Source organism: Synechococcus sp. KORDI-52 (assembly GCF_000737595.1).
GTDB lineage: Bacteria > Cyanobacteriota > Cyanobacteriia > PCC-6307 > Cyanobiaceae > Parasynechococcus.
Window position 1 is genome coordinate 507,142 of sequence record NZ_CP006271.1, and the last position, 109,753, is coordinate 616,894.

General features: G+C 60.5%; 123 protein-coding genes and 1 tRNA gene (2 of these 124 running past the window's edge). 49 read left to right on the forward strand and 75 right to left on the reverse strand.

Going from position 1 to position 109,753, the window contains the following annotated elements:
• On the reverse strand, positions 1-1,310 hold the 5' portion of the coding sequence (acnB, locus tag KR52_RS02530) for a bifunctional aconitate hydratase 2/2-methylisocitrate dehydratase (protein WP_038552072.1). 1,273 nt of this gene lie to the left of the window's left edge; 1,310 of the gene's 2,583 nt are visible here — the first part of the coding sequence; its start codon is at positions 1,308-1,310; its stop codon lies off the left edge, out of view.
• Positions 1,311-1,406: 96 nt separating this feature from the next.
• On the opposite strand from acnB, the gene KR52_RS02535 reads away from it, so the two are divergent.
• Positions 1,407-2,474 (forward strand): 3-deoxy-7-phosphoheptulonate synthase, encoded by a 1,068-nt coding sequence (locus KR52_RS02535; RefSeq protein WP_038552074.1) that lies wholly within the window; start codon positions 1,407-1,409, stop codon positions 2,472-2,474.
• Between the two features lie 2 nt (positions 2,475-2,476).
• Here KR52_RS02535 and KR52_RS02540 read toward each other — a convergent pair whose 3' ends face one another.
• The 4 genes from KR52_RS02540 to KR52_RS02555 all read right to left on the reverse strand — a co-directional run bounded on the left by KR52_RS02540 (position 2,477) and on the right by KR52_RS02555 (position 7,796).
• Positions 2,477-3,127 carry a diacylglycerol/polyprenol kinase family protein gene (locus KR52_RS02540; protein ID WP_038552076.1) on the reverse strand — a complete coding sequence of 217 codons (651 nt, stop codon included), beginning with the start codon at positions 3,125-3,127 and terminating at the stop codon, positions 2,477-2,479.
• Positions 3,128-3,132: 5 nt separating this feature from the next.
• Positions 3,133-4,119: an RpoD/SigA family RNA polymerase sigma factor gene (locus KR52_RS02545; RefSeq protein ID WP_038552078.1), complete on the reverse strand. Its 987-nt coding sequence runs from the start codon at positions 4,117-4,119 to the stop codon at positions 3,133-3,135.
• A gap of 203 nt (positions 4,120-4,322) precedes the next feature.
• Positions 4,323-6,461 carry a polyphosphate kinase 1 gene (gene ppk1 / locus KR52_RS02550; protein WP_038552080.1) on the reverse strand — a complete coding sequence of 713 codons (2,139 nt, stop codon included), beginning with the start codon at positions 6,459-6,461 and terminating at the stop codon, positions 4,323-4,325.
• Positions 6,462-6,506: 45 nt separating this feature from the next.
• Positions 6,507-7,796 carry an MFS transporter gene (locus tag KR52_RS02555; RefSeq protein ID WP_084221928.1) on the reverse strand — a complete coding sequence of 430 codons (1,290 nt, stop codon included), beginning with the start codon at positions 7,794-7,796 and terminating at the stop codon, positions 6,507-6,509.
• On the opposite strand from KR52_RS02555, the gene KR52_RS02560 reads away from it, so the two are divergent.
• Positions 7,795-8,262 carry a GNAT family N-acetyltransferase gene (locus tag KR52_RS02560; RefSeq protein ID WP_038552082.1) on the forward strand — a complete coding sequence of 156 codons (468 nt, stop codon included), beginning with the start codon at positions 7,795-7,797 and terminating at the stop codon, positions 8,260-8,262. The genes KR52_RS02555 and KR52_RS02560 overlap by 2 nt on opposite strands.
• Here KR52_RS02560 and KR52_RS02565 read toward each other — a convergent pair.
• From KR52_RS02565 to KR52_RS15215, 3 genes are all read right to left on the reverse strand, one after another.
• Positions 8,223-9,293: an anthranilate phosphoribosyltransferase family protein gene (locus KR52_RS02565; protein WP_038552084.1), complete on the reverse strand. Its 1,071-nt coding sequence runs from the start codon at positions 9,291-9,293 to the stop codon at positions 8,223-8,225. The genes KR52_RS02560 and KR52_RS02565 overlap by 40 nt on opposite strands.
• Before the next feature lie 73 nt (positions 9,294-9,366).
• On the reverse strand, positions 9,367-9,516 hold the full coding sequence (locus tag KR52_RS02570) for a cyanate hydratase (protein ID WP_253912434.1): 150 nt from the start codon (positions 9,514-9,516) through the stop codon (positions 9,367-9,369).
• An 85-nt stretch (positions 9,517-9,601) separates the two neighbouring features.
• On the reverse strand, positions 9,602-9,736 hold the full coding sequence (locus tag KR52_RS15215; protein ID WP_256382195.1) for a hypothetical protein: 135 nt from the start codon (positions 9,734-9,736) through the stop codon (positions 9,602-9,604).
• Here KR52_RS15215 and cynS point away from each other — a divergent pair.
• The gene (cynS, locus tag KR52_RS02575) at positions 9,735-10,220 is read left to right on the forward strand and encodes a cyanase (protein WP_173402185.1); all 486 of its coding nucleotides are present in this window, start codon (positions 9,735-9,737) and stop codon (positions 10,218-10,220) included. The genes KR52_RS15215 and cynS overlap by 2 nt on opposite strands.
• A 52-nt stretch (positions 10,221-10,272) precedes the next feature.
• Here cynS and KR52_RS02580 read toward each other — a convergent pair whose 3' ends face one another.
• The 5 genes from KR52_RS02580 to KR52_RS02600 form a co-directional block, all read right to left on the reverse strand.
• Positions 10,273-10,995, reverse strand: a complete 723-nt coding sequence (locus KR52_RS02580; protein ID WP_038556756.1) for a phage capsid protein — start codon at positions 10,993-10,995, stop codon at positions 10,273-10,275.
• A gap of 7 nt (positions 10,996-11,002) precedes the next feature.
• On the reverse strand, positions 11,003-11,890 hold the full coding sequence (locus KR52_RS02585) for a formate/nitrite transporter family protein (RefSeq protein WP_038552086.1): 888 nt from the start codon (positions 11,888-11,890) through the stop codon (positions 11,003-11,005).
• A gap of 35 nt (positions 11,891-11,925) precedes the next feature.
• Positions 11,926-12,060 (reverse strand): hypothetical protein, encoded by a 135-nt coding sequence (locus KR52_RS02590; protein WP_038552088.1) that lies wholly within the window; start codon positions 12,058-12,060, stop codon positions 11,926-11,928.
• 70 nt (positions 12,061-12,130) lie between these two features.
• A complete protein-coding gene (locus KR52_RS02595; protein ID WP_038552091.1) occupies positions 12,131-13,672 on the reverse strand; it encodes a ferredoxin--nitrite reductase in 1,542 nt (513 codons plus the stop codon).
• 257 nt (positions 13,673-13,929) lie between these two features.
• Positions 13,930-14,205: a hypothetical protein gene (locus KR52_RS02600; protein ID WP_038552094.1), complete on the reverse strand. Its 276-nt coding sequence runs from the start codon at positions 14,203-14,205 to the stop codon at positions 13,930-13,932.
• Between the two features lie 42 nt (positions 14,206-14,247).
• Here KR52_RS02600 and KR52_RS02605 point away from each other — a divergent pair, with 42 nt between their 5' ends.
• Positions 14,248-14,895 carry a DNA mismatch repair protein MutS gene (locus KR52_RS02605; RefSeq protein WP_253912435.1) on the forward strand — a complete coding sequence of 216 codons (648 nt, stop codon included), beginning with the start codon at positions 14,248-14,250 and terminating at the stop codon, positions 14,893-14,895.
• Positions 14,892-15,680 (forward strand): uroporphyrinogen-III C-methyltransferase, encoded by a 789-nt coding sequence (gene cobA, locus KR52_RS02610; protein WP_038552100.1) that lies wholly within the window; start codon positions 14,892-14,894, stop codon positions 15,678-15,680. Before KR52_RS02605 ends, cobA begins: the two co-directional genes overlap by 4 nt.
• Before the next feature lie 21 nt (positions 15,681-15,701).
• Here cobA and moaB read toward each other — a convergent pair whose 3' ends face one another.
• Positions 15,702-16,199, reverse strand: a complete 498-nt coding sequence (moaB, locus tag KR52_RS02615) for a molybdenum cofactor biosynthesis protein B (protein ID WP_038552103.1) — start codon at positions 16,197-16,199, stop codon at positions 15,702-15,704.
• A gap of 45 nt (positions 16,200-16,244) precedes the next feature.
• On the opposite strand from moaB, the gene KR52_RS02620 reads away from it, so the two are divergent.
• A complete protein-coding gene (locus KR52_RS02620) occupies positions 16,245-16,481 on the forward strand; it encodes a MoaD/ThiS family protein (protein ID WP_038552105.1) in 237 nt (78 codons plus the stop codon).
• Positions 16,482-16,484: 3 nt separating this feature from the next.
• Entirely contained in the window at positions 16,485-16,913 is a 429-nt protein-coding gene (locus tag KR52_RS02625) for a molybdenum cofactor biosynthesis protein MoaE (protein ID WP_038552108.1), read from the forward strand.
• Here KR52_RS02625 and KR52_RS02630 read toward each other — a convergent pair.
• Entirely contained in the window at positions 16,877-17,230 is a 354-nt protein-coding gene (locus tag KR52_RS02630) for a hypothetical protein (protein WP_051834252.1), read from the reverse strand. The two genes, KR52_RS02625 and KR52_RS02630, sit on opposite strands and share 37 nt — an antisense overlap.
• A 107-nt stretch (positions 17,231-17,337) precedes the next feature.
• On the opposite strand from KR52_RS02630, the gene KR52_RS02635 reads away from it, so the two are divergent.
• On the forward strand, positions 17,338-18,147 hold the full coding sequence (locus tag KR52_RS02635; protein ID WP_038552110.1) for a hypothetical protein: 810 nt from the start codon (positions 17,338-17,340) through the stop codon (positions 18,145-18,147).
• Here the strand turns inward: KR52_RS02635 and glp are convergent.
• From glp to KR52_RS02655, 4 genes are all read right to left on the reverse strand, one after another.
• Positions 18,132-19,382 (reverse strand): gephyrin-like molybdotransferase Glp, encoded by a 1,251-nt coding sequence (glp, locus tag KR52_RS02640; RefSeq protein ID WP_038552113.1) that lies wholly within the window; start codon positions 19,380-19,382, stop codon positions 18,132-18,134. The genes KR52_RS02635 and glp overlap by 16 nt on opposite strands.
• A complete protein-coding gene (moaC, locus tag KR52_RS02645) occupies positions 19,366-19,842 on the reverse strand; it encodes a cyclic pyranopterin monophosphate synthase MoaC (RefSeq protein WP_038552116.1) in 477 nt (158 codons plus the stop codon). Before moaC ends, glp begins: the two co-directional genes overlap by 17 nt.
• Positions 19,839-20,537, reverse strand: coding sequence for a carbonic anhydrase (locus KR52_RS02650; protein WP_038552118.1), 699 nt, complete (start codon positions 20,535-20,537; stop codon positions 19,839-19,841). The genes moaC and KR52_RS02650 overlap by 4 nt, the downstream gene beginning before the upstream one ends.
• A gap of 65 nt (positions 20,538-20,602) precedes the next feature.
• Positions 20,603-20,914: a hypothetical protein gene (locus KR52_RS02655; protein ID WP_038552121.1), complete on the reverse strand. Its 312-nt coding sequence runs from the start codon at positions 20,912-20,914 to the stop codon at positions 20,603-20,605.
• Between the two features lie 278 nt (positions 20,915-21,192).
• On the opposite strand from KR52_RS02655, the gene KR52_RS02660 reads away from it, so the two are divergent.
• Complete coding sequence (locus KR52_RS02660) at positions 21,193-21,660, forward strand: nitrate reductase associated protein (RefSeq protein WP_038552124.1); 468 nt, start codon at positions 21,193-21,195, stop codon at positions 21,658-21,660.
• On the opposite strand, the gene KR52_RS02665 is transcribed toward KR52_RS02660, so the two are convergent.
• The 3 genes from KR52_RS02665 to KR52_RS15050 all read right to left on the reverse strand — a co-directional run bounded on the left by KR52_RS02665 (position 21,641) and on the right by KR52_RS15050 (position 25,850).
• Complete coding sequence (locus KR52_RS02665; protein ID WP_038552126.1) at positions 21,641-23,872, reverse strand: molybdopterin oxidoreductase family protein; 2,232 nt, start codon at positions 23,870-23,872, stop codon at positions 21,641-21,643. The two genes, KR52_RS02660 and KR52_RS02665, sit on opposite strands and share 20 nt — an antisense overlap.
• Positions 23,873-23,954: 82 nt before the next feature.
• Positions 23,955-25,496 carry a NarK family nitrate/nitrite MFS transporter gene (locus KR52_RS02670; RefSeq protein ID WP_038552129.1) on the reverse strand — a complete coding sequence of 514 codons (1,542 nt, stop codon included), beginning with the start codon at positions 25,494-25,496 and terminating at the stop codon, positions 23,955-23,957.
• Between the two features lie 27 nt (positions 25,497-25,523).
• Entirely contained in the window at positions 25,524-25,850 is a 327-nt protein-coding gene (locus tag KR52_RS15050; protein ID WP_253912436.1) for a hypothetical protein, read from the reverse strand.
• On the opposite strand from KR52_RS15050, the gene KR52_RS02675 reads away from it, so the two are divergent.
• The 3 genes from KR52_RS02675 (at position 25,821) to KR52_RS02685 (ending at position 27,965) form a co-directional block, all read left to right on the forward strand.
• A complete protein-coding gene (locus KR52_RS02675) occupies positions 25,821-26,354 on the forward strand; it encodes a molybdenum cofactor guanylyltransferase (RefSeq protein WP_038556759.1) in 534 nt (177 codons plus the stop codon). The two genes, KR52_RS15050 and KR52_RS02675, sit on opposite strands and share 30 nt — an antisense overlap.
• Positions 26,351-27,394: a GTP 3',8-cyclase MoaA gene (locus KR52_RS02680; RefSeq protein WP_038552132.1), complete on the forward strand. Its 1,044-nt coding sequence runs from the start codon at positions 26,351-26,353 to the stop codon at positions 27,392-27,394. Before KR52_RS02675 ends, KR52_RS02680 begins: the two co-directional genes overlap by 4 nt.
• A gap of 79 nt (positions 27,395-27,473) precedes the next feature.
• Positions 27,474-27,965: a hypothetical protein gene (locus KR52_RS02685; RefSeq protein ID WP_038556760.1), complete on the forward strand. Its 492-nt coding sequence runs from the start codon at positions 27,474-27,476 to the stop codon at positions 27,963-27,965.
• Here the strand turns inward: KR52_RS02685 and KR52_RS02690 are convergent.
• Genes KR52_RS02690 through KR52_RS02700 form a run of 3 tightly spaced genes read right to left on the reverse strand, consistent with a single transcriptional unit; the run spans position 27,953 to position 31,289 of the window.
• A complete protein-coding gene (locus KR52_RS02690) occupies positions 27,953-28,852 on the reverse strand; it encodes a transglutaminase family protein (RefSeq protein ID WP_038552135.1) in 900 nt (299 codons plus the stop codon). The two genes, KR52_RS02685 and KR52_RS02690, sit on opposite strands and share 13 nt — an antisense overlap.
• Positions 28,825-29,820, reverse strand: coding sequence for an alpha-E domain-containing protein (locus KR52_RS02695; protein WP_038552138.1), 996 nt, complete (start codon positions 29,818-29,820; stop codon positions 28,825-28,827). Before KR52_RS02695 ends, KR52_RS02690 begins: the two co-directional genes overlap by 28 nt.
• A complete protein-coding gene (locus tag KR52_RS02700; protein ID WP_038552140.1) occupies positions 29,814-31,289 on the reverse strand; it encodes a circularly permuted type 2 ATP-grasp protein in 1,476 nt (491 codons plus the stop codon). Before KR52_RS02700 ends, KR52_RS02695 begins: the two co-directional genes overlap by 7 nt.
• Before the next feature lie 201 nt (positions 31,290-31,490).
• Between KR52_RS02700 and KR52_RS15220 the strand changes: the two genes are divergently transcribed.
• The 7 genes from KR52_RS15220 to KR52_RS02725 all read left to right on the forward strand — a co-directional run bounded on the left by KR52_RS15220 (position 31,491) and on the right by KR52_RS02725 (position 38,549).
• Positions 31,491-31,616, forward strand: coding sequence for a hypothetical protein (locus KR52_RS15220; RefSeq protein ID WP_256382196.1), 126 nt, complete (start codon positions 31,491-31,493; stop codon positions 31,614-31,616).
• On the forward strand, positions 31,606-33,036 hold the full coding sequence (locus KR52_RS02705) for a sodium:solute symporter family protein (RefSeq protein WP_038552143.1): 1,431 nt from the start codon (positions 31,606-31,608) through the stop codon (positions 33,034-33,036). Before KR52_RS15220 ends, KR52_RS02705 begins: the two co-directional genes overlap by 11 nt.
• A complete protein-coding gene (locus KR52_RS14710; RefSeq protein ID WP_173402186.1) occupies positions 33,033-33,182 on the forward strand; it encodes a hypothetical protein in 150 nt (49 codons plus the stop codon). The genes KR52_RS02705 and KR52_RS14710 overlap by 4 nt, the downstream gene beginning before the upstream one ends.
• 162 nt (positions 33,183-33,344) lie before the next feature.
• Positions 33,345-34,460 (forward strand): aspartate carbamoyltransferase, encoded by a 1,116-nt coding sequence (locus tag KR52_RS02710; protein ID WP_038552146.1) that lies wholly within the window; start codon positions 33,345-33,347, stop codon positions 34,458-34,460.
• A 9-nt stretch (positions 34,461-34,469) separates the two neighbouring features.
• Positions 34,470-36,494: an asparagine synthase (glutamine-hydrolyzing) gene (gene asnB / locus KR52_RS02715; RefSeq protein ID WP_038552149.1), complete on the forward strand. Its 2,025-nt coding sequence runs from the start codon at positions 34,470-34,472 to the stop codon at positions 36,492-36,494.
• Positions 36,495-36,588: 94 nt separating this feature from the next.
• On the forward strand, positions 36,589-37,878 hold the full coding sequence (locus KR52_RS02720) for a Zn-dependent hydrolase (RefSeq protein ID WP_038552152.1): 1,290 nt from the start codon (positions 36,589-36,591) through the stop codon (positions 37,876-37,878).
• A complete protein-coding gene (locus tag KR52_RS02725; protein WP_038552154.1) occupies positions 37,875-38,549 on the forward strand; it encodes a DUF1028 domain-containing protein in 675 nt (224 codons plus the stop codon). The genes KR52_RS02720 and KR52_RS02725 overlap by 4 nt, the downstream gene beginning before the upstream one ends.
• 75 nt (positions 38,550-38,624) lie before the next feature.
• On the opposite strand, the gene KR52_RS02730 is transcribed toward KR52_RS02725, so the two are convergent.
• The 7 genes from KR52_RS02730 to KR52_RS02755 form a co-directional block, all read right to left on the reverse strand.
• Positions 38,625-38,843 (reverse strand): hypothetical protein, encoded by a 219-nt coding sequence (locus KR52_RS02730; protein WP_051834253.1) that lies wholly within the window; start codon positions 38,841-38,843, stop codon positions 38,625-38,627.
• Between the two features lie 80 nt (positions 38,844-38,923).
• On the reverse strand, positions 38,924-39,091 hold the full coding sequence (locus tag KR52_RS13500; protein ID WP_071840152.1) for a DUF4278 domain-containing protein: 168 nt from the start codon (positions 39,089-39,091) through the stop codon (positions 38,924-38,926).
• 190 nt (positions 39,092-39,281) lie between these two features.
• A complete protein-coding gene (locus tag KR52_RS02735; protein WP_253912437.1) occupies positions 39,282-40,022 on the reverse strand; it encodes a type 1 glutamine amidotransferase in 741 nt (246 codons plus the stop codon).
• Positions 40,023-40,036: 14 nt separating this feature from the next.
• Entirely contained in the window at positions 40,037-41,746 is a 1,710-nt protein-coding gene (ureC, locus tag KR52_RS02740; protein ID WP_038552160.1) for an urease subunit alpha, read from the reverse strand.
• A 3-nt stretch (positions 41,747-41,749) separates the two neighbouring features.
• The gene (locus tag KR52_RS02745; RefSeq protein ID WP_038552163.1) at positions 41,750-42,070 is read right to left on the reverse strand and encodes an urease subunit beta; all 321 of its coding nucleotides are present in this window, start codon (positions 42,068-42,070) and stop codon (positions 41,750-41,752) included.
• Between the two features lie 10 nt (positions 42,071-42,080).
• A complete protein-coding gene (locus tag KR52_RS02750; RefSeq protein WP_038552166.1) occupies positions 42,081-42,383 on the reverse strand; it encodes an urease subunit gamma in 303 nt (100 codons plus the stop codon).
• 18 nt (positions 42,384-42,401) lie between these two features.
• Positions 42,402-43,334: an urease accessory protein UreD gene (locus KR52_RS02755; protein ID WP_038552168.1), complete on the reverse strand. Its 933-nt coding sequence runs from the start codon at positions 43,332-43,334 to the stop codon at positions 42,402-42,404.
• A gap of 105 nt (positions 43,335-43,439) precedes the next feature.
• On the opposite strand from KR52_RS02755, the gene ureE reads away from it, so the two are divergent.
• The 8 genes from ureE to urtE all read left to right on the forward strand — a co-directional run bounded on the left by ureE (position 43,440) and on the right by urtE (position 50,543).
• Positions 43,440-43,892, forward strand: coding sequence for an urease accessory protein UreE (ureE, locus tag KR52_RS02760; protein ID WP_038556763.1), 453 nt, complete (start codon positions 43,440-43,442; stop codon positions 43,890-43,892).
• On the forward strand, positions 43,889-44,560 hold the full coding sequence (locus KR52_RS02765) for an urease accessory protein UreF (RefSeq protein ID WP_038552172.1): 672 nt from the start codon (positions 43,889-43,891) through the stop codon (positions 44,558-44,560). Before ureE ends, KR52_RS02765 begins: the two co-directional genes overlap by 4 nt.
• Positions 44,560-45,162, forward strand: coding sequence for an urease accessory protein UreG (gene ureG / locus KR52_RS02770; protein WP_038552175.1), 603 nt, complete (start codon positions 44,560-44,562; stop codon positions 45,160-45,162). Before KR52_RS02765 ends, ureG begins: the two co-directional genes overlap by 1 nt.
• 121 nt (positions 45,163-45,283) lie before the next feature.
• Positions 45,284-46,582: an urea ABC transporter substrate-binding protein gene (gene urtA / locus KR52_RS02775; protein WP_038552178.1), complete on the forward strand. Its 1,299-nt coding sequence runs from the start codon at positions 45,284-45,286 to the stop codon at positions 46,580-46,582.
• A 74-nt stretch (positions 46,583-46,656) separates the two neighbouring features.
• Positions 46,657-47,817 (forward strand): urea ABC transporter permease subunit UrtB, encoded by a 1,161-nt coding sequence (gene urtB / locus KR52_RS02780; RefSeq protein ID WP_038552181.1) that lies wholly within the window; start codon positions 46,657-46,659, stop codon positions 47,815-47,817.
• An 18-nt stretch (positions 47,818-47,835) separates the two neighbouring features.
• Complete coding sequence (urtC, locus tag KR52_RS02785) at positions 47,836-48,984, forward strand: urea ABC transporter permease subunit UrtC (protein WP_038552183.1); 1,149 nt, start codon at positions 47,836-47,838, stop codon at positions 48,982-48,984.
• Between the two features lie 32 nt (positions 48,985-49,016).
• A complete protein-coding gene (gene urtD, locus KR52_RS02790; RefSeq protein ID WP_038552186.1) occupies positions 49,017-49,766 on the forward strand; it encodes an urea ABC transporter ATP-binding protein UrtD in 750 nt (249 codons plus the stop codon).
• Positions 49,767-49,817: 51 nt separating this feature from the next.
• The gene (urtE, locus tag KR52_RS02795; protein ID WP_038552189.1) at positions 49,818-50,543 is read left to right on the forward strand and encodes an urea ABC transporter ATP-binding subunit UrtE; all 726 of its coding nucleotides are present in this window, start codon (positions 49,818-49,820) and stop codon (positions 50,541-50,543) included.
• Positions 50,544-50,608: 65 nt separating this feature from the next.
• On the opposite strand, the gene KR52_RS02800 is transcribed toward urtE, so the two are convergent.
• The 4 genes from KR52_RS02800 to KR52_RS02815 all read right to left on the reverse strand — a co-directional run bounded on the left by KR52_RS02800 (position 50,609) and on the right by KR52_RS02815 (position 53,993).
• Positions 50,609-50,884, reverse strand: a complete 276-nt coding sequence (locus KR52_RS02800; RefSeq protein ID WP_038552191.1) for an FmdB family zinc ribbon protein — start codon at positions 50,882-50,884, stop codon at positions 50,609-50,611.
• Between the two features lie 75 nt (positions 50,885-50,959).
• Entirely contained in the window at positions 50,960-52,165 is a 1,206-nt protein-coding gene (fmdA, locus tag KR52_RS02805; protein WP_038552193.1) for a formamidase, read from the reverse strand.
• Positions 52,166-52,347: 182 nt separating this feature from the next.
• Positions 52,348-53,397 carry a formamidase gene (locus tag KR52_RS02810; RefSeq protein WP_038552195.1) on the reverse strand — a complete coding sequence of 350 codons (1,050 nt, stop codon included), beginning with the start codon at positions 53,395-53,397 and terminating at the stop codon, positions 52,348-52,350.
• Between the two features lie 116 nt (positions 53,398-53,513).
• Positions 53,514-53,993, reverse strand: a complete 480-nt coding sequence (locus tag KR52_RS02815; RefSeq protein ID WP_051834254.1) for a hypothetical protein — start codon at positions 53,991-53,993, stop codon at positions 53,514-53,516.
• Between the two features lie 224 nt (positions 53,994-54,217).
• On the opposite strand from KR52_RS02815, the gene KR52_RS14060 reads away from it, so the two are divergent.
• Positions 54,218-54,637 (forward strand): hypothetical protein, encoded by a 420-nt coding sequence (locus KR52_RS14060; protein WP_156957565.1) that lies wholly within the window; start codon positions 54,218-54,220, stop codon positions 54,635-54,637.
• Positions 54,638-54,661: 24 nt separating this feature from the next.
• Here KR52_RS14060 and KR52_RS02825 read toward each other — a convergent pair whose 3' ends face one another.
• Together KR52_RS02825 and KR52_RS02830 are read right to left on the reverse strand one after the other, a co-directional pair.
• A complete protein-coding gene (locus tag KR52_RS02825) occupies positions 54,662-54,907 on the reverse strand; it encodes a DUF1830 domain-containing protein (protein WP_038552199.1) in 246 nt (81 codons plus the stop codon).
• A 431-nt stretch (positions 54,908-55,338) separates the two neighbouring features.
• The gene (locus KR52_RS02830; protein ID WP_038552201.1) at positions 55,339-56,589 is read right to left on the reverse strand and encodes a glycosyl transferase; all 1,251 of its coding nucleotides are present in this window, start codon (positions 56,587-56,589) and stop codon (positions 55,339-55,341) included.
• Positions 56,590-56,658: 69 nt separating this feature from the next.
• Here KR52_RS02830 and KR52_RS02835 point away from each other — a divergent pair, with 69 nt between their 5' ends.
• Positions 56,659-58,386 (forward strand): alpha-amylase family glycosyl hydrolase, encoded by a 1,728-nt coding sequence (locus KR52_RS02835; protein ID WP_038552204.1) that lies wholly within the window; start codon positions 56,659-56,661, stop codon positions 58,384-58,386.
• Positions 58,383-59,174 (forward strand): HAD-IIB family hydrolase, encoded by a 792-nt coding sequence (locus tag KR52_RS02840; RefSeq protein WP_038552206.1) that lies wholly within the window; start codon positions 58,383-58,385, stop codon positions 59,172-59,174. Before KR52_RS02835 ends, KR52_RS02840 begins: the two co-directional genes overlap by 4 nt.
• 19 nt (positions 59,175-59,193) lie before the next feature.
• Here KR52_RS02840 and KR52_RS02845 read toward each other — a convergent pair whose 3' ends face one another.
• The 10 genes from KR52_RS02845 to gcvT form a co-directional block, all read right to left on the reverse strand.
• A complete protein-coding gene (locus KR52_RS02845) occupies positions 59,194-60,006 on the reverse strand; it encodes an aminotransferase class IV (RefSeq protein ID WP_038552208.1) in 813 nt (270 codons plus the stop codon).
• Positions 60,003-61,301: an anthranilate synthase component I family protein gene (locus KR52_RS02850; RefSeq protein ID WP_038552209.1), complete on the reverse strand. Its 1,299-nt coding sequence runs from the start codon at positions 61,299-61,301 to the stop codon at positions 60,003-60,005. The genes KR52_RS02845 and KR52_RS02850 overlap by 4 nt, the downstream gene beginning before the upstream one ends.
• A complete protein-coding gene (gene queC / locus KR52_RS02855) occupies positions 61,298-61,978 on the reverse strand; it encodes a 7-cyano-7-deazaguanine synthase QueC (RefSeq protein ID WP_038552211.1) in 681 nt (226 codons plus the stop codon). Before queC ends, KR52_RS02850 begins: the two co-directional genes overlap by 4 nt.
• The gene (locus tag KR52_RS02860) at positions 61,975-62,829 is read right to left on the reverse strand and encodes an NAD(P)-dependent oxidoreductase (RefSeq protein WP_038552213.1); all 855 of its coding nucleotides are present in this window, start codon (positions 62,827-62,829) and stop codon (positions 61,975-61,977) included. Before KR52_RS02860 ends, queC begins: the two co-directional genes overlap by 4 nt.
• A gap of 82 nt (positions 62,830-62,911) precedes the next feature.
• Positions 62,912-63,529, reverse strand: a complete 618-nt coding sequence (locus KR52_RS02865) for a 7-carboxy-7-deazaguanine synthase QueE (protein WP_038552216.1) — start codon at positions 63,527-63,529, stop codon at positions 62,912-62,914.
• Between the two features lie 9 nt (positions 63,530-63,538).
• Positions 63,539-65,188 (reverse strand): CTP synthase, encoded by a 1,650-nt coding sequence (locus KR52_RS02870; RefSeq protein WP_038552218.1) that lies wholly within the window; start codon positions 65,186-65,188, stop codon positions 63,539-63,541.
• A 69-nt stretch (positions 65,189-65,257) separates the two neighbouring features.
• A complete protein-coding gene (locus tag KR52_RS02875) occupies positions 65,258-65,728 on the reverse strand; it encodes a Dps family protein (RefSeq protein ID WP_038552221.1) in 471 nt (156 codons plus the stop codon).
• A 23-nt stretch (positions 65,729-65,751) separates the two neighbouring features.
• Positions 65,752-66,885: an RpoD/SigA family RNA polymerase sigma factor gene (locus KR52_RS02880; RefSeq protein ID WP_038552224.1), complete on the reverse strand. Its 1,134-nt coding sequence runs from the start codon at positions 66,883-66,885 to the stop codon at positions 65,752-65,754.
• A gap of 103 nt (positions 66,886-66,988) precedes the next feature.
• Positions 66,989-68,818 (reverse strand): aspartate--tRNA ligase, encoded by a 1,830-nt coding sequence (aspS, locus tag KR52_RS02885; protein WP_038552227.1) that lies wholly within the window; start codon positions 68,816-68,818, stop codon positions 66,989-66,991.
• Between the two features lie 49 nt (positions 68,819-68,867).
• Positions 68,868-69,971, reverse strand: a complete 1,104-nt coding sequence (gene gcvT / locus KR52_RS02890; protein ID WP_038556766.1) for a glycine cleavage system aminomethyltransferase GcvT — start codon at positions 69,969-69,971, stop codon at positions 68,868-68,870.
• 130 nt (positions 69,972-70,101) lie between these two features.
• Between gcvT and KR52_RS02895 the strand changes: the two genes are divergently transcribed.
• Together KR52_RS02895 and KR52_RS02900 are read left to right on the forward strand one after the other, a co-directional pair.
• Positions 70,102-70,314 (forward strand): hypothetical protein, encoded by a 213-nt coding sequence (locus KR52_RS02895; protein ID WP_038552228.1) that lies wholly within the window; start codon positions 70,102-70,104, stop codon positions 70,312-70,314.
• A gap of 85 nt (positions 70,315-70,399) precedes the next feature.
• The gene (locus KR52_RS02900; RefSeq protein WP_038552231.1) at positions 70,400-70,795 is read left to right on the forward strand and encodes a cyclic nucleotide-binding domain-containing protein; all 396 of its coding nucleotides are present in this window, start codon (positions 70,400-70,402) and stop codon (positions 70,793-70,795) included.
• Here the strand turns inward: KR52_RS02900 and speB are convergent.
• Positions 70,789-71,667 carry an agmatinase gene (gene speB / locus KR52_RS02905; protein WP_038552234.1) on the reverse strand — a complete coding sequence of 293 codons (879 nt, stop codon included), beginning with the start codon at positions 71,665-71,667 and terminating at the stop codon, positions 70,789-70,791. The two genes, KR52_RS02900 and speB, sit on opposite strands and share 7 nt — an antisense overlap.
• The gene (speE, locus tag KR52_RS02910; protein WP_038552237.1) at positions 71,664-72,506 is read right to left on the reverse strand and encodes a polyamine aminopropyltransferase; all 843 of its coding nucleotides are present in this window, start codon (positions 72,504-72,506) and stop codon (positions 71,664-71,666) included. Before speE ends, speB begins: the two co-directional genes overlap by 4 nt.
• Before the next feature lie 234 nt (positions 72,507-72,740).
• Between speE and arfB the strand changes: the two genes are divergently transcribed.
• Positions 72,741-73,172: an alternative ribosome rescue aminoacyl-tRNA hydrolase ArfB gene (gene arfB, locus KR52_RS02915; RefSeq protein ID WP_038552240.1), complete on the forward strand. Its 432-nt coding sequence runs from the start codon at positions 72,741-72,743 to the stop codon at positions 73,170-73,172.
• A 14-nt stretch (positions 73,173-73,186) separates the two neighbouring features.
• Here the strand turns inward: arfB and mazG are convergent, their stop codons facing one another.
• On the reverse strand, positions 73,187-74,002 hold the full coding sequence (gene mazG, locus KR52_RS02920; RefSeq protein WP_038552243.1) for a nucleoside triphosphate pyrophosphohydrolase: 816 nt from the start codon (positions 74,000-74,002) through the stop codon (positions 73,187-73,189).
• A 33-nt stretch (positions 74,003-74,035) separates the two neighbouring features.
• The gene (locus KR52_RS02925; RefSeq protein ID WP_371257693.1) at positions 74,036-74,545 is read right to left on the reverse strand and encodes a DUF2227 family putative metal-binding protein; all 510 of its coding nucleotides are present in this window, start codon (positions 74,543-74,545) and stop codon (positions 74,036-74,038) included.
• Between the two features lie 31 nt (positions 74,546-74,576).
• Here KR52_RS02925 and KR52_RS02930 point away from each other — a divergent pair.
• Positions 74,577-74,648, forward strand: a tRNA-Val gene (locus tag KR52_RS02930).
• 729 nt (positions 74,649-75,377) lie between these two features.
• Positions 75,378-75,599 carry a hypothetical protein gene (locus KR52_RS02940; protein WP_156957566.1) on the forward strand — a complete coding sequence of 74 codons (222 nt, stop codon included), beginning with the start codon at positions 75,378-75,380 and terminating at the stop codon, positions 75,597-75,599.
• A gap of 187 nt (positions 75,600-75,786) precedes the next feature.
• Here the strand turns inward: KR52_RS02940 and KR52_RS02945 are convergent, their stop codons facing one another.
• Positions 75,787-76,254: a hypothetical protein gene (locus KR52_RS02945; protein WP_038552256.1), complete on the reverse strand. Its 468-nt coding sequence runs from the start codon at positions 76,252-76,254 to the stop codon at positions 75,787-75,789.
• Positions 76,255-77,142: 888 nt separating this feature from the next.
• On the opposite strand from KR52_RS02945, the gene KR52_RS14065 reads away from it, so the two are divergent.
• Positions 77,143-77,295 carry a hypothetical protein gene (locus KR52_RS14065; RefSeq protein WP_156957567.1) on the forward strand — a complete coding sequence of 51 codons (153 nt, stop codon included), beginning with the start codon at positions 77,143-77,145 and terminating at the stop codon, positions 77,293-77,295.
• Between the two features lie 314 nt (positions 77,296-77,609).
• A complete protein-coding gene (locus tag KR52_RS02960) occupies positions 77,610-77,795 on the forward strand; it encodes a hypothetical protein (protein WP_084221931.1) in 186 nt (61 codons plus the stop codon).
• A 158-nt stretch (positions 77,796-77,953) separates the two neighbouring features.
• Here the strand turns inward: KR52_RS02960 and KR52_RS02965 are convergent, their stop codons facing one another.
• From KR52_RS02965 to KR52_RS03000, 8 genes are read right to left on the reverse strand one after another with little or no spacing between them, the layout of a single operon-like run.
• On the reverse strand, positions 77,954-78,259 hold the full coding sequence (locus KR52_RS02965) for a TIGR03894 family protein (RefSeq protein WP_038552269.1): 306 nt from the start codon (positions 78,257-78,259) through the stop codon (positions 77,954-77,956).
• Positions 78,260-78,316: 57 nt separating this feature from the next.
• On the reverse strand, positions 78,317-78,553 hold the full coding sequence (locus KR52_RS02970) for a chlorophyll a/b-binding protein (RefSeq protein WP_038552272.1): 237 nt from the start codon (positions 78,551-78,553) through the stop codon (positions 78,317-78,319).
• 38 nt (positions 78,554-78,591) lie between these two features.
• Positions 78,592-79,329, reverse strand: coding sequence for an MBL fold metallo-hydrolase (locus tag KR52_RS02975; protein ID WP_038552275.1), 738 nt, complete (start codon positions 79,327-79,329; stop codon positions 78,592-78,594).
• On the reverse strand, positions 79,326-79,736 hold the full coding sequence (locus KR52_RS02980; RefSeq protein WP_038552278.1) for a transcriptional repressor: 411 nt from the start codon (positions 79,734-79,736) through the stop codon (positions 79,326-79,328). Before KR52_RS02980 ends, KR52_RS02975 begins: the two co-directional genes overlap by 4 nt.
• 4 nt (positions 79,737-79,740) lie before the next feature.
• Positions 79,741-81,714 carry a 4Fe-4S binding protein gene (locus tag KR52_RS02985; RefSeq protein WP_038552281.1) on the reverse strand — a complete coding sequence of 658 codons (1,974 nt, stop codon included), beginning with the start codon at positions 81,712-81,714 and terminating at the stop codon, positions 79,741-79,743.
• Positions 81,707-82,615, reverse strand: coding sequence for an oxidoreductase (locus KR52_RS02990; RefSeq protein ID WP_038552284.1), 909 nt, complete (start codon positions 82,613-82,615; stop codon positions 81,707-81,709). Before KR52_RS02990 ends, KR52_RS02985 begins: the two co-directional genes overlap by 8 nt.
• A gap of 39 nt (positions 82,616-82,654) precedes the next feature.
• Positions 82,655-83,467 (reverse strand): class I SAM-dependent methyltransferase, encoded by an 813-nt coding sequence (locus KR52_RS02995; protein ID WP_038552287.1) that lies wholly within the window; start codon positions 83,465-83,467, stop codon positions 82,655-82,657.
• 21 nt (positions 83,468-83,488) lie between these two features.
• Entirely contained in the window at positions 83,489-83,746 is a 258-nt protein-coding gene (locus KR52_RS03000; protein ID WP_006852028.1) for a hypothetical protein, read from the reverse strand.
• Positions 83,747-83,799: 53 nt separating this feature from the next.
• Here KR52_RS03000 and KR52_RS03005 point away from each other — a divergent pair, with 53 nt between their 5' ends.
• Both KR52_RS03005 and KR52_RS03010 read left to right on the forward strand, forming a co-directional pair.
• Entirely contained in the window at positions 83,800-84,252 is a 453-nt protein-coding gene (locus KR52_RS03005; protein ID WP_038556768.1) for a hypothetical protein, read from the forward strand.
• The gene (locus KR52_RS03010) at positions 84,249-84,872 is read left to right on the forward strand and encodes a 2OG-Fe(II) oxygenase (protein WP_038552292.1); all 624 of its coding nucleotides are present in this window, start codon (positions 84,249-84,251) and stop codon (positions 84,870-84,872) included. Before KR52_RS03005 ends, KR52_RS03010 begins: the two co-directional genes overlap by 4 nt.
• Here the strand turns inward: KR52_RS03010 and KR52_RS03015 are convergent.
• On the reverse strand, positions 84,852-86,168 hold the full coding sequence (locus KR52_RS03015) for a mechanosensitive ion channel family protein (protein WP_038552295.1): 1,317 nt from the start codon (positions 86,166-86,168) through the stop codon (positions 84,852-84,854). The genes KR52_RS03010 and KR52_RS03015 overlap by 21 nt on opposite strands.
• A complete protein-coding gene (locus KR52_RS03020) occupies positions 86,168-87,415 on the reverse strand; it encodes an extracellular solute-binding protein (RefSeq protein ID WP_038552298.1) in 1,248 nt (415 codons plus the stop codon). Before KR52_RS03020 ends, KR52_RS03015 begins: the two co-directional genes overlap by 1 nt.
• An 88-nt stretch (positions 87,416-87,503) precedes the next feature.
• Between KR52_RS03020 and KR52_RS03025 the strand changes: the two genes are divergently transcribed.
• Genes KR52_RS03025 through KR52_RS03040 form a run of 4 tightly spaced genes read left to right on the forward strand, consistent with a single transcriptional unit; the run spans position 87,504 to position 92,812 of the window.
• Positions 87,504-90,248, forward strand: coding sequence for a valine--tRNA ligase (locus KR52_RS03025; protein ID WP_038556770.1), 2,745 nt, complete (start codon positions 87,504-87,506; stop codon positions 90,246-90,248).
• Between the two features lie 4 nt (positions 90,249-90,252).
• Complete coding sequence (locus KR52_RS03030; protein ID WP_038552301.1) at positions 90,253-91,227, forward strand: ATP-binding cassette domain-containing protein; 975 nt, start codon at positions 90,253-90,255, stop codon at positions 91,225-91,227.
• A complete protein-coding gene (locus tag KR52_RS03035) occupies positions 91,227-92,024 on the forward strand; it encodes an ABC-2 family transporter protein (protein ID WP_038552303.1) in 798 nt (265 codons plus the stop codon). The genes KR52_RS03030 and KR52_RS03035 overlap by 1 nt, the downstream gene beginning before the upstream one ends.
• Complete coding sequence (locus KR52_RS03040) at positions 92,024-92,812, forward strand: ABC transporter permease (RefSeq protein WP_038552306.1); 789 nt, start codon at positions 92,024-92,026, stop codon at positions 92,810-92,812. The genes KR52_RS03035 and KR52_RS03040 overlap by 1 nt, the downstream gene beginning before the upstream one ends.
• Positions 92,813-93,004: 192 nt before the next feature.
• On the opposite strand, the gene KR52_RS03045 is transcribed toward KR52_RS03040, so the two are convergent.
• Positions 93,005-95,386 (reverse strand): bifunctional diguanylate cyclase/phosphodiesterase, encoded by a 2,382-nt coding sequence (locus tag KR52_RS03045; protein WP_084221932.1) that lies wholly within the window; start codon positions 95,384-95,386, stop codon positions 93,005-93,007.
• On the reverse strand, positions 95,383-96,279 hold the full coding sequence (locus KR52_RS03050; RefSeq protein ID WP_216725534.1) for a phosphate/phosphite/phosphonate ABC transporter substrate-binding protein: 897 nt from the start codon (positions 96,277-96,279) through the stop codon (positions 95,383-95,385). Before KR52_RS03050 ends, KR52_RS03045 begins: the two co-directional genes overlap by 4 nt.
• A gap of 140 nt (positions 96,280-96,419) precedes the next feature.
• Between KR52_RS03050 and KR52_RS03055 the strand changes: the two genes are divergently transcribed.
• Complete coding sequence (locus KR52_RS03055; protein WP_038552314.1) at positions 96,420-97,040, forward strand: TVP38/TMEM64 family protein; 621 nt, start codon at positions 96,420-96,422, stop codon at positions 97,038-97,040.
• Here the strand turns inward: KR52_RS03055 and KR52_RS03060 are convergent.
• Genes KR52_RS03060 through KR52_RS03070 form a run of 3 tightly spaced genes read right to left on the reverse strand, consistent with a single transcriptional unit; the run spans position 97,010 to position 99,640 of the window.
• Positions 97,010-97,189 carry a hypothetical protein gene (locus KR52_RS03060; protein ID WP_038552316.1) on the reverse strand — a complete coding sequence of 60 codons (180 nt, stop codon included), beginning with the start codon at positions 97,187-97,189 and terminating at the stop codon, positions 97,010-97,012. The two genes, KR52_RS03055 and KR52_RS03060, sit on opposite strands and share 31 nt — an antisense overlap.
• Positions 97,186-99,228: an NAD-dependent DNA ligase LigA gene (gene ligA / locus KR52_RS03065; protein ID WP_038552319.1), complete on the reverse strand. Its 2,043-nt coding sequence runs from the start codon at positions 99,226-99,228 to the stop codon at positions 97,186-97,188. Before ligA ends, KR52_RS03060 begins: the two co-directional genes overlap by 4 nt.
• Positions 99,221-99,640 (reverse strand): hypothetical protein, encoded by a 420-nt coding sequence (locus KR52_RS03070; RefSeq protein WP_038552322.1) that lies wholly within the window; start codon positions 99,638-99,640, stop codon positions 99,221-99,223. The genes ligA and KR52_RS03070 overlap by 8 nt, the downstream gene beginning before the upstream one ends.
• A 44-nt stretch (positions 99,641-99,684) precedes the next feature.
• Between KR52_RS03070 and KR52_RS03075 the strand changes: the two genes are divergently transcribed.
• Both KR52_RS03075 and KR52_RS03080 read left to right on the forward strand, forming a co-directional pair.
• On the forward strand, positions 99,685-100,260 hold the full coding sequence (locus tag KR52_RS03075) for a SprT family zinc-dependent metalloprotease (protein ID WP_038552324.1): 576 nt from the start codon (positions 99,685-99,687) through the stop codon (positions 100,258-100,260).
• A gap of 105 nt (positions 100,261-100,365) precedes the next feature.
• Positions 100,366-100,899 carry a hypothetical protein gene (locus KR52_RS03080; protein ID WP_038552327.1) on the forward strand — a complete coding sequence of 178 codons (534 nt, stop codon included), beginning with the start codon at positions 100,366-100,368 and terminating at the stop codon, positions 100,897-100,899.
• Here the strand turns inward: KR52_RS03080 and KR52_RS03085 are convergent.
• The 7 genes from KR52_RS03085 to KR52_RS03115 all read right to left on the reverse strand — a co-directional run bounded on the left by KR52_RS03085 (position 100,896) and on the right by KR52_RS03115 (position 107,539).
• Positions 100,896-101,333: a hypothetical protein gene (locus tag KR52_RS03085; RefSeq protein WP_038552330.1), complete on the reverse strand. Its 438-nt coding sequence runs from the start codon at positions 101,331-101,333 to the stop codon at positions 100,896-100,898. The genes KR52_RS03080 and KR52_RS03085 overlap by 4 nt on opposite strands.
• Positions 101,334-101,423: 90 nt before the next feature.
• Positions 101,424-102,023: a chorismate lyase gene (locus KR52_RS03090; RefSeq protein ID WP_173402237.1), complete on the reverse strand. Its 600-nt coding sequence runs from the start codon at positions 102,021-102,023 to the stop codon at positions 101,424-101,426.
• Positions 102,020-102,697 (reverse strand): pilus assembly protein PilZ, encoded by a 678-nt coding sequence (locus KR52_RS03095; protein ID WP_253912438.1) that lies wholly within the window; start codon positions 102,695-102,697, stop codon positions 102,020-102,022. The genes KR52_RS03090 and KR52_RS03095 overlap by 4 nt, the downstream gene beginning before the upstream one ends.
• A 16-nt stretch (positions 102,698-102,713) precedes the next feature.
• A complete protein-coding gene (mnmG, locus tag KR52_RS03100) occupies positions 102,714-104,645 on the reverse strand; it encodes a tRNA uridine-5-carboxymethylaminomethyl(34) synthesis enzyme MnmG (RefSeq protein WP_038552335.1) in 1,932 nt (643 codons plus the stop codon).
• A gap of 21 nt (positions 104,646-104,666) precedes the next feature.
• Entirely contained in the window at positions 104,667-106,073 is a 1,407-nt protein-coding gene (gene dnaB, locus KR52_RS03105; RefSeq protein WP_038552338.1) for a replicative DNA helicase, read from the reverse strand.
• A gap of 71 nt (positions 106,074-106,144) precedes the next feature.
• Positions 106,145-106,603, reverse strand: a complete 459-nt coding sequence (gene rplI / locus KR52_RS03110) for a 50S ribosomal protein L9 (protein ID WP_038552340.1) — start codon at positions 106,601-106,603, stop codon at positions 106,145-106,147.
• A 78-nt stretch (positions 106,604-106,681) separates the two neighbouring features.
• Complete coding sequence (locus tag KR52_RS03115; protein ID WP_371257702.1) at positions 106,682-107,539, reverse strand: acyl-CoA desaturase; 858 nt, start codon at positions 107,537-107,539, stop codon at positions 106,682-106,684.
• A gap of 201 nt (positions 107,540-107,740) precedes the next feature.
• Here KR52_RS03115 and KR52_RS03120 point away from each other — a divergent pair, with 201 nt between their 5' ends.
• The 3 genes from KR52_RS03120 to gcvP all read left to right on the forward strand — a co-directional run.
• Positions 107,741-109,033 carry a methionine gamma-lyase family protein gene (locus KR52_RS03120; protein WP_038552344.1) on the forward strand — a complete coding sequence of 431 codons (1,293 nt, stop codon included), beginning with the start codon at positions 107,741-107,743 and terminating at the stop codon, positions 109,031-109,033.
• 10 nt (positions 109,034-109,043) lie between these two features.
• Complete coding sequence (gene gcvH / locus KR52_RS03125) at positions 109,044-109,433, forward strand: glycine cleavage system protein GcvH (protein WP_038552347.1); 390 nt, start codon at positions 109,044-109,046, stop codon at positions 109,431-109,433.
• Positions 109,434-109,545: 112 nt separating this feature from the next.
• Positions 109,546-109,753 carry the 5' end (the start) of an aminomethyl-transferring glycine dehydrogenase gene (gene gcvP, locus KR52_RS03130; RefSeq protein ID WP_253912439.1) on the forward strand. The gene runs 2,606 nt beyond the window's last position, so 208 of the gene's 2,814 nt are visible here — the first part of the coding sequence; the start codon lies at positions 109,546-109,548; its stop codon lies beyond the right edge, outside the window.

Below are 109,753 nucleotides of genomic sequence, written 5' to 3' on the forward strand. Positions count from 1 at the left end.
TAGGCGGCGGTGTGGCAGAAGCTCTGCATCACCAGGTCGGAGGAGAAGCCCAGGCAGGCCAGTTCCTTCATTTCGTCCCGCGTCATCGGGCCGGTGGTGTCCTGGGAGCCGACGGTGGTCATCAGCGGTTCGCAGCTGGTGCCGGGTCGGACGCCGGCGAGACCGCAGGCCTTGCCCACCATCTTCTGCGCCAGGGTGAAGCCCTTGCCGGTGTCTGCCGGGGCTGAGGGGCGGATGAACAGCTCCGAAGGGCTGAGGCCCAGCTTGGCGCGCACCTTGTCTGTGAGGGCGCGACCGATCATCAGGGGGATGCGACCGCCGGCCCGCACCTCGTCGCTGATCGTGGTGGGCTTCAGCTCGAACCGACTCACCACCTTGCCGTCCCGTTCGATCGTGCCGGCGTTGGGGCGAATGGTGATCACATCACCGGTGTTCAGGTCGGTGACATCGCATTCGATCGGCAGGGCACCGGAGTCTTCAGCGGTGTTGAAAAAGATCGGGGCGATCTTGCCGCCAAGGATGACGCCGCCGGCCCGTTTGTTGGGCACATGGGGAATGTCATTGCCGGTGTGCCAGAGCACCGAATTGATGGCGCTCTTGCGGGAGCTCCCGGTCCCCACCACATCACCGACGTAGGCCACGGGATGGCCTTTTTCTTTGAGGCTCGCGATGGTCTTCAGGCCTTCTGGATCGCGGGTCTCGAGCATCGCCAGGGCATGGACGGGGATGTCCGGCCGGGTGGTGGCGTGGGTGGCCGGCGAAAGATCGTCCGTGTTGGTTTCGCCTTCAACCTTGAACACCGTCACGGTGATGCTGTCGGCCAGTTCGGGCTTGGCGGTGAACCACTCGGCTCCAGCCCAGCTGTCCACAACTTGCTTGGCAAAGCGGTTGTCCGCCGCCAGATCCATCACTTCGTTGAACGCGTCGTAGACGAGCAGCGTTCGGCTGAGTCCCTCAGCAGCACAGCCAGCCAGCGCAGCGTCGGCGTGCTTCAGCAGCTCGATCAGAGCGGCGACGTTGTATCCCCCCACCATCGTTCCCAGCAGGCGGGTGGCCTCCAGTGGTGACACCAGGGGGCTCTTGGCGTCTCCCTGAGCCACCGCACTGAGCCAGGTGGCCTTCACGTAAGCCGCTTCATCCACGCCCGGGGGGATCCGTTCGCTGAGCAGGTGCAGCAGGAACTCCTCCTCGCCGGCGGGAGGGTTCTGCAGCAGCTCGGTCAGTCCCTGGGTCTGCTCGGCGTTGAGCGGAAGAGCGGGAACGCCCTGGGCTTCCCGGGCGGCGGCCAGCTCGCGGTAAGCGCTCAGCATGGAGATCTCTGTTCAGGGACGATCACCATTCTTCCGGACCGTGTCTGTTGACAGTGAGCGGGGTGCGTAGCCTTGGTCGGAGTCTCGCGTCCAGTCATGGCCACCACCTCCGATTTGCATGTGGTGGAGACACGTCCCCTGGTTGCCCCTGCTGTGCTGCATCAGGACCTGCCCATGGATACGGCGGCGCTGGAAACGGTGGCGTCGGCTCGCCAGCGCATCCAGGACATTCTCAGTGGCTGTGATCAGCGCTTGCTGGTGGTGGTGGGCCCCTGCTCCGTCCACGACGTCAAAGCAGCCCGCGAGTATGCCCAGCGCCTGGCACCGACCCGTGAGCGCTTGAAGGATCAGTTGGAGGTGGTGATGCGGGTGTATTTCGAGAAGCCGCGGACCACGGTCGGTTGGAAGGGGCTGATCAACGACCCCCATCTTGACGACTCTTACGACATCAACACCGGTTTGCGTCGGGCCCGGGGATTGCTCCTGGATCTTGCCCGTGAGGGGATGCCCACTGCAACGGAACTTCTTGATCCTGTGGTTCCGCAGTACATCGCCGACTTGATCAGCTGGACCGCAATCGGCGCCAGGACGACGGAAAGTCAGACTCACCGGGAAATGGCATCAGGGCTGTCGATGCCGATTGGCTACAAGAACAGCACCAACGGCAGCGCCACCATTGCGATCAATGCCATGCAGGCGGCCGCGAAGCCGCATCACTTCCTCGGCATCAATCGCGAGGGTCATGCATCGATCGTCAGCACCACGGGCAATCCCTACGGCCACCTCGTGCTGCGTGGTGGCAGCCAAGGCAGCAACTACCACTTGGAAGCTGTGCAGGAGGCCGCAGCCGAGTTGAGCCAGGCCGGTCTGGCGGATCGTCTCATGGTGGATTGCAGCCATGCCAACAGCAACAAGGACTTCCGCCGACAGGCGGAGGTGCTGGCCAGCGTTGCTGACCAGTTGCGGGGGGGCTCCAATCACGTGATGGGCGTGATGATTGAGAGCCATCTGGTGGAAGGCAACCAGAAGCTGAGCGCCGACCTGACGCAGTTGACGTATGGCCAGAGCGTCACGGATGCCTGCATCAGTCTCGAAACCACCGAAACCTTGCTGGATGATCTGGCCGCGGCCGTTGCCAGTCGCAAGCAGACGGTCACCGCTTGAGGTCAGACCACCAGTTGACTCCACAGCACCCCAACGCTCAGGGGAACGCTGAGGTTGTCGAGACCGCCCCAGCTGAGTTGTTCCAGCCCGGTTGCCATGGCCACCATGCCAAGGGCTGCCGGCAGAGATAGGTCAGCCCCAGACCATCCCGCCAGGCCGATCAGCACCAGGCTTGAAACAATGGCCATGGTCATCGTGCCGACGGTTGACTTGGTTTGACCAAAGAGAACCCACTTGGGGGAGTCGACGTTGCGGCCGATCAACCCTGCAAGGCCATCTCCCAGGGCCATCACGAGAACACCGGCGGACACCGCATCGGCTCGGGTTGGCCAGAACAGCAGAAGCAGCGTTGTGATCGTGATGCCATAGGCGATGGTGCCGTAGCTGTTGCGATCAACATCTTCAACGGCGGGGATGAAGCGCCATTGGTGGTTCATCGTCGTCAGAACGGTGATCACCGCTGCAACAGGCAGGGCAACGACAAAAGGAATGTGAAAGAACCAGGCCAAAGGAACAACGGCTCCAGTTCCGATATGAACAATCTTTCGGCTGAGTTCCCGTTGGTTCGGCCGAAGCCGACGACACAACACGGCGGCCGCTATCACCATCACCATCCAGAGGAGGATGGCGACGGTTCCGGTCAAGGAAAGCAAGTGGCTTAAGCGGCTTGTTGGTGGTTGGTCATGGCGCGCAGCTTGAGAATCGCTTTGGCCTCGAGCTGTCGGACGCGTTCACGGGACACATTGATCTGACGACCGATCTCCGCAAGGGTCAGAGGCTCCTCCCCGCCAAGACCGAACCGCAACTTCAGAATCTTCTGCTCGCGCTCATTCAGCTGAGACAGCCAGCCGCCCAGATGTTCCTTCTGGATGCTGCGATCCATCCCTTCCATCGGTTCTTCACCGTTGGGGTCAGGAATCAGTTCGCCCAAGGTGCTGCGATCCTCCTCGCCACGGGCATGGGCATCCAGTGATGCACAGGGCGCGCTCTGGGAAATCAGATCCTCCAGTTCCCGGGGTTCGATACCCATTGCACTTGCCAACTCCAGCCGATTCGGTTGACGGCCGAAGCGGTGCGACAGCTCCCTGGAGATGCGGCGCATCTTGGAGAGCTTTTCGCTGATGTGGATCGGCAGGCGAATGGTGCGGGCGCTGTTGTCGATGGCCCGCGTCATGCCTTGGCGAATCCACCAATAGGCATAGGTGGAAAATTTGTAGCCCATGGCCGGGTCGAACTTGTCGACCGCTCGTTCCAGGCCGATGGCACCTTCCTGAACCAGATCGAGCAGCTCCAAGCCCTGGTTCTGGTATTTCTTCGCCACGCTCACCACGAGGCGGAGGTTGGCGGCCATCATCCGGTCGCGGGCTCGTTTGCCCATGCGGATCTTGTGGCGATGCCGGGAGGTCAGCTCCTCTTCCGGTAGCTCCTGAAGTTGCTTCATCGCTTGCACATGGTGTGCAAGTTCAATCTCTTCAGCTGCCGTCAGCAGGGGAATGCGTCCGATACTGCTCAGATAAAAACCAATGGAGTCGGTGGCAAGCCGCCCTGCTTGTCGAGTCGATGGTCGACGTCCAGTGGACGGCAACGCAGGTTCCTTCCGAGACGACCGTTGTGTCGTGCCGGAAGATTCCAGAGGGATCCCCATCACCCTGGTCTCCTGAATGAATTTGGGCTGAACTTAGCACCAGGCAACTGTGTTGACTGTTTCGAATCGAAAGAATTTCAGGAGCTGAATCTTTGGGTTTTCACAACAACTGATTTGACTGAGATCGTGAAAGCTTCAAGTTTGTTTTTGAAGGAATGTTGTAGTGGATGTCACAGACGCAGGACACTTTGAAATCCAAAGAATTATTTGAATTGGATGCCGTTGCTCCATTCCTTGATCAACTGAATCTGGGAATTGCGTTCTGGGTTTTCCCTGTCTGGTTTGCGCTGCACAAAAGTGCCGTCGCTCTGCATATCCCAGGCGCTGTGGTTGTCATTCAGGTAGAGCTGCAGCAGCCGTTCCAGTTTCTGGCGATGGTCGGGGTCTTCGATCGGTGTGACCGCTTCAATGCGGCGATCGAGGTTGCGGCTCATCCAGTCGGCACTGCCGATGTAAACCTCTGGAGAGCCGCCGTTGGCAAAGGAAAAGATCCTTGAGTGTTCCAGGAACGGACCGATGATGCTGATCACCCGAATGTTTTCACTCAGTTCTTCCCGGCCGGGATAGAGGCTGCACATGCCGCGAATGATCAATTCGATCGTCACTCCGGCTTGGGACGCTTCATAAAGAAGCGCAATGATCGTTGGGTCCACCAGGGAATTCATCTTGGCTCGGATCACGGCCTCGCGGCCCTGCTGGGCATGTTCAATTTCGCGGCGGATCAACAGCTCCATGCCTTTCCGCAGGGTGACGGGGGCCACGAGCAGGCGACGAAAACTTTGCTGCTTTGAAAAACCGGTGAGGTAATTGAACAGTTCCACCAGGTCTTGCCCCAGTTGCTTGTTGGCGGTGAGCAGGCCCAGGTCGGTGTAGAGCTTGGAGGTTTTGGAGTTGTAGTTGCCCGTGCCGATGTGCACATAACTCTGAAGCTTGTCCTTCTCCTTGCGCACCACCAGAACAATCTTGGTGTGGGTTTTCAGTCCCAGCACCCCGTAGACCACATGCACTCCGGACTGCTCCAGGTGCCGGGCCCACTGAATGTTGTTGTCTTCGTCAAATCGCGCTTTCAATTCCACCAGTGCCATCACCTGCTTGCCGTTTTCTGCGGCGCGGATCAGTGCAGCGATGATTGGTGAGTCTTTGGAGGTGCGGTAGAGCGTCATTTTGATGCCCATCACCTGCGGATCGTCCGCTGCCTGATTGATGAACTCTTCGACGGTTGTGGAGAACAGCTCGTAGGGATGGTGCAGGAGGATGTCCTGACGACGAATCACCGAGAAGATTGATTCGAATTCATCCGCTTTGATCGCTCCCTCCTCTACCAGGTGCTGCTGACTGCGGGCAAGTACCGCCGGGGTCTGCCCTCCGTGGCTCCGGCTTTTGAGCTTTGGCAGCGGTAGAGCCGTCAGGCCGAAGAGGTCGTCCAGGCCCAGGGGGCCATCGATCACGTAGAGGTCCTCCTCTTCCACGCTCAGGCCCGTCATCAGCATCTCCACCACTTCTTCCGGCATCTCGTTGGGGACTTCGAGGCGCACCACCTCACCGCCCATGCGTCGTTTGCGCAGCCCCTGTTCCAAGGCCAGCATCAGGTCATCGGCTTCCAGATCCCTCAGCTCCAGATCTGCATCCCGCGTCACGCGGAAGAAGTAGTGCCCTTCGATCGTCATGCCAGGGAACAGCACCTCGAGGTTGAAGGCGATCACCTGCTCGAGCGCGATGGCGGTGTGAAGGGGTTTGTGCTCCGTTCCGTTCAGGTCTGACGGGATGGTGATGAAGCGGGAAAGATTCTTCTGCGGAACTTTGACCCTTGCAAATTGACGTTGCCCCGTTTCTGGATCGACAACCACGGCTGCGACGTTCAGGCTGAGGTTGCTGACGAAGGGGAACGGATGAGCCGGGTCCACCGCTAGGGGTGTCAGCACCGGGAATACCGACGTCTGGAAGGTGTTGTCAACCCAGTGGCGTTGGTCGTCGTTCAGCTGTTTGTAATCGAGCAGAGCAACGTTGTGCTCGAGCAGCTTCGGCCTCAAATGTTGGCGGTAATGAACCTGTTGCTTTCGCAGCAGGGGAATCAGGCGCTCTCGGATCGCCAGCAGCTGCTCCAGGGGCGATTTGCCATCCTCACTCGGTTTGCTGACGCCTGCTTCCACTTGAGACTTCAGCGACGCCACGCGAACCATGAAGAATTCATCGAGGTTGTTGCTGAAGATGGCGCTGAATTTGGCTTGATCGAGCAGGGGTGTGCGCGGATCAAGGGCCTGGGCTAAAACCCTCTCGTTGAAGGCGATCCAGCTCAGCTCCCGGTTGATGTAGTGCTCCGGGGCAAGGGCTGCTGCGCACATGGGCTGAACGGCTCGGCGTTCGTGTCGTTAGCCGAAACGTAGCAATCAGGACTGGCTTGGCTGTGTGTCGGAGAAGCCCGGCAGAGGGCTGCCGGCCACCAGGCCGATTACAAGCACCAGCACGGTTGCCGCTGCCGCGAAGGGACTCACAGGGCCCAGTACGTCGTAGCTCAATCCCGCCAGCGGTGGGCCGAGAAAACTTCCCAAACTCTGCAGGGCCTGAAGGCTGCCCAGGGCACTGCCTTGACCGTCTTGTCCCAGACGTCGGGACACCAGGCTGCGCAGGCTCGGTGTAACCAGGCCGGTGCCCAGGGCCAGGATGCCCACGGCTGTGAAAATCACGCCGGCTCGCTCGGATGTGCCAACGCTGGGGATCAAAAGGCATCCAACGATCACCAGGCCCAGACCCAGCAAGGTCAGACGCCATTCACCAAAGCGTTTCACCAGGGGACCGATCAGCCCTCCCTGGACCACTGTGGCGACCACTCCCACCACCAGGAAGGATGTGGTGGCGAGCTCAGGGCCCCAGCCGAAGCGTTGTTTGAAATAGAGCACCAGGATGGCGGTGAAGCCGTTGAAGGCCATGAAGAAGAGGAAAAAGGCCCCACACAGGCGACCCACGCTTGGGTTCATCAGCACCTGGCTCAGCCGTGCAAACGGATTGAGGTCACGTTTTCTGGGCAGGCGTTTGCGGGAGTGCTGGGGGTGGGTTTCAGGCAGCAGATTGAGCACCACCAAGAGGTTGAGTGCAGCGAACCCTGTGGCGACCCAAACAGGAAGGGACACCGCCACCCGGGCCAGTTGCCCTCCGACGAAGGGGCCCAGGATGAACCCCAAGCCAAAGGCCACGCCGATCAAGCCGAAGGCACGGGCCCGCTTGTCGGGGGGTGTGATGTCCGCCAGCACGGCGCTGGCCGTCGCTGCCGTACCGCCGCTGATGCCGTCAATGATCCGTGCGGCGAACAGCAGCAGCAGGGGCAGCAGGCTTTGGCTCGGCCACGGCAGTGAAACCGTCACTGCAAACAGTCCAAGGCCCACGACGGAGCCCGCAACACAGATGCTGATCACGGGTCGGCGCCCGTAACGATCACTCAGTGCCCCGATCAATGGGGTGACCAGGAACTGAGCAAGGGCATAGCTTCCTGCCAGCAGACCCAGGGTCCGTCCGTCCGGCGCGAACTGGGCCAGCAGAAAGGGCAACAGCGGAAAAACAATGCTCTCGCTGAGTCGGTCGTTGAGCAGCGTGAGAAATGCGCTGAGCAGTGTGGGAATCCGAAGACGCTGCAAGCTTGCTGCCACGCAGGAGAGACTCACATTCCCACAGGCGACGGCCATGGCTTTGCGTCCGATTGCTCCGGAGGATCAAGCGCTGTTGCGGGAGATTTATGCCGATGCGATCGAATCGCAGGCCCATCTTCTTTATACGGATGAACAAGTCAGGGCCTGGGCTGCTCTGGCCTGGTTGCCTGGCGTGCTCGATGCCAGTTTCCGAGATGGCTCGGGATGGCTCACCACTGACGGTTCAGCGTTTGCGATCCGCCATCCGGCAGACCGTCTGTCGCTGCTCTACTGCCGCGGTTGTGCGTCGAGGCGCGGCCACGGCAGTGCTTTGCTCAACCAGATTGAAGCGGATGCCTTGGCGTCCGGCGTCCGGCAGCTGCGGACGGAGGCCAGCCAGTTCAGCCGACCGTTGCTGGAGCGCCGTGGCTGGTGGGTGGAGGCACCGGAAACGATTTTGATCGGAGGGGTTCCGTTCGAGCGTTACCGGATGGTCAAGCTGCTCCGCCACGTACAGAGTTGATCCAGCATGGATTGGGCCTGGCCCTTCTTCAGGATGGATTCCGCCTCTTGAATCCCCTGTTCCAGGGAATCACTGCAGCCGGAGAACCACAGATAAGCGCCGGCGTTCCAGCGCAGGGCGTCGCAGAGAGGCCCTTTGTTCTGCAGGGCGTTGCGTGCCTGATCGGCCCAGGTGTTGTCGTCCGCCCATTCCACGTCGGCGTCGTGGCAGCCATGGTCGCGGGGATGCAGGATCAAGCGCTCTGACTCCCCGTTCCGCACCCGAGCCGTGATGCAGGCCCGGCCGATGGGCAGGTCGGTTCCTCCTTCCAATCCCTTCACGGTGAGGACATCGGTTTCGCCGGCTTGCTTCAGGGCTTCCCAGGCGCGCGCTTCTGTTGGTGGGTGGACAAAGCCACTCACGAGAAGGTGGTCGCCTTGATGGGGGGTCCAGAGCAGTTCCAGGCTGGCGACTGGTGGACGCTTGCCCAGTTCTTCGCGGTAGCTGATCAGGGTTTCCGCGATGGGGAAGTGATCCGGTTGATGGATCAGGGCGAAGCCGTTCTGCTGGAACCCGTCTGCAACGGCGCTGATCGGCAGACCTGTGAGGTCGAGATTGAGAAGGCTGAACAGGTCAACAGCGGTGACGCCGTATTTGATTGGCATCCGGTTACCGCCCTGCAGAACCACCGGCTGGCCACAGGCCAGCAGCACCAGCGTGGTGAGCGGGTAAATCGGTGCCGTGCGGGTGCGCCCGTCGTAAGGCATGCCGAAACACAGCGGTGCTCGACGGCCGGCATTGGATTGAAGCACCGGGCCATGGGCTCGGTAGGTGTCCAACATCCCCGTGAGTTCCTGGGGCTCAGGCCGGCGAATGCGGTGGGCAATCAGAAAGGCGCCGATCTGTGCAGGCGTCGCTTCGCCCTGCAGCATCAGCTCCATGGCATCTGCCGCTTCTTCGCGACTCATGCCCTTGCTGGTGTGTTCACCGCTCCCAACCTTGCGCAGATGCTGTTTGAAGCGGTTGCGGCCGGAGAGAACTGCGCTCGTCAAGGATCCGACCGAAAGCTGAAGTCAGTCTTCAGGAGCGACTGACCCCACAGAGGTAGCAATTGCTACGAAAGGCTTAGGGCTTGCTCAGCCGGGACAGCCCTTCAAAACTGCCATGACGCGGATGCTCAGGGTGGTGGCGGCCTTCGGCGTAGTAGAGCCGCTCCAGCATCAGTTGGGGCGCTGCTACTGGAGGAAGGAGTTGCGCCTGAAGCAGTGTCGCCATGGATTGGAAAAATTGGCTCATTTCAAATTTCTTCTTTAGAGTTAATTTCACCTGCATCATTGGCCTGTTGGCTGTGTTTGTTGCTTCAAAACAGGCGGTTGTTTTGTAGTTGATGCTTCATTGTTAAGTCAGTATTTGCGCAATAGTTTTCAAGCTGCTGAGACGTTCCACTTTGGGATGCTGTTTTTGAGGCGGCCATAACATCTTTTTGTTCAATCATGACTGTTTCAGCTGTTCCTTCGACACCGTCGTTGTCAGCTCCTTCTCAGGAGACCGTCACCGCCAGCTTGATGGCCGCCAAGAAGGCCAAGGGCATGAGCTTTGCCGATCTGGAATCGGCCATGGGCCTCGATGAGGTCTGGATCGCTTCTTTGTTTTATGGACAGGCCACGGCCTCCAAGGAAGAGGCTGAAAAGCTGGCTGAGCTGCTCTCCCTGGATCCGGCTATCACCGCGGCTTTGCAGGAGTTCCCCACCAAGGGCAGCCTCGATCCTGTGATTCCCACTGATCCCCTGATCTATCGCTTTTACGAGATCATGCAGGTCTATGGCATGCCCCTGAAGGACGTCATTCAGGAACATTTTGGTGACGGCATCATGAGCGCGATCGACTTCACGCTTGATGTCGACAAGGTGGAAGATCCCAAAGGTGATCGCGTCAAAATCACCATGTGTGGCAAGTTCCTGCCCTACAAAAAGTGGTGAGAAGCCCACTGTCTTGATTGAAGACATCTAAGCCCCGCTGCGGCGGGGCTTTTTATTGGCGGAATTGTTGGCTCAGTTGGGTGCTGGCCATTTTGCGACGACTGTCGTCATTCAGCTCCTCACTCAGCTCCAGCAGGCAGCGCTGACTGGCAGGTGTGGCGATGCAACCGAGCGCGCGGAAGGCGGCCTCGGCTACAGGCAGGGACCCATTGCGGCACAGGTCTGCCAGCTTTTCGCTGATCAACACGCCATCGCGGCGTTGCAACACCCGTATGGCAGCCATAACCACTGGATCGCGGAAATCATTCAACACCTCTTGGCAGAACTGCAGCAGTTCGCCGTCGTCGAGGCAGTGGGACCGGAAGCTGAGCAGTTGAAGGCCAGCCAGTCGGTGCAGCTGGCCCGGGTGATGCAAGCAATTCACCACAACCGTCTCCGGAACTTCGGCGCCCCAGCAGGCCAGAGCCTGCACCACCATCAGGTTGGCGTCTTCATCGTTTGAGGTTTGCATGAGCTGAGCCAACAGCCAATCGCGGGCCTCGCTCTGGTGGCACAACCCTGCCGCCATCACCAAATCAGGCAGAGCCCCATGGTCGGCGAGGAGCTCTTGGATGACCGGCCAGCCGTGCTCGGCTTGCATTCCCAGTTTTTCGCAGAGGGCTCGCCGCAGATCAACAGAAAGGCTGGGGGAGTAGACCTCCCCCAGCCAAGCGGGCTCCAAAGGAGCACGTCGTGATCGGGCGAGCCGTTCCCAGAGAACGGCTTCGTCGTTCATGGATGGATCAGCGGGCACCCAGTTCAGCAGCGAGCTCACGCTCCAGTTTTTCATCGTGCTCGGTCGGAAGCACGTTCTCCATCTGGGTGCGGTGGGTGCTGTAGAAGAGCATCCCGATGAACACCATGCCTCCCACGATGTTGCCGAGGGTGACTGGCAGGAAGTTCCAGAAGATCACCTTGGTGAAGGGAACGCCTGAACCGAGGATCGGGCCGGCGGTGTGCAGGAACTGGTTCACCACGATGTGCTCCATGCCCATCGATTGGAAGGCGGTGATCGGAAGCCAGCAGGCCAGGATCTTGCCGGGAACGCTCTTGCTCACCAGAGCCATGGTCACGCCTAGGCACACCAGCCAGTTGGCCACCAGTCCGCGCAGGAAGGCGAGGAAGAAGCCCATGCTTCCGAGGGCCTCGTACTTCTTCTCAACGTTGATCTGATTGAGCGCCATGATCTTCTGGGCCACGGCATCCCAGATCGGTGGGCCGACGTTGTCAGCAGCGCCATCCATGGTGCCGCTGGTGAGGCTGATGGCCATGATCACGGCCACAACGGCTGTGCCGATCCAGTTGCCGATCCAGACCCAGACCCAGTTGCGGAAGGTGGCACCCCAGGTGCTTTTGCCAGCCCAGGTGGCCATCGGCAGCAGGGCGAAGTTGCCGGTCACCAGCTCCATGCCGAACAGCACGATGCTGGCGAAGCCGAAGGGGAACAGCAGCGAGCCAACAAAGGGGGCTTTGACAGTGATGCCCACGGTGAGGGCCAGGATCACGGCCAGGCCCAGGATGGCTCCGGAGTAGAAGCCACGGATCAGCAGGTTCTTCACGCTGACCGTTGATTTTTTGCCGCCGGCGGCAATCATGCCGTCGACAAGCTCATTGGGTAGGACGTAGTCCATCAGATGAGATTGAGAATTGGACGAAGGTTCTGATGTCAGCCGCTGATGCGGTTCATCAGGCGGGAGAACAAGTCAGGGCTGCCGCCCTGACGGTTGATGGCGGCTCCATCGCGACCACTGGCGCTGAGCCAGTTGACGAAACGAGAGAACATGTCGTTGCGGTTGGCCATGACAGTGAGGGGGAGTGGTCGATGCGGGGAGCCGTGACTTCAAAAGGAAGCGTCACGGCGACCGCAGCGATCAGCCCTTTGGGGTGGCCCCGAACTTGTTGATCAACACGTCTTTAAGAGCGGCCTTGATCTCATCAGCAGGGATCGCCTTGCGGTGGATTTCCCCGATGCTCGGATTGGCGCCCTGGGACCCACCGAGGGTCATCGTGTAGCCCTCGCCCATCACCCCTTCACTGTTTTTGGCCTTGGTGCCGGTGAGGCCGATGGCACCCATGTAGGCCTGGCCGCAGGTGTTGGGGCAGCCGGTCCAGTGGATTTTCAGCTCTTCAGGAAGATTGAGCTCCTGGTCGAGCTCCTTGGCCGCTTCCAGGGCTTGGTCCTTGGTGTTGGTGAGCGCAAAGCCGCAGTAGGTGTTGCCGGTGCAGGACACCGTTCCGGCGGCGATGTGACCGGGTTCCAGCGGGAAGCGCTGCACCAGGGCGTCAGCCTTCAGGGCCTCGAGCTTGTCGTTGGGAAGGCCAACGAGGATGACGTTCTGATCCTCCGTGAGACGCACCTCGCCACTGCCGTAGTCGATGCTGGCGGTTGCGAGATCCTGCAGATCCTGGGCGGTCAGACGACCAACCGGAACGTGCAGACCGGCGTAGGACAGGCCCTCCTGTTTCTGGGGATGGAAGCCGTAGTGGGAGCGGGGCGTGGTGTCGAACACGGAACCCGGATCGGGAGTCAACGGACCGAAGAGGTCTTCCACCTGGCTGCGGAACACGTCATGGCCCACCTGATCGAGGTAGAGGCGGAAGCGGCCTTTGGGGCGCTTGTCGCGCTCACCGTTGTCGCGCCAGAGTCGGATCACGGCATCGGTCATTTTGCAGATTTCGTCTGGCTTTACCCAGGCGTTCAGGGGAACGGCATAGGCATTCATCTGCGATGACAGAACACCGCCGATCCAGACGCCAAATCCCAACACCCCATCCCGTTCCACGGGGTGGAAAACGATGTCGTTATGGAGCAGGAAGTTGTCCTTCGCGCCGGCAACGGCGGTGTTCCACTTGCGAGGCAGGTTGGAATACTCCGGGTTGCCCTGGCAGTTGTTGGTGAGGAAGTTCTGTAGCTCGGTGGTGTAGGGCCGCGTGTCGACGATCTCGTTGGGATCGATGCCGGCGATAGGGTTGCCGGTGACGTTGCGGGGGTTGTCGAAGCCGGATTGGATGGTGCTGAGGCCAGCTTCCTTCAGCCGCTTGAGAATTTCAGGCAGGTCGCCCAGCAGCACACCGCGCAATTGCAGGTTCTGACGGGTGGTGATGTCGCAGCTGCCGTTTTCGCCATAGCGCTCAACGATGGAGCCAACCACCCGCAGCTGATCGGCCGTCAGCACGCCATTGGGAACCCGCAGGCGCAACATGAATTTGCCTGGCGTTTTCGGACGCCAGAACATGCCGTACCACTTCAAACGCAACTGAAGGTCGGTTTCATCCACCTGCTCCCAGCCGAGTTCGGCGAACTTTTCGATTTCGGTGCCGACCAACAGGCCATCCTTGGCCGCCTTGTTCTGCTCGATCTTGTTGAGCTTCTTGCCATCCAGGTAAGGCCTGGAGGGAGAGCTAATGGTCATAAGTCGATTGACGAGTGGGCGGATTGATTGCTCAAAGACGAGGTGCGAATCAATCGAGATGGCCCGAAGACCGGCAACGCTTCAAAATGAAGGTGAGCGTTGGGTTGTCTGAATAAACACCGCGACGGCAACCCTGGTCCGTAACAAAGAGAACACTTTTGGTGTTGATCAATTCCAGGGCTTTGTTCTGTTCGATTTGTAATGCCGGCTACATCTGGTGGTTCCCGTGAGGCCGTAAAAGGCAATTTGCTTCGGCCTCAGTATTGGCGTCCAATTTCGCCAACCATGCGAACGGCTCCGGCCCGGAGCATCTGCCAAACCCGCTTCATCGCAGCGAAGTCTTGATCCAGCTCGGAGGGCCCGGCGGGGCGGTCGAAACGTCGGGAGTACCGGTCGTCCCTGGTGTCGTATCCCCGGCTGTACCGGTCGTCCCGAACGTCGTATCGGTCGTACCGCTCCATGCGTCCGCCCAGCGGCTCCCGGTAGGAACGGCTGTCCAATGGGGCACGATCAAAACGACGGTTGGGTGCCATGACTCCTTCAACGTTCACAACAACCCGATGACATCAGCAGGGATGGTCATCGATCCGTGGCCATTGCTACGGAATGACGCTTCCGATGGGGGGCGGCAAGGGTTGCATTTGGTGGTGCATGGCCGCAGTGGCGGTGTTGTTCCTGGCTGTCTGGCCTCCCTGCCGGATCTCCTGGCCCAGCGGCGTTCGGCGCCGGTGCAGTTGGAGGTGCTGACGGCTGAACAAGCCGTGTCCGCACTTCCCCAATCCTCTTGGATCGTTCCGTTGCTGTTGCTGCCTGGTGCGCATGCCCGCAAGGACGTGCCAGCGATTCGGAACAGGCTTCGTGGAGCTGGGGCCTGTGTGCGTTTGCTGCCCTTTCTGGGCTCTTGGGTCACCTGGTGGAACGCCGTGCTCTCAGCACTTCCAGTGTCTGATCGCGCTGATGCCGTGATGGTGCACCACCCCCTGCGCCCGGGGGTGGCGGATCGCTTTCTCGCGATGTTGGCGTCTCGCCTGGCGTTGCCGTTGGTTGCCTTTGATGCCTGGCCCGCGTTCCAGCAGCGCCATCCCAGGGCCCGGCCCCTTCCGTTGACTCTCGCCCCGAACCGCATGACGGAGGCGCTGAGCGAAGCTGGTGGATTGCCTCCTCTGCTCGAGCATCCCCCCACCCGCCAGGCCTTGATTGATCTGCTTGTTTCCCTGCCGTGACCACCGCTGAACAACCCGGAACTGTTTATCTGGTGGGAGCCGGGCCCGGCGATCCTGAGTTGCTGACGCTGAAGGCACATCGGCTGTTGAGCCAGTGCGATGCCCTGGTGTACGACTCGCTGGTGCCCAAAGAAGTGCTGGATCTTGTTCCGGCAGCCTGCGAACGCCGTTTTGTCGGCAAGCGCCGCGGACATCATTCGGTGCCACAACCAAGCACCAATGCTGTGCTCGTTGAAATGGCTCAGAAGCACAGCACCGTGGTGCGCTTGAAGGGAGGTGATCCGTTTCTGTTTGGTCGTGGAGGGGAAGAAGCGGCTTACCTGGCGGATCGGAACATCCCTGTTCAGGTGGTGCCTGGTGTCACCGCCGGCATTGCCGCCCCTGCCTACGCCGGAATTCCCGTTACCCACCGGCGGGCGGGATCATCGGTGACCTTCGTCACCGGCCATGAGGAAATCGACAAGCGCCGTCCTTCTGTGGATTGGCGTGCCCTGGCCGCGGCCAGTGACGGATTGGTGATCTACATGGGGTTGCACAACCTGCCCCGGATCGCGGAGGAGCTAATGGCGGGTGGTTTGGCCGCGACAACTCCTGTGGCGGTGATCCAGCAGGGCACCGTGGCGGGGCAACGCTGCCTCAAGGCCACCTTGGTTGACGTTGCTGATCAATGCCGCGCGCAAGCCTTCAAGTCGCCCTCGATCGTTGTGGTGGGTGAGGTGATTGATCAGCAGGTTGAAGCCTGCATGCCCACACCGGCAGCGGTCACGATGCCGATTCCGTTCTGACCGCCTCCGTTCGATTCCGCTTTATTCCTTCAAGCGAGACCGGAGCTGGGCCAGGTTGCACGGTCGGGTGTCGGCATCGAGCTGCGCCCGAATGAGCCGGTCCCAAGCTGTGGTCACCGCATCAAGAGATCCCGGCAGCACAAACACAAAGGTGCCGTTGGCCACGCCAGCAAGGCACCGGCTTTGCAGGGTACTGGTGCCGATGCTCTCGAAGGAGAGCACACGGAACAGTTCGCCGAATCCTTCGATTGTTTTGTCCAGCAGAGGGGCGACAGCTTCAGGGGTGCCATCGCGGCCGGTGAGACCGGTGCCGCCGCTGGTGATCACCACATCAACTACGGGATCGGCGATCCAGCGGCTCAACTCACGGCGGATTTGATAGCGATCATCGGCGCAGAGTTGTCGCTCATGAAGTCGATGGTCGGCCGCTTCAAGGCTGCGTAGCAGCTGTTCTCCGCTGCTGTCGTCCGCCAGGGTGCGTGTGTCGGAGATGGTGAGCAGGGCGATGGACAGGCCCATGGCACAGCGGCGGAACCTTCGGACGCTAGAACCGCTTCAGCTGCGATGAACGTGGTGCTGAAGGTGCTGCTGTTCGCTTCCCTGCGAGAACGCGCCGGTTGGTCCGAGCGTTCCCTTCCGTTCACCTCAGGCGTCGCGACGGCCCGTGAGGTCTGGAACCAGTTGAATCTTGGCCCGCTCGAGGGCATCAGCATTGCGGTCAACAAGGAGTTGGTTGGAGAGAATCAGCCGTTGCAGGCCGGTGATGAGCTGGCCTTTCTTCCACCGTTCACGGGGGGGTGAAGCGTGACCGGTTGCCGTGTGGAGGTGTGTCCGGATTCCTTTGATCCTTGGCAACAGCTCGCGCTTTGGAGCGGGGATGCTGCGGCCGCTGCGATCTTCATCGGTCGGGTGCGTCCCACCACGATGGATGGCCGACCTCTGGAGGCACTTGAGCTGGAACACTTCCCCGGCCTTTGCGAACGTCAGATCACGGCCATGGCACAGCGTCTGCAGCAGGAGCACCAGGCGGGGGCGGTTTTGGTGTTGCATCGGGTGGGCCGGCTCCTCCCTGGTGAGCCGATCGTGCTTGTGGCGGTTCAGGCCGATCGTCGTGGGGCGGCGCAGTGCTGCGTGGCTGCGTTGTTGGAGCAACTCAAACACCAGGCCCCGTTTTGGAAAAGGGAGTGGTGCGCTGGTCAGGGCACCTGGCTGGCGGCCAACACTCCGCTCTGATCAAGGCTCGGCTGCTGCAGTTGGTCGCCCAACTGTTTGAGCCGGGTGTTGCGAATCCGTCGGCCCCCCGAACCTGGTTCGTCCTGCCCTAGCCAGCGCCCCGAGGCGCAGGACGCACATCTGCCGGCAGAGACGATCTGACGCAGTTCCGGCATTTGTGGCAACAGCGACGTCAGGCAGCGGAAGCTGTCGACGAAGGTGTGGCGGTAGCCGATGGCATCCACCTGGCGATCTCCCTTGGGCCCGAGGCAGAACCCGGCGATGCGTCTCTGCCGCAGGATGTTCAGCAATTGCACGGGGCTGAGTTGCTCCAGCACTTCGCTGCTGGTGGTGTTCAGCGTCAGTTTTAGTTGTGGCCGTCTCGGTTGCAGCCGATCCGAAATGGCGACCTTAAGGAGATCGACCGTTCCATGCCGTCACGGACATGACTGATCAATGGACCCTCAACCGCCGCAATTTCGCCGGCCATTGGCAGGGCTGTGGCCATTGGTTTGAGCGGGACGGCAGCGGTCGGCTGGATCTTCAGCGTCCGGCCCGTCGGATCGACCCCACCACTTACGCGATTTCCTTTTCCGATGACGACCACGGGGTATGGGATGGCTCGGGTCTCGCTTTTGCCCCCGGAGGGCAGGCCACCTATCCCATCAGTCGAGCCACCTACAACGCCGGTGGAGGCTGTTGGCAGTTTCCTGGGGCGGGCGGTCAGTCCAGCCTGGGGTTTGATCCCGATCGTCCCCGCTTCGGCCATGAGATCAACTTGTTCTGCGGTCGTTCCCGCTCGATGCTGGTGCTGCTCTGGGAACCGCTCAACGGCCGTTGGCGTTTGCAGTGCGTTGGAGCGGTGGGTTTCCGTTGCTTGAAGAGTTCCGATCCCGAATCCGACCGTCCCACATGCGGGACACCCGAAGCTCTGCTGGCGCCGGTGCAGGGGTGGAGCGGTGAGCGGCAGATGCTCAGGCCGCAAACGGGGGTGAACAGCCAGGCTGAGGACGCCGCTCCGCTGGTGTTCGATCCAAGCCAGCTGTTGCATAACGACTGCTCAGCCGTGATGCCCGACGGTTTGGTGTTCTCGGTGTCCAGTGAGCTTCCCAATGAGCCCTTCAGCCTCGAGATCGGGGGCCGTCTCGGCGCAGCGCTGTTTCAGCAGATCAGCATCCATTTCGATGCATCGGGCCAGCTCATGGCCTGGGAGCGCCGCCGATTTCAGCCTGATCTGGCTCAGAAAATCCGCTGACGGATCACCTGGGCCCAGAGACGGGTGCCGCTTTCGAGCGGGCCGGCTTCCGCTGGCAGTTCCAACAGCAGATCGGCCTGTTGCAGGGACCCGATCCGGGATGAGGCCTGCGAGCCATCCACCCGTGCCAGCAGCGCTCCTTCGGCGTTGGTTTCGAGGCGAGCTCGGGCCAGTTCCGGCCGTCCCGGTCGGCGGGACAACGGGTCGGCGAGTTCCACCATCACCCGGGGGAACAGCTCAGGTTCGCTCTGGCCCTCCAGAACCTGCAGGGCGGGCCAGAGCAGTTGCAGGGCGGTGACCGCTGCTGCCACGGGGTTGCCCGGCAGTCCGAAAAACGGCACGCCCTCACCGATGCTGCCGAAGGCGAAGGGGCGCCCCGGGCGTAGGAACAGTTTCCAGAAGTCCACGGCACCCAGCTCCGCCACCAGCGGTCGGATCCAATCCGTGTCGCCGGCGGAGACGCCGCCGGTGCTCACCACCACGTCGCAGTCATGGGCTAGATCCAGCAGGGCCTGGCGCAGGGCGTCGGGTTGATCGGCTACCACCCGTCGCTGGGTCACCGATTGCCCCAGGGCCCGGAGCATTGTCTCCAGAAGCGTGCCGTTGCTCTCCCAGATGGCACCGGGTTGCCGCGTTGTTCCGGGTGGCACCAGTTCGTCCCCGCTGATCAGCAGCCCGATGCGGGGTTGCTGCGCAACGGTTAGGTCGGCGATGCCGCAGCCGGCGAGGCGTGCGAGATCGGCGGCACCAAGGCGTTCTCCAGCGGCCAGCAGCAGGTCTCCCGGTCGGCATTCCTCATCCTCGGGGCGAATCCAGGGACGATCCGACGCCTCTTTCACCAGCTGGAGGCTGGTGCCGTCTCTGCTGATCAGCTCCTGGGGCAGCACCCAGCCGGCACCGTCCGGCAGTGGAGCGCCGGTGAGGATGCGGATCGCATCGCCGGTGGCCAGGGTTCCGTTGAAGGGCTGGCCGGCGGCGGAGCGTCCCTTCAGCTGCCAGGTGTCCCCAGGTTTGGGCTGCTGGCTCTGCCCCAGGGCGTAGCCGTCCATGATCGAGGCCCGGAATCCCGGAACTGCTGCGTTGGCCAGCACATCCGCAGCGCTCACCCGGCCGAGGGCCTGTTGCAGCGGCACTGTGTTGCTGGCTGTGATCGGCTGGAGTGCCGCCACAACCCGTTGACGTGCTTCTTCCAGGGGTAGACCTTCGCGTCCGTAGGGCTCAGCGTTTCCAGACACCGTTCCGCCCTCCTTCCTTGAACTCCAGCTGGATTGCCTCGATCGTCATGGCTGGATCAACTGCCTTGAGCATGTCGTAGAGGGTCAGCAGTCCCACGGACACGGCCGTCATCGCTTCCATCTCCACCCCGGTCTGGCCTGTGGTGCGGCAACGGCAGTGGACGACCAGGCCAGGCAGGGAGGCGTCGGCGTCGATCGTCACATCCATGCCACTGAGTGGCAGCGGATGGCACAGGGGAATCAGCTCCCAGGTGCGTTTGGCGGCCTGGATCGCTGCCACCCGGGCGACCGCCAGAAGATCTCCTTTTGGTGTCTCGCCCCGCTGGATCAGACCGAGGGTTGAGGCGTCCATGCGAATGGCCCCACGGGCATGGGCCTCGCGGTTGGTGGCCGGACGGTCCCCCACATCCACCATATGGACTTCGCCTTGCTGGTTCAGATGACTCAGGTTTTGCGTCATTCGATCAAGCTGACAACACCGCTGTTGAGTTGGAAACAACCCACCACCAGTTTCAGCGCACCGCTGGCTTTGGCGTCGGCCAGAACGGTGCTGCGTTGAATCAAGGTGGAGGCGCTGGCGAGGGCGTTGCGCTGTACGGCGTCCTCGAGATCGCTGCTGCCGTTGATGTTCTCCCGGATGGGTTTGATCAGCCGGTCCAGGGAAGGGGTCAACGGATTGGCGTCCATCGCCGCCGTCACGGCGCCGCAGCCGCTGTGTCCCATCACCATCAATAGCGGCGTCTTGAGAACGCTGACGCCGTACTCAACGGAGGCAATGGCTTCAGTGAATGCGCTGTTGCCGGCGTTGCGGATCACGAACAGCTCGCCAGGGGTGGTGTCGAACACCCAGTTCGGCGACACCCGTGAATCAGAGCAGGTGAGCACTGTGGCCCAGGGATGCTGGCCGGTGGCCAAAGCGCTGGGGGCGTTGAAGCAGCGCGGGTCAGGATCCGCCCCTCGGAGCGGCGCTCTGTTGTCCCCCTCGGCCCGGCGCCAGGCCTCAGCAAACCGGTTGTTCCCCGCCATCAGGGTCTGGAGCGGATCATTCGGGACGCAGAACCCGTCCTCTGCTGCCTCAACGGCCCGTGGTTGCATCAGGGCGGTCAAGGCCAGACCGCCCGTTTTCTGGAGGAAGTGCCGGCGATGAATCCCCATGCCGGCACCCTATGCGGACCGCCTGGTGGGCTGTGCGATCGGGTCTGTTCTCTTGGGCCGTGCGATCAGCGCTCGCCGAAGGGTGCCCAGAGGGTGGCTTCGGAACCGACCACAGGCTCCACAGCGGGCTGGACGGCAGCAGCGGGTTGGGCCGTTGCGCCTGAGTTGGCACTGGCAATGTCGCGCTCGGCCAAGGGAGCCCAGAGAGCGGCAGGCCCGGCGATCACCGGTTCCACTGCAGCGGCTCCGGCCTGGACGGAGGCCGTCTGGCTGCGCACCAGCTGCACGGCGAGGGAGCCGACGATGAAGGCACCCAGAAAACCGGCGGCCAGGGTGATCGGGCTGCGGCCGGAAGCGGACGAGATGCTGCTGGTCACGGCAGAAACTCTTTGAACAGAGCTTCAGTATGGGAAAAATTGGTGTGAACGACTACCGAACGAACCAAATCTTGTAGCGGAATTAACAGTTTTTATGGAATCAAAGCCCTGAGCGGGCTGCTGCTGGAGAGCTTCAGCCGTGACCCATCCATGAGAAATCCCCAACAGCATTCCGAGGGAAATAGCGAAGCGCACAGCTCAATGTTTGTATCGAGATAAACATCTCTGTTTCCGAGTGCTGCCGTTGTCATCATTGACACCGATCAAGGCTTTGGTTGATGTCCAGCCGTCGTGATTCCGCCAGCCATTGCTTTGCCTTTGAACAGGACTTCATCGGCAACTGGCGTTGTATCCCCCTGTGTGTGCGACGCAAATTGGATCTGTGTGGGGTGAAGTTAAAGCTCAATCACTGGCTTGAGCTTTCCCAGGAACAACGTCAAGCCCTGGTGGATTGGCCTGATGCGGCCGATGCTCTCGAGCAGCTTCGCCAGCACCTGCGCGATTGCACGCGCCCCATGGCCGATGGCATGGCCAAGGATCTGCCACCGGTGAGCGGTGCCCCCTGGCAGCAGCAGGCTGAGCTGCCCGCTGTGGTGCAGGAGGCGGCCACAGTGCGGGGTGTGGTCCTGACCCTGGAGCAGTGGACCCAGCTCAGTGAGCTGGACCGCTTTGCTTTGTGCAAGTTGGTGCGGCCGGGGCACGACCACCACAACCTGCAGGCTGCCTTCAGCGAAGTGCTGGGCTGAGTAGCCGGCGCAGGGCTTCCAGACGTCCCTTCTCCTGCTCCACCGGCTTCACCACGGACACCGCCGGCGCCACGATCACCGCGCAGGCCTTGAGTTCCGGTTGCTTCGACACCGGGCAGGCGTCGTCGTGCATGAGGGTGTTGGCTTCGCAGGCCTTGTCCTGGGTGAATCCCCAGTGCATCGGCAGGAATACAGACCCGCGCCGAATGCGGTCGGTGACCATCACCTTGGCGGTCAGATGACCCCGTCTTGAGCTGATCGCCGCGAGCTCGCCGTTGCGCAGTTTCAGCTCCTGTGCGTCACCGGGGTGGATCTCCAGCAGCGGCTCGGGGTGCTGCTTCATCAGCCGTTCCACCTTGCCGGTGCGGGTCATCGTGTGCCATTGGCCCAGGTAGCGGCCCACCGTCAGAACCAGCGGATAGGTCTCGCAGGGGGGCTCCGCCAGTCCGAGCGGTTGATCGGTGCTGAAGCGGGCGCGCTTGCTTGGGGTGGCGAACTGGTGGTCGGTGTAAAGCCGTTTGGCGGACGTGCCGGGGCTGCTGCCGCTGGGATAGGGCCACTGCTGCGGCCCTTCTGTCTCCAGCAGCTCATGGCTGAGGCCGCTCACATCGCAAAGCCGGCCACGGGTGAGAGCCGTGTATTCGGTGTACACCTCAGCCGCTGACTCGAAGTTGAACTGCTCCGTGTAGCCCAGGCGGCGGCCCACATCGGCGAACACCTCCCAGTCGGGACGGCTCTCGCCGAAGCGACGCCGGTAGGCCGGGCAGTAGGTGACGCGTCGTTCGGAATTGGTCATGGCGCCGGCTTTCTCACTCCACTGGGCTGCGGGCAACAGCAGGTGGGCGTAGTGGGAGGTTTCCGAGTCGACGTAGGCCTCACTCACCACCACGAGGGGGCAGTTGCCCATGGCGGCTTTGACCCGATCCAGTTCAGGCATGCTCACCAGGGGGTTGGTGGCTGCGACCCACCAGAGGTCGAGCTCACCGCGTTCCATCGCTTCCACCTGTTGCCAGGCACCGAGGCCTGGCGTCGCTTTGATCTGGCCTTCAGGGAGTCCCCAGGCCTGTTCCACCTCGGCACGGTGCTCGGCATTGGCGACCAGGCGATAGCCAGGGAGAAGATGGGCCAGGCCTCCGGCCTCGCGCCCACCCATGGCATTGGGTTGGCCGGTGAGGGAAAACGGGCCTGCTCCTTCCTTGCCGATCTGGCTGGTGAGCAGATGCAGATTGATCAACCCCTGCACCACGGCCGTTCCTTCACGGCGTTGGTTCACCCCCATCGACCACAGGCTGAGTACTTTCTCGCGCCGATGGAACAGAGCCGCCACTTCCCGCAGGCGCTTTTCTGGGATGTTGCAGAACCGTGCGACCCGTCTTGGGGTCCAGCGCGCGGCAACGTCAAAAAAGGCGTCGTAATTCTCGGTGTGGTCGTCGATGAAGACCGGATCCTGGCCGTTGTCTCGCAGCACCAGATGGGCAATGCCGTGCAGCAGGGCCAGATCGCTTCCCGGTGCAATCGGAAGGTGGATGTCAGCGGCCTTCGCGGTGTCGGTGCGGCGTGGATCCACTACCACGATCGTGACGCTGCTCGGGTTTTTGCGTTTTCGCTTCAGCAGCCGCTGGAACAGCACCGGATGGCACTCGGCGGTGTTGGTGCCGATCAGGAACGCCACGCTGCAATGGTCGAGGTCCTCGTAGCTGCAGGGGGGACCATCGGAGCCCAGGCTGCGGGTGTATCCCGCCACCGCTGAGCTCATGCACAGCCGTGAATTGGCGTCGAAATTGTTGGTGCCCAGGGCGCCTTTCAGCAGCTTCTGGGCCAGGTAGTAATCCTCGGTGTGGAACTGACCGGAGCCGTATATGGCAATGCCATCGGCGTTGCTGCGCCGGGCGATGCTCGCCTGGATCTGGCCGGTGATTTTGTTGAGGGCGTCGTCCCAGCTGATCGGCGCGAAGTCGTCCTCGAGGGTTTCGCGGAACAGGGGTTGGCGCAGGCGGCCTCGGGCCAGGGTTTCGCCGACGGTGGCGCCCTTGATGCACACCTGGCCAAGGCTGGAGGGGTGTTCGCGGTCGCCGCGGGCGGTCCACATCGGGTTGCCCTCAGCATCCCGTTTCACCGCTTGTCCTTTCACCGCGGGAGGCAGTAATTCCAGACCGCAGCCCACACCGCAGTAGGGGCACTGGCTGCGCACGCTGCGGGGTGAGGTGGCCATGCAGGAACCAAAAAAAGAACAAAACCCGGAGCCGAAGCTCCGGGTCGTAGTGCAGCGACAGGGTGCTGCGGAGGCAGATGGATCAGGCGGTTTCGCCTTCGTGCAGGTCTGCGAAGGATCCCTTGGGCTCCTTGAGGAAGAAGAAGCAGAAGAAGGCCACGATCAGACCGGCCACGCCAAGGATCTGGAAGAAGGCGCTGTTGGAAGCCGCGATCACCTCGGGGGTGGGCTCACCGCCGCCCCCCATCCACATCGGCAGCAGGCTGAAGATGGTCAGGTAGGTCACAGCACCAACGTTGCCGTAGGCACCGACCAGCCCGGCCACCTGACCGGTGACGCGACGCTTGACCAGGGGCACCAGCGCGAAGGTGGCGCCTTCACCGGACTGCACGAAGAACGATGCGAGCATGGTGATCACCACCGCCACGGCAATGCCGCTGGTGCCGGAGAAGGTGCCCGGCTTGATCATGCTCATCACCAGGTAGCCAATGCCGAGGCCGGCGGTGAGGAAGCCCATGGTGTTCTTGCGGCTGCCGACGCTGTCGGAGATCAGACCGCCAGCAGGGCGGGCGATCAGGTTCACGAAGGCGAAGCAGGAGGCCAGGATTCCGGCCGTGGCCTTCGGCAGATCGAAGGTGGTTTCAAAGAAGGTGGGCAGCATCGAAACCACGGCCAGTTCGGAGCCGAAGTTCACGATGTAGGTGAGCTCGAGGATCGCCACCTGGCGGAACTCGTAGCGGTCTTCCTTTGGATAGACCTTGTTGCCAAGGATCAGATCGCGGTTGGTGCGGATGATTCCCCAGGTCTGGAAGGCAAACCAGACGGCAACGGCACCGAGGGCCAGTGGATAGGTGCTTGCGGTGAGGAAGCCCACCTTGGAGAGGCGCCAGCAGAGGACGCAGAGGATGGCTGCGAAGGGCACGTTCATGCCCAGCAGACCCCAGAAGTCGCGCATGGAGGTGACTTCCAGACCGGCGGTTTTCTCCGGACGCTGGTACGTCTTGCCGGGGGGGGTGTCGGTGACGTTGAAGAAGTAGAAGCAGCCGTAGATGGCTGAGACGATGCCGGTCAGAGCGATGGCACCGCGCCAGTTCAGAACAGCGCCGGTGGGCAGTTCGAAACCGCCGGAGAAGGAGAGGAAGCCAGCGAGGGCCACCATCGTGAGGGCGGAGAAGGCGGAGCCGAAGTTGCCCCAGCCGCCATAGATGCCTTCAGCCAGGCCGATTTCCTTGGGCGGGAACCACTCAGCCACCATGCGGATGCCGATCACGAAGCCGGCGCCGACGATGGAGAGCAGCAGACGGGCCACAACCAGCTGGTTGAAGTCCTGAGCGGAGGCGAACAGCAGGCAGGGAATGGCCGAGAACACCAGGATCGAGGAGTAGGTGATCCGGGGGCCGAATTTGTCCAGGAGCATGCCGATCAGCACGCGCGCCGGAATGGTGAGGGCCACGTTGCAGATGGCCACGGTGCGGATCTGACCAACGGTCAGTCCCAGGTCCGCTTTCACGGTGGTGGCCAGTGGGGCCAGATTGAACCAGACCACGAAGGTCAGGAAGAAGGCGATCCAGGTCAGGTGAAGGGTTCGATACCTGCCCTGGAACGACCAGAGGTCGCCAAGCATTGAGGAGAAGAGAGGGAGCCTCGGGCTTCAAAACGAAGGGTGCCCGGGGATGGCAAAACGGTCGGAAAGAGAATCCGTTTGACAAATGCAGTAAATCAATTCGTCAGGCCCGTGTTTGGTTTGATTGGTTACCGATTTGTGTTTTTGTGTTGCCAAGCAAACATCAACGGGGCTGATTGATTGGATCAGTTGTTCTTTTCCGCAATGATTTGGTAGCGGTTGCAACTTTTGTGGGTTGTTGGGCTCCGCTGGTGCAGATTGTTGGTCGGCGATGTGAATCAAGGCTTGCGGGTTTGTTTGCTCAGTGGCGGAAGCAGCCGTCGCATGGGGCGTGACAAGGCGCTGTTGCCGCATCCCTCCGGTGGTGTGTGGCTCACGGTCTTGGTCGACCAGTTGTTGCCCCTAGGTCATCCGGTGGAGGTGTTGAGTCGTCATGACGAGCACGCCGAGCTGCTGGCCCATCGGCCCGGATGTTCCGTGCTGTTGGAGCCCCCCCCTTGGAATGGCCCCCTGCAGGCGTTGGCCAAAGTGCTGTCTCCGATGCCGGGCGAGGCCTTGCTGGTGCTGCCGGTGGACATGCCCTGTTTGCGCACCGCCGTTGTCCAGCAGCTCATCGCAGCCTGGAATAACGCCCCGGAGCAAGCAGCGGTGGCTCATGACGGGCAACGGCTCCAGCCGTTGCTGGCGGTGATTCCTTCAGGCTCCCCTTTTCGCTCCTGCCTGGATGAGCAACTGCAACGCGGAGAGTTGCGCTGGATGGACTGGTTGACCAGGGTCCCCCATCAAAGGGTTCCCTTGCCTGCGGAAGCTCTGTTGAATGCCAATTGCCCTGCAGATCTGGCAGCGTTGGAGGGATGAGCATCCCGCTGCCGCTCGCAGATCGTTTCAACCGGCCCCTTGGGGTGCTGCGGCTGTCGCTTACGGCCCGTTGCAATCTCGCTTGTCCGTACTGCTGTCCGGATGTGGAGGAGCCCCCGGGCCTGCTCACGCTTGATCAGCAGCTGCGCGTGATTCGTGTGGCTGCGCGCCTTGGGGCACAAACACTCCGGCTTACCGGTGGAGAGCCCTTGTTGAGCCGGCGTTTGTTGCCGTTGCTGGAGGCGGTGGCGCAGGCCCGGCGGGATCGCTCAGATCCGATGGCTGGTCTTCAGGCCGTGGCGCTCACCAGCAACGGGGTGCTGTTGTCGGAATCGATGGCGCGGGCATTGCGTACCGCAGGGCTGGATCGCATCACCATCAGCCTGGATGCAGTGGAAGGGGAGGCAGCGGCGCGCATGGCTGGTCTCCAGGGTGGGGCTCTTGCTGGGGATCGCCTGGTCCGCCAGGTGCAGGACGGTATCGCGGCGGCCCGTGCCGCTGGTTTTGATCCCTCACGCGGTGAGCTCAAGCTCAATGCCGTGATCCAACGGGGGAGGAATGACGATCAGCTGTTGCCTTTGGCCGATTTGGCGCGGCAGCAGGGGATGGAGCTGCGTTTGATCGAATACATGGATGTGGGCAGCCGCAACCAGTGGACGCTGGACCAGGTGCTGCCGGCGGCTCAGATGGTGGAGCGCATTCATGCCCGCTGGCCCCTTGAAGCCCTTGGGCGCCCCAGGGGTGGGACGGCCCGGCGTTGGAGCTATGGCGATGGCGCCGGATCCATCGGTGTGATCGCCTCCATCAGTGAGCCGTTCTGCGGGGATTGCAACCGGTTGCGTGTCACCGCCGATGGCCAGGCGTTCACCTGCCTGTTCTCCGCTGATGGCACGGATCTCAAGCCCGCGCTCGCGTCGGAGCTTCAGCTTGAGCAGGCCATGCGCCAGCTCTGGCAGCGACGCCAGGACCGCTACAGCGAGGAGCGTGATCCATCCGCCGCTGCGTCTACCCATGCGGAAATGGCGTATCTAGGGGGCTGAACCGTTGTGATCGTCACCGTTTTTGCGTTGTGGTCTCGGTACAACAGGGCAGCTGAAGGGTCCAGAAGGATCCATCGACATGTTTGAACTGCTGGCCTACGAGCGCTTCCGCGATACCCCGTCGGTTCGTTTTTTCGACGTCACCGTGGATAGCTCGAATGCGCGCGACCTGGTGATTCACAGCGGCCCGGCGGTGTCGCCCCCCAACGACCCTGAGAGCGGCGCGTGGCAGTTCTATTTGCATCCTCATCAGGAAGACAATCTGCTGGCGGCCAGTGGGGGCAGAACCTTCTTTTTGGTGAACCTGGCCTGGGAGCAGCCGTTCCACATCGTTCGTCTCGAGAGCGGTGGTGACATCCTTCGCATCCCTCCTGGCACCTTCCACCGTTCGATCTCCGATCCCGATGGTTCCGTCGTTCTGAACCAGGCGGTTCGTGAGGACGGCGCTTCTCTGGTAAGGGAATTCCGCGTTTACAACAGCGCCGAGATCCCGGCCTTGATGGCAGCCACCCACAGCTCGGCGCCGAAGCCTCAGTTGCACGGGGTGGAACCGTTGCTTCAGGCGGCCTGAAGCAGGTTGCGTGAGGAGGTTCCCATCCCGGAAGCTTCCTCGGTGATCTGAATCTGCCAGTTCAGTTCACTGTTTGTTTCGGGGGGGCCGCTGAAGCTGCCGCTCACGGCTGCGGTGAGTTCCGGTTTGGACGAGGTGGCCAGCACCACATAGCGCTCGTTGACTTCCATGCCGGCACTGGGGTCAAAGCCCCGCCAGCCCGCTCCCGGCAGGTAAACCTCCGCCCAGGCATGCAGGTCGTAGTCCTTCGGGGGAGGCTGCTGCAGTTGATAGCCGCTCACGAAGCGGGCGGGGAGACCCACCACGCGGCAGCAGGCCACCATCAGCATGGCCAGATCACGGCAGGAGCCGATCCGCTCGCGCAGGGTGCGACCCGCCGGCCAGGCGGGTCCCACATGGCGTTGGGTGTATTTCACCCGCTCTTGAATCAGTTCAATCAGTTGCTTCAGAAAAGCCAGGGTCTGCTGGTTGCTGCCCATCAGGGCTTCCTGGGTGAGGTCGATGGCCGCGGGTTCGTGCTGGCCGTTGGGCAACCAGCCCTCCAGGGCCCCCTGCAGGTCGCTGTTGAGTTGGCCGCGTGGGTAGGGCAGGGGCGGTTCCAGTCCGTTGAAGCAGCTCTCCAGCAGGGGTGCTGGCCGGGTCTCCACCAGGCTGCGGGCCTCAAAGACCAATTCATCGGTGCTGCCGAGAAAACGCAGCCGTTGGATTTCGTCGCCGCTGGCGGCCACCAGTTCCCGACGTTGCTCCGGTTCCGGCAGCACGCTGAGCTGATGCTCCAGCAGGGTCTGAAACCCCTGACCTCGAGGCCTCAGACACAGGCGATGTTCCCCAAGGAAAACGGGGGCCTCATACCGATACGTCAGGCGGTGAACGATGAGAGCACGCATGCGGGATCGGTGGGGGTGGAACGGAGGTCGGCGCTGGTGAAGTAGCGGGTCTGGATCAGGGTGTGGAGTTGGTTGAGGTCCTGCTGAAGCTGGTCAATGGCTTCATGCAGACCGGCTTCGATCAGGTTGTCGATCCGCACATAGCTCCAACGGGCTAGGAGCTGTCCCCGCAAGCAGTCGAGGTCATCCGGCGTGTCTGGGCTCGGATGCTGCTGGATCTGTTGCAAGGTGTCGCTGATGCCCTGCAGGCAGTACCGCACCGAGCGAGGAAAGATGGGGTCCAGCAGCAAAAAGCGGGCCACGGAGGCAGGGCTGATCGCGTGCTGCCTGCTCTGGCGGTACATCTGATAAGCCCCAGCTGTGCGCAGCAGGGTGATCCATTGCAGTTCATCCAGCACGCCGCCAACCTCCTCAGGGGAGGGCAGTAGCAGGAAATATTTGACGTCGAGGATGCGGGAGGTTTTGTCGGCGCGTTCGATCAAACGCCCCAGCTGACTGAACAGCCAGCTGAGATCACGGCTCAAGGTGGTGTCGGTGATCCCGTACACAAGCTGGCAGCCGCGGCGGATGATCCGCAGTTGCTCCTGCACCGGTTCCCGCCAAATGTCTTCGTCCTCCTGAAGGCTCCAGTGCAGATCATTGATCTGCTCCCACATCTCCGTGGTGATCACATCCCTGATCTGCCGTGCGTTTTCCCGCGCCATCGCAATGCAACTCACGATGCTGTTGGGATTGCTGCGGTCTAGCAGTAGGAAGCGCACCACCTGTTTGGGCGTGGTATCGGGATAGGTCGTATCGAAGCGGTGGCGATCCCCCGTCACCTCCACCAGCGGCAGCCACGGTTCGGCGCTGCCCGGAGGACAGTCCAGCGCCATCGCTTCACTCACTTCTAGAAAGCGCGAGATGTTTTCGGCGCGTTCCAGGTAGCGGTTGATCCAGTAAAGCGAATCGGCAACGCGACTCAGCACGGCACAGCCTCCTGGGGTTGCGGTGCTGCCATCGGTTGGTCGTCGACGATCCAGGTGTCCTTGCAGCCGCCTCCCTGGGACGAATTCACCACCAGCGAGCCCCGCTTGAGGGCCACGCGCGTCAGTCCGCCTGGGCTGACCCAGTTGCTTGCGCCGCGCAGCACGTAGGGGCGCAGATCCACGTGGCAGGGGTAGAGCTCTCCGTCACTGAGGGACGGCACGGTGGAGAGTTGCAGCGTGGGCTGCGCGATGAAGTTGCGGGGATTCGCACGGATCTTCGTGTCGAAGTCCGCCAGCTCCGATCGGCTGGCCTGGGGCCCGATCAGCATTCCGTAGCCTCCGGCTTCCGCCACTGATTTCACCACCAGTTGTTCGAGGTGTTCGAGCACATAGAGCCGATCGTCTGGCCGGGCACAGAGGTAGGTGGGGACGTTCTCGATGATCGGCTCCTCATCGAGGTAGTAGCGGATCATTGCCGGCACGTGGGCATAGATCAGCTTGTCGTCGGCGATGCCGGTGCCAGGGGCGTTGGCGATGGCGACCCGTCCTTGCCGCAGCACGTCGATGAGGCCCGGCACCCCCAGCATCGAGTCCTTGCGGAACACGGTGGGATCAAGAAAATCATCGTCGATGCGGCGGTAAATCACATCCACGGGCTTGAGGCCGTTGGTGCTGCGCATCCACACCCGGCCGCCTTCGCATACCAGATCGCGCCCCTCCACCAGGTGAATGCCCATTTCTTGGGCCAGATAGCTGTGTTCGAAATAGGCACTGTTGAACACCCCGGGCGTCAGGATCGCCACGCGGGGGGCGTCACTCCAGGGCGCCAGGTCCTGAAGGGTGCGCAGCAGATGGGAGGGATAGTCGTCGATCGGTTGAACGGCACGTCCTTCAAATAGGCCAGAGAACAACCGCTTCATCACCCGACGGTTCTCGAGGAAATAGGCCACCCCCGACGGACAGCGCAGGTTGTCTTCCAACACCCGCCAGGTGCCATTGCCGTCGCGGATCAGGTCGAGCCCGGAGATGTGGCACCAGCGGTTGAGCGGCAGGCTGATGCCCTGCATCTGAGGTCGCCAACCGGAGGAACTTTCAACGTCTTCCCGTGGGATCACTCCGTCGTTGAGGATCTGCTGGGGGCCATAGATGTCAGCGAGGAAGCGGTCGATGGCTTCCAGGCGTTGCAGCAGTCCCTGCTCCAGGGTGATCCAGTCGCTGCGGCCGATCAGCCGAGGCAAGGGATCGAAGGGGAGAATTCGTTCGCTGCCTTTGAGCCCGGAATCGTTGAGGCGGAAGGTGGCGCCAAGGCGACGCAGCAGCTGGCTGGCTGAGGCATGGCTGCGGTTGAGCTCGGGCAATCCCATCTGCCCTAGTGATGCGAGTAGTGGGGCAAGATCGGCGCGCGGCCTGGCCGTTTCGCTGCAGAAATATTCGTCGAAGCCGACCGTGGGTTTGTAGTCGGTGAACATCCTTGTCGCGCAAGCCGGGCGTATCCAAGGCGTCGCCCCACTCCACTTCGGGTGGTGGTTGCTACACATTCCGCAATTTCAGGCGATCGGACGCTGATCGCCTGTTGTTTGAGTATCCGAAGGCACCTGAATGGAGGGCAAAGGGCCAGGGCCTGCTGCCCCCTTTGCTTATCTGTTTCTGGAGTTCAAACACTCTTCGCCTTGGATGAATTGCTCTGGGCGCGTCTGATCTTTGCCCTTGGTGCCGTTGTGACTGCGGCGACGGTGGTGATGATTCTGCGCGGACACATGTATTGGAACCGCAGGGGGTCGACGGATGCCCGCTGACTCGGTTCCCTTCCTTCAGCCCGGGATCGCCTGGGCGTTGGTGGTGCTGTTCTCTGTTCTCTGGGTGGCGCTGGGGATTGCCTGGGGCAGGCGCGGTCAAGGCAATGCCGACGACTACATGCTGGCGGGGCGCAACATCGGGCTGGCTCTGAGTACGGCCACGTTGATGGCCTCCTGGGTCACCGGCAACACCACCCTGCTTGCCCCTGAATTCGGCTACAAAACCGGCCTCTGGGGCATGTTCAGCTATGCCCTGGCTGGGCTTGGCCTGATTCTGTTCGCCCCCCTGGCCTCGCGGATCAAGCAGTTGATGCCCAACGGGCGCACCAGCGGCGACTTCATCCGTTTGCGGTACGGACGACTGGCCTGGTGGGTGTTCATGCTGATCACCGCGATCTACACCCTGGGCTTTCTGATGACCCAGGCGATGGGTGCTGGCTTGCTGCTGCAGGCCCTTTCAGGCTTCGACTACCACGTGGGAATGGTGGTGGTGATTGGTGTTGCCACCGTCTACACCCTCTTCGGCGGAATGCGGGCTGTGATCGGCACCGATTTCATCCAGTCGCTGTTGATCATGGTGCTGCTGGCGGTGGTGGCGGTGCTTGCCTTCCGTCAATTCCCGATGCCCGAGGTGCATGCCTCTTTGCTGGCCCAGCATCCTGATCGGCTTGATCTGTTGCTGCCGGCGGGCTTGTTGATCGCCTGGAATTCCGCCCTCTTTTCGATGGGCGAGGTGTTTCACAACAACATTTGGTGGTCCAGGGTTTTCGCCAGTCGGCGCTCGGTGGTGATGACGTCCTTCGTGTTGGGGGGAATCGCCTGGATGAGCGTGCCGATGGTGACGGGCTCCATTGGCCTGGTGGCCCTGGCCCGTGAGTTGCCTCTCGAGCAGGTGAACATGGTGTTCCCTGTGATGGCAGCCGATCTGCTCGGGGCCGGCGGCGCGGCCTTGGTGTTTGTGGTGGTGTTTGCCTCGCTTACTTCCACCTTGGATTCGTTGCTGGCATCTACTGCCGATCTGTTGGCGGAGGATGTGTACTTCCGCCTGTTGCGGCCCCAGGCCAGCGACCTGCAGCTCAAGCAGGCGGCGCGGCTGATGGTGGTGGGATTGGCCGTCGTCACCCTGGCGCTGTCCTGGCCGCGGCTGGATTCGCTGGCGTCGGTGCTGTTCTTCACCGGTGCCCTGGTGGCCTCCACGGTCTGGCCTGTGGCATGTGGGCTCTACTGGCGTACGGCCAACCGCACCGCTGCCATTGCGGCCATGCTCGCCGGCAGCGTTGTGGGCCTGCTCGCCTATGTGCTGATCGCGCCCTACTGCGCTGCTGTGTTTTCGGCGGCCGTGTCGGCGGTTGTGATGCTGATGGGCAGTCGGTTTTGGCCGGAACGCTTCGACTTCACCTTGCTGCAGGAGGAGGGATGATCCAAACAGTTCCTGTGATGGCTGGCCTCGTTGGTCTGTCGGGCTTTCAGTTTTTGCTGGTGGCCAGTCAGTTCGCCCTGGTGCTGTCGGTGCTCGTGTTGCTGCTGATCTGGTGGGTGGAGTGGCGCAATGGCCGGGTTTGGTGATGTCTTCTGAAACCCGTCACCACAGCACAATCTTTTCCGGAGGTTTGGTTAAGAAGCTGGTTCTTCATGGACGCAGCAGTGTGGTTGTTGTTACCGGTGAAAGATGTAGTTCCTGGCTTTAGCACTCGGTTTGGCAAACAGGGTGTTGATCCCGATCCCGCTATGGCACAGGCCAAATCAGCAGTTGTGGAAGCGTCATCGGTTCAGATTCGGTTTGAGCCGATGGGGCCCGATGTCTACGGGCAGAACCAACCCCAGGAGCTGCTGGCTGCCATTGCCGAAGACGTTGAGCCTTTGAAGGATTTGGTGGATCAGCACGTGGTGTCGATCCAACCGTTTCGCCCCGAGGTTTTGTTGCAGGTGTTTCGGCTGGCGGCGAAATTTGAGAGCAATCCAGATCGCTATTGCCGTCACAACACGCCGCTCACCGGCAAGATTCTGATCAACGCGTTTTACGAACCAAGCACGCGCACGCGCCTGTCGTTTGACAGTGCTTGGCACCGACTCGGCGGTACCTCCATCAACATCACCGACAGGGCCACCACAGGGATCGCCAAGGGCGAGTCTCTCGAAGATGTCGCCCACATGTTCAACAACTACGGCGATTGTGTGGTGCTTCGGGATAGCGATCCCGGTGCCGTTTATGCGATGACGTCCACCCTTCGGATCCCGATCATCAACGCTGGGAATGGGATCGATGAGCATCCCACCCAGGCGATGGCCGATTTGTACACGATCTTCAAGTGGCGCCCCAAGCTTGCTGAAGCTGAAGTGGCACCCGCTGATCGAATTCGCATTGGGATCGTCGGAATTCCCTCTCGGATGCGAACGGTTCGCTCCCTGTTGAGGATCCTTGCCAAATTCCCGCAGACCGTGGACGAGGTGGTGGTGATTCATGCCCCCGGGTTGGAGCCGGATCAGCCGCTGTTCGACCCAGGACAGTTGGAGGAGCTTGAAGCTTGTGGGATGAAGGTGCGCTCCAGCACCGATCTTCAGACTGAAGTGCCCGACTTGGATGTCGTTTACATCAATGCCATTGCCTGGGTGGGCGATTCCTATGAAGTCCATGGCGGAGGATTCCGCCTCACCCGCGATATGCCCTTCAAACCGGAAGCGATCGTGCTCCATCCCTTGGCCCGGGGAGCGGAACTCAGCACCTGTCTGGATGACACGCCCCACAACTGGTATTTCAGCCAGGCCCGGGGAGCCGTGTTCCTGCGGATGGCCCTGCTCACCTGCATGGTGGATCGGGCCGAACGCGTGATGGATGTGATCTGAGGCGGGCTGATGTGCGGAATCGGAGGTGTTTTCAATGCCGACCGTCGTCAGACGGTGGATCGCCAGCTGCTGGTCAACATGGCGGCGATTCAGGCCCATCGCGGGCCCGATGGTTTCGGCGTTGAGGTGCTCGATCAGGCCGGCGTCGGCTTCTGCCATGCCCGCCTCTCGATCATTGACCTGAACGAGTCACGGGCCCGGCAGCCCTTCCTCACCGATGACGGTGAGGTGCTGATGGCCCACAACGGTGAGTTTTACGACTTCCAGCGGATCAGGGCAGACCTCACCGCCCAGGGGGTGCGCTTCAGCAGCAAGAGCGATTCGGAGATCCTGCTGCGGCTGTACCAACGCCAGGGCTTGGAGGCGACCCTGCCGCAGTTGCGCGGTGAGTTTGCCTTCGCCTTGTTTGATCGGGCGGAAGACTGCCTCTACCTGGTGCGGGACCGCTTCGGCATCAAACCGCAGTACTGGGCGATGACGCCCGAGGGTCTGGTGTTCGGTTCCGAGTTGAAGGTGCTGTTCGCCCATCCGGCGGTGGAGCGACGCTTCACCTCGGAGGGTCTGTTTCACCAGTTGATGCAGACCATGGTTCCTGGCACCACGGCCTTTGCTGGGGTGCACCAGGTGAAGCCCGGCCATGTGCTGAAGGTGCAACGGGTGAACGGGCGTCTGGAGGTGTCGGAGTCGACCTATTGGGATGTCGACTTTCCGCGTAAGGATCAGCGGGACTCCAGCCGCACTGAGGCCGACCACATCAATGCCGTTCGTGCGGCGTTGCTGGAGGCCGTTGAACTGCGCATGGTCGCCGATGTGCCTGTGGGTTGCTACCTCTCCGGCGGCATCGACAGCTGTTCCATCCTTGGTTTGGCGTCAGCCGTGAGCCAGGCACCGGTGAAGGCCTTCACCATCGGATTTGATGATGCCCGTTACGACGAGTCGCCGATTGCCCGGGAGATGGCCGAGGCCACCGGAGCAGAGCAGGATCTGATGCGGCTCTCGGGCCAGGAGCTCTATGGCCACATGGAGCGCACCATCTGGCATGCCGAGCGAACGATCTACAACACCCTGGCGGTGGCGAAGTTCTTGATGAGCCGCCACGTCAACGACGTGGATTACAAGGTTGTGATGACTGGTGAAGGCTCAGACGAGCTGTTCGGCGGCTATCCCGCCTTTCGCCGCGACATGTTTCTCCACGGTCTGGATGACCTGCCGCAGGAGGAGCGTGCCAACTGGGAAAACCTGCTGCAGCAGTCCAATTCCCTGGTGAAGGGGGCGATGCTGGCTGAAAACCAGGTGGACGATCCCGATCTCGATGCCGTGGTCGGCTTCACCCCCAGTTGCCTGCAGCCTTGGCTGGCCTGTGCGCCCTTGGTGCCGGAGCTTCTGGCGGAGTCCCACGCCGCAGCCCTGAAGGGTTACTCCCCGGGCAAGGCGATCGCCAAGCAACTGGATGCGGATCAACTGGACGGGCGCCATGCCCTGGACAAGGCCCAGTACGTCTGGATCAAGACCATGCTGGAGGGCCAGATCCTCACCTGGGGTGGTGACCGGGTCGACATGGCCAATTCCATGGAGGCGCGACCCGCTTTCCTTGATCACCATCTCGCCGCGGTGGCTGTGCAGGTGCCCCCCGAACTGCGGATTAAGGGGAAAACCGAGAAATACGTGCTGCGGGAAGCCATGGCAGGCCTGTTGCCCGAGGTGTTGTATCGGCGTGAGAAGTTCGCCTTCATGGCACCGCCGGCCCACACGGAGCCTGAGAAGTGGGAGCAGATGAAGCAGCTTGCCGATGACTACCTTAGTGATGAGGCGATCGATGCCGCTGGTTTGTTGAGCAAGGCCGGCGTGCGCGCCTTGTTTGCGCGTCACGAGGACCCGGCCACCACCGATGCGGAGCGGGTGCAGATGGATGCGGTGATCAATCACCTGCTGGGTGTGCAGATGCTGCATCGCATGTTCGTGGCTGAAGACGTGCCAGCCCTGGCCCGCCGGGAGGCGGACCGTCTGGGTTGGCGGGTGCTGATGCCTGTTTGAATTCTTTGATCAGGGTTAAATCGTTGCGCTAGCTACAGGCCGATCGGTCAGTTCGGGGGATGTTGGTAATCCCTTTGAACTGAAGGTCACGGCATTGCCAACGCTCATCTCGGCTTCTCCGACCACCCCCGCATCGAGGGTCGAGCCAGTCAAGAGTGTGGCGCGACCCAATCGTGATCGTTTGGTTGCAACGATCGAGCAGCTGGCCTGCATTGGCGCCAAGCCCGATGGCAGCGTCTGTCGACGCGGGTTCTCCCCTCAGGATGTGCAGGGCCGCGAGTTGCTGGCCCAGTGGATGAATCAGCTCGGGATGCAGGTGCGTGTCGATGCCGCAGGCAACTTGATCGGACGCCTGGAAGGCCTCGATCCCCACCGTCCTGCTTTGGTGACAGGTTCTCACCTCGACACGGTTCCCACCGGTGGGCGCTTTGACGGGGCCCTGGGGGTGTTGGCCGGTCTGGAAGCCTGCCGCGCTCTTCAAGACCAGGGCTTGCGCCTGCGGCATGGCATCGAGTTGATCGCCTTTGCCGACGAGGAGTCGACCATGGTGGGTTGCAAGGGCTTGGCGGGCACGGCCTCTGATGACCCGGAGAGTTACTCCACCAGCAACGGCCAGCCGATTCAGGACAACCTGTCGCGCATCGGCGGGCATTGGCCCTCCTTGGCTTCAGCCTGCCGCTCCGATGAGGCTTACGCCGCTTTCCTGGAGTTGCATGTTGAACAGGGTGGTGTTCTCGAGCAACGCGGCGATGCCATCGGTGTTGTGGAGGGTGTTGTTGGTCAACGTCGGTTCAGCATCAATGTGCAGGGCCAGGCCAACCATGCCGGCACCACACCCATGGGCCTGCGACAGGACGCCCTCGTGGCGGCCTCGCGTCTTGTTCTCGCTGTCGAGGCCATGGCCTCCCGTCATGCCGGCGATCCGGTGGCGACGGTGGGTCGACTGGAGGTTTGGCCCAATGCCGCCAACGTTGTCCCCGGCGCTGTCGCCCTGACCGTTGACCTGAGGGACGTGGATTCGACGGTTCTCGATCAGTTGGTGGAGCAGTTGATGCAGCAGGTGGAACGCATCGGTGCTGAAACGGGCTGCCCGATCGCGGTGGACCCTCAGTTCAGTGTTGATCCCACCCCTGCCGATACCCTGGTGATGGCCACGATTGCCGAGGCAGCAGCCGATCTTGGCCTCTCCCACAGCCATCTCCCCAGCCGAGCCAGCCACGATGCACAGGAGGTTGGCCGTCGTTGGCCGATGGGCATGATTTTTGTGCCCAGCCGGGGCGGCTTGAGTCATTCAGCTGCCGAGTTCACCAGTGACGAACAGTGTTGGGCGGGCACTGCGGTGCTGCTGGAAACGTTGCAACGGCTCGACCGTCAGCTGCCGTGACCTTTTCGATCCTGGCCCGTGATCCCAGCAACGGTCGTTTTGGCGTGGCCGTTGCCACCTGTCATCTGGCCGTTGGATCCACCGTGCCCCACATCCGCGCCGGGGTTGGTGCGGTCGCCACCCAGGCCCACACCAATCCGTATCTGGGGATTTGTGGTCTTGAGCGCCTGGAGCAGAGTTCGGATGCCGAGAGCGTTCTGGGCAGCCTTCTGGCGGATGATCAGCACCGTGATCGGCGTCAGTTTCATCTGATTGATCTGGACGGTCGCACAGCCTGTTGGACGGGTCAGGATTGTGGCCCTTGGGCAGGGCATCGCCATCATCGTGATCTGTCTGTTGCCGGCAATTGCTTGGCGGACGAAGGCGTGTTGGAGGCGATGGAGCAGGCCTTTTTGACCAGTAACCCCAGTTTGAAACTGGGCCGCCGGTTGATGCTTGCTCTGCAGGCTGGGGAAGCCGCTGGTGGTGATCACCGCTCCAGCCTTTGCACTTCAGCAGCGGTGCAGGTGAGTGGTGAAGCTGCTTTCCCGCTGTTGGATCTGCGCGTTGATTTCGATGAGCGTGCCGTGGGGCAGTTGATGGAAGTGTACGAACGCAGCCAAGCGCTTTGGGCTCAGGAGTGGAGGGATGAACTGTCGGAGTTGCCGATGCTCAACCGTTTGGTGGCTTGAGCCTTCTCTATCTCTTGCAACACTAAAAAGTCCTGCAACACAGCTGTGTGCAGGACTGATTTGAAATCAGAGGATTCAGTTGGGAACGGAAGCTTCCCACTCAACGTTCAAGCCAGCCTGACGTGCATCGGTGATCAGATCGTCAATGCAATCCATGCCAAAGGCGGCTTGCCCAGACAGCAATGAATCCCATTCTTGAGAAGGAAAGTGGGTTTGCAGCCAGAACACGCCGTGCACGCTGGAGGGATTCACCCGCACGAGGCCTTGATCGAGGCGAGAAGCGATGAGGTCCAACGTCGTTGCTGAAGCTGAACCTATTACGCCCTATTCATTGAATTGAATTTGTCCCCCTTGCTACGGATTGAGAAGTTGGCCTAGCGGGTGTAGTTCACGCCGCGGTAGGTGAGCTTCGCCTGACTTGGGCTGTTGCTGATCTGACGCGCTTGGTACACGTTGCGGCGGTAGACCAGTTGGACGCCGGGTTTCCCCTGGCTGGCATTGCTTTGCTGGTACTGGTGCCCGCGATAGAGAAGGGTGGTCATGGGATGGTCCTCGAAGCAAGCTCAGGTCCCCGTTCCATGGCCTGAGGCGAACTGCGCTTCGCGTGATGCGAAGTGAACGATCGGTAGCTGTTGCTACAAAACAATTGAAGCGCCTGCGCCGGTTGGGTGATGTTCGCAGTGATACCTGTTCAGAAAAGTTTTCGGTTCTGTTTACTTTTGTCCGTAGGAATTAGTGGGCCTCGCTGATCTCAACCAGCTGATCGAGCGCAGCCTCGAAGAAGAGTCGGCCTTGCTCCTGGAGCGTCGCGCCCAGCCTGCGCCAGTCCCGGGTCAGGCGATCGGGCCCTCCAGGTCCAATGGCGCTCACCACGTAGTCATGGTCGTTGGCGATCCAGCGTTGCAGAGCATCACCGTCGATCTCGAGGTGGCACTGCAGGCCAATGGCGTGGGCTCCGATCCGAAACACCTGTTCTGCACAGTGCAGCGATGAACCCAGCAGGGTTGCATCAGCCGGCAGTTGGATCCGATCGCCATGCCAATGCAGCACCAGGCTGCTGCTTTGTTGCCCTTTGAGCAGAGCCTCATCAACTGGATCCGCGATCCAGTGGATCGCGCCGAGGCCCAGTTCCTTGAGCTGCTGTGGTGGTGCTCCCACCTGCAGCGGTCGCACGCTGCCCCCTGCAGCAGCAGCCAAGAGCTGCGCCCCCAGGCAGATGCCCAGCACCGGTCGGCGTTGCTGGTGCCAGGCCCTCAGCCAGTCCAGTTCCTGTCGCAGCCAGTCCATGTCCGGTTGGTCGCGATCGTTCACGCTCATCGGACCACCGAGCACGAGGGCGATGCTGTTCGTACACGCCCTGGGATCCGGCAGGGTCTCGCCCCGGTTGGGCCTCAGGGTCTGAAGGGTCATACCCCGTTGTCGGGCCAGTGCTCCCACCAGTGCGGCGTCTTCGTGGTCCACGTGTTGGACCACCAGCAGCGTGGGGCTCAAAGCAGGAGATAGCGCTGGGCGAGGGGCAGCACCTCAGCGGGCTCGCAGGTGAGCAGTTCACCGTCGGCGAACACCTCATAGGTCTGCGGGTCCACGCTCACCTTGGGCAGCGCTGAATTCAGCTTCAGGGCGCTCTTGCCGACGCTGCGGGTCTCCTTCACCGCCATGCAGGTGCGCTCCAGCCCCAGCTGGCGTTGGATATCGGCATCCATGGCTGCTTCACTTACAAAGGTGAGACAACTGGGGGCGAGGGCTTTGCCAAAAGCGCCGAACATCGGCCGGCCGTGCACCGGGCCGGGGGTGGGAATGGAAGCGTTGGCGTCGCCCATCTGGGCCCAGACGATCGAACCGCCCTTCACCACCAGTTCTGGGCGAATGCCGAAGAAGCCCGGCTTCCAAAGCACCAGATCGGCGAGTTTGCCCGTTTCGATCGACCCCACTTCGGAGCTGATGCCGTGGGCCAACGCTGGGTTGATCGTCACCTTGGCGATGTAGCGCTTCAGCCGGTGGTTGTCGTTGCGAGCGGAGTCTTCCGGCAGGGCACCGCGCTGCACCTTCATCTTGTGGGCGGTCTGGAAGGTGCGGGTGATCACCTCGCCCACGCGGCCCATGGCCTGGGAGTCGCTGGCGATGATCGAGAAGGCGCCCAGGTCGTGAAGGATGTCTTCGGCGGCGATCGTTTCGCGCCGGATCCGCGATTCGGCGAAGGCCACGTCTTCAGGGATCTTCGGATCGAGGTGGTGGCACACCATCAGCATGTCGAGGTGTTCCTCGAGCGTGTTGCGGGTGTAGGGCCGGGTGGGGTTGGTGCTGCTCGGCAGCACGTTGGCCTCGCCGCAGATCTTGATGATGTCTGGCGCGTGTCCACCGCCGGCACCCTCGGTGTGGAAGGTGTGGATGGTGCGCCCTTTGATCGCCGCGATCGTGTCTTCGACGAAGCCGGCTTCATTCAAGGTGTCGGTGTGGATACACACCTGCACATCCATACGATCGGCCACCGACAGGCAGGCATCGATGCTGGCGGGCGTGGTGCCCCAGTCTTCGTGCAGCTTCAGGCCGCAGGCGCCGGCGCGCACCTGTTCCTCCAGCGCTTCCGGGGTGCTGGCATTGCCTTTGCCGAAAAAGCCCAGGTTCACCGGCAGGCCTTCTGCGGCCTGGAGCATTCGCCCGATGTGGAAGGCACCGGGGGTGCAGGTGGTGGCATTGGTGCCGGTGGCTGGTCCGGTGCCGCCGCCCATCAGCGTGGTCACGCCGCTGGCCAGAGCCGTTTCGATCTGCTGGGGACAGATGAAGTGGATGTGGGTGTCGATGCTGCCGGCCGTGAGGATGTGTCCTTCCCCGGCGATGGCTTCCGTGCCTGGGCCCACCACGATCGTCACCCCTGCCTGGGTGTCGGGGTTGCCGGCTTTGCCGATGCCGACGATGCGGCCGTCCTTGAGGCCGACATCGGCCTTGACGATGCCCCACCAGTCGAGAATCAGGGCATTGGTGATCACGGTGTCAACGGCACCTTTGGCTCGAGGGGTCTGGGCTTGGCCCATGCCGTCGCGGATCACCTTGCCGCCGCCGAACTTCACCTCATCGCCGTAGACGGTGTAGTCCTTTTCGACTTCCAGGATCAGATCGGTGTCGGCCAGGCGAACCCTGTCGCCGGTGGTGGGTCCGTAGGTCTCGGCGTAGGCCTGGCGGGAGATGCGGTAGGGCATGGGTCAGGCGTCGAGGGGTCCGTTGATCTGGCCGTTGAAGCCGATGATGCGTCGCGCACCGGCGAAGGGAATCAGGTTCACGTCGCGGCTGTCACCGGGTTCGAACCGGATGGCGGTGCCGGCGGGGATGTCGAGCCGTTGACCGCGGGCTGCTGCCCGGTCGAACTGCAGGGCTGCGTTCGCTTCGGCGAAATGGAAATGGGAGCCCACCTGCACCGGCCGGTCGCCGCTGTTGGAGACGTTCAGCGTGGTGACGGGTCGGCCCGCATTTAGCTCCAGTTCACCCGGTTCGGGAAGCAGTTCGCCTGGAATGAGGGGTGCCATGGGTTTTGCCTCAGCGAATCGGGTCGTGCAGGGTGACGAGCTTGGTGCCATCGGGAAAGACCGCTTCGATCTGCACTTCATGGACGAGCTCGGGCACACCTTCCATCACCTGGTCCTGACGCAGCCAGGTGGTGCCGTCCTGCATCAGCTCCGCCACGCTTTTGCCGTCACGGGCACCTTCCAACACCAGAAAACTGAGCCAAGCCACCGCTTCAGGGTGGTTGAGTTTCAGCCCACGGTTCAAGCGCCGCTCGGCCAGCAGTGCTGCGGTCACGATCAGGAGCTTGTCCTTTTCCTGGGGACTGAGATGCATGGCGAAGCCCGGTCGTCTTCAGTGTGTCTCCGCTGCCGCCTCGAAAGCGTTCAGAGTGGACGTTTGTCGGCGCAGAGGCTGTTCCTGTAGGGGCCAGACCCTGGGGATGCGAGGTCGTTTCAGCCCCCGGATCGTTCGCGTGCGCTCCCAGATCCGGCTGAACCAGAAGCGGGCATCACGGCTCGACTCGCCGGAATAGCGGGCGATTAGGCCCTGATTCAGGGTGCCGCAGCGCATCGTGCCCGTTAATCCCTCGCGGTCAGCCCGCGCTCCCTCCAGCAGTGTTGCTGTTTCGGCACCCATGACCATCGGTGCGGCCCAAACCAGTGTTCCGAAAACCGGCGCGCCTCCCAACCCATGCGGGCTGTCCAGGCTGGCGCCGCCGAGGTCCACCCGATCTGCCAGCTCCCAGGTTGAGCTGTTGCCTGCGAGGCGCTGAATGGTGAGGCTCGAGCGCCACCGTCCCTGCTGCAGGGTTTCACCGGCGGCGGTTCGGCCCAAGCGCACGATCTCTGCACTGAGAAAGGAAGCGTCCTGGGGCAGGGTCACCGTCAGCTGCTGCTCGAACAGGGCATCGGCGTACAGCACCAGTTCTTGCGGCAGCCATTCGAAGTCACTGCCGCTGGCCAGCGAGCAGCGCACCTGTTGATGGGCAAAGCAGCCCTCGGGCTGCAGGCGGCTGCGGCCGATCGACCCGTAAACCTTCTGCGCCGCCACACTGGTGATCAGGCCGCGGCTGTTGGCTTCAAGCTTGATGTCTAGGGTGAGTTGATCGCCGCCCACGAGGCCTCCGGCGGTGTGCAGCAGCGGCAGCTCGCAGCGTCCGTCATCGCCGCGTTCACTGCGGAGCAGCTTGAACGGAGCCGTGCAGCCCCCCTGGTGTTGGGTGCTGCCGTTGGCGGCATGAAACTGCAGGTCGCAGCGGCCGTGCCAGGGATCAAGACGTTGCATCGCCTCACGCTCCGCCGCCGCCGCCTTCGACTCTGTAGCAATGCACACCAAAGTGCTGGTGATTGATCGGCACGCTTTCGTTGTGGATCTGGAGAGGAGGTGCTGGTGACGGATGCGGTGGTCGTGCTGGAGCAGCGCCTGCAGAACAGAAGTGCAACGGCAACCCTGCAGTTGCCGTTAACCGCCGAAGAGCGCACGGTGCTGCGGGGCCGTCGCACCACGTCCTGCGGTCGTCAGGTGCTGCTGCAGTTGCCCCGTGTGGGATCGCTGCAGCCTGGCGATCTGCTGGGGGATCAGTCCGGTTCGACTGTTGTGGGGGTGACGGCAGCGCCGGAGGCGTTGCTGCGGGTGCAGGGGTCGCATCCCCTGGAGCTGTTGCAGGCGGCTTACCACCTGGGCAATCGCCATGTGGCCCTGGAGCTGCATGAGCAGGAGCTGTTGTTGCCGGAGGATTCCGTTCTCGCCACGATGCTGGAACGGCGTGGACTGACGGTGAGCCGCTGTTTGCAGCCGTTTGCCCCGGAGGGCGGTGCCTACGGAGGCCATCAGCACGGATGACGTCCCTGGCGTTGTTGCAACTGGTCAGCCCGGCCCTGCCCGTGGGTGCCTTCAGCTATTCAGAAGGCCTGGAGGTGTTGATTCAGGCCGGCTCCATCGCCGATGAGCAGGCCATCCAGGCTTGGTTGGAGGCTGAGCTGCAAAGGGGCACGTTGCGCTTGGAAGCCGCGGCGTTGAGGCCTCTGGCGGAGGCTCTTGTGGCCTGGTCAACCCAGATCGATGCGGCGGCCAAGGCGCGCCTGATCGATCTGGATGGATGGCTGTTGGCCACCCGCGAGGCCGCGGAGCTGCGAGCCCAGCAGCGTCAGATGGGGATGTCGCTGCTGCAATTGATGTCGGACATGGGTCAGGACTTGCCTGAACCTGTGGCCCTGGGCTGGCCGGCGGCCTGGGCCTGGGCTGCTGTGGGCTTGTCGGTTCCAGCGGGAGACATGGTGGAGGGCTACCTCTACGGCTGGGTTGCCAATCAGCTCAGTGCCTCGGTGCGGCTGCTGCCGTTGGGCCCCTCCCGCGCGCAGGTGCTGCAACAGAGGCTGCTGCCGCTGATTGCCTCCCAAGCTCAGCTGCTCCAGGTGGCCGATCCGCAGCAGCTCTGGAGCAGCGGTGTGGGTGCGGGCATGGCCCAGCTTGCCCATGCTGAGCTGTATTCACGCCTGTTTCGAAGCTGATGAGCAGCAAACTGCGCCTGGGGGTGGCGGGTCCTGTGGGATCCGGCAAGACCGCACTGGTGGAGGCGCTCTGTCGCCGCTTGCGCGACGACCTGCAGCTTGCGGTGGTCACCAATGACATCTACACCCAGGAGGATGCCCAGTTCCTCACCCGTGCTGGTGCCCTGGATCCAGAGCGGATTCGTGGCGTGGAGACCGGTGGTTGCCCTCACACGGCGATCCGGGAAGACTGCTCGATCAACAGAGCCGCTGTGGCGGAGCTGGAGACGCAGTTTCCGAATCTCGATCTTGTTCTGGTTGAGAGCGGTGGCGACAACCTGGCGGCGAGCTTCAGTCCGGAACTGGTGGATCTCTGCATCTACGTGATCGATGTGGCGGCCGGCGACAAGATCCCCCGGAAAGGAGGGCCTGGCATCACACGCTCTGATCTGCTGGTGATCAACAAGATTGACCTGGCTCCCCAGGTCGGTGCCGATCTTGCGGTGATGAAAAAGGACACCCGGCGAATGCGTGGTCAGCGGCCTTGGTGTTTCACCAATCTCCACAGCGGTGAGGGCCTGGAGCAGGTGGTGGCCTTCTTGTTGCAACAACTACCGAACTAGTTGTTCAAAATCCTGGAATCAGCAAAAGGTGCGAACCAATACATTTCTTCGGGTTCGGCGCTTAATACCTTCCCTTCGACGCCGATTGGCGGTCTTTGTTTCTTCGCGTGTCTTTCGGGAAATGATTAGTTCACTCTCCAAGCGGGTCCTCGCTGGTTTTGCTGCAACGGCTGTCGGCGTCACCATGACGGCCTGCGGCGGCGGCGGTGATTCTGCCGGTGGCGATTTCGATGGCGAAATCAAGGTGGGCATCCTCCACTCTCTGAGTGGAACCATGGCCATCTCCGAAACCACCCTCAAAGAGGTTGAGGAGATGGCAATCAAGGAGATCAATGACGCTGGCGGCGTCAAGATCGACGACAAGTCTTACAAGATCACCTACGTCTCTGAAGACGGTGCTTCTGATTGGCCCACCTTCGCTGAGAAATCTCAGAAGCTGATCGACGCTGACAAGGTTGCCGTGGTGTTCGGTGGCTGGACCTCAGCAAGCCGCAAGGCCATGCTTCCTGTCTATGAAGCCAAGGATCACTTCCTCTTCTATCCCATTCAGTACGAGGGTCAGGAGTGTTCGAAAAACATCTTCTACACCGGTGCTGTGCCCAACCAGCAGGCTGAGCCCGCCGTTGACTGGCTGTTTGAAACCTTCGCCGATAAGTATGGCAAGAAGGTCTACCTCGTCGGTTCTGACTACGTCTATCCCCGCACGGCAAACACCATCATCAAAGAGCAGGTCAAGAGCCTGGGTGGTGAGACCGTTGGTGAGGATTACATCCCCCTGGGCAACACCGAAGTGGCTCCGATCATCGCCAAGATCAAGAAGGAGTTCCCCGATGGTGGAATCATCATCAACACTCTGAACGGTGACTCCAACGTTGCTCTGTTCAAGCAGTTCAAGGCAGCTGGCATCACCCCGGATAAGTATCCGATCATGTCCTTCTCCATCGCGGAAGAAGAGATTCGCCAGATCGGTCCTGACTATGTTGGTGGAACCTATGCGGCTTGGAATTATTTCATGTCTCTCGGAACGGAGGCTGCCAATAACTTCAATGAAGCTTTCATCGAAATGTATGGCGACGATCGGGTGACCAATGACCCGATGGAATCCGCTTACAACATGGTCTACCTCTGGAAAGCTGCAGTTGAGAAGGCTGGAACCTATGAGGATCTGGATGCTGTCCGTAATGCGCTGATCGGCATCAAGTTGGATGCCCCACAGGGTCCCATCGAAATGTATCCCAACCACCACATCTCTCAGACCGTTCGCATTGGTGAAGCCAAGGATGACGGTCAGTTTGAAATCCTCTGGGACAGCAAAACACCTGTTGCTCCTATCACCTGGAACCAGTACGTTCCTGAGACCAAGGGTTATAAGTGCGACTGGACTCTGGATCGTCCGGACGCCGGTAAGTTCAAGATGTGATTCTTGATTCAGAAATTTAATCCTGGGTGGATCAGACTTTGTTTGATCCACCTTTTTTTTTATCCGATGAAATCATGGAGCTAGTTTTTTCGCAGATTCTTGATGGCTTAAGCATCGGTTCGGTGCTTCTGCTCGCGGCGACTGGCTTGGCAATCGTCTTTGGATTGATGGGTGTGATTAATCTCGCCCATGGTGAATTCATGATGCTTGGCGCCTACGTCACTTTTGTGGTTCAGAACATGTTTCGTCCCCTGGGGGCATCCGTGTTCGAGCTGTATTACCTCGTGGCACTTGTTGCTTCCTTCGTGGTTACGGCCTTGATCGGTGTTTTATTGGAACGCACATTGATTCGGCGGTTGTATGGGAGACCTCTTGAAACTCTTCTGGCCACCTGGGGTGTCAGCCTGATCTTGATTCAGTTCGTTCGCAGTGTCTCCCTGGCCATGATGCTGGGCATTGGCGTGACGGCACTGTTGGGTTGGTTGGCCAAACGCTTCATGCCCTCGTCCTTGAAGGATGCATCATTCGGAAATTATCTCGGTGGTGCTGTCTGGGCTGTGGCTGGTTTGCTTGGGATTTTTTCAATCAATATTTTCGCTTCCTTTGGTCGCTTCTTCTCCAACCCCTGGTTTGGGCCACGCAATATTGATGTCACCGCGCCCAAATGGCTTCAGGGAAGTTGGGGGTCTATCGCTGGGATTGAACTTCCTGGCATTCGAATTTTCATCATTGTTTTGTCGGCATTTCTGCTGGCTGCCGTTGCCTGGTTCCTGACCAAAAGTGTCTGGGGAGTTCGGATTCGTTCGGTCACGCAGAATCGTGAAATGAGCAACTGCCTGGGCATCCCCACCGATAGCGTTGACAGCATCACCTTCGGAATTGGTTCCGGTCTGGCCGGGGTGGCGGGTTGTGCCATCACTTTGCTGGGGTCTGTTGGACCCAATCTCGGGGCGTCTTACATCGTTTCCTGCTTCATGGTGATTGTTCTTGGTGGTGTCGGCAACCTGGTTGGAACTGTGATTGCATCCATGATGCTGGGGATTATTCAGTCCATCATCGGCTCTGGATCGTTGTTGATCGCTTTCCCAGATATGCCCGATGGTTTGAGGGCTGTAACAGAGTTCTTCGCCACGACGAGTATGTCGTTGGTGCTCGTTTTCATCTTCATTATTGCCTTCCTCCAGTTCAAGCCAACCGGGATGTTCCCACAAAAGGGACGCTCAGTTGATGCTTAATGACTTTGCATTACTTCGATGAAACTTTTTAAGCGCCTGATCCCTTGGATCCTTCTGGCTTTTGCCTTTTTTATCCTGCCGGCCATGGCGGATAGCGGTTTGTTCGGCTTTTCTCAGTTCCGATTGAATCTGTTTGGTCGCTACTTCTCCCTGGCTTTTGTTGCCCTTGGTATTGACCTCATCTGGGGTTACACGGGCTTGCTGAGTTTGGGCCAGGGAATTTTCTTCTCCCTCGGGGGGTATGCCATCGCGATGCACCTGTTGCTGGTCACCAAAAATGATTTCACCACAGGTGCCAACGGATTGCCCAAGTTTTTTGAGAACTATGGTGTTGATCAGTTGCCCTTTTTCTGGGAGCCATTCTGGTCCTTTCCTGCTTCCATTTTTGCCATTTTTATTGTCCCTTCCGTTGTGGCCGGATTGGTCGGTTACCTGATTTTTAGGAACCGTATCAAGGGTGTGTATTTCTCGATCATCACCCAGGCGTCATTAATGGTTTTCTACCATTTCTTCAATGGTCAGCAAAAACTTGTCAATGGAACCAATGGTTTGAAGACCAGCACGACTGAAATCTTCGGCCTGGTTGCCGGTTCGGATGAAGCTCAGGTGTTGTTTTATCGCATCACGTTGGTTCTTCTTCCTTTTGCCTTCCTGCTCTGCAAGTACCTTACTTCCGGCCGGTTTGGTGATTCGTTGATTGCGATCCGAGATGACGAACCACGTCTGCGCTTCTCCGGATTCAACCCAACCCCATTCAAGGTGATTGTCTTTGTTGTGGCAGGTGCTTTGGCCGGTGTGTCAGGTGCGCTTTACACCGTTCAGTCGGGCATTGTCTCTCCCCAGTTCATGTCGATCTCCATGTCAATTGAGATGGTGATCTGGGTCGCGGTTGGTGGTCGCGGCACGCTGGTGGGACCGATCATCGGCGCTGTTGTTGTCAACTACCTAAGAAGCCTTGTCAGTGAGGCACTTCCGGAAGCGTGGCTGTTTGTTCAAGGTGCACTATTCATCTTTGTTGTTGTGTTGATGCCTGACGGCATTTATGGCTGGTTCACCAAAGGGGGTTTCCGCACCATGCTTGCCGCCTTTGGTCTTGCTAAGAGGTCTGCGACCTACCCAAAGATCGATTTTGACGAATCCGTCCAAAGTGAGTCTGCATCGGTATAAATCTTTTCACTCTGATCTTTTGAAGGTTCTCCATGTCTCAAACTATTCTCGATCTCGATGATGTGAGTGTCAGTTTTGACGGTTTTTATGCCCTAACTGATCTCTCTTTCTCGCTGCGTCCTGGTGAGCTGCGCTCGATCATCGGCCCCAACGGAGCCGGCAAAACCACATTCCTCGATGTGATCACCGGCAAGGTCCGTCCTACCAAAGGGGATGTGATGTTGCGTGGTTGCAGCATTGTTGGCCTCTCCGAGCAAAAGATCTCTCGCCTGGGTGTTGGGCGTAAGTTCCAAACTCCTCGTGTGTTCGAGAATCTGACGGTGCAGCGCAACCTCGAGCTCACCGCCTCGCCCAATAAAAATCCGTTGTCACTCCTGACGGAATCCTTGAACGACACCGTCAAGGATGAGGTCTTTAAAATCATGGAGTATGTGGGCTTGGCTCCCTATGCCAAGTGGCAGGCGGGCTCGTTGTCCCACGGCCAGAAACAGTGGCTTGCCATCTCCATGTTGGTGGCCCAGTCCCCTGACATCATTCTCTTGGATGAGCCTGTGGCTGGCTTGACGGATGAGGAAACCTCCAAAACCGCCGACCTGATCAAATCCTTGGCGGGGGAGCACACCGTTGTGGTGATTGAGCACGACATGGAGTTCATCAGAGACCTTGGGGCTCCTGTCACCGTCCTCCATCAAGGCCAGAAATTGACGGAGGGATCCCTGGATGAGGTAAAGGCTGATCCTCGCGTGATTGAAGTGTATCTCGGTGAATCTGATGACCACTAAAGATCTATTCAATTAGATGTCGTGCCGACTGCAATCCTCGAATTATCCACCATGCATCCAACTTCATCTGACCTGATCCTCAAGGCTTCAGGCGTTAATGTTTACTACGGTGAAAGTCACATTCTTCGGGATGTCGATCTGCAGATCCCCAAAGGTGAAATGGTCTGCCTGATTGGCCGCAATGGCGTGGGTAAAACCACATTCCTGAAAACATTGATTGGTCTGCTCCAGCAGAAAAGTGGTTCGATTCAATACGAGTCAAATCAGCTGCTGAAGCAGCCCCCGTATCGGCGTGCACGCCATGGCATTGGATATGTTTCTCAAGGTCGTGACATCATTCCCCGACTGACGGTTCGCGAGAACCTGATGCTTGGTATGGAAGCTCTACCTGGCGGAATGGGGAAAAACCGTCATATCGATCCCTTCATTTATGAACTCTTCCCCATTCTTGAGGAGTTTCTGAATCGGCGTGGTGGTGACTTGAGCGGCGGTCAACAACAGCAGTTGGCCATTGCTCGTGCGTTGCTTGGTCAGCCAAAGTTGCTTCTGCTTGATGAGCCGACTGAGGGGATTCAGCCATCGATCATTCTTGACATCGAACGGGCTGTTCAGCGCATCATCAAGGAGACCGGGATCAGCGTTCTGCTTGTTGAACAGCACCTCCACTTTGTACGTCAATCGAACTTTTATTACGCCATGCAGCGTGGTGGAATCGTCTCCAGTGGCCCCACTGCTTCCTTATCAGAAGCGGTCATTCAGGAGTTTCTGACTGTTTGAATCCCACTCAACCCCCCCCCCCGCAACAGCTGTTGCGGGGGGGGGGGGGGACTGATTTCGACAGTTCAGCAACCGCGATTCAGCATCCAAGGACGTGTGGTGCTTTCCTGCAGCCGTGGTCTGGTGGATGGTTCCCGCATTTTTTTGGTGACGAGTTCAGGTTCCTTCCGTTCAGATTTCAAGCGCAATCCACCTGTGAGCATCATTGGTGGATTGAACAGACGCCGTCCCTCACTTCCGCACTCCGGACATTCCGTTCTGGTGTCACGATCTGAGATCGATCTCCAAACGTCATAGGTGGGACATTGGTTGGTGGAACAGGCGAATTCGTAAACAGGCATTGTTTCGAGGGTATCAAAACAAAGGAGTCAACCATGTGATTGACTCCTTTGTTTCAGAGCTTTTCGGTGTTTTCCTCAGCAAGGAAGAATGTCTTTGTCAAAGATGGAGGTTGGCAATGCCAGGGTGCAGCATGCATTGGGAATGTCGACAATGCCGCTGATCCTGCCTTCGACAGGTGCACAACTCAAGAGCAGGTAAGCCTGTTCGCCGGTGTAGCCGAATTTCTTCAGGTACTCAATGGCATTCAAGCAGGCACGACGGTATGCAATGTGCACATCCATGTAGTACTGCTTGCCTTCGAATTCATCAACAGAAATACCCTCGAACACGAGGTAGTCGCTGTAATGAGGCTCAACAGGGCTGGTCTTGAACATGGGATTGACCATCCCGTATTTGGCCATGCCACCCTTAATCAGATCAACATGCAGGTCGAGATAGCCTGACATCTCGATGGCACCACAGAAGGAGATCTCTCCATCACCCTGGGAGAAGTGGATGTCTCCCATGGAAAGTTTTGCCCCTTCCACATACACAGGGAAGTAGATCCGTGTGCCTTTGGTGAGGTTCTTGATGTCGCAGTTACCGCCATGTTCCCGGGGAGGAACGGTGCGTGCTGCTTCATTAGCGATGCGATCGAAATCACCCGCCGCCACATTGCCAAGAATGGCACTGTTGGGGTTGGGCAGGGCGGCGAGCACGGGCTCACTGCCGGAAAGACCCGCACCGTAGGTCCTGCGATCCGGTGCGGTGTTGACCAGTTCTGTTTCCCTGCGGTTCCACTCGTTGAGCAGTTCCATGGACGGGGCACAGCCGATCAATCCAGGGTGCGTGATTCCCGCGAAGCGCACACCGGGGATGTGGCGCGATGTGGTGTAGACACCTTCCAGATCCCAGATGGCTTTGGCTGCTTTGGGGAAATGATCGGTCAGGAACCCGCCGCCATTCTCTTTGGCGAAAATTCCCGTGAACCCCCATTCATCACCTTGGAGGGCACCTACCTCAAGGATGTCCACCACCAGGATGTCTCCGGGCTGAGCACCGTTCACCCAGATCGGGCCACTCAGGACGTGAACCATCTCCAGGTTGACGTCAGCGATATCTTGCGGGTCGTCGTTGTCCTTGATCTGTCCATCGGTCCAGTCCTTGCATTCGATGCGGAACACATCACCTGGATTGACGGAGGCAACAGCAGGAATGTCGGGGTGCCACCTGTTATGACCAGGCATCTCCTGCTGGTCCATCGGCTTGGTGAGATCCACCTTAAAAAGGGTCTCGGGCATGAAAAAGCACTATCAACCAACAACATTCAAATCAGCACCAAAAAGGGGAGATGTTGTGGCTGATACTTATTTTGTCGAATAATTTTTTGCTTAAATGTATTCGTATTGAATCGCACTAAAACTTGGCTGCTTTTTTGATAATGCCCGGAGCTGGTGCCAGGCAGCCCCGGGCGCAAGCGCGCCTACAACGCGACCGACTCAGTTGGTTTGGCAGCTGTCGTTCCGTTCTTTGGCATCGGACCCAGCTTCACACCTTCGGGGTAGTACTTCCATCCATCACGGATCCGAACGCTGCTGTCCCAGGGGAGTTTGTATTCGCCTTTGGCCAGGTCTTCAACCCAGGTGAGGTAGTTTTCTTTTTCGCCACCAGGCTTGCCCACATAGGCACGGCATCCAAGGTTGAAGATGTTGTTTTCGAGCGCCCAATTTTCCCTTGCCTTGTCAACAAGACGCGGGAATAGCTCTGCTGTAACGATCTCCCAGGGGTTCCGATGCCCTTGTTGGATGACGTTACCGTCGTAGTTGCAAACTGTTCCTTCGCCAAAGTAGTAAAACACACCATCGTATCCAGCAAGGTTCACCGAAATCGTGTACATCAGATTTTGCCAAGCATTGGTTCGGTTGGTCCAGATCCACTGATCATTCACTTGGGTTGAGTAACCAGAAATGCGGATGTAGACGTTCGCCCCCTTGTACGCAGCTTCTCGAGCAAGTTCTGGGAACATGCCATCATGGCAGATGCAGACTGCAAGCTTCGAGCCTTTGGGTCCATCGCAGACAGGCATGCCGTAGTTGCCGGGCGACCATGGTTCGATGGGGACCCATGGTTGCAGTTTCCGATAGTGAAGTGCTATTTCGCCATCCGAATTGATGATGATGGCTGAATTGAACGGAGGTTTGCTTGGGTCGTCGTTGACCTCCATTAATGAAAACACGCCCCATACATCGTTCTCTTTGCAGGCTTGTTTGAAGCGGCCGATCTCTGGTGAATCGATGGTCAGGAGCATCTCATCGTATGTCCAGATCGATGTGTTCAGCCCCTGAGTCGAGTACTCCGGCATCACGATCAGATCAGCTTCCGGATAGCCGGCCTTGGTTGTCGCCACTGCCTTGCAAATTTGATCAACCTGGGTCTGAATATCTTCTGGTCCTTTGATTACAGGAACCGGATACTGAATCATTGCAACGAGGAGTGATTCGTCCCAGGAACTTACGCTGCCTGTGCTGGCCATAAAAAAGAATGGGAATCATTCTTATTTTCTCTCCTGCATTGGTGGCCGGCTGTATCTTCTGCTGCAGCTTTCAGTTTTTGCCTTGAAAAAGAGTCGCTTTTGATACCTTCGAGGGCTTAGTTGTCTTGGAAATCTCCCTTCCGGCAGGCGTTTTGGGCAAGCCGTTGCGCCCAGGCTGGTGCCTTTTCTCTGCCCTTGTTTTTCGTGGTGCCGTCGAAGTAGATCAACAGTTGCCAGTCGGTGTTTCCGCCTTCCGCTCCGGGGGTCTCGCCTGATTCCAGCCAGCGGCCGTAGATGTTGTCGTAGTTGGGCCAATTTGGCAGGTTCGGCATGCTGCACACGGCGTTGACCTCCGCAGCCTTTGCTTCTGCGGCAGGACTGCTGACTGCAACCCCGCCATCGAACAGTCCGTTGGGTGTTCCGGGCCGAAATGCCTTGGTCAGTGTGATGGTCGTTTCGCCTTCGGTCACGAGCGCATCGCCGGGCTTGGCATCCTGCAGCCGTGTCTCTGTTGGCGTGCCGCTACAGGCTTGGCAGAGCAAGGCCGCAGCGGCAGCCAGCAGGATTCGAGGTGTTGTGGCAGCTTGTTTTGGCATGACCTTGTGATGCCCCTCCCTGGGCCGAGACGCCCCTCTGTCTACATCCCGCTCCAACCGTTAAAAAAGTTTTTTTTTGACCGATGTGTAGTCATCCGAACGCCCTTAAGCGAGTTTGAGCGGAGAAGCTTTGTCTGTAGCAACGGCTACATTGCGTTCACCCTGAACCAGGGCGCATCTACAACGAGCCAGGGAACGGGGGCTCGTCTTCTGCCGTCGTCGCCATGTCAGTTCTCACTTTTCGCGGAGTCCGTTACGAACGGGGTTCTCAGCTCTCCAACTCTGAAGTTCCTGTCCAGCGGTTGGTGTATCGCTCTCCTGCCCAAGAGAAGCGCGTCATCCGCTCGGCTCCCACGGCGGCTCTGCTCCAGCTGGAGGACCCAAAGGAGGAGACCCCTCTTGTGTATCGCAGTGTTCCGGTTCGGCCCCTTCAGGCCAAGAGGCTTGACCGTGCCCCGATTCAACGAGGAGGAATCATTCGCTCTCGCATGACAGCTGAGCTGCTCGGTATTAACCCTGTAAAAGCTGCCGGCGCCCCTGTACATCCCCATGGTGTTGTTCGATCTCGTGCCACTGCTCATCTCCTCGGGCTGGACAGCGCGAGATCCAAGCCAACCCGTGTGTATCGAGGTATTGCCTATTGACGTGATCCGCCATGACCAGCCCAGCTAGCTGGCCCAGAGGGATTCCGTTGCAGGCTCTTCATTCATGGCGTAGTCGCTTACATCGGCACGCACATGCAACATCTGCCCGCTCATTGACATTTTCCAGATTTCTAGGCGTGCATCCTGAGGCGCTTCAAACCAGAAGACTTCCGTAGGCATCACCACCTTCTCGCGATAGAAGTGGTCCTTACCAATGCATTTCACGATCACCATCCGGTCGGTGTCGTTTCGGTAAACGCACTCAATCATTCTAGGCATTTTGGATGATGCCAATTTCGTGCGCTTAAGGCAAGCCGGGTGTTTGATTGGTCACCGAATCAGCACGTCTTTAGATTTGGTACAGGAACGTTGATACGAGGTGAAGACTTTTTGTAGTCTTCGCCACTTGTCTGGGCAGCTTTGAACGAAGGCTGGCGTTCAAGCGTTCGCGCAGTCCAAACAGCAGCATTCCGGTTTCACGTCAAGCCATTCTTTTTTGTGGCCAACTGTGTGATTGATGGATCGATATGGGGGAAAGGAAGCCTGGAGGAATGAAGCGGGTTGAGGGTTGTTCCGTATTTGATTCAGAGGTGAAGCCCGCCAATCAGGCAATCGCTTCAGGCCTGGCTGCCAACGCTCCCGAGCACCCTGGACGGTGATGAAGCTGGAGAGATTGTGCTGGAGCCATTTCTTGTTTTGTTTTACGCAGCAAGCTCAGAGGCCAATCGTTGTGGGTTGTGATTTGGCCGCTTCAGGGAGATTCGGTCGGCCTGCCCTGCTTCGGCCAGATCAGCTTGCAGGGCTGAGTTGCAACTGCGCAGTCGCGACCAGCTGGGCAGCTGATGCGCAATTGGTGCCTGCATCAGTTTGGCCAGGCCAGGGCGCAACAATCCTGCGAAGTTCTGCACAGCCAGTTCTTCACCGTGGCGGTCATAGGGCAACCGATTGATCGCTGAATCAAGTCCGAATTGGCGCACGCGATCCTCTCCGACCCGCCGATACAGCACCTCAAGTGTCGGCAGTTGATCCATCGACATCACGCAGCCCTCGTGTTCCATCAGTCCCCGCAGGACTGTTCCAAAGATTTCGCCGGCCATGCGCTGCAACCCTTCAGTCGGTTGCTGGCCCAGTTCCTTGTGTTTGTGGTCAAACAGCCCAAGGTCAACTTGAGCAATGCGGCTGGGTGCTACGTGTCGATACACCTCAGAGAGCAGGCCAACCTCCAGCCCCCAGTCGGAGGGGATACGCAGATTCACCGCCAGATCGGTGGTGAAGGCGAACTCACCCGCCAGGGGATAGCGGAAGGATTGCAAATAGGCCAGGTAGGGAAGGGGGCCGAACACCTGTTCCAGACTGGCCAGTAGCGGACCAACGAACAGGCGGGTGGCGCGGCCTTGCAGGGCCTGGGTTTCCAGGGACAGGCGGCTGTAAAAAGCTTTGACGTAGGCAATGCCGTGGGATCGATCCAGCAGAGGGCGAAGCATGCGCTCTGGATACGCCGACCCGAAGGTTCTGATGTCGGCATCAAACAGGCCAACCACCTCAGCGTTCTGGCATGCCACCCCGAGCCCTTGCCAGACGGCCCAACCTTTGCCCGGTGGCCCTGTGACGTCGAGCCCCAGTTCGCCGACGGATTCGAGTAACTCCCGAACAGCGGGTCCATTGGTCCAGTGCACCCGAACGGGGAAGGGCATCCCTTCAAAAAATTGTTCTGCCGTCTTGACGTCTTCGGCGCTTTTGGCTGCCAATGCAACCACCAACTCGTTGAGTCCCTTCAGTCCTGAGAGCGTGTCTCGGATCAGGCCCAGGGCCGGTCGGCTGAATTCCTCCATCAGGCAGGGGATCAGCAGGGTGGTGGGTCGTTCACTCAGTTCCTTGTTGAAGGCAAATGCATCGAGGTTGCCCAAGCTGTAGTCATGAACGGTGCTGATCAAGCCCTGCTGAAAATCCATGTGGTGTTCGATGCAACAACAGAGGTCAGAGTCCTGCCTCATACCTGAGCGGTGTTGAGGAGGAAGGTGATGCAGCTCCCGCGCGAAGAAACGCTGCGGATACTGCTTGGTGATCTTTACCCCGACGATTCTTCCGGGGACGGCCAGGAGTTGTCGTCGCAATTGCTGCAGATCTTGAGCCAATCGTCAGGAGATGGCGATATGGATGAACACATGCACCGTTGGGATGGCCGCGATGTGGTCTTGATCACCTACGCCGACACCATTGCCGATGAGGGTGTGCCAGGTCTTCAAGCGCTGAAGGCGTTTGTGAATCGCCATCTTCATCCCTTTGCAGCTGTGATTCATGTGTTGCCGTTTCTGCAATCCACCAGTGATGGGGGGTTTGCGGTGGCCAGCCACACAAAGCTCGAGACGCGTTTCGGCGATTGGAGCGACCTTGCCGCCCTCGCCCATGGCCGGCGGCTCATGGCTGATCTCGTTCTCAATCACGTGTCGGCGTCTCACCCCTGGGTGCAGCAGTTCATGCGGGATGAAGAGCCCGGCCGCTCCTGCGTGCTGGAGGCAGCACCTCATCCCTGCTGGGCGGATGTTGTTCGTCCACGCAGTTCCAATCTGTTCACGCAATTGAGGGGCCCGAAAGGTGCGCGCCAGGTGTGGACCACCTTTGGTCCTGACCAGGTTGATCTCAACTGGCGCAGTGCGGAGGTGCTGCGAGGCTTTGCCCGTTTGATGCAGCGCATGACTGAACACGGGGTGCGTTGGATCCGTCTTGATGCTGTGGGTTTCGTCTGGAAGGAACCCCACACCTCCTGCATCCACCTGCCGCAGGCCCATCAACTGGTGCAGGTGTTGCGCCTGCTGCTCGATCAGGTGGGGCCCGATGGCGTTGTGGTGACGGAGACCAACGTGCCGGAGCAGGAAAACCTGTCGTATCTGAGGAGTGGTGATGAAGCGCACCTGGCCTATAACTTTCCGCTGCCGCCCTTGTTGCTGGAGGCCAGCGTCAGTGGCCGCGCCGATCTCCTGAATGCCTGGCTGAGTCGTTGGCCCCACTTGCCGCAGCAGACAGGGCTGCTCAATTTCACCGCCTGTCATGACGGCATCGGCTTAAGGCCGCTGGAGGGCCTGATGCCCAAGAAGCGCTTGTTGCAGCTGTTGATCGGTTGTGAACAACGGGGTGGACTGGTCAGCCACAGGATGCTGAGTTCAGGCGACGAAGTTCCCTACGAGATCAATATCAGCTGGTGGAGTGCCATGGCTGATGGGGGAATTGATCCCACCTATCTCCAACGGGAGAGGTTTTTGCTGACCCAGCTGATGATGTTGGCCTTGCCCGGCGTTCCGGCCTTCTACCTGCCCGCGTTGCTGGCGGCTCCCAATGATCTGACCCGCTTTCGCCGCACGGGCCATCGACGGGATCTGAATCGGCCCAAGTTCACAACTCAAGCCTTGGAGCGACGTCTCGCGGATCCTGATGCCGATCCATCGATGCTGCTTCCGGTGCTCAGGCGGGCTCTGGCGGAACGTGCTGTACATCGGGCATTGCATCCGGATGCCTCCATGACGGTGCTGAGCGCGGATCGGAGTGATTGCGTTCTCCTGCAGCGTGCCCGCGGGGGGGAAACGTTGGTGGCGGTTCACAACATGACGGCATCGCGACTGAGCTTGCGCCTCAGTCGCTTGGGTGGCGATGTGAACGAGCCCTGGGCCGATTGCCTGAGCGGTCAGTTGTTCGCACCACAGCAGTTGCATTCGCTAGAGCCTTATGCGGTTCATTGGTTGGTTCAGCCATGACCGCGGGTGTCGAGTCGAGCTGGTGGGTGGTGACCGATCTCGATGGCACGTTGCTGGATCACAACTACGACTGGTCGCCCGCCAAAGATCTCCTCTGCCAGCTGCAACAGCGCCGGGTGCCGGTGATCCCGTGCACCAGCAAAACGGCGGAGGAAGTGCGTGGCTTCAGAGCAGAGGCGGGGCTGCATGACCCATACATTGTTGAAAACGGCGGCGCTTTGCACGGTGAAACTTCCGCCGGGGATCCTTGGGAGCTCGCTCTGGGGGTGGATTGGACGGAGCTGAAACCCCAGTTGCAGCGTCTTCAGGATGAGCTGGGTGAGCCCCTGCGTCCGTTGGATGAACTCAGCGAGGCAGAGGGTCAGCAGTTGTTAGGGCTCAGTGGTGAGTCTCTGCGCCAGGCGCAGCGGCGCTGCTTCAGTGTTCCTTTCGTTCCGCCGTCGGCGGAGGGTCGGCACCGGCTCGACGTGTTGGTGCAGCGGATGGGGCTGACCGTGGTGCAGGGCAACCGCATGGGGCATCTGCTGGGCCCAAACGTCAGCAAAGGCAAGGCCTTGGCGACCTTGAAGCGTCATCTGGGCGCCGAGCAGGTGAAGGTTTTGGCCTTGGGGGATTCCCCCAACGATCTGCCACTGCTCGATGTAGCCGATGTGGCCGTTGTTGTTCCTGGACCGAGCGGCCCCCATGCTGAGTTGCGTTCCGGCATCGCCGCCGGGAGATTCCAGCTGGCTGCTGCCCCCCATGCCAGCGGTTGGGATGAGGCTGTGCGCCGGATACTTCGGATCTAGGCCGTCGCTGGCCCTCGGCTCAATGGAGCAGGGCGTGCCATAGCTCCACTGCAGTCGTCGTTGCCGCCATGGGCTGACCGTTGTGGGATGCGATCGGACGGCAGCTGAGGCTGTTGATCAGAACGGCCTGATCGTCGGCATCGAACTCGGCCGTCAGCTCGGTTTCTACCGCAATGCCCTGGGCCAGTGCACGGCCCCGCATCACCCCTGGAAGACAGCCGCTGCTGAGGGGCGGTGTCAGCCACTGTCCGTGACGCCTAACCAGCAGATTGGCGGCCGTTCCACAACTCATGACCCCAGCCGTGTTCAAGAGCAGAGCGTCGTCGGCTCCTTGGTCCTGCGCTTCCCTACGGGCCTGGATGGCTTGTCCGTAGGCGAAGGTTTTGCAGCGGCTCAGCCGGCTGGAGGCGTTGCGGCACTCATGGCGGCTGGTGATGGTGGTGATGGATGTAAACGTCGGCGTGCAGGGATGGAGGGTGAGCCAAAACCGGTGATGTCCTGAGGCTGGAAGACCGATTCCGCGTTGTTCCGTACTGCCACGGCTCCAGTTGAGGCGCAGGGCCCCATGGCCTTCGCTCAGCCGGTTGCGTTGAATCGCTTCCTGAAGGAGAGGTTCCACTGCGTTGCGCTGGGGTGGTGGGTCCATGCCCAGCAGCGCAGCACTGTTGGTCCATCGCTGCAGGTGCTCCTCCAGGAGTTGCGGCTCACCGTTGCGGACCAGCACGGTTTCAAAGAGGCCATCTGCGAGGAGCAGAGCCCGGTCGTCGAGCGGAAGCTTCAGGCTTGCTGTTGTTCCCCACTGGCCGTCGAGCCAGGCAATGGATGACGTCATGTCAGCGCCTCCAGCAGCGGCTGCAGTTTCCACATCAATTCCTCTGCTTCGCCGAGGGGATCCGAGTCGGCCACAATCCCGCAGCCGGCATGGGCCCTGAGGGTGTCGCCCTGTCGAAGCAGAGACCGAATCAAGATGTTGCTGTCGAAACTGCCATCCCAGTCGACCCGCAGCAGCGATCCGCAGTAAGGCCCCCGGCTGGTGGGCTCGAGTTCATGCAGCCGTTGGCAGGCCCGCAGTTTGGGTGCCCCGCTGATTGACCCTCCAGGCCAACAGGCTTCCAAAAGATCGACCCAACTCAACCCGGCATTCAGCTGTCCCTCCACGACCGAGGTGAGGTGATGAACGGAGGCATAACTTTCGAGTCCCACCAGTTGGGGAACCTGAATCGAACCCGGCCTGCAGGCACGACCAAGGTCGTTGCGCAGCAAGTCGACGATCATCACGTTTTCCGCGCGGTCTTTGTCGCTGCACACGAGTTCTGCGGCAAGGTTTGCGTCGTGTTCAGGCTTGGCATGGCGCGGTCTCGTGCCTTTGATCGGTCGGGTTTGCACGGCTCCCTGGGCACTTACCTGCAGAAATCGTTCCGGTGAAGATGACATCAACGCTTCGTTCTGGTCGCTGATGATCAGTCCTGCAAAAGGAGCTGGACAGGTGTTTCTCAGGGTGAGAAACAGTTCCAAAACACTGCTTCCCTCGGGCCAGGCTGTGCTGCAACACGCCGTGAGATTGGCTTGGAAGAGATCGCCTGCTGCGATCAGTTCACGGATGTGCCGCACGCCTGCGGCGTACTGATCTGTTGTGGTGTGGTGACGCCATGCCTCGAGAGGGATGGCGGCGGGCTTGCCCGTGGGTGGCTGAGTGCGAGGAACCAAGTGTTGGGTCAGGTTCTCCAGAGCCTTGGTGCTGGAGCCTTCGATCCATACCCTGCGTCGCTGGAGATCGAAGCGCAGCACCGGATCGTGGCGGGCGATCCAAAGCGTGGCCATGCCATCGCTAGCCCAGGGATTTCCCGGTTCCACCCATGCGGCGGCTTCATAGCTCAGCCAGCCGCACCAATGCCCTGGGGGCAGCCCACGCAGGGCCTCGAAGGGATTGGTCGCTCCTGGTTCCCAGGGGAGGCCGCGACAGCAGATGATCTCCTGAGGGGCGGCAGCCAGGGTGGCCCATCGCCCCAGCTGGCTTCCGTCGCCATCCAGCCAGACCAGGCCCTGTTCCCCATAGGCATGGGCCAGTTGGCGGGCCAGGGCTATGGGCTCCTGCCAGGGCAGGTCAAGCCGCTTCGGGCTGATCATTCCATCGCCTGGCTGCAGAGGTCAGGCCGTCCTGCTTCGCGCAGTGCCGCATCGCGAATGCGGCAACTGTCACAGACACCGCAGGGAACGGTTCCGCCGCTGTAGCAGCTCCAGGTTGTAGCGATAGGAACATCCAGGCGAAGAGCTTCCTCAACGATGCGAACCTTGCTCCACTGCACAAGGGGCGCCCAGAGTTGGGCGCCATGACCTTCACGACCTGCCTTGCTTGCCAGGTCGGCAAGAGCTTGGAAGGCCTGGAGATAGTCAGGTCGACAGTCTGGATACCCCGAGTAGTCGATCGCATTGACACCAATGACCAAGCGTTCGGCACCACGTGCCTCAGCCAGGCTGAGGCCAATGGAGATGAACACGGTGTTGCGCCCGGGCACATAGGTGGACGGGATGCTGCCCCCCTCAACGCCGTCGGTTGGAATTGAGATGCTGGCGTCGGTGAGGGCTGAACCCCCCCAGCTGCCCAGATTCACGGCGATGCAGTGATGCTCTGCCAAGCCAAGCCGCTGAGCGACGGCAGCGGCGGCATCCAATTCGCGGCGATGGCGCTGGCCGTAGTCGAAGGAGAGGCCGATCACGCGGTCGCCTTGCTCGACAGCAAGTGCTGCGGCTGTGGCGGAATCCAGCCCGCCGGACAGCAGAGCGATGGCAGTGCGTTGACTCATTTCAGGATGGTGAGTTCGTGCAGAGCGCAATAGTCCTGGTCGTCCAGCTCAGTGCCCTGCGCTTGTTCGAGCAGTGCAAGCAAACCGGAGAGTCCATGGTTTTGGAGTCCAGCGGTTGTGGCTTCCTCCAGAAAAAGGCGTAGGTCTTTACGCAGTAAGGCGGTGCTGAAGTTGGGATCGCCGTAGTGGTGATCCAGCATGCGCTGGAGTTTTTTGTCGAAGGTTGGTGCGTAGAGCGCTGAGGGCCGCAGGATCTTCAGGAAGGTTTCCACCGAAACCCCGTTCTGCTGAATCAAATGGAGGGAGAGCGAAAAGCTGTGGGTCAGGCTGGCGATCATTTGATTCAGGGCAAGCTTGGTGGCTGAGCCACTGCCCACCGGCCCGACGTGCAGCGGCTGCTCCGCGACATGCTTCAGAAGTTCCTGCTGTTGAGTGAAGGCATCGCTCTCACCACCCGCCATCACCAGCAGGGTGCCGCTCAGAGCCTGCGGCCGGCTCCCGAGAACCGGTGCCTCCAGGTAACGCCCACCTTGGTCAGCGACTTGCAGGGCGAGCTTGCGGCTTTCCTCTACGCCCATGGTCCCCATCGGGATCACCGTTGAGTCCTGCAAGGCTCCAACAGCACTGATCACGGATGCTGTCGTGGCCCCATCACGCAAGACCGTGATCAGGGTTCGGTTGTTCTGTGCAGCTTGGCTTAGATCGTTGATCGCCGTCGCTCCCTTCTTCACGAGAGGGACGAGGCGAGAGGGGTCGCGATTCCAGATGTGGACATCGAGCCCCTGCTCCAGCAATCGCGTGGCGATGGCCGATCCGAGGAGCCCTGTGCCCAGAACGCCCACTGGGGTCATGGCTCAGGCGATCAAGTGCTTCAGTTCCACCTCAACGTAATGGGACCATCACGAGGATCGATGGGTTGGGGCGTCCCTCTCATCAGCGGATTCCAAGCCATTTGTGGCTCTGCAGGCTGAGGCGCCATTGGGTGTGTTCACGCACATGCGCTACAGCCAGTTGTTCTCCTGTGGTGCTCTCCCATCCCGGCTGGAGCAGTCGCAGGGTGTCCGTCTGACATTGCAACTCCATTGCAGCAGCAAAGCTGATGTCTTCCGGGCCATGCACGACGACCTTCAGCTCATGGCAGGCCTGCAGGAGGTCCTTCCGCGGTGGGTTGTGGCGTTTGGGGGAGAGCGTGATCCAGTCGAAGCGTCCGCTCAGCGGATCCACCCCACTCGTTTCCAGGTGAATGGGTAGGTCAACGTGATGATCAAGGGCCTGGGTCAGGGGATCAAGGTTCTGATGGAGAGGTTCTCCACCCGTGACCACAACGAAAGCAGCTCCATTGTTTTGAGCGTTCAGAGCCAGTTGAGCCAGCGTTTCAACGTCAACGGCAGGATGCTGGTCTCGGGGCCAGGAGTGCTTCGTGTCACACCACGGACAACCAACCGTGCAGCCGGCCAAACGGATGAAGAAAGCGCTGCGTCCCGAATGATGGCCTTCCCCTTGAAGGGAATGGAACGTCTCCACCACAGGGAAGAGCGAGGCATCAGCCATGGATGGCGCTCATGGGATGGCAATGTCTCCTTTGTGACGCAAGGCCTGGGCAGGGGAATCGGGAAGACGTTGTTGGGCTGCTTCGATCAACCCCCGGAACAATGGATGTGGTTGTCCAGGGCGGGATAGGAATTCGGGGTGGTACTGGCAGGCCGTGAAGAACGGATGCCCTTTCAGTTCGATCAATTCAACCAAGCGCCCATCTGGGGAAGTACCGCTGACGACATATCCAGATTCCAGGAAGAGAGTGCGGTAGGAATTGTTGAATTCGTAACGGTGGCGGTGACGTTCGTAGACCACCTCTGCCCCGTAAAGCTTCTGAGCCAGGGTTCCAGCCGCAATCCTGCAGGGGTAGACCCCAAGCCGCATCGTTCCGCCGAGGTCAACCACGTCCTGCTGTTCCGGCAGCAGGTGAATCACGGGATGGGGAGTTTCCGCATCCAATTCGGCACTGGTCGCTTCCGCCAGGCCGGCCTGGTTGCGGGCCCACTCGATCACTGCGGTCTGCATCCCGAGGCATAGCCCCAGGAAGGGAACGCGTTGTTCCCGGGCCCAGCGGATGGCTGCAATTTTTCCGTCAACGCCTCGGTTGCCGAATCCACCGGGCACCACCACGGCATCCATCCCGCGCAGAAGTGCATCAGCACCTTCGGTTTCAATCTGTTCCGCGCAGACCCAGTGCAGGTCGAGGGAGGCATCCTGGGCAATGCAGGCATGCTGCAACGCTTCCACAACCGAGAGATAGGCGTCGTTCAGTTGGACGTACTTGCCCACCAGGGCCACCTTCACCGACGGGCCGGGGTTCCGCAGGTTGTGCACCAGTTGTTCCCATGCCGCCATGTCGCTGTCATGGTCTGCGAGGTTCAGCACGTCCAGCACTTCACGGCACAGCCCCTCCTGTTCGAGGGTCAGAGGAACGGCGTAGATGCTGTCGGCATCCAGGGAGGGGATGACGGCGCGGGTTGGTACACCGCAGAATCCGCCGATCTTGCCCTTGAGATCGTCGCTGATCTCGCGATCACTGCGGCAGACCAGTACGTCCGGTTGGATGCCGATGGAGCGCAGTTCCTTGACTGAGTGCTGGGTCGGTTTGGTCTTGAGTTCTCCGGATGTACCAATGAAGGGCAGCAGGGTGACGTGGATGTAGGCCAGATCGTTGCGACCCACATCCCCTCGGAACTCACGAATGGCTTCGAGAAAGGGGAGTGATTCGATGTCACCCACGGTGCCGCCGATCTCGGTGATCACCACATCGGCACTGCTGTTGGAGGCAACCCGGTGGATGCACTCGCGAATTTCACCGGTGATGTGGGGAATGACCTGAACGGTGCCGCCGTTGTAGTCGCCGCGCCGTTCCTTGTTGATCACCGATTGGTAGATCGAGCCTGTGGTCACGCTGTTCAGTCGCGACATGGCCGTGTCGGTGAAGCGCTCGTAGTGACCGAGGTCGAGATCGGTTTCTGCCCCGTCTTCGGTGACGAAGACCTCCCCATGCTGGAACGGGCTCATCGTCCCCGGATCCACATTGAGGTATGGATCCAACTTCAGGATTGATACGTTGTAGCCCCGTGACTTCAGCAGTCGGCCGAGGCTCGCCGCCACAATTCCCTTGCCAATGCTGGACACCACACCACCGGTGATGAAGACGAATTTGGCCATGACCTGCCGGGCGACTCTTCAAACTACCTGGCGTTGGTCGTGGGCTCCAGAGCCCAGTCGGTCGATCCGTCAGCTGTCGAGCAGGCTGCGCAGCATCCAGGCGGTTTTTTCATGCACCTGGAGGCGTTGGGTCAAGAGGTCTGCACTGGGTTGATCGTCTGCCGCGTCAGCCAGGGCGAAGACACCGCGGGCTGTTCGTGCAACCGCTTCATGGCCCGCCACCAGCTCCCGCACCATGTCCAAGGCCGGAGGATGTTGGTCAGCTTCCGGGATGGAGGACAAGCCCGCCAGGGTGCTGCCGCCATGGGGAGCCATCAGGCCAAGGGCTCGGATCCGCTCGGCAATTTCATCCAGTGCGGTCCAAAGCTCGGTGTACTGCTCCATGAACATCAGGTGCAGTGTGTTGAACATTGGCCCGGTCACATTCCAGTGGAAACCGTGGGTTTTTCCGTACAACACATAGGTATCCGCCAAAAGCCTGCTGAGACCATCGGCGATGGTGTCGCGCTGTTCTTGGGAAAGACCAATGTCGATGTCCATCACTTGTGACTCGTTTCGTTGGTTCAGGAATCAAGGCCCTGGATGTAATCCCGGACCTTGATGCGCCGTTGCGGTTGTCTCAGTTTGAGCAGGGCGCGGGTTTCGATCTGACGAACGCGCTCCCTGGACAGTTTGAGTTCTTCTCCGATCTGGGCCAAGGTCTGGGGGATGTCATCTTCCAGGCCGAAACGTCTCCGCAGGACAGCGGCCTCCCGACTGGTGAGTTCATCCAAGAGATCCTCCAGGTCGTTGTGGAGTTCGTCGTGGGTCAGGGTTTGTTCAGGGGTGGCATGGCCGTCTTCAATGAGATCCCCGAGCTGGGTGTCCTGTTCGCGGCCGACGCGGGTGTCCAGAGACACCGAGCGGGGCACACGGGCCAGGGTCTGGCGCACGGTGTCCTCACTGATGCCCAGTTCTCGAGCCAGATCTGCGATGGAGGCGATGCGACCTTCGTTGCTCGCAATCTCCTGCTGAACCCGTTTGATCCGGTTGAGTTTTTCGGTGACGTGGACGGGCAAGCGGATGGTGCGGCTCTGGGTGGCGATGGCCCTGGTGATGCCCTGTCGGATCCACCAGTAGGCGTAGGTGCTGAACCGGAAGCCGCGGGTGGGATCGAATTTTTCCACCGCCCGTTCCAGCCCGAGTGTCCCTTCCTGCACCAGGTCCAGGAGTTCCATGCCCCGCTGCTGGTACTTCTTGGCCACCGCCACCACCAGCCGCAGATTGGCCTGAATCATGTGGTCCTTGGCCCGCCGACCGTTGCGGAGTGCCAGTCGCAGGTCTTTGGCCTCCAGTTGAGCCTGCTCAGCCCAGATCTGATACCCCCGGTCGATCCGCTGTTGTAGCTCCTGCATGGGCAGTCCGGCCGCCCTGGCCCATTCCTGCTTTGTAGGCCAGTGGCTGTGTTGATTCGCTTCCCGGCGTTGCAGTTCTTCGAGACGATGCAGTTCCCCGATGGCTGCGTGGCTGTTGGCCAGATCCCGTTGCTGCATCAGCAGTGCTTCGCGGCGCTGCACCAGACGGGCCAGGGTGACCTCCTCTTCGTTGGTGAGCAGGTCGACCCTGCCGATGTCCTGCAGATAAAGCCGCAACAAATCCGTCGTACCGCTGCTGCGGCGCTCACGGGTCCCCCCTGTCCGTCGGGGCTTGCTGGGCAAAAGCTGGCCTCGGTGAAGTCCAACTTCAGGGTTCCTCGCCGTCGACCTCAGTGCGACAAATGCGCTGATTCCCTTCGGGATCTGCTTCGGGCTGCTGCAGAGGTCAGTCCTCCTGTTCCGGCTCGACCCATGTGCTGGCCACATGCAGTTCCTCCAGCTGTTTGTCGGCCACGCCTCCCGGGGCATTGGTCATTAGGCAGCGGGCTTGTTGGGTCTTGGGGAAGGCGATGGTGTCGCGGATCGATTCCTCCCCAGCCAGCAGCATCACCATGCGGTCCACACCGAAGGCCAGGCCGCCGTGGGGAGGTGCGCCCATATCGAGAGCGTCCATGAGGAAGCCGAACTGCTCTTGGGCCTCCTCAAGGGGCAAACCAACCGTCTGCAACACCTGCCGCTGCAGGGCGGAGTCATGGATGCGCAGGGAGCCGCCGCCGAGCTCAAGGCCATTGAGAACGAGGTCGTAGGCCTGGGCTCGAGCGCCGGGGAGGGTGTCAGACCACTTCGACGCATCGCTGCCGAGATCCTCGGCATTGGGAGCGCAGAAGGGGTGGTGCAGGGCCTCGTATCGGTTCTCGTCGCTGTTGAACTCGAACATCGGGAAGTCCACCACCCAGAGGAAGTTCCACTGGTCGTTGTCGCAGTCGGCCTTGACCATGCCCAGCTCCTTGGCCAGGTACTGGCGCACCCGGTCGAGAGCCTTGTTCACCGTGGCGGTGTCGCCGGCGCCGAACAGCAGCAGGGTGCCGGGTTCCGCGCCGGTGCGGCTGAGCAGCTCCTGCTTCTGCTCATCGCTGAGGTTGTCCTTGATGGCGCCGATCGTGTCGATCTCACCGCCGTCGCGCACCCGGATGAAGGCCAGGCCACCGGCACCGGCTTTCTGGGCCTCGCTGAACACATCACCGCCGGGTTTGATCCGAACGTTGCTCACCGCATCGTTGCCGCCGGGCACCGCGATGCACTTCACCGCGCCGCCGGACTTCACGGCACCACTGAACACCTTGAAGCCCATGTCCTTGACGATGTCGCTCACGTTGGTGAGTTCCATGCCGTAGCGGGTGTCGGGCCGGTCGGTGCCGTAGCGCTCCATGGCGTCATGCCAGGTCATGCGGGGGAAGGGCCGCGGCAGCTCGATGCCCTTCACGGTCTTCCAGATGGCGCAGATCAGCGCTTCGTTCAGCTCGAGGATCTGCTCCTGATCCATGAAGCTCATCTCGATGTCCAGCTGGGTGAATTCCGGCTGGCGGTCGGCCCGCAGGTCTTCGTCGCGGAAACAGCGAGCCACCTGGTAGTACCGCTCGATGCCACCCACCATCAGCAGCTGCTTGAACAACTGGGGGGACTGGGGCAGGGCAAACCATTCGCCGCCGCAGACCCGGCTGGGCAGCACGTAGTCGCGGGCGCCTTCCGGCGTGGAGCGGGTCAGCACCGGGGTCTCCACCTCGATGAAGCCTGCGTCTTCCAGGAAGCGACGGGCGGCCTGGATGGTCTGGGCCCGCAGCCGCAGGTTGTCGTTCATGCGCTTGCGGCGCAGATCCAGATAGCGGTGGCGCAACCGCAGCTCCTCGCGGGTGTTTTCCTCGTCGTGCACCGACACGGGGAAGGGCAGGTTGCCTTTCACGCTGTTCAGCACAGTGATGCCGCTGGCCAGCACCTCCACGGCCCCCGTAGCCAGCTTGTCGTTCAGGGATTCGCCAGGCCGGGCCCGAACTTTTCCTTCGACCTGCAACACGGTTTCGCTGCGCAGATGCTCGGCGACGGCGAAGACGTCGGCGCCCAGATCCGGGTCCACCGTGATCTGCACCGTGCCGCTGCGGTCCCGCAGGTCGATGAAAATCACCCCACCATGATCACGACGTCGGTCCACCCAGCCGCACAGTTGCACCTGCTGATCGATGTTCTGTTCGCGCAGGTCGCCGCAACCGTTGCTGCGCATGGGATGTCTTCACTGGAGAAAAGCGAGTTTCCCACAGCAACGGTGTGGTTCAGGCCCGTTTGTAGAAGGGCTTGCGAACGACCGTTGCTGGTTGGGCCTTGCCGCGGATCTCAACGCTCAGTTCGGTGCCGAGCTTGGCGAGGGATGGGGGCACGTAGGCCAGGGCGATCGCTTCTTCCAGGGTGGGGGACCAGGTGCCGCTGGTGACGATGCCGACCGTTTCCCCGTTGTGCACAACGGGGTAGTCGTGGCGGGCAATGGCACGACCCCGCAGCTTGAGGCCCACCAGGCGTTTGGCGGGGCCGGATTCTGCCGCCTGCTCCAGCGCCTGTCGGCCGACAAAATCCATGGGCATTTCCAGGTGCACGAGCCAACCCAACCCCGCTTCGAAGGGGTTGGTTTTGTCGTTCATGTCCTGGCCGTAAAGGTGCATGGCGGCCTCCAGACGCAAGGTGTCGCGCGCCCCCAGGCCGCAGGGGGTGACTCCGCGATCGAGCAAAAGCTGCCAGAGCTTTTGCCCGTCGTTGGCGTTGAGCAGCAGCTCGGCACCGTCTTCGCCGGTGTAGCCCGTGCGAGCGCTGAACACCGCTTGGCTCAGGCCCTTGAGCTTGAGCATCCGGTGGCCGAAGCGGGGCAAGCCGCTGAGGTCTTCACCGCTCAGCTCCTGCAGCACTTCCATGGCCTCAGGGCCCTGGAGTGCGAGCAGCACCCCGCCGTTTTTGATGTCGGTCACCGTCAGGCCGGCGGGTTCCATTTGTTCACGGATCCAGGCGGTGTCACTGTCGGCGCAGGCGGCATTGATCACCAGCACAAGCGCACCCCGTTCGGTATCGATGGCACCGCAGTCGTAAACGATGAGGTCGTCGCGAATACCGCCGCGTTCGTTCAGCAGAACGGAGTAGCAGGCTTCGCCGGGACCGATGCGGTGCAGATCGCTGGGGAGCAGCCGTTGCAGCGCATTCTTGGGATTGGTGCCCTCCAGACGCAGCACTCCCATGTGGGAGATGTCGAACATGCCGACCCGTTCGCGGACGGCCTTGTGTTCCTGAATCAGGCCGCTGAACTGAACCGGCATCTCCCAGCCGGCAAACGGCACCATGCGCCCTCCGGCGCTCCGGCAGGACTCAAACAGGGGAGTGCGCTGCAGGGACATGGGGGCGGCGGGTAAGAAGCGCATTCTTATGGAGGGCTTCACGATCCGGAAGGGAACCCGGAAATTTGCCCTGGCTCATGGTCCGTTTCGACGACCGTCACTAGCTTGAGCGCGTTTCCGGGGCGAGTGTTTGGCCACCAGCTCCTGCTGTCGCAGCTGTCAGTACTGCACCCTGCCGGCAGGTGCAAGGGGGTGGTGCCGTCTGCGCCGGTTGGAGGTGCATGCCGAGCTTGCGGATCTGATGGTCTGTCATCACTGGACCCCCCGGTCCCCCAAGCTTCCGGCTCTGCAGAGCAGCGGTGTTGGTGAGCGTCAGCTGGAACTGGATCGCGGTTTGACCTAAGTCCGGGTGAACGACCTCGCTTTGCCATTGCTGATGGCCTCCACAGGATTAACGCGGGATACTGCAGCCAACCCCCGTTGTTGCTTTGTCCGCCTCAGCACCGCTGACGCCTCTGGAACTGATCCAGGAACAGCCTGAGGTGGATCGCCTGACCCTCCCTACCGGTACAACTGTTTTCAGTTCCGGTGAGCCTGTGCAGTTCATCCATGTGATTGAACGGGGATGGATGGAACTGAGCAGCGGTCCGATGAACCGCATTCGCTTTGGTCGCGGTGAATTGTTTTTCTATGAGGATCTGGTGGATGGCACCGAGTGCCACAGCCGTGATGCCACGGCGGTAACGCCCGTTTCGCTGTTCCGCTTAAGCCGCTCCAATTTTCTGGCGCTCATCCATCGGCACCCAACGCTGGTGCTGCAATTGCTCAGCAAACAGCACAGCCGGTTGCGGCAGCAGCGGGCTGATGCACGCCACTTTTACTGATCGGTTCCCAGGAGCAGCAGCAGGCTGCGGGTCACCTTGGCGGCCAGCACGGAGCTGATCCCGCTGGTGTCGAGTTGTGGGGCCAGTTCCACCACATCGGCCGCCACCAGGCGATGGTCCCGGAGCACCCCGATCAGGCTGGCGAAATCAGACCAGTTGTACCCACCAGGTTCAGGGGTGCCTGTACCCGGCAGAGCTGAGGGGTCAAACCAGTCCAGGTCGACAGTGAGATAGATGGGTTTTCCCTTCAAGGGATCGAGGGCCTGTTGAAGGGCATCGATGCTGGGCATCAGCCGGCCGCTCTCGTGCAGTTCGGTGAATTCCTCTCTGGTCCCACTGCGGATCGCGAGTTGAAACAGCGTCTGGCTGGGAAGGACCTCCAAACAGCGGCGCATGGCGCAGGCATGGCTGTGGCGGGCCCCCAGCCAGCTGTCCCTGAGGTCGGCATGGGCATCCAGTTGCACCAGCACCAGGTCGGGGTGGCGTTGTGCCACGGCCTCCACGGCACCGGAGCTGATCGAATGCTCCCCGCCCAGCATCAGAGGCCTGAGGCCCAGGGCGAGAACGGCTTCAGTCGCCTGCTTCACCTTGGTGAGAACCGGTTCAGGGGCACCAAAGGGAATGTCGGCGGCACCAAGATCCGCAAAGTCGAGATCATCGAGATCCAGGTCGAGTTGCGGGCAATAGCTCTCCAGGCCAGTGCTCACCTCTCGGATGGCTGCGGGTCCGAAGCGGGTGCCAGGCCGAAAGGAGGTGGTGCCGTCGTACGGGACACCAAAGAGGCCGACGCGGCAGCCGGCAGGATCCCGCCGGGAGCCCATGAAAATGGTTCCGTCGCTGTCAAACAGTCCGCTCGGCGGCAATGAAGTCATGACAGCAACTCCCGTTCGATAAAGGCGGGGATGGCGTCCATGGCCCCCCGCTGCCAGCGCGGTGACCAGATCTCGCAGCCATGGGCGATGGCCTGGCTGCGCTCGGGATCTGGAGTGCGGTAGCGGGGTGTTTCCATGGCGGCGAAGGTCCAGCTCCACCAGCCGCTGGGGTACATCGGCACCCAGCCATAGAGCGGGTCGGCGTGGTCAAACACCTCGCGCAACAGGCGCACCATGGCGATGTGGACATCGCCGAAGGCTTCCGGAGATTCGCTCTGCGTGCCGAACACGCCTCCTGGCCTGAGCAGACGTCGGCAGTCCTCGAAGAAGGCGCGGTTGAAAAGACCTTCGGCGGGTCCAGCGGGGTCAGAGCCATCTACCAAAACAACGTCGTAGCTCTGGTCGTCAGCCTCCGCGGCCCAGGCGATTCCATCCCCCACCGTGAGCTGGAACCGCGGATCGGCCCAGGCGGATCCACCGATGTCGGGGAGGTGCTCGCGGCTCAGCTCCACCACCCGCCCGTCAATCTCCACCATGTCCAGCCGCTGGACGTCTGGATGACGCAGGCATTCCCGCGCGGTGCCGCCGTCTCCACCACCGATCACCAGGATTCGGTCGATCGAGCGGGCACTGCACAGGGCTGGGTGCACCAAAGCCTCGTGATAGTGGCGTTCCTGCTGTTCCGCTGTCATCCAGCAGCCATCCAGCAGCAGGCCCCGCCCATAGCGCTCACTGCGAATCACGCTGATGTGCTGGAACGGGCTGGTCTCCTCGACCAGCACCTCTCCCTTCAATCCATAGCGGACGCCGCGGTGCTCTTCGTCAATCCAACTGCTCATGGGGCGTGGTGGTCATCTCTCCAGCTAAGGACCCAGGGGGGCCTCTCCCCAAACACCACATGCAGCGCCATCAGCACAAAAAACACAACGGTCAGTGGTTTCGAGGTTTTGGTTCTCGAACTGCCGTCGACGAGGGCTGTACCTGTACCAGGCTCTTTCCGTCAGATCACGGTTGTGGCGTGATTGATTCACGCTGTAGAGGCATCTTGTTGTTCTTGACCCAGGAGATCCGCTGTGCAGGACCTGGTGGTGAATGAGCGGTTGACCATTCCATCCAGGGACTTGCGCTGGCGCTTCAGCCGCTCATCCGGTCCCGGCGGACAGGGAGTCAACACCACCGATTCCCGTGTGGAGCTGCTTCTCGATGTGGCGAACTGCCCCTATCTGGGGCCATTTCGTCGCGCCCGACTGATGGAGCACTTCCAGGCCCGGTTGGTGGAGGGTTGCTTACGGGTTGTGGTCGCTGAAGAACGCTCCCAATGGCAGAACCGTCAGAAGGCGCTACATCGCATGGGGGAGCTGCTGCGGGAGGGTTTGCAGCCACCACCTCGCGCCCGCAAAGCCACCCGCCCCGGACGCGGTGCGGTGAAGCGGCGTTTGGACACGAAAAAAAGGCGTGGTGAGGTCAAGCGTCAACGGCGCAGCCGGCCATCCATGGACGATTGATTGACGTCAGACGATCAGGTTTGTTCCGCCCGGATCGCCGCTTTGGCCTGTTTCCAGAGGGTCTCCAATTCGTGGATGCTGCGACCCTGCAGATCCCCATCCAGGGCAGCTTCCACGCGGGAGAAGCGGTCGAGAAAGCGCTGATTCGTCCCGGCGAGACCCTCTTCCGGTTCGATGTGGCACCAACGCGCCACGTTCACCAGGGTGAAGAGCAGATCGCCGAGTTCCTCCTGGGCATGGTCTCGGTTGCCGTTGGCCACGGCCTCCTTGAGCTCGTCCAGCTCTTCATGGACTTTCTCCCAGACGCCGGCCATGTCGTCCCACTCGAAGCCGGCCTTGGCTGCTTTCTTCGAGATGGTCATCGCTCCAGCAAGGGCCGGCAGTCCGCGCACCTTGGATCTGAGTCGGTCGCTTAACGGGCTGGTGGAGCCGCACAGGGCCGCCGCCTGCTCCTCCATCTTGATCGCCTCCCAGCTGCGTCGCACATCGGCACTGCTGCTGGCCTTGGCATGGCCGAACACATGGGGGTGACGGCGGATCAGCTTGTCGCTGATGCCATCGGCAATCGCATCGAGATTAAACCGTTGCTCCTCCCTGGCGATCTGCGCATGCAGCATCACCTGCAACAGCAGGTCGCCGAGCTCCTCCCTCAGGTGGTTGTCATCTCCATGACGGATGGCATCAGCCACCTCGTGGGCTTCCTCCAACACGTAGGGCACCAAGGATGAATGGGTTTGTTCCAGATCCCAGGGACAGCCCGTTGCCGGATCCCTGAGTTTTGCCACGACATCAATCAGTCGTTGCAGCGCATCAGACGGAGCGTTGGCCATGAAGGAGCAACAACCGGGGCAACGCCCACCTTCTCACCGCTGTCGTTTGTTCGACCATTCCTGGGGCCAGGGGTCGCCATCGAGGATGAGATGGATCCACGCGCTGCCCTCCAACCCCACCGCCAGGCCGATGCACTCACGCGGGTACTGGCTGATCAGTTGCTGGAGACCTGTCAGGAGCATCGATGGCGAAAGTGCTGGAATCGCCATGGTGGCGATGAGGCACCAGCTCAGCAGCACGCTCAGTCGCAGGCTTGATCCAAGCAGTGGACCATGGGACCAGAGCGATCGATGGGGAATCAGACGTCGGTAGGGCCACCAGAGGAAGCCGAGGGCTCCCCATCGCCGCAGGGCGTTTGATCGCGTATCAAGATCAGGGGAAAGCCAGAGCCCCCCGACCAGGCAGCTCGCCATGGCAATCAGGGCTGCAGGGAGTCCAGCCACCAATCCGGTTGCGAGCCCGAGAGGGAGACTCAGGATCCAGATGCTTTGATCATGCTGGCGACCCGATGCCAACCCGTTGGAAGTCTGGTTTGATCCCAACCTGACGCGTTGAGGCAGAATCTGTAAACAAGGGCGATTAGCTCAGCGGTAGAGCACCTCCCTTACAAGGAGATTGTCACTGGTTCGATCCCAGTATCGCCCATTTTCACCATTGGCTTCTGCTGATTCCGGATGAGCCAAGGTTTCAAGGCTGTTGCTTGCATGGCGTGACCTTGATTCGCTCAGGCTCATCGGATTGTCAAGATCAACCAAGGGTTGATTCATTGTTTGGTGCGTAACAGTTCATTTAGGATGAATGTGTGTAGAGGAGGTTCATGGAAACTCCTCTCTTCAGGCTTTCTGTAGCCGTGTTAATTCTTCGGCAACCCCGGCCGATTATTTGTTTGGCTGCGTCTTGCTGGCTGTAATTTTTTTGTTGGTGTCCGCGTTTCTTTCCGTTCAGCAATATTCAACAGGCGGAACCATTCAGATTCAGCACGCCGAATTTATTTATCGAGTGCGACACAGTTGAGATTGTAGGCAGCGAGAAAGCCAATCGATGGCCTAAGAGCGTTTTTAAAAGTGTTTAAGCGTTTAATTTTAAGTATTAAGGAGGCTTTGATTGTTGCTGCTGATCGCATCAATTGTCTTGGTTGATTTTCGGTTAGCAAGGCTGGGTGCAGCTTCTCGCTCCTCATTTTTATCTGTTGCTGCTGCATTGTGTGGGGTCTGTGGATCTTGCCGGTGCTGAGCTTCGCTGCCGGTTGCGTGGTCTACGCCATTGTGGTTTTGCCAATGTAACCACATCTTTAGGAATTGAGGTTGAAAAATTTAGAGTTGACCAGAGTTCATTGAAAGGGAAGGAGAGGTCTGGCTTTCGTGCATGTTGTTAATGGTTCAGGGAAATATTGCCCAGGTGACGACAGGGCATGCTCTGACGGCATTGAAGGTCAGCCTTGGTGTGCTTGTTGCTTATGTGGTGGCTAAAAAGATTCTCAGAGTTGATCGTTTTTGGAAGACGCTTGTCTTGCTTGCGGCAATTACGGCTGTAATTGATTTTTTAATTCACCCGACGCACGTCGGTGAGGCCTGGTCTGAAGCTGTCTTGGCGTAGGGGCAAGTGCCTTTGCAACGGTTGGTCATTTTATTGCAAATCCCTATCAAAAATTATGAGGTGCTAGCACTCTGAGCAGCCCTGTGATCTCAATCAAGATCGGTTGGGTGTTAACGCGGATCATTATTCATTGTGATTGGTTTGAGTGCCAACTTGTGATCCGTTGTTTTGCGTTGTTGTTGGTTGGTTAGAGGGGCATTGGCGGACCCATGGATCCGGGATCCAAAATGACGCCTTGATTGACATAACCAATAATAATTTCTGCCCATGAGCGGCCTTTCTGAAGATCCTTTTTGACGCTCCATTCGATTTCTGCAATCTCTTGCTCAGGCAGGTTAAGTGCGGCAAGTAACTCGCGGTAAGCCTCGCGCTCTTGTGAGTTGATGTTCTCCTCTTCTGCTGTATTTTTTGAAACCCCAGCAACCAATCCTGCGATACGAGCTGCCAAGGCTTTGTCGCCAGGATTCTCAAGGCGTTGTGCAAGTTCAGTCAGGCTGGGGAGGTGATTCAAATCCATCGGCTCACCAGCGCTCAGGCCATGTCGGTTGGGAAGATCGAGGATTAAATCTTTTTCTTCATCGGATATGGATCCATCGCTGAGTGCCATCACTTGGGCGATTGTGAGAAGTGTCGCGTCAATTGGTTTTGATTCCATTGGCTTTAATGAGGCTGTTTGTTTCTTCCAGACTGGCCCTCGCTTGCCCCAGCACCCATCAACTCAACGAATTTTGTTGGAAAAACTGACTTTTAATTGAGCCGTCTCCTCCCGTCTCATGCTCCAGGATGGCGGAATGGGTGACGGCCAAGCTGGTGGTTAGAAGCGCAAGCCGTGCGCCTTGCGAAGTCGATCATTGCTGACCAAGCACGTCCCCACATCAGGCTGAAGTGTGCTGGGTCGAAATTCAGTGTTCTCAAGAGGCTCAGTCGACTTCCCTCGCATCCAAACAAGTTGTCCGGTTGAAGCGTCACGTTTGCACTTCACCCACTCAGCAGCGTGCACCAGTGGAGCGCAAGAGATCAGCACTCCAACAATGACCAGCCAATGCGCTGAATGAGGGTTTGACATCTGGCTCATTGAATTCCGGTGATGAGGTGATCAACTGCAGCAGCGCGTCGCGATGAGTGTTGCCGGCCCGATCGCCCGATCGAATCATTCGACTCTGATGGTGAAAACCTTGCTGCGTCAGCTGCACGTCCAATAAACCGAGCTTTCAGTCACAAGCCACCCTCCCCTGAGCTGCTGACGTGCAGGGCATGCCGTTGAAAGGGTGCTCGATCGGTCGTCAGGGCAGCCCTCAGCCTTCGTTCAAGGACGCATGGCGTTCATCCTGGTGCTCTGGCGGCGCCTACGGATGAACGGAGAAACTACCTTCTGCACTGGCTTGTTCAGCTGCCAGCATCTCTGCCATCCTCGCCATCAAGACAACGTTCAGGATCACCCAAGACCTGTTTGGCGAGCCCACTCGCTGGCCTGTGCGAAGCTTGAGCCACGCCGAAGAGCCTCGATGGAGGCCCACAGCGCGAGAACCGATAACTCGATTCCATGAACCGAAGATCCAGCACTCCTCCCAGGGAGTGGCGCCCGGCCGGCAGCAGTGTCAGCCGCATTGACCTCAGCGGCTATGCCTCGGCCCAGCATCGCCGTTTTTTGAAAGCCGCAGCTGATCAGGCGTCCAGGGAGCCAATGCATCACTGAGACTCTCCTTCGGGTCAGAAGGAGCCAGAGCTGCATTAGGGCGTTCAGGATGCGTCTCGTCTGTCGGGCACCAGTCATTCAGACGGGTCAGCAAGACGGATCAGCGTCCGTTTGATGTGGACTTTGGCTCTTCAGCCCTTTCCCTCCGTGTCCATGCCGCGACGGATCAGGCTTTGTGTCAACCAGAGCAGTCCGATGAAGCCCGCTGTGACGATGAGGAGTGACAATATCCAGACTTGGCATCGATCCTTTGGACGCTACTCAAGGCCTGACGGCATCATGATGAAAATCTGAGCTGCCCGGGGCATTCGGTGATGCAACTCGTCGTCGCACTTGTGGTTCCCATTGTTCTGTTGGTGGGCCTCACAGCACTCCTGGCCAGTGGCCGCCTGGTGTTGTCTCGGAATGCAGCATGGCTCCTGGCCCGTCAGAACACCATCTGGATGGCTGGCATCGTGGCGCTTGCCGCTGCTGCGGTGGTGGTTGCCCTGCAGCGTTGAACTTGGTCAGCAACAGAACGATCTGGATGCTTTCTTGGCTGGAGCAGGATTCGAGTGAGGCTTCATCGGCGTCTTCTCTTGCCAGACGGATAAGCGCTTGCTTGCTCAGTGCATGACCATGGAGGAGTGGGTTGTCCCCACTCCTCCAGATGATTTGATCAGCGGCTGCTGGAGCGTTTGCGCACAACTCTCGGGGTCTCTCGATCGGTTTTGGCTTCTGGTTCAGAGACCGTCTTGTCTTCGCCGCTTGCTTCCCCTTGTCCGGGCTCGTCGTCGGGTTCCTGCGCTTCGATCACGCCGAGCACCATGGCCGCTTCCAGCTGATCGCTCATGTCACCAATCGTGAGCAGGGCTTTCAAGACCAGCTGGGCGCGAGGCGCTTTTGGAAGACCTGGACGGAGCTTTTTGGTGGTGTTCCACAGCTCCAGGGCCACTTCCTTCAGCAGTTCCTTGTCAGCAGCCATTCGATTCAAACGTGAATCGCACCATTCTCGTCATCGAGGGGTGGTCCCCCTCCCGAATCAGAAGCAGAAGGGCAGGAATTGGGTGTGGCAGGCGGCATAGCCATCCACGAGGGGACCCAAGCCGATCTGGTGGATGATGCCGGCACCGGTGAGGCCTTCGGTGATGATTCCGATCACGATGCCGAGCATGGCGGCACGGCCGTTGAAGCGTTCGGCTTTTTTGAGCTGCTCCATGTGGATGTCGCGGGCGGCGACGCCCTGGAACCATGAGTCGTTGGCTTGGGTGGTTTTCATCGAGCTCAAGCAGTTGTTACAAAGCTTAATTCAAAAACTTAGTTTTTCAGCAGCAGGCGTTCCCCAGGCGTGGGATCGGTCCAGCTGCTGCTGGCCGGCAACTGAGATCCCGTGCTGGCCACCGTTCCTTTCATCTGCAGGGCCCGGCTCAGGACGCCGCCGAATTGCACGTCGCCCCCGGATGTGCTGGCGAGCACCGTCCTGGGTTGGAAGCGTTCCATCAGTTGCGGCACCACGGAACAACCTTTTACGAACGCCCCAAGAGCGGGCAGCCCCAGATCCACCATTGGCGTGATCACGGCATCCAGCGGTTGTGGCTCCAGGGCTGGATCGAGAAAACCGTGGGGTTCCAGATAAAGCGAGCCTGCCGGATGTTCCAACACATAACCGTTTTCCACCATGGGCACTGGCGCGCCGGCGCTGGCGCGCACCTGCAGCTCCAGGTGGGTTGTGCTCTCTCCGGGGGAGACGGCTTTCACGCTGGTGAAGCCCAGGCGTTCCACCACCCGTCCTGCGGCCACCGATCCAATGACGGGCAGGGTTTTTGGCAACAGGGACAGGGTCTCTGGGTGGGCATGATCAGCAAGCCCCTGGGTGAGCAAGAGCAGATCCAGGTTCTCCGGGATGGCGCGCTCGCAGGGCAGTTCCCCTTTCAGCAGCCACTCTCCCGGAGGGAAACTCAGACGTCCACGCAGCCAGGGATCCACCAGAACACGGAAATCATCGAATTCGAGTAACCAGCCATTGGCTCCGTAGTAAGTGGCGGCCAGGGTCATGACAAGCTTTGCTGCCGCTCGCGGCAGTCACTGCAGAGACCGAAGAATTCAAGCGTGTGAAACAGAAGATCGAAGCCTTTGCGTCCGTCTTCGGGTACCTCAATGTTGTGAATCGGACAGTGATCGAGCGCCTGTGTTTTGCCGCAATCGACGCAGGTGAGGTGGTGGCGATCCAGCTCCAGCGGCGCGTAAAGCGCTTCACCGTTGGGCAGATGACGGCAACGCACCAGGCCGCGTTGCTGGAGTTGACGCAGATTGCGATACACCGTGGCCAGGCCCATGGTTTGCTCGGGTTCCAGGCTGCGGTGCAGTTGCTGACCGCTCATTTCATCCCTGCAGGATTGAAGTTTCTCCAGCAACACCTTCTGGCGGGGATTGATCTTGGTTGAGGGACGTCGAGTGGCCATGGTGTTAGAGAGCGACCAACCAGCGGCCGCCAAGGCTGACCAGCAGCAGCATCATGCTGCCTGTGACCCAGGCCCGCCGATTGAGATCCAGCAAGCGGCGGATCAAAACCACGGCGCCCATCCATCCGATCACCATCACCACGGTCTGGCAGAAGCCGATCACATGGGAGTCGGCAGACCATTGCGGCCATCCATTCGGCAAAACGGTGCCGGCCTCTGCCATGCCGATGGGTAGATGGCGTGCCAGGAGCAGGGCCCAAAGCATCGGCAAGCCGGCGTACAGCCATTGGCGGTTGAGCCATGAACAAGCGGCTGCTGGCAGAGCAAGGGCCAATGCCGCAATGCTGAGCCGTGCCAGTAGGGGGCCCTCATGCATCGAGGACGGTGCAAGTGGCAGCCAGCCCAGCAGGCGCTGCCAGTGGTGCAAGCAGACACCACCAGCCAGCACCAGGATCAAGCCGCGCTCTCCAGCAGGGGCCTGCGCGGTGCGTTGCAGATCGGCCGCCGGCGGCCGCAGTCGCAGCTGCACCGAGCGGTTGGGACAGGCCTGGGTGCAGGTCATGCAAAGCACGCAGTTGCGGTTGTCGCTCAGGTGGGCGGGATGGGTGCCCAGAGGACAGCCTTCGCTGGCCAGGCCCTCGCCGTCGGCGGGTCCGCCCTTGAAGCAGGCGTAGCTGCTGCAGCTGCCGCTGCAGGTGCCAGCTTCGGCGCGCAATTCAAGGATTGAGAGCTTGGCAAACAGTCCATTCATCCCCCCCACGGGACAGAGGTAACGGCACCAGAAGCGTTTTTCAAAAACTGTTGAACTGATCACGGCTCCTGCCGTGATCAGCAACAGCAGACAGCTGCTCAGCCAGGCGGTGTTCTCGAGGTTCCAGACCTCTTCCCAAAGGAGAATCGCGGCAAATCCGGCAGCTAAAGCGGGAGCCCCCCAGCGGTCTAGGTCGCCGTGGGGCCAGCGTTTCTTCCGCCACGGGGTCAGCTTTTGGGTGATCTGTCCCCAGACCATGAAGGGGCAGATCGCACACCAGAGGCGACCCACCAGCGGGTAGCTCAGCAGGATCAATGGCCACCACCAGGCCCAGAACAGGGTCAGCATCGGATTGGACGCACGGTCTTGGGGGCCAAACCAGAGGGCCAGGTTCACGGCCACGAACAGCCAGCTCACCAGGCCAAACAGCAGCGAATTCCAAAGGGCAGGGGCGCGCATCCAGTCCCGCAGTTGCGGTTTCCAACGCCAGAGGTCAAAACGGGCCCGCCGTGTTTTTTCTTCGGCCCAGAAGACCTCTTCGGGGAGCAGTGGTGGCAGCTGGCCCTGGCTTTGCTGACGCGCCTGCCGCAAAGCGCGATTCACCATCGCTTCGAGTTCGCGCAAGTTGTTGGCGAAATCGTGGTTCTGAAGCCGTCGCACCACGCTGTCCGGCAGGGTGGGCGGCTGGCTCCAGCCGAGTCCAGGACCCTGCAGCCTCAGCATGTACCGCAACCAGTCCCCCAGGTCGGTTCGGCGCACCCGCAAGGGAGGCACCCGGATGGTGCGCACCAGGCCGTCGAGAGCCGGGATGGCGGCTTCGCTTGTGAACAGCACGCGCCCTTGAAACCCTGGCGCCTCACCACGGGCCATCGCGATCAAGCGCTCTTGGACGTTGAGGTCGACCCGATCCATGCCGCTCACCAGCAGGCTGCTGGTTCCCAGCTTGTTCAGCAGATTGAGGCCACTGCCCTGCAGATCGCTGGCGTCTAGGCGTACCAGCAGACGGCGCCGTTCCGCTGATCCGTAATGCACCAGGGCGGCGAGATTGTCTTTTTCGAGGCCCGGCTCACCGCTGATCAGCACAGGACGGCGTTGCGGATCTCTGGCGGCGTCCAGCAGAGCAGTGCGCAGACGTTGGGCGTAGCGACTGGATCCCACCACCCCGCGTCGGGCCCGGCCCAGGACGAAGGGGGCCAGCTGCTGTAGTCCAGCGCTGGATTCAGCCACCGATCAGCTGCTCGCTCAAGCTCCAGAGCCGCTGCCGTTCGGCGGGTTGTTTCGCTGCCGGCGCAACCCGGCAGAGCACTGGCGCACCCCGCAGTCCACCGAATTGCTCAGGGCCGTAGTGCTCGCCACCCTGCGCTGTCGCCGCGGTGGCGGCATGCAGTTGCGGCAGGGCACCCATGCCGGCGCTTTGAAACAAAGGATCCATCAGTCGGTAGGCCAGGGCCTCCAAGCGGTTGCCTGTGCTGGCGATCGCGTTGGGTTGCAGTTCAGTGCGGGCGATGCCCGGGTGGGCGGCCAGGGAGCGGATGGGGCTCCCCTGCTCCCGCAGGTGCGCATCCAGTTCAAGGGCAAACATCACATTGGCGAGTTTGCTTTGGCCATAGGCCCCATAGCGGTCGTAACCCTTGTTCCAATTGGGATCGTCCCAGCGGATCGTGCCGAAGTACTGCGCCCCGGAGGTCACCGTCACCACGCGGGGGTCTGGTCGGTTCTGCATCAGCGGCAGCAGCGCCTGGGTCAGGGCCATGTGTCCCAGGTGATTCACCCCGAACTGCAGTTCATGCCCCTGGGCGGTGCTGCAGCGCGGCGGTGCCATCACCCCGGCGTTGTTGATCAGCAGATCAAGGCATCCATAGCGCTCGCCGACCGTGGTCGCCGCCCGTTGGACGCTGGCCAGGTCCGCCAGATCCAGGTCCACCAGATCCACCGCCCCCCCGTCCCGGTCTTGCAGCAGGTCCTGCTTGGCGCTCTCGGCTTTGCGGGGGCTGCGGCAGGCCAGCACCACGGTGGCTCCACAGCGCTTCAAGGCGCGTGCTGTTTCCAGACCCAGGCCACTGTTGGCTCCGGTGATCAGGACAATGCGCCCCTGCTGGTTCGGGATGTCAGCCGCGGACCAACCCATGGATCGAGGAGGAATGGCGCCATTGTGCCGAGTTTGCGTTCAGGGTCGTTGCGCCAGGACTTCCAACACGGTGGGGCCCACCCAGTAGCAACCAGGATTCGCGTGGGCGCGGGCGATTTCGTCCTGCGCCTCCAGTGCGTCGTCGGTACTCCAGTGGCCCAGGTGTTGGAGTTGCTGGCCGAACACCAGCACAAACCGCTCCATCCATTGCCCGGCCATGGAGGCGGCATCGCCCAGCACCGGGATGGGCTTGAGGTGTTCGATCTGCCATCCGCGTTGATGCAGCAAGCCGGGGAGTTTCCGATTCACGTCGGGATCGCCGCCGTTTTCTCGAAAACTGGTCTGACAGGCCTGGCCAAAGCGCCGGATCGCTTGCCCGTGGGGATGCAACCCGAAGGTGTCCCAGTGGACGTATTCATGGATGAGCCATCGTCCACCCGGTGAGATGCACTGGTCCACCCCGCCCAACAGGGGCTCCAGCTGGGGCAGAAACATGGCCAACCAGCGGCACCACACCAGATCGAAGGATTCCTCCGGCCAGGGATCGTTGAGCAGATCCTGTTGGCGAAGTTCCAGCTGCTGCAAGCCGGCTTGTTGTGCCATGCGGCGACCCGATGCCACGTAAATCTCACTGCGTTCGAGTCCAAGGACGCGGCCTTGAACGCCTACGACCTTGGCCAGATCCGCTGCTGCGAACCCCGGCCCCGCCCCCAGATCCAGCACATGCTGCCCTGTTTGGAGGCCGGCCCGATGCCAGGCGGCATGGGCTTCAGGTCGCCAAAACGCGTGTTGAAAACGCAGGCGTTCGAGCTCTTCGGCGTGGGTTCCGAGGAGATACGGGATCTCCGGCATTGCAGCGTTTGGTTCTCCTGTTCAGTCTTCGGGGAAGAGCAGCTCGGCCAGTTCGTCAGCGTCCACGTCGTAGACGCGGGCCAGGCTGGTTTCGATCGCGTTGGTCACCTCACCGGGGAGAAAGCGCATGGAGTTCAGAGCGTCCTCGGCGATGTCGTCGGTGAGCAGCTTGTCGTCGCTGTCGAGCTTTTCATCATTGATGACCGCCATCACCCAGCTCTGATAGGCGTAGACCAAATCAGAGAACTCGAGCTCGGGATCGTTCAGGTCCAGGGCCATGTGAGAGCAACCAGTCAACCCAGTTTGACCTCTCACAGGAGAGGATGAACAGCATGGATTCCGCTGATGCCACTGGCCTGCAGGCCACGCTGTTCGATTTCGCCATTGCTGAGCTGGTGCGGCAACACCGCGAGAGCTTTCAGCCCTTTTGGACAGCTGAAAGCTGGGTGAAACTGTTGATCTGGTTGTCGTTGAATTGCGGCAGCTCCGGGGATGAGGCCGGTATGGCCCGTTTCGTTGAAGCGCTCGGTCCGAGCCTCACCTCCCGGATGCGGCGAGTCTTTTTTGAACGGGAGCTGGAGGCTCTCGATCTGCAGGTGATGGCCGACCCCGCTGAGCAGCAGGTGCTGGTGTTGCCGATGGGTCCCGGTGTTCCCCTCGATCTGGAGCGGGCGGCGGCGGTGATCGAGCAAGTTCAACTGCAGAGCCATGTGGTGGCTGACCGCAACCGCTGGCAGCAGTTTGATGCTGTGGTGGCGATACCTCGCATGGAGGCTGCGGCATGAATCTGATCGGGCGCTACAGCAATGCCGGGTTCGAGGCGGTGGCCGACGCCGTGGCTGAGTTTTATGGCCGTCGTGACGATCTGCGGCGCACCGGGGTTGCCTTTGGCGCTGAGGGAGATGGGGAGCCGGCGAAGCAAAGCACCGACATCAGCCTGGTGGCGATTGATCGTTCTGAGCCTGAAGCCTTTGCCCTGTCTCAACTGATCCTGCGTGGGGTGACGGCAGGTTTGGAGCGCTATCTGCAGGAGCGGCCACTGTTCCGTAAGTGCTGCCCGCAACAGAGCCTATTCGTGAACCCGATCTTCAATCTTCAGCACTACGCCCCGGGGGAAGGCTTCAAGCGGTGGCACTGCGATTGGACCATCAGCGATGAGGCCACCGAGCCGGTGCATCGGGTGTTGGCTTGGATTCTCTACTGCAACGACGTGGATGAGGCAGGCACCGAGTTTCACTGGCAGGACCACCACGAGCCGGCGGAGCGGGGCAAGCTGCTGATCTTCCCGGCTGGTCCATCCCATATCCATCGGGGACGGGTCAGCGAGAGGGCCAGCAAGCTGATCGCCACAGGTTGGATCAACGCTGGACGAGAGACGGATTACTTAGGTCGGCTCGCCAGTTGAGGACGGCTCTTCGTTCGCCTCTTCAGCCTGCAGTGGCTTGCTACCTCCAAGGCGCAGAGTCTGGTCCTTGGACGGTGGCCACTCCATCGGATACACCTGTCGCTGCGGGAAGGGGATGCCGATACCGTTTTTGTCAAAAGCCGTCCAGATGGCTTGGCGCAAGTCACTCCCCACTCCGAAGGCTTCCAGTGGGTTGCGCACCCAGAACAACAATTTGTAGTTGATCGAAGAATCGGCGAAATCCACCGTGAAAGCGGCCGGGGGCGGGTATTGCAGCACCTTCTCATGCTGACGGGCGACCTCCTCCAGCACCGCGATCACTTGGCTGGGTTCGTGGTGATAAGCCGCTCCGACCACCACCACGTCGCGGCGTGAGGTTTCCTCCGCGGTGTACGACTCCGCCTCCTGGGTGAAGAAGTTCTGGTTGGGAATCAGAAGTTCCGCTCCATCGCGGCCGCGGCGCAATTGGGTGGCCCGCAGCCCAAGTTTTCGCACGGTGCAGGGGTCGCCGTTGATCATCAGAATTTCGCCAGGGCGTACGGAACCTTCAAACAGAAGCCAGAGGCTGCTGATGAAGTTGGAGATGATCTCCTTGATGCCGAAGCCGATGCCCACAGAGAGACCTCCGGCCACCGCCACCAGGGCCGCGCCATTGATGCCGATGTAATACGCCACCCCCATCACGCCGATGCCGATCACCGAATAGCGAAGAATCACTTCCAGCGCTTTGCGGCCTTGGGGCTTGATGCCGAAGAAGCTGCCCCCCAGCCAGGCGGCGAAGGCCGCTGGACGGCTGGCCAGGGCGATGACCAGGTAAACGATCACCAGGGCGGTGAACAATTTGCCGATGGTGAGTGTGACCCCAAACACGTCGCCAATGGATATCAGCGACAACGATTCCCGGCTCCCCAGCATCTGGAAAAAGGTGAGGATCGACATCACCAGAAGCACAGGCCGGAAGAACGATTTGTCGATTTCTTCCACGGGGACTTTGGGGAAGCGGCCGAGGATCAGCTGCTTGGTGGGTTCCACGCAGCGCCACAGCACCCAGAGCAGCGATAGATATTGCAGGTAGCCGGCTGTGATGCCGGCAAGGGTTAAACAGCTGGCACTGATGAACAACACCGCCGGTACAACAAGATGCTTCAGGCTCGCGATCAAGGGGTTGCTGAGCCTGCGCTTGACCCGGGATTCGATGGTGATGGCTCCTACGAACAATCCCACCTGAAGGAGGACGGAACCTCGCTGCAGATAGCCCATCCAGGCGGAGGTCTCAGCGGTGATTTCGGTGATCATCAGTTGCTTTCCCGCAAACTCTTGAGGATTTTTTGACTCGACTGTTCGGGAGAACTGACGTCGTAGATGGTGTCCAGCAGGGCATTTGAAATGGCTTCATAACGCTCCGGATCCCGGAACACCCGCGCTTTGGATCGCCCTTGACTGGCTTTCCCCTTCATCGATTGCTCTCCGTACATCGCCAGAGCTTCGGCTCCGCCGGGGATTTTGGCGGCAACAATCTTTGCGGCTTTCCGATTCACGGGCAATGAACTCCGTCCGGCAAGGGCATAGGTCTTCTGGGCCCAGGGCTTGGTGATGAAGTCGATCATCACCAAGGCCTTCTGCCGTTGCTTTGGGCTGGAGTTGCGTCCCAGGGACCACACCTGCAGCTTGGTGGTTGCTTTTCGACGTTTGGACGGGCCTTTCGGCAGCTGCGCGAGGACCAGCTTGTCGCCCATTTTTTCTCTCAATTCCCGCAGGCTGCTGCTCCAGCAGGTGATCCAATCCAGGTCTCCAGCCACCAAGGCGTCGCGGAGATGGCGCTGATCGTTCAGAAAACGAATGTTCTGCTGATAACTCGCGTTTTTGAGCCAGCGCAACCATCGGGTGACGTTGGCCTGGCGATCAGCATCTGCCGGGAGTTTTGCAAGGGCGGCTTCCATGGCTTCCCCCGCATCAAAGCTTTCAGCGCTCCAATACAGATCCTTCAGCTGAAGGGCCATGCCGAAGTTGTTGTCTCCGCTCTCCTGCTCCATCTCCTGCAGGGTCTGAGGAGGGGACTTCAAGCGTTCCTTGTTGAAGCAGGCCAGCTGCACGAACTGGTTCACCGGCCGGCCGACCAGTTGTCCGTTGCTGGCGGTGACGAGGTCAAAGAGAAACCTCGGCGTGTCAGCACGATCCTCAGCTGAGATCTCCATTGGATCCACAAGGTTCTGCTGGTACAGCTCGAGGGCTGTGTCGCTATCGGTGATCAGCAGATCGGGGCCAAAGCCGCTGCGGGTCTGCTTCGTAATCTCATCAATGAAATTTTTCCTCGACGACAGGGTGAGCTGAGGACGAATGTTGGGGTCCACGCTCTTGATGTGCTCAATGGCCTCTTCAGTGACCTCCCGCAGCCGCTCGTAGTCCTCGCTGGAGACGGTTTCTGCATTGTTGATCGTGCGCACCACTTTGATCACGACCGGTGGGCGCCAAATGCTGCAGCCTCCACTGAGGGCTGCCAAGGCAATGCCCAGGGCCAGATTCCTCATCCGGATTGCGCCCATGACCAAGCCTGAATAGCGCGACTTTAGGGGCGTAGGCCACTCTGAACAGGGCTTTGCGAGCATGGGTGGCTGTGTGCCCATGCCTGCCGTGCCCGAACTGGCGAAGACCTACGACCCGGTTGGCACGGAGGCCCGTTGGCAGCAGGCCTGGGAGGAGCAGGGGGCGTTCCATCCCGACCCGAAGGCCCCCGGTGAGCCGTTCTCGGTGGTGATCCCGCCGCCGAACGTCACCGGCAGCCTGCACATGGGCCATGCCTTCAACACGGCCCTGATCGACACGATCGTGCGCTACCAGCGCTTGGCGGGGAAAAACGTGCTCTGCCTGCCCGGCACCGATCACGCTTCGATTGCGGTGCAGACGATCCTCGAAAAGCAGCTGAAGGAAGAGTGCAAGACCCGCCACGATCTCGGCCGTGATGCCTTCCTGGAGCGGGCTTGGGAATGGAAGGCCGAAAGCGGTGGCCGCATCGTGGGCCAGCTGCGGCGGTTGGGGTATTCCGTTGATTGGAAGCGCCAGCGCTTCACCTTGGATGAGGGCCTGAGTGAGGCGGTGAAGGAGGCCTTCGTGCGGCTGCACGAGCAGGGGCTGATTTACCGCGGTGAGTACCTGGTGAACTGGTGCCCCGCCTCCGGTTCGGCGGTGAGCGATCTGGAGGTGGAGATGAAGGAGGTGGACGGCCACCTCTGGCATTTCCGCTATCCGCTGAGCAGCGGCGACGGCTACCTGGAGGTGGCCACAACCCGTCCCGAAACAATGCTGGGCGACACGGCGGTGGCGGTGAACCCCACCGACGAGCGCTACGCCCACCTGGTGGGCCAGACCCTCACACTGCCGTTCGTGGGTCGGGAGATCCCGATCGTGGCCGACGACCACGTGGAGAAGGAGTTCGGCACCGGCTGCGTCAAGGTGACGCCGGCCCACGACCCCAACGATTTCGCCATCGGCCAGCGCCACGGTCTGCCCCAGATCACGGTGATGCGCAAGAACGGCACCATGAACAAGGAGGCCGGCCAGTTCGAGGGGCTGGATCGCTTCGAGGCCCGCAAGGCCGTGGTGGCTGGCCTGGAGGAGCTTGGACTGCTGGTGAAGGTGGAGGACTACCGCCACAGCGTTCCCTATTCCGATCGCGGCAAGGTGCCTGTGGAGCCGCTGCTCTCCACCCAGTGGTTTGTCAAAACCGAGCCTTTGGCGGCCCGCTGCCGTGAGGCCCTCGAGAAGCAGGACCCCCGCTTCATCCCCGAGCGCTGGGAGAAGGTTTATCGCGACTGGCTTACCGACATCCGCGACTGGTGCATCAGCCGCCAGCTCTGGTGGGGCCATCGCATCCCCGCCTGGTTCGTGATCAGCGAGACCGGTGGCAAGTACACCGACACCACGCCCTATGTGGTGGCCCGCAACGAAGCCGAAGCCTTGGAGAAGGCCAAGGCGGAGTACGGCGCGGCGGCGGAGATCGAGCAGGACGAAGACGTGCTCGACACTTGGTTTTCCAGTGGCCTCTGGCCCTTCTCCACCCTGGGTTGGCCCGATGCTGACAGCGCTGACCTGCAGCGCTGGTACCCCACCAGCACCCTGGTGACGGGCTTCGACATCATCTTTTTCTGGGTGGCCCGGATGACGATGATGGCCGGCGCCTTCACCGGCGAGATGCCCTTCCAGGACGTCTACATCCACGGCCTGGTGCGGGATGAGCAGAACCGCAAGATGAGCAAAAGCGCCGGCAATGGCATCGATCCGCTGCTGCTGATCGACCGCTACGGCACCGATGCCCTGCGTTTCGCCCTGGTGCGGGAGGTGGCCGGTGCGGGTCAGGACATCCGCCTGGATTACGACCGCAAGAAGGACACCTCCGCCACGGTGGAGGCTTCGCGCAACTTCGCCAACAAGCTCTGGAACGCCACCCGTTTCGCTCTGATGAACCTGGGCGGCGAAACGCCGGCCCAACTCGGGGATCCCGACCCCGCAGCCCTGCAGCTGGCGGACCGCTGGATCCTCTCTCGCCTGGCCCGGGTGAACCGGGAGACGGCCGAGCGCTACAGCAGCTACGGCCTCGGTGAAGCGGCCAAAGGGCTCTATGAGTTCGCCTGGAACGACGTCTGCGATTGGTATCTGGAGCTGAGCAAGCGCCGGCTCAACCCCGGTGAGAACCCCTCAGCCGAGGCCCTGGCTGATCAGCGGGTGGCCAAGCAGGTGCTGGCCAAGGTGATTAGCCAGATGCATCTGATGCTGCACCCGTTGATGCCCCACCTCACCGAGGAGCTCTGGCACAGCGTCACCGGCGAGCCGGAGACCACCTTCCTGGCCCTGCAGCCCTGGCCGGCCCTGGATGAAAGTGCTCTGGATGATGCGTTGGAAGCCTCCTTCGCTGAGCTGATCGGCGCCATCCGTGTGGTGCGCAACCTGCGGGCGGTGGCGGGCCTTAAGCCCTCGCAATCGGTGCCGGTGCGCTTCGTCACCGGCCGCGGCGAACTGGCGGCTGTGCTCACCAAGGGCAAGGCCGACATCACGGCGCTGACCCGGGCGGAGTCCGTGGCGGTGATGGCGGAGGCGGAGGCTGATGCGGCTCCAGTGGCCAAGGCCCTGGCGGGGGTGAGCGGTGAGCTGCAGGTGCTGCTGCCGATCGAAGGGCTTGTGGATCTCGATGCGCTCAAGGGCCGCCTGGAGAAAGACATCGCCAAGGCCGAGAAGGAGATTAAGGGCCTGGCGGGCCGGCTGGGCAACCCCAACTTCGCCGACAAGGCGCCGCCGGAGGTGGTGGCGGAATGCCAGGCCAACCTTGATGAGAAGCAGGCCCAGGCCGATCTGGCTCGCAAGCGCTTGGCGGATCTGAGCTGAGTCGGTGATTCAGGTTGAGGGGCTGAGCAAGATTTACCGGGTTGCCGAGAAGCAGCCCGGCTTGGCCGGCACCCTGCGCCATTTCATCCGCCGCTGCACCCGGGACGTCACCGCGGTGCAGGACGTTTCCTTCCGGATTGAACCTGGGGAGATGGTGGGCTTTCTCGGTGCCAACGGCGCCGGTAAAACGACCACGCTCAAGATGCTCTGCGGCCTGATTCACCCCAGTGCCGGGGAGGTTCAGGTGGCCGGGCATCGGCCCCAGCGCCGGCAGGCGGACTTTCTGCGCCGGATCACCCTGGTGATGGGGCAGAAGCAGCAGCTGCTCTGGGACTTGCCGCCGATGGATTCGCTGCGGGTGAATGCGGCCGTCTACGGCATCCCCGATGGCGTGGCTCGGCGGCGGATCAACGAGTTGGCAGACCTGCTGGAGCTGGGGGAGGAGCTCACCCGGCCGGTGCGCAAGCTTTCCCTGGGCCAGCGGATGAAGGCCGAGCTGTTGGCGGCACTGCTGCACGAGCCGGAGGTGCTGTTCCTCGATGAACCGACCCTGGGGTTGGATGTGAATGCTCAGGCCCGGGTGCGTCAGTTTCTGGCGGAGTACAACCGCCGCACGGGGGCAACGGTGCTGCTTACCAGCCATTACATGGCTGACATCACGGCGTTGTGCTCTCGGGTGCTGTTGATTCATCAGGGGCGGTTGTTCCACGACGGCCCCCTCGAGGCGCTGGCTGATCAGCTGGCGCCGGAGCGGGAGGTGCGGTTGGAGTTGGAGTCGCCGGTGGCGCCTGAAGCCTTGGCTGGTTTGGGACGGTTGGAGTTGATGGAGGGGTGTGACGTGCGGCTGTTGGTGCCCCGCGATCAGCTCACGGCCGTGGTGGCCCAGCTGCTGGATCGTTTTGCAGTGCGCGATCTGGACGTGACCGATCCGCCGATTGAGGAACTGATCGGTGGCCTGTTCCGCCAGGGGCGCGTCTGATGCGGATCTTCGGCCTGAACCGGCGGATCATCCGGGTGCTGCTGGGCTCCCAGTACGCCCACATGCTCGAGTACCGGGCCGAGATTGCTCTCTGGGCTCTCTCCGGTGTGTTGCCGTTCATCATGCTCAGCGTCTGGAGTGGCAGCGATGCGCGCTCGGGGCTGGGGCTGGATGGGGTGGCCCTGGATCGCTATTTCCTCAGCGCTTTTCTGGTGCGCCAGTTCTCGGTGGTGTGGGTGGTCTATGCCTTTGAGGAAGACGCTCTTCTCGGCCGGCTTTCGCCCTATCTGCTGCAACCACTGCACCCACTCTGGCGTTATGTGGCGTCTCACCTGGGTGAGCAGCTCACCCGTCTGCCCTTCGCGGCCCTGATCGCTGCGGTGTTCTTTGCGGTGCAGCCCCAGGCCTTCTGGTTGCCGTCGTTGGAGGGCGTCCTGATGGCCTGGATCGCCACCTGGATGGCCTTTGCCATTGCCTTCCTGTTCCAGAGTCTGATTGCGGCCCTGTGCTTCTGGAGTGAAAAGGCCAGTGCCCTGGAGAGGCTCCAGTTCATTCCGTTTGTTTTTCTCTCTGGCTTGTTGGCGCCGCTCACGGCCTTCCCTCCGGCGGTGCGGGCTGTGGCCCAGTGGACACCGTTTCCGTATCTGATCGACTTTCCGGCTCGGGTGCTGGCGGGCCAGCCGGTGGATCTGCTGGCGGGCTTCGGGGCGCAGCTGGCTTGGATTGCCCTGTTGTTGCCGCTTGTGCTGCTGCTTTGGCGGGCCGGGGTGCGGCGCTACAGCGCCATGGGGGCCTGATGAGGCGGTACTGGCGAACCCTGTGTCGCTTCTGGGGCACAGCCGTGGCGGTGCAGTTGGAATATCAGGTCAACGTCTTGATCGAGCTGCTGGCGGTTGTGATGAGCCTCAGCGGCAGCCTGTTTCTGCTTTCGTTGTTCTATGGCTCCAATCAGACGTTGGGGGGCTGGAGCTGGGCCCAGGCCCTGATGGTGCAAGGGCTTTATACGGTGTTCGACGGCATGGCCAGCACCTGGCTGCGCCCCAACCTCGGCGCGATCGTCACCCACGTGCGCGAGGGCACCCTGGATTTCGTGCTGCTCAAGCCGATCGACAGCCAATTCTGGTTGTCGCTTCGTACGCTGTCCCCAGCGGGGTTGCCGGAAATCTGCCTGGGGCTTGGGCTCCTGCTCTGGGGCAGTCGCCAGGCCGCTGTGGAGTTCAGCCTGTCCTCCGTTTTCATCGTGCTGGTGATGCTGCTGGCCGGAGGCTTGATCCTCTATTCGCTCTGGTTTCTGATCGCTGCCACCAGCATCTGGTTCGTCAAAACCTGGAATGCCACCGAGGTGTTGCGGACGCTGTTGTCCTCCGGCCGTTATCCCCTCACCGCCTATCCACCAACCCTGCGCCTTGTGTTCACTGTGGTGCTGCCAGTGGCGTTTCTCACCACGGTGCCTGCCCAGGTGTTGCTCGGCGAGGCCGCCGTTCCGATGGTGTTGACTGGCTTGGGCTTGGCAGTGATGTTTTTTGCAGCGGCGCGGACTTTTTGGTTGTTTGCCCTGCGCTCATACACCTCAGCATCCAGTTGAGAGGACCTGCTAGGCGGATTGACGGTGAAGAACTGGAGGCAGCCCATCCTTTAAGGGGGGCGTGCCTGAGCGATTGAAGGGTCGGCATCAAGTGAACCTCTTGTCGTGGATGTGCTTTTGTGTGCGGTATGCGATAGATCGAGCCAATTCAATCGTTCCGATTGAGGTTCAGGGTTGAAATCAATGGGATAATTAATTTTGTCGGCAGCTGCCGTCTGCATTGAAGAGGTAGCCCTGTGCATATTCGCATCCCAATGATTCGAGAATGCGTTTCTGCTCGAATGTCTCAACTCCTTCTCCGATGAGAAACATGTTGAAGGCTTTGGACATGTCGATAATTGATTTGACCAATTCACTCCCTGACTCTTTGTTTAAATTTTTTGTGTATGAGCGATCAAGTTTTAGGCAGCTAAATGGTAATTTCCTCAAAAGCTCGATTGACGAATATCCCGTTCCGAAGTCATCAAGATAAAAGCTGACTCCATGGTCTTTTAATTTTGACATATGTGTCTTCGTGGTTTGCAGATCCTGAAGGAGTGCTGTTTCTGTGATTTCGATGCGGATCAACCCAGGGTTGATCGAACGATCTTCCAGGTTTCTGGTGAAAGTGTCAGGAAAGTTTGGTTCCAGGAATTGAAGTGGGCTGATGTTGATTGATATGTAGGTCTTGTTGCCAGGGCTTTGCTCTTTAATCTTGCTCTTGATATTGTCAAGGATTGATGTTGTGAGCAGACCGATAATGCCTGATTCTTCTGCGCATTCAATTAGATAGGGAATCGGCTTTTTGAGTGCTGGGCATCGAAACAGAGCTTCATGTCCCACAACGGTTGGGTGATGACTTAAAGCATTTCCACCCGAAAGTTCGACAATCGGTTGTAGGAGCAATCCAGTTTCTCCCGTTTCAATCATGTCTCTTAATTTTTCGGACGTATTTGCTTTTGACATAATGGCCGATGCCATTCCTTTCTCGTAAATGAAATAACGGTTGCGGCCGATTTCTTTGGCCTTATACAGAGCTATATCGGCTTTATCTAAAAGTGTTGATGCAGATTCTGAATTGGGGCTATCCAAGCAAATTCCGATGCTGCAGGTGTTGTTGGATCTGCATGCTTCAAGTTGATAGGGATGAGTAAGTCGTAAAAGCAATTTTTCTCCCATTGCTTTCACCCTCTCCATCACCAAGGATGAATCTTCCATAGGAAAGCGTGTGATGATAACGAATTCATCGCCTCCAAGTCGGGCGAGAAAGTCAGTAGGGCGCACACATGACTTGAGGCGATTGGCAAATTCAATGAGGAATTGATCTCCCGTGGTGTGGCCATGGGAGTCATTTAAAAATTTAAAGTTATCAACGTCGATCATGAAAACAGCAAGTCGATACTCTTTTCGCAGCAATCCTTTCGTTGATCTAGAGATTTCCTCCTCAAAAGCGGAACGGTTCATTAAGCCTGTAAGTGTGTCGTGGAATGCAAGGTGTTGGATGCTTTTTTGTTGCTCTTTCTCGCGAGTAATATCATTGGCCACAAGGGCAACGACGCTGGGTTTTTGATTAATGGCCTCAGTGACGACGGCTTCTATCTTTAGGAAGCATTCCTTTTTTGATCTTGTTTTAACGGCTTTAATTTCTGTCCCTATGGTTGAGTTGGTTTCTAGATTGCAAGTTTGATTACTCACATTGTTGAGAAATTTTCGAAATCTTCTGTGATCCTCTGGTGCTATAAACTGTTTCCACCATTCATTTGCCTCGCTCGGTTGATGTTGCTGCATCAGTGCCGTCGTGCTTGCAGAGATCTCCAGCAACATTCTCATCTTTAGCGAGAGTATCGATCGGTCATTGCTGATCTCCCACTCCCACCATCCGTCATTGGTGCCTTCAAAGGCTGAGCGCGTGCGTAACTGCGCTTCCTCAAGATCATCGATCAAGCTTGATATCTTTGAAAGCTTCTCTTTTTCACGTTTTAGCTGGTTCCTGCTGGTTAGAGCAAGTGCTCCAAAAGTTGGGATAAAAATTGTCCCAAATGCACTGAACAAAACCAACTCAATATTTCTCAGGTTTTTGCGATCGTCTCCGCTTCCGAGTGAATGTCCAGTCAGTGTTCCCAATTGAATATCCCGGTTGCTGATCAAGGCCCGCCCTGTGAAATTCTCTTTTTTAATGTCTGCAACGTCGGTGGGCATGTCTTCAAGACTGCATTCCGCGGGAACCCTGTTGTAGATTACCTCTGGTTTTTGATCTCTACTGGTTCGAGTGGCTATTGACAAGCTCTTGCCCTTGTTGTCTGTGACGACAAGGCAGGTGATGCTCGGATTTTCTCGCAGAAGGTTGATGAGATTATTGTCGATATTCGCGTAATCTTTTAGCAATACTGGGTTTTCAAGTTGTATTGCGATTCTATTGATTACATTCTGAAAGTCAATTTTTTGCTTTTTTTGCAATTGATGTCCAAGCCACGCATCAGATCCGATTGCGGCGATTGAAAGGCAAACGATTGGTATTGTAAATGGAGTTGATCTCCAGATAAAATTTTTGCATCTAACAGATAGCTGTTTGATGTTTATATTATGGCGAATCATTGGAGATATTGTTGCAGATTAAGCTCTTTTATGCTTGCGTAGTCTCTTGTGTAATTCGCTGGAATTGGATGAGTTAGTTGTGCACTCCTCAGCATTGAGGCATGCCTATCGTCTTGTCTTAGGTTGAGCCAGGCTTGTTGGATGTCTTGAACTTCACTGTTTGGAAGTTTTGTGGATGCTGAGAATGGGTGTGCTGGAAATTCCAGGGTTTCGGCAATAATTGTTAATTGTGATCGAAGATTCTCGTCTTCGCGCTGGTATGTCAAGAACACTCCGCCTCCAATGATGCTTGGATCAGTGGCTACGATTCGGTATACATTCTGATGCGTTTTGACATAGCGGACTGGTAAATCAATGCCATTGATGTCGAGATAGCTCTTATTCAGCAGTGATGCTCCAAAGGCGGTGCCAAAAGGTGCTACAAATGTTTCATTTTCTATGTCGCTTAACTGTTTAATTCCGCTGCTTTTGTTCGCCACAATGATTCCCTTGATGTGGCTTTTCTCGTCTCTTATGATGGGTTCATATTTGTCATTATGCTTTGATTGTTGAAAAGGGCACATGAAAGTGTAATCAATTTCTTCGGCTTCAATGGCGGCTAGATAGTCTACATTCGATTTGTGATGCTTGATCTCAAAGCAAACATTTGTTTGTTGCCCTATTTTGGTCAAAAGTGGCCAATATATTGAATGTATATCTGATGCCGTTAATCGGGGAATTGCCGCAAATATTCGTCGTTGGGCTTGAGTTGATGAACTGCCAGCGCAGTCCTGCTGTTTGATGAAGGTGTCTTTTTTGGTCTTGGATGAGAGTTGCTCATGTGTCGGCTGAGAGTTGTTCGACTTGCAACTTAAAAGGGCAAGCAAAACGATCAATGAAAGAACTATTTTCAATTGATCACTGCTTCTTTGTGGAATCTAGCTCGGTTTGGGGATGACCAGTATTGGATGGTTGTCTTTTTTTAGGGCTATCCCACCTGTGCTCTCTTTTTTTGTGGGAGGTGCAATGCTCTCTTCAGTGGTGCTTCGGCTGTTTGATTGTGCTGATTCAGTCTTGGCTTGTGGATCTGCTGGATCTTTTGCGCACTCCGTTTGGAGCGCTTCTTTTCATTCCGATCTATGCCTTGTGGGTCACTCTGCTGCTGCCGGGTGTCTGGGCTTCGATGCTGGCGGGGGTTTTGTATGGGCCTTGGCTTGGTAGCGCCGTTGTCTTCTTCGCTGCCTGCCTGGGGGCTGAAGTGGTGTTCCTGTTAGGTCGTCACTGGTTGCAGGGTTGGGTGCGCCAGCGGCTGACGCAATGGCCGAAGCTTCATGCAGTTGAGCAGGCTGTAAATCAGGAAGGCTTGAAGTTGGTTCTGTTGACCCGCTTGTCACCCGCCTTTCCCTTCTCGTTGCTGAATCTGGCCTATGGCCTCAGCGCTGTGTCCTTACGGGATTACAGTATTGGCTTGATCGGGATTCTTCCGGGCACGGTTCTGTTTTGCGGGCTCGGCGCCCTGGCCGGTGACGTTGCGCGATTTAATGATGTCCTTGCCGGTGAGGCTGATGGCTTCACCTGGGGTCTTCGTGTGATGGGTGTCGTGGCCACCTTGGCGGTGGTCTGGCTGGTTGGTCGTGCCGCCCGTCAGGCCCTTGATGATGGTTCCGGGGGTTGATGGGGCAGGTCGCGCAGGCTGGCGATCAGGACAAACCAGGCGAGCCGCAGCCGGGCTCCGATGCCCCGCCGTTGTTGTAGTTCAGCCAATTTGGCCCGTCCGCAGTCGGTTTTGATCCAGCGATGCAGAACAGGGGACGATGGGTTCATGGCTGCAGCATGGAGGTGAGGTCGGCTTCGCTGAGCACCGTCACCCCAAGGCCCTCGGCTTTGCTCAGTTTGCTGCCAGCGGCTTCGCCCGCCACCAGATAGTCGGTTTTCTTGCTGACGCTGCCGCTCACCTTGCCGCCGGCCGCTTCGATCAGCGCTTTGGCGTCGCTGCGGCTCAGGCTGGGGAGTGTGCCCGTGAGCACCAGGGTCTTGCCCTGCAGCACGCCGTCGGCGTCAGCTCCGGCTTGGCTGGCAGCCTTCTGCTCAGAGGCACTGGCTTCCAGGGTGAGGCCGACGCTTTGCAAGTCCTGCAGCAATTGTTCGTTGGCGGGAGTGCGCAGCCACTGCCCAAGGCTGGAGCTGATTTCCGGGCCGATGCCATGCAGTTCGGCGATCTGCTCCGGGGCCTCCAGCGCCGCTGCCGCGAGGTTGTCGATGCTGAAGAACTCGGTGGCGAGTGCTTTGGCGTTGACCTCACCGATGTGGCGGATGCCGAGGCCGTAGAGCTGGCGGTGCCAGGGCTGCTGCTTGGAGGCCTCCAGGGCCTTCACCAGGTTGGTGGCCGATTTGTTGCCCATCCGATCCAGGCTGGCAAGCAGGGCTGCATCCAGGCGGTAAAGATCGGCCAGCGAGCCCACCAGTCCGCGGTCCACCAGCTGTTCGATCAACTTGCTGCCGAGGCCATCCACATCCAGGGCGCCCTTGCTCACCCAGTGCCGCAGGCCACCCCGCAGGATCGCCGGGCAGCTGCTGTTCACACAACGGGTTGCAGCTTCATCGCCCTCCCGCACCAGGCTGGAGCCGCATTCCGGGCAGTGCTGCGGCAGTTGCACCGGGGTGGCGTCGCTGGGCCTCAGCTCCGGCAGCACCCGCACCACTTCCGGAATGATCTCCCCGGCTTTGCGCACCACGATGGTGTCGCCCAAGTGCAGATCCAGTTCAGCGATCCGATCTGCGTTGTGGAGGGTGGCGCGGCTGACGCTGGTGCCGGCCAGGGCCACCGCTTCGAATTCGGCCACGGGGGTGATCGCACCGGTGCGGCCCACCTGAGCACCAACGCGGAGCAGACGGGTGGGGGCTTCTTCGGCCGGGTATTTGAGGGCGATGGCCCAGCGCGGGGCCTTCTGGGTGAAGCCGGCTTCGTCCTGCAGCTGCAGGTCGTCCAGCTTCACCACCACGCCATCGGTGGCATAGGGGAGGTCATGGCGACCCTGCTCCCAGTGGTCGCAGAAGCGTTGGATGGCAGTAAGGTCTTCGCAGAGTTCCCGGTTCGGGTTCACTCGGAAACCGGCCGAGTTCAGCCATTCCAGAGCCGCCCATTGGCCGGGGGGTTGGGCGCCACCCGGCAGGTGCAGGGTGTAGGCGAAGAAGTCGAGCCGGCGGGCGGCCACCACTTTCGGATCCAGTTGGCGCAGGGTTCCGGCGCAGGCGTTGCGGGGGTTTGCGAACAGCGCTTCGCCCCGTTGTTCCCGTTCGGCATTGATCGCCGCGAAGGTGGCATCAGGGATGAAGGCCTCTCCTCGCACTTCCACCCATTCCGGTGGGTTCTCCATCTGCAGCCGCAGCGGTATGGAACTGATCGTGCGCACATTGGCGGTGATCTCTTCACCGCGGCTGCCATCACCCCGGGTGGCGGCCCGTTCCAGGACCCCGTCGCGGTAGCTCAGTGCGAGGGCGTTGCCGTCAATCTTCAGTTCCCCCACCAGGGGCAGGCGAGTGTTGCTGGGACGGTCCAGCACCTTGAGCAGCCGTTCGTGCCAGGCCTGCAGGTCGTCGCGGTTGAAGGCGTTGTCGAGGCTGAGCATGCCCACGCGGTGCTCAACGCTGGTGAACCCCTCCGCCGGAGCTCCACCCACCCGCTGGGTGGGACTGTCGGACCGTTGCAGGTCCGGATGGTTCTGTTCCAGCTCGAGCAGTTCGCGATAGAGGCGGTCGTAGACCGCGTCCTCCATCACCGGAGCATCAAGAACGTAGTAAGCGTGGCCGGCACGGTTGAGCAGCTGCCGCAGTTCCGCGGCCCGCTCGTGCGGATCAGCCATTGACCTGGTTGATGCGGGCAATGCGCCAGTTGTCGTCCACCTTTGTGAAGGTGAAGTCGAGGGGGAGCTCTTCGTCGCCTTCGGACTTCAATTTCACGGTGAGAATCAAGTTGCCTTCCTGCACGCGGGGGCGGCCGGACTTGAGGTTGCGGAACTTGTTCAGCTTGAGGCCTGCCAGGAAGCGGATGAACTGCTGGCGGCTCACGTGCTGCCGGTAAGCCTTGGTGGTGAGCAGATAAGCGGCATCGATGCGGCCGGCAGCCACCTGGGTGAAGAACTGCTTGATCAGGGGGTTGATGCCGCGGGCGTCGAGCACCAGCTTCACGGCGTTGTAGATCCAGTACCCCAGCAGGGTGGCTCCCCCGGCCAGCAGAGCTTTGCTGCCGATGTCACGCACTAGTCCCAGTTCCATCACCAGCTCTCAAAGCAGGGCCGAGTCTGACTGACCACGGCAAGATGGCGCTGATTCGGATCTCCTCCCCCCGTTCTGTGCCTTTGCAGCCCCTGCTGCCGTTGTTTCATCGCCTCAACCGGGAGCATTTCGGCGGCGCTTTGGTGGATGGGGGTCAGCCGTTGACGGCGGTGCGTTGGAGCGATGGACGGATGAGCCGCACGGCGGGGTTCTACCGCCGGGGTCCCGGGGTGGGTGAGGGCCGGGGCAGCGAGATCGTGCTGTCGCGTCCGGTGCTCGAGCCGTTGCCGCAGAGCGCCACGGAAAGCACGCTCTGCCACGAGATGATCCATGCCTGGGTGGATCTGGTGCAGCGTCGCCGCGAAAGCCACGGGCCGCTGTTCCGAGCTCGGATGGCTGCCATCAATGCGGCTCAGAGCCGGTTTCAGGTGAGCATTCGCCACAGCTATCCGGTGCCGCCCAGAACGCCGCGTTGGCTGGCGGTCTGTCCCCGTTGCGGCCGTAGTACCCCCTGCCGGCGGCGAACGCGCAATGCTGCCTGCCGCTTCTGTTGCATTGAGCACTTTCACGGCCGCTGGGATGCCAGCTGCGTGCTCAGGTACGTGGAGGCGGAGGGCTAGATGGAGGTGTTCTGGCTGTCTCTGGAGTGCGGCGGTGTGGTGATTGTGTTGCTGGGATTGCGGCGGGAACAGTGGTTACGCCGCCGCCGTCGGTAACGTCAGGGGATGGAGGAGCATTTCGACCGGTTGGATCGGTTCCGTGATCAGCGGGATCGCCGTCTCGACCAGTTCTTGGAAACTGGACGTCAACTTGTGGATGGAGTGTCCGGTCGTCGTCCTGGACAACGCCCCGGGCAGCGGCGCTCCGGTTTGGATCTCGATTCGGTGGGCCGCTGGGTTGGCGAAAAAGTGGAGTGGCTGCTGGAAGAGGACGACGACTGGCAGGAGCCTTGGCAAGAGGCTGGCCGTGGCCGCCCAGAGCCTGCGCGTTCGATGCGCTCTGCCCGGCGCCCCCTTGAGGCGATCTCCCGCCGTAGGCGACGCGGAGCCTCAGCTCAGGTTCCAGCGCCAACAGCCACGCCGACTGTGGCTCAGGAGTTCAATTCCGATCCAGGGGAGTGGCCGGAGGACGACAGCTTCCGGGTGCAGCGCTGGTCACGCTCGGGCCAGCCGGCAGCCCGTCCGGAGCCCGAAGCCGCCCCCAATCCAGCGGGCTATCGACGGGCCTTGCCGCGGTCCAGCCGCCGCCGGGCCGATTAACGGCTGGCGTGAAGTGAGCGCGGGCTGACCCGGTAGCGGCAGCCTCGTTCAGCCAGCTGGTGGTTCACATCGTCGAGCAGCTCTCCGGGCATCTCTTCCGCCATCTGGTCGGCCGTGGCCGTGATGGAGGGAGATCCCACCTGGAGGGCTTCCAGCAGTTGGGTCCACTGCTCCACTTGGAGGCTGCGGCTCATGGGTTCATACCCCTTTTTTTCCAGCAGCTGGCTGCAGACGGAGCGGTTCCAGAGCACGGTGCGTCCCTGGCCATGGGGGCCGGTCTGCATGGCGGCATTGGCGTCGAGGGCGCTCTGGGTGGGGCGTCCGCGACGGTCACGCCAGCCTTGATGCTCAAGGGTTTTGCCGCAGTGAATTGCCGAAATGCCGTAGATCCGACCGAGGTCGGTGAGGCTGAGCCAGGAGGTGGTGGCAGCCATGACACGGTGACCCGAAGTGCTCACATCTTCCTGACAGCACAACTAAAGGCAAGTTGTCAAGAGCAAATCCCAACAAACCCGCAGGATTGTTCATGAATTTTGTTGAAATTCCTGGCGCAGCGTGGGCCCAAGCCAGGTTTCGAGTTGCGGGCTGAACACTTCGCGAATCACGGTGAGGGCCTTGCCCTGGCGGAAGAAGCGGTAGTGGCGGCTCCAGTAGGGGCCGCGATGGCCAAAGGTCTGGTCGAGCCACTCCCCTTCCACCAGCGCCAGGCCATCCACTTCGCGGAACAGCTCAGAACGCCCTTCAGTGAGGCTTTTCCAGATCGGTTGGTTGCGGTCTCGCAAATGCCAATCCGCTTCGGCTTGGTTCCACCAGCTTTCGGCCCAGGCCAGCGGAGTACCGCCGCAGGTCAGCCACACCTGGCGGCGCAGCAGGGGGGCCATCAGTTCCTTCACTTCCTCGGGTGCCCCGGGATGGTCGACTGGGTCGGCCTCCATGGCGATCAGATCCACGGCCACCGGTGAACCGGTGAGCAGGCGCAGGTGGCGAGTCGGGCTGCCATCCCCCAGCAGCATCAGCCTCCAGGGGCCGGGGAGTTGGCGAGGCCCCTCCGCCGAGAGCACCGCCGCGGTCGGGGCTTGCCAGAGCTGGCGCGGTGATGGATGAAGTTGCGGGTTTGGGTTCAGAAGAGCCCTCCCACCGAGAGGGTTTGGCTCAGGCCGTTGCGGCTGATCACGGCACCGCTGTCGGTGACGGCGGTGAGGGTCCAGCCGCTGCTGCCGATGGCATCGCCGATGCCGGCGGACACCGATCCCTGCCCCAGCTGAAAGATGGCTGAGCTGGTTCCACCGGGGCCCTGCACAATGCCGTTGAGTTTAGGAGTGCTCTCGATTGGAGCCGGGGTTTGATCGCTGGTTTGGGACTCAACTGGCAACGGCTGCTGGATTGGCAGGGTCAGGGGCTCCAGGCTCTGGATCGCCACTGCAGCGTCCACAGGTGTCGCCCTTTCTTTGGAGCGGGCCTCCTGGGCCGTGAGTTGGTCGCGCAGCCGTTCGATCAGGGCAACGTTTTGCTGTCGTTCCAGGTCCAGGCGAGAGCGTTGCAGGCTGTTCACCACCCATCCGCTGCAGATCACCCCGGCGAGGGCGACGCCACTCATGAGTGGCAGCAGCCAGGGGGCGGCAGAGCGACGGTCCGGGACCGCCGCGGCTGGCTCATGCACATCAACATCCACTGGCACCAGGTGTGGCTGGGCGGGGGGCGTGGCCGTCTCACGCTCAAACACCTGGTCCATCACCTGCTCGGCACGCAGATTCCAGTAAGCATGTGAGGTGGGAACCCGGGCTGACACTGCAGGCACTTACAGGGCACCAAAGTTATCGAGCTTCTGCGGTCGGGGCGAGGGGTTGGTGTTGCCTGTTCTGCAGTTCCAGCCACATCAGCAGGGCTGTGATGTCGGCCTTGCTGACGCCGGGGATTCGGCTGGCCTGACCCAGGGTGGTGGGTTGAATCGCCGTGAGCTTTTCGCGGGCTTCGTTCGAGAGGGTGCCGATATCCGTGTAGTTCAGATTGTCAGGCAGCTTTCGCTGGCTCTGGCGTTTCACTTGATCGATCTGCTGTTGCTGTCGCTGTAGATAGCCGCTGTATTTGATGTCGATCTCAGCCCCTTCGCGCACCGGTAGAGCCAGGTCGGCATCGGCCAGGCCATGGCGCACCAAATCGGCGGCGTGCATGCCCGGTCGGCGCAGAAGGTCGGCCAACGTGATGGAGCCCTTGATCGCTGCACCGGTTTCCTGCTCCACCGCCGGAGCCACCGGATCGCTCACCTTGAGCCGCACAGTTTCCAGCCGTTGCTTTTCGCTCTCCAGGGCTTGGAGTTTGTCTTCGAACAGCTGCCAGCGGCGGTCATCAATCAGGCCGAGCTCACGGCCCAGGGGCGTCAGCCGGCGGTCGGCGTTGTCACCTCGCAGGATCAGACGGTATTCGCTGCGGCTGGTGAGCACGCGGTAGGGCTCGCGCAGGTCTTTACTCACAAGATCGTCGATCATCGTGCCGATGTAGCTGCCTTCGCGGGGGAAGTACACCGGCTCCTGGCCGCCGACCATGCGAGCGGCGTTGACGCCGGCCACCAGGCCCTGGGCGGCAGCTTCCTCGTAGCCTGTGGTGCCATTGAGCTGGCCGGCGCTGAACAAACCGCGCACCAGCTTGGTTTCCAGGGATGGCTTGAGCTGGGTGGCGGGCAGGTAGTCGTAATCCACCGAATAGGCCGGCCGCAGCATCACCGCTTGCTTCAGGCCCGGCAAGCTGCGCAGCAGTTGCAGTTGGATCGGTTCCGGCAGGCCGGTGGAGAAACCCTGCACATAGATCTCCGGCGTGTCACGCCCCTCCGGCTCCAGGAAGATCTGGTGACTGTCCTTGTCTGCGAAGCGAACGATCTTGTCTTCGATGGAGGGGCAGTAGCGGGGCCCTTTGCTGTCGATCACACCGCCGTAGATGGCGGTGAGGTGCAGGTTGTCGCGAATCAGCTGATGGGTTTCGGCTGTGGTGCGGGTGATGTGGCAGCTCATCTGCTCACCGCTCACCCATGCAGCCGGGTCAAAGGAGAAGAAGCGGTCCGCCGCATCGCTGGGCTGCTCCTCCAGTTGATCGAGGGCGATGCTGCGGCGGTCCACCCGGGCAGGGGTGCCGGTTTTGAGCCTGTCGGTCTGGAAGCCGAGGTGCTGCAGCGCTTCGGTGAGGCCTTCGGCGGCCTGTTCGCCAGCGCGGCCAGCGGCCATCGATTGATGCCCCACCCAGATGCGGCCTCCAAGGAAGGTGCCGGCGGTGAGGATCACAGCGTCAGCGCCATAGACGCTGCCGAAATAGGTGCGGATTCCGCTGATGCGTTGCTGATCGCCTTCACCGCTGGTTTCCAGCCCGGTCACCATGGCTTCGCGCAGGGCGAGGTTGGGGGTGTGCTGGAGCAGTTGCAGCATCTGCCTGGAATACAACCGCTTGTCGGTTTGGGCGCGCAGGGCCCAGACGGCCGGGCCGCGGCTGGCGTTGAGGATGCGCTTCTGGATGGCGGTGGCATCGGCCAGGCGTCCGATCACGCCACCGAGGGCATCCACTTCATGGACGAGCTGGCTTTTGGCCGGGCCGCCGACGGCAGGGTTGCAGGGCTGCCAGGCGATTCGATCGAGATTGAGGCTGAACAAGGCGGTGTTGAGTCCCAGCCTTGCGGCAGTGATCGCCGCTTCACAACCGGCGTGGCCGCCGCCGACCACGATCACGTCGAAGGATTCGGTGGGGGCTGCGGAGAAGCTCATGGCTTCATTATCTGAGTTGGTTCAGGCCGCCAGGTTGCGGAAGCGGGTGAACTGGGGCTCGAACAGCAGCTTCACCGTGCCCACAGGGCCGTTGCGGTGCTTGGTCACGATCACTTCGGTGATGCCGCGGTCGGGGGTTTCCGGGTTGTAGTACTCATCGCGGTAGATCATCAACACCAGATCGGCGTCCTGTTCGATCGAGCCCGATTCCCGCAGGTCGCTCAGCATGGGGCGCTTGTTGGTGCGTGCTTCCACGCCGCGGCTCAACTGCGAAAGGGCAATCACCGGCACGTTCAGTTCCCGGGCCATCTGCTTCAGGCCCCGGGTGATGCGCGACAACTCCTGCACGCGATTGTCGGAGCCCGAGCCTTCCATCAACTGCAGATAGTCGATCATCACCAACCCCAGCTCCTTGCCCTGTTCCGCCATCAGCCGACGGCACAGTGAGCGCATCTCCAGCACGCCGGAGTTGGGTTTGTCGTCAATGAAGATCGGCAGTTGCCCCAGGCTGTTGATGCCCTGGCCCAGCAGCGGCCATTCCTCCTGTTGCAAACGTCCAGTGCGCAGCCGCCCCGCTTCAATGCCCACCTCCATCGAGAGCAGGCGGTAGGTGAGCTGTTCTTTGCTCATCTCCAGGGAGAACAGGCACACCGGCAGGTCGTGCAGCTGCGCCACGTTCTTGGCCAGGTTCAGCACGATCGAGGTTTTGCCCATGGCCGGCCGGCCGGCCACGATGATCAGGTCGCTGCGTTGCAGACCCTGGGTCATCGCATCCAGGTCGTAGAAGTTCACGGGGATGCCGGCCACCGAGGTGCCCAGCGAGCGACTTTCGATCTCCTCAAATGTCTGGGTGAGGATCTCGGCCGTGGGGGTGAGGCCTTTGGAGGGTTTCTCCTGGCTGATGGCAAAGATCTTCTGTTCCGCCTGGTCCAGCACCTGCTCCATGGGCAGGGTCTGGTCAAAGCCCAGCTGGATCACTTCGTTGCCGGAGCGGATCAGCTGGCGTCGGAGGAACTTGTCCATCACCAGTCTGGCCACCTGCTCGATTGAGGCGGTGGACGGAACCCGCTCCACCAGCTCCACCAATCGGCTGTTGCCTCCCACCTTCTCCAAGGCGCCGGTGTCGGCCAGCCAGGCGCTCATGGCGGTGAGATCCGTCGGTTTGCCCTGACCATGCAGCATCAGGGCGGTGCGGAAGATCTCCCGGTGGGCGTTCAGATAAAACGCTTCCGGCTGCAGAACATCGGCGACACGACCGATAGCATCGGGATCCAAAAGAATGCCACCCAGGACAGCTTCCTCGGCCTCCAGGTTCTGGGGCGGAAGCGAATCAGGCAGAGCCTCGAAATTGGGCTCGTCATCTCGACGGCCTTTGCCAAATCCACGGCGTCCCCCATCGTTGTTCTCTGGCAGGGGGACGCTCACCATGGCGGCAGGGCGCGAAGCAAAGGGATCACACTCTGGCTCGGATGAGCCATTTGAGTGTCATTTGACAGGGATCAGTAGCTGACCACTTCCAGGTTGATTTCAGCGGTAACTTCGCTGTGCAGCTTGACCGAAACGGTGTATTTGCCGGTGCGGTGGATTTCAGGCACCACGATGTCGCGGCGATCGATGTCCTTCTTGGTGGCTGCTTCGATGGCCTCGGCCACATCACCATTCGTCACGGTCCCGAACAGCACGTTGTCTTCACCGGTCTGCTTCTTCACGGTGAAGCGTCCAATGGTGGAGAGAGCTGTTTTGAAGTCAAGGGCTTGCTGTTTCAGCGCTGCCTGGCGTTCAGCTTCCTTGGCCCGGCGGTGCTCAACCTGCTTCATCACCGCAGGGGTGAGGGGCACAGCCTTGCCGAAGGGTAGGAGGAAATTACGGGCGTAACCCGGAGCCACCTCCACCAGGTCGCCGTCCTTGCCGAGGCTGAGGACGTCCTCATTCAGTACGACTTGTACACGCTTAGGCATGGGACCGGAACGAAGGTTGGAGACGGGTGCGATCGACCACGTTACGACGTGGCCTGTTGTCGAAGCTTGTCTGGAGCCTCAGGAGGCGCCGGGGACGTAGCGGGCTGTGCGGATTCGGCTGGCCAGTCCAAGGCGCTTGAGCAGTCGCACATGTTGCCAGGTGAGATCGAATTCAAACCAGCGCAGTCCATGGCGGGCACTTGCCGGATGGGCGTGGTGATTGTTGTGCCAGCCTTCTCCGAACGAAAGCAGCGCCACCCACCAACAGTTACGGGACAGATCCGGGCAGTCGAAATTTCGGTAGCCGAAGGCGTGGGTGGCTGAATTGACCAGCCAGGTCACGTGGTACACGACCACAAGGCGAAGAGGGATGGCCCACAGCACAAGTCCAAGGCCACCACCGTGGACCTGAGCAGCTTCACCGAACCAGTAAAGCCCCAACCCGAGGGGGATTTGCAGAAGCAGGAACCACCGGTCAAGCCAGCGATAAAAAGGATCGCACTGCAGGTCACCGGCGTAGCGGTCGAGTTCCTTCAGGGCAGGGATGTCATGCAGCATCCATTCGCTGTGACTCCACCACAAACCTCGACCAGCGTCGTGGTGATCAATCGGCTGGTCGGAAAAACGATGGTGATGGCGGTGGAGTCCGACCCATTCGATCGGACCGCTCTGGCAGGCCAGGGTGCCCATCAGCACCAGGATGCGCTCAACCCACACCGGCACCACCAGGCTTCGGTGCGCCACCAGACGGTGCAGGCCCAGGGTGACGCCTAGCACCGTCATCCAATAGAGAACGCCGAAGGCCACAACGCCCTGCCAGCTCCAGAAGCGCGGCAGCAGCGCCACAGTGGCGAGCACGTGCATCACCAGCATGAAACTGGTGGTTCCCATTTTGAGTTTGCGCTGACGCGCTGGCAGGGGGTCGCGCGGTGCCATCACCGCGGCCCGCTGCCGAAGCTCACGGGTATCAGCTGTTTGCGAGGAAACCAAACGGATTCTCCTGGGTTTGACAAGGCCGCTCAGACAGGAAAACCAGGGAGCGGATGGTGCCGTTAGTGACAGAAATCTAAAGGAGTTGCCGCATCGCAGCGGCTTCCCAGGTTTTGAATGCTGGTGTTGGCCAGGGTTTAGGACGGCATGACATCCGTCAGACAAGTGGTGGTCAGTGCGTTCGCAGATGATCTGATCGACGCGGTAGCGCTGAATCAGGCAGATCTCGCTTCAGCGAGGACGGCGGCGGTGGGGCAACGCTTGCAACGCGTGTTGGAGGCCCTGGCGGCGGAGCGCGTCGGAACCCAGCACTTTGCCTCGCTCACTGGCTACGGCCACGGGGATCAGGGGCGTGAGGTGGTGGATCGGGTGTTTGCCCGGGTGCTGGGGGCCGAAGCTGCGGCGGTGCGCCTGCAATTTGTCAGCGGCACCCATGCCATTGCCGCAGCGCTGTTCGGGGTGCTGCGGCCCGGTGATCGTTTGTTGTCCATCACCGGACGTCCCTACGACACCCTCGAGGAGGTGATCGGTCTCCGTGGAAGGGGCCAGGGCTCCCTGGCGGAGTTTGGGGTTGCCTACGACGAAATTGACCTGCAGCCGGACGGGTTGGTGGACGTGGTGGCGTTGAGCCAGGCCCTGGAGCAACCCTGCCGGATGGTGCTGATCCAGCGAAGTTGTGGCTACAGCTGGCGTCCATCGGTCATGATCGATCAGATCGCGGAGCTGTGTGAGCGCATCCATGCTTGCCAGCCTGACTGTGTTGTCTTCGTGGACAACTGCTACGGCGAGTTGGTGCAGGATCAGGAGCCGACGGCCGTCGGGGCGGATCTCATCGCTGGATCCTTGATCAAGAACCTTGGCGGCACCATCGCCCCCACCGGTGGTTACATCGCCGGCCGCAGGGATCTGGTGGAGCAGGCCTGCTGCCGGCTTACAGCCCCGGGGATCGGTAGTAAGGGCGGCACGGGATTTGATCTGCAGCGATTGGTGCTGCAGGGGCTGTTTCTGGCACCGCAGATGGTGTCGGAGGCCTTGATCGGCGCGGATCTGGTGGCAGGGGTGTTTGAGCGGCTGGGCTTCCCCGTGAATCCAGTGCCCGGGGCCGTACGCAGCGATTTGATTCAGGCGGTACAGCTGGGCAGTCCGGACGCCCTCAAAGTGGTGTGCCGTGCTTTCCAGGCGATGTCACCGATCGGGGCCTACCTCGATCCGGTGCCTGCCTCGATGCCCGGCTATGCCTCGGATCTGGTGATGGCCGGGGGAACGTTCATCGACGGCTCGACAAGTGAATTTTCGGCCGATGCGCCGCTGAGGGACCCGTTCAACCTTTATGTGCAGGGAGGCACCCATCGATCCCACATCCGCTTGGCCCTGTGCCGTGCGTTGTGTGACCTGGACGCGGCAGGACTGATCAATCTCCCGCAAACTGGTACAACCTGAAATTGTGTCGATGGCGTTCGCGTTCCCCGACTCTTTTCGCTTCGCCGACAGCCACGAGTACGCCAATGCTGATGGTGAGCTGGTGCGGGTTGGCATCAGTGCTTTCGCCGTTGATCAGCTGGGCGACATTGTCTTCGTGGACCTGCCGGAGGTGGGCACCAGCCTGGCGAAGGGCACCAGCTTTGGATCGGTGGAATCGGTGAAGGCTGTCGAAGATATGTACGCGCCCATGGCTGGCGAGGTGGTGCAACGCAATGAGGCAGTGCTGGCCAGTCCGGAGGAGCTTCAGAACGACCCCCATGGCGAGGGCTGGCTGCTGGTGCTGCGTCCAACGGATCTCTCCGAGCTCGACAGCCTGATGACCGCGGAGGCCTACGGCGCCAAGGTCAACGCCGGCTGACATCAATGGCGGGGCGCCGCTCTTACCATCGTTTGGCGGGCTGCTGCTTCAAACGTTGATTTCTCCTTTTTCGCAGCGGCACATTGGCCCGAATCAGGCGGAACAGAGCCGAATGCTGGAGGCACTTGGCTACAGCGATCTGAATGCGTTCATCGCTGATGTCGTGCCCGCCGATATCCTCGATCCAGTGCCTCCGCTCGAAGCGTTGCCGGAGGGTTGTGGGGAGGCGGAGGCCCTCCGGCAGCTGAACCAGCTGAGTGAGGCCAACGCCCGGCGACGTTCCCTGATCGGGTTGGGCTACTACGGCACAGCAACCCCGG

Coding starts and splice junctions, on each gene's coding strand:
- KR52_RS02570 (WP_253912434.1), bottom strand. CDS start 9,516: ATGGCGACACTGCTTCAGGCGCAACTCCTTCCTCCAGTAGCAGCGCCC.
- KR52_RS02675 (WP_038556759.1), top strand. CDS start 25,821: ATGGGGCGTGACAAGGCGCTGTTGCCGCATCCCTCCGGTGGTGTGTGG.
- speB (WP_038552234.1), bottom strand. CDS start 71,667: ATGACTTCATTGCCGCCGAGCGGACTGTTTGACAGCGACGGAACCATT.
- KR52_RS02975 (WP_038552275.1), bottom strand. CDS start 79,329: ATGACCCTGGCCGCCACTTACTACGGAGCCAATGGCTGGTTACTCGAA.
- KR52_RS02560 (WP_038552082.1), top strand. CDS start 7,795: ATGGCTTTGCGTCCGATTGCTCCGGAGGATCAAGCGCTGTTGCGGGAG.
- KR52_RS02810 (WP_038552195.1), bottom strand. CDS start 53,397: ATGGCCAGCACAGGCAGCGTAAGTTCCTGGGACGAATCACTCCTCGTT.
- KR52_RS02815 (WP_051834254.1), bottom strand. CDS start 53,993: ATGCCAAAACAAGCTGCCACAACACCTCGAATCCTGCTGGCTGCCGCT.
- KR52_RS02705 (WP_038552143.1), top strand. CDS start 31,606: ATGCCCGCTGACTCGGTTCCCTTCCTTCAGCCCGGGATCGCCTGGGCG.
- KR52_RS03035 (WP_038552303.1), top strand. CDS start 91,227: ATGCGGATCTTCGGCCTGAACCGGCGGATCATCCGGGTGCTGCTGGGC.
- KR52_RS14710 (WP_173402186.1), top strand. CDS start 33,033: ATGATCCAAACAGTTCCTGTGATGGCTGGCCTCGTTGGTCTGTCGGGC.
- KR52_RS03060 (WP_038552316.1), bottom strand. CDS start 97,189: ATGAACCCATCGTCCCCTGTTCTGCATCGCTGGATCAAAACCGACTGC.
- aspS (WP_038552227.1), bottom strand. CDS start 68,818: ATGCGCAGCAACGGTTGCGGCGACCTGCGCGAACAGAACATCGATCAG.
- urtB (WP_038552181.1), top strand. CDS start 46,657: ATGGAGCTAGTTTTTTCGCAGATTCTTGATGGCTTAAGCATCGGTTCG.
- KR52_RS02800 (WP_038552191.1), bottom strand. CDS start 50,884: ATGCCTGTTTACGAATTCGCCTGTTCCACCAACCAATGTCCCACCTAT.
- KR52_RS02835 (WP_038552204.1), top strand. CDS start 56,659: ATGCAGCTCCCGCGCGAAGAAACGCTGCGGATACTGCTTGGTGATCTT.
- KR52_RS02690 (WP_038552135.1), bottom strand. CDS start 28,852: ATGCGTGCTCTCATCGTTCACCGCCTGACGTATCGGTATGAGGCCCCC.
- KR52_RS03045 (WP_084221932.1), bottom strand. CDS start 95,386: ATGATTCGCCATAATATAAACATCAAACAGCTATCTGTTAGATGCAAA.
- KR52_RS02830 (WP_038552201.1), bottom strand. CDS start 56,589: ATGGATTTTCAGCAGGGCTTGATCAGCACCGTTCATGACTACAGCTTG.
- KR52_RS02685 (WP_038556760.1), top strand. CDS start 27,474: ATGTTTGAACTGCTGGCCTACGAGCGCTTCCGCGATACCCCGTCGGTT.
- KR52_RS02945 (WP_038552256.1), bottom strand. CDS start 76,254: ATGGAATCAAAACCAATTGACGCGACACTTCTCACAATCGCCCAAGTG.
- KR52_RS03000 (WP_006852028.1), bottom strand. CDS start 83,746: ATGGCCCTGGACCTGAACGATCCCGAGCTCGAGTTCTCTGATTTGGTC.
- cynS (WP_173402185.1), top strand. CDS start 9,735: ATGACTGTTTCAGCTGTTCCTTCGACACCGTCGTTGTCAGCTCCTTCT.
- ureG (WP_038552175.1), top strand. CDS start 44,560: ATGAGCAGCAAACTGCGCCTGGGGGTGGCGGGTCCTGTGGGATCCGGC.
- gcvH (WP_038552347.1), top strand. CDS start 109,044: ATGGCGTTCGCGTTCCCCGACTCTTTTCGCTTCGCCGACAGCCACGAG.
- KR52_RS02650 (WP_038552118.1), bottom strand. CDS start 20,537: ATGGGGATTCATCGCCGGCACTTCCTCCAGAAAACGGGCGGTCTGGCC.
- KR52_RS02960 (WP_084221931.1), top strand. CDS start 77,610: ATGCAACTCGTCGTCGCACTTGTGGTTCCCATTGTTCTGTTGGTGGGC.
- ureC (WP_038552160.1), bottom strand. CDS start 41,746: ATGCCCTACCGCATCTCCCGCCAGGCCTACGCCGAGACCTACGGACCC.
- KR52_RS02665 (WP_038552126.1), bottom strand. CDS start 23,872: ATGGCCACCTCACCCCGCAGCGTGCGCAGCCAGTGCCCCTACTGCGGT.
- KR52_RS02765 (WP_038552172.1), top strand. CDS start 43,889: ATGACGTCCCTGGCGTTGTTGCAACTGGTCAGCCCGGCCCTGCCCGTG.
- KR52_RS02965 (WP_038552269.1), bottom strand. CDS start 78,259: ATGGCTGCTGACAAGGAACTGCTGAAGGAAGTGGCCCTGGAGCTGTGG.
- KR52_RS03005 (WP_038556768.1), top strand. CDS start 83,800: ATGGATTCCGCTGATGCCACTGGCCTGCAGGCCACGCTGTTCGATTTC.
- speE (WP_038552237.1), bottom strand. CDS start 72,506: ATGAGCAGTTGGATTGACGAAGAGCACCGCGGCGTCCGCTATGGATTG.
- KR52_RS02680 (WP_038552132.1), top strand. CDS start 26,351: ATGAGCATCCCGCTGCCGCTCGCAGATCGTTTCAACCGGCCCCTTGGG.
- KR52_RS02850 (WP_038552209.1), bottom strand. CDS start 61,301: ATGATCAGCCCGAAGCGGCTTGACCTGCCCTGGCAGGAGCCCATAGCC.
- KR52_RS15215 (WP_256382195.1), bottom strand. CDS start 9,736: ATGATTGAACAAAAAGATGTTATGGCCGCCTCAAAAACAGCATCCCAA.
- KR52_RS03040 (WP_038552306.1), top strand. CDS start 92,024: ATGAGGCGGTACTGGCGAACCCTGTGTCGCTTCTGGGGCACAGCCGTG.
- KR52_RS02995 (WP_038552287.1), bottom strand. CDS start 83,467: ATGCCGGAGATCCCGTATCTCCTCGGAACCCACGCCGAAGAGCTCGAA.
- KR52_RS02555 (WP_084221928.1), bottom strand. CDS start 7,796: ATGGCCGTCGCCTGTGGGAATGTGAGTCTCTCCTGCGTGGCAGCAAGC.
- urtA (WP_038552178.1), top strand. CDS start 45,284: ATGATTAGTTCACTCTCCAAGCGGGTCCTCGCTGGTTTTGCTGCAACG.
- moaC (WP_038552116.1), bottom strand. CDS start 19,842: ATGACGCAAAACCTGAGTCATCTGAACCAGCAAGGCGAAGTCCATATG.
- gcvT (WP_038556766.1), bottom strand. CDS start 69,971: ATGTCCCTGCAGCGCACTCCCCTGTTTGAGTCCTGCCGGAGCGCCGGA.
- KR52_RS13500 (WP_071840152.1), bottom strand. CDS start 39,091: ATGACCACCCTTCTCTATCGCGGGCACCAGTACCAGCAAAGCAATGCC.
- mazG (WP_038552243.1), bottom strand. CDS start 74,002: ATGGCCAACGCTCCGTCTGATGCGCTGCAACGACTGATTGATGTCGTG.
- KR52_RS02600 (WP_038552094.1), bottom strand. CDS start 14,205: ATGGCACCCAACCGTCGTTTTGATCGTGCCCCATTGGACAGCCGTTCC.
- KR52_RS02670 (WP_038552129.1), bottom strand. CDS start 25,496: ATGCTTGGCGACCTCTGGTCGTTCCAGGGCAGGTATCGAACCCTTCAC.
- KR52_RS02635 (WP_038552110.1), top strand. CDS start 17,338: ATGACTGATCAATGGACCCTCAACCGCCGCAATTTCGCCGGCCATTGG.
- KR52_RS02940 (WP_156957566.1), top strand. CDS start 75,378: ATGGTTCAGGGAAATATTGCCCAGGTGACGACAGGGCATGCTCTGACG.
- KR52_RS02825 (WP_038552199.1), bottom strand. CDS start 54,907: ATGATTGAGTGCGTTTACCGAAACGACACCGACCGGATGGTGATCGTG.
- KR52_RS02870 (WP_038552218.1), bottom strand. CDS start 65,188: ATGGCCAAATTCGTCTTCATCACCGGTGGTGTGGTGTCCAGCATTGGC.
- KR52_RS02755 (WP_038552168.1), bottom strand. CDS start 43,334: ATGCAACGTCTTGATCCCTGGCACGGCCGCTGCGACCTGCAGTTTCAT.
- KR52_RS14060 (WP_156957565.1), top strand. CDS start 54,218: ATGTCAGTTCTCACTTTTCGCGGAGTCCGTTACGAACGGGGTTCTCAG.
- KR52_RS02595 (WP_038552091.1), bottom strand. CDS start 13,672: ATGACCATTAGCTCTCCCTCCAGGCCTTACCTGGATGGCAAGAAGCTC.
- KR52_RS14065 (WP_156957567.1), top strand. CDS start 77,143: ATGAACCGAAGATCCAGCACTCCTCCCAGGGAGTGGCGCCCGGCCGGC.
- KR52_RS02660 (WP_038552124.1), top strand. CDS start 21,193: ATGTCCAGCCGTCGTGATTCCGCCAGCCATTGCTTTGCCTTTGAACAG.
- KR52_RS03080 (WP_038552327.1), top strand. CDS start 100,366: ATGGAGGAGCATTTCGACCGGTTGGATCGGTTCCGTGATCAGCGGGAT.
- KR52_RS02710 (WP_038552146.1), top strand. CDS start 33,345: ATGGCACAGGCCAAATCAGCAGTTGTGGAAGCGTCATCGGTTCAGATT.
- dnaB (WP_038552338.1), bottom strand. CDS start 106,073: ATGGTGAGCGTCCCCCTGCCAGAGAACAACGATGGGGGACGCCGTGGA.
- KR52_RS02990 (WP_038552284.1), bottom strand. CDS start 82,615: ATGGGTTGGTCCGCGGCTGACATCCCGAACCAGCAGGGGCGCATTGTC.
- KR52_RS02605 (WP_253912435.1), top strand. CDS start 14,248: ATGGTCATCGATCCGTGGCCATTGCTACGGAATGACGCTTCCGATGGG.
- urtD (WP_038552186.1), top strand. CDS start 49,017: ATGTCTCAAACTATTCTCGATCTCGATGATGTGAGTGTCAGTTTTGAC.
- moaB (WP_038552103.1), bottom strand. CDS start 16,199: ATGGGCCTGTCCATCGCCCTGCTCACCATCTCCGACACACGCACCCTG.
- KR52_RS15050 (WP_253912436.1), bottom strand. CDS start 25,850: ATGCGGCAACAGCGCCTTGTCACGCCCCATGCGACGGCTGCTTCCGCC.
- KR52_RS02700 (WP_038552140.1), bottom strand. CDS start 31,289: ATGTTCACCGACTACAAACCCACGGTCGGCTTCGACGAATATTTCTGC.
- KR52_RS02970 (WP_038552272.1), bottom strand. CDS start 78,553: ATGAAAACCACCCAAGCCAACGACTCATGGTTCCAGGGCGTCGCCGCC.
- ligA (WP_038552319.1), bottom strand. CDS start 99,228: ATGGCTGATCCGCACGAGCGGGCCGCGGAACTGCGGCAGCTGCTCAAC.
- KR52_RS02845 (WP_038552208.1), bottom strand. CDS start 60,006: ATGACGTCATCCATTGCCTGGCTCGACGGCCAGTGGGGAACAACAGCA.
- KR52_RS02750 (WP_038552166.1), bottom strand. CDS start 42,383: ATGCATCTCAGTCCCCAGGAAAAGGACAAGCTCCTGATCGTGACCGCA.
- KR52_RS02585 (WP_038552086.1), bottom strand. CDS start 11,890: ATGGACTACGTCCTACCCAATGAGCTTGTCGACGGCATGATTGCCGCC.
- KR52_RS03075 (WP_038552324.1), top strand. CDS start 99,685: ATGGCGCTGATTCGGATCTCCTCCCCCCGTTCTGTGCCTTTGCAGCCC.
- KR52_RS03070 (WP_038552322.1), bottom strand. CDS start 99,640: ATGGAACTGGGACTAGTGCGTGACATCGGCAGCAAAGCTCTGCTGGCC.
- KR52_RS02620 (WP_038552105.1), top strand. CDS start 16,245: ATGAACGTGGTGCTGAAGGTGCTGCTGTTCGCTTCCCTGCGAGAACGC.
- KR52_RS02745 (WP_038552163.1), bottom strand. CDS start 42,070: ATGGCACCCCTCATTCCAGGCGAACTGCTTCCCGAACCGGGTGAACTG.
- rplI (WP_038552340.1), bottom strand. CDS start 106,603: ATGCCTAAGCGTGTACAAGTCGTACTGAATGAGGACGTCCTCAGCCTC.
- asnB (WP_038552149.1), top strand. CDS start 34,470: ATGTGCGGAATCGGAGGTGTTTTCAATGCCGACCGTCGTCAGACGGTG.
- mnmG (WP_038552335.1), bottom strand. CDS start 104,645: ATGAGCTTCTCCGCAGCCCCCACCGAATCCTTCGACGTGATCGTGGTC.
- queC (WP_038552211.1), bottom strand. CDS start 61,978: ATGAGTCAACGCACTGCCATCGCTCTGCTGTCCGGCGGGCTGGATTCC.
- KR52_RS02875 (WP_038552221.1), bottom strand. CDS start 65,728: ATGGACATCGACATTGGTCTTTCCCAAGAACAGCGCGACACCATCGCC.
- KR52_RS03010 (WP_038552292.1), top strand. CDS start 84,249: ATGAATCTGATCGGGCGCTACAGCAATGCCGGGTTCGAGGCGGTGGCC.
- KR52_RS02860 (WP_038552213.1), bottom strand. CDS start 62,829: ATGACCCCAGTGGGCGTTCTGGGCACAGGGCTCCTCGGATCGGCCATC.
- KR52_RS02580 (WP_038556756.1), bottom strand. CDS start 10,995: ATGAACGACGAAGCCGTTCTCTGGGAACGGCTCGCCCGATCACGACGT.
- KR52_RS03115 (WP_371257702.1), bottom strand. CDS start 107,539: ATGGCACCGCGCGACCCCCTGCCAGCGCGTCAGCGCAAACTCAAAATG.
- urtE (WP_038552189.1), top strand. CDS start 49,818: ATGCATCCAACTTCATCTGACCTGATCCTCAAGGCTTCAGGCGTTAAT.
- ppk1 (WP_038552080.1), bottom strand. CDS start 6,461: ATGTGCGCAGCAGCCCTTGCCCCGGAGCACTACATCAACCGGGAGCTG.
- KR52_RS03120 (WP_038552344.1), top strand. CDS start 107,741: ATGACATCCGTCAGACAAGTGGTGGTCAGTGCGTTCGCAGATGATCTG.
- urtC (WP_038552183.1), top strand. CDS start 47,836: ATGAAACTTTTTAAGCGCCTGATCCCTTGGATCCTTCTGGCTTTTGCC.
- KR52_RS03085 (WP_038552330.1), bottom strand. CDS start 101,333: ATGGCTGCCACCACCTCCTGGCTCAGCCTCACCGACCTCGGTCGGATC.
- KR52_RS03015 (WP_038552295.1), bottom strand. CDS start 86,168: ATGATCACCGAAATCACCGCTGAGACCTCCGCCTGGATGGGCTATCTG.
- KR52_RS03020 (WP_038552298.1), bottom strand. CDS start 87,415: ATGGGCGCAATCCGGATGAGGAATCTGGCCCTGGGCATTGCCTTGGCA.
- KR52_RS02840 (WP_038552206.1), top strand. CDS start 58,383: ATGACCGCGGGTGTCGAGTCGAGCTGGTGGGTGGTGACCGATCTCGAT.
- KR52_RS02865 (WP_038552216.1), bottom strand. CDS start 63,529: ATGGCTGATGCCTCGCTCTTCCCTGTGGTGGAGACGTTCCATTCCCTT.
- KR52_RS02590 (WP_038552088.1), bottom strand. CDS start 12,060: ATGGCCAACCGCAACGACATGTTCTCTCGTTTCGTCAACTGGCTCAGC.
- fmdA (WP_038552193.1), bottom strand. CDS start 52,165: ATGCCCGAGACCCTTTTTAAGGTGGATCTCACCAAGCCGATGGACCAG.
- KR52_RS02980 (WP_038552278.1), bottom strand. CDS start 79,736: ATGGCCACTCGACGTCCCTCAACCAAGATCAATCCCCGCCAGAAGGTG.
- KR52_RS02545 (WP_038552078.1), bottom strand. CDS start 4,119: ATGGGGATCCCTCTGGAATCTTCCGGCACGACACAACGGTCGTCTCGG.
- KR52_RS02535 (WP_038552074.1), top strand. CDS start 1,407: ATGGCCACCACCTCCGATTTGCATGTGGTGGAGACACGTCCCCTGGTT.